The sequence below is a fragment of the Nitrospira sp. genome (genome assembly GCA_030692565.1).
GTDB lineage: Bacteria > Nitrospirota > Nitrospiria > Nitrospirales > Nitrospiraceae > Nitrospira_D.
The window spans coordinates 57672-173014 of record JAUYAO010000057.1; the positions used below are offsets into that span (position 1 = coordinate 57672).

At 58.8% G+C, this 115343-nt stretch carries 94 protein-coding genes and 3 tRNA genes (2 of these 97 cut by a window edge); 50 read left to right on the plus strand and 47 right to left on the minus strand.

The window, feature by feature from the left end; all coding sequences use genetic code 11:
• Window positions 1-104: the 3' end of a restriction endonuclease subunit S gene (locus tag Q8N04_15990; protein MDP3092176.1), read on the plus strand. Its footprint begins 1525 nt before the window's first position; only the last 104 of its 1629 coding nucleotides appear in the window; its start codon lies beyond the left edge, outside the window; it ends in the stop codon at window positions 102-104.
• Window positions 105-283: 179 nt separating this feature from the next.
• Here Q8N04_15990 and Q8N04_15995 read toward each other — a convergent pair whose 3' ends face one another.
• The gene (locus Q8N04_15995; GenBank protein ID MDP3092177.1) at window positions 284-1567 is read right to left on the minus strand and encodes a hypothetical protein; all 1284 of its coding nucleotides are present in this window, start codon (window positions 1565-1567) and stop codon (window positions 284-286) included.
• Window positions 1568-1814: 247 nt separating this feature from the next.
• Here Q8N04_15995 and Q8N04_16000 point away from each other — a divergent pair, with 247 nt between their 5' ends.
• From Q8N04_16000 to zwf, 5 genes are all read left to right on the plus strand, one after another.
• Complete coding sequence (locus Q8N04_16000; protein MDP3092178.1) at window positions 1815-2843, plus strand: GntG family PLP-dependent aldolase; 1029 nt, start codon at window positions 1815-1817, stop codon at window positions 2841-2843.
• Between the two features lie 69 nt (window positions 2844-2912).
• Window positions 2913-3140, plus strand: coding sequence for a hypothetical protein (locus Q8N04_16005; protein ID MDP3092179.1), 228 nt, complete (start codon window positions 2913-2915; stop codon window positions 3138-3140).
• Window positions 3137-3925, plus strand: coding sequence for a hypothetical protein (locus Q8N04_16010; GenBank protein ID MDP3092180.1), 789 nt, complete (start codon window positions 3137-3139; stop codon window positions 3923-3925). The genes Q8N04_16005 and Q8N04_16010 overlap by 4 nt, the downstream gene beginning before the upstream one ends.
• Window positions 3926-4068: 143 nt before the next feature.
• Window positions 4069-4962, plus strand: coding sequence for a decarboxylating 6-phosphogluconate dehydrogenase (gene gnd / locus Q8N04_16015; protein MDP3092181.1), 894 nt, complete (start codon window positions 4069-4071; stop codon window positions 4960-4962).
• Between the two features lie 26 nt (window positions 4963-4988).
• The gene (gene zwf / locus Q8N04_16020) at window positions 4989-6533 is read left to right on the plus strand and encodes a glucose-6-phosphate dehydrogenase (protein ID MDP3092182.1); all 1545 of its coding nucleotides are present in this window, start codon (window positions 4989-4991) and stop codon (window positions 6531-6533) included.
• A gap of 7 nt (window positions 6534-6540) precedes the next feature.
• Here zwf and Q8N04_16025 read toward each other — a convergent pair whose 3' ends face one another.
• Together Q8N04_16025 and Q8N04_16030 are read right to left on the minus strand one after the other, a co-directional pair.
• Window positions 6541-6864: a thioredoxin domain-containing protein gene (locus tag Q8N04_16025; GenBank protein MDP3092183.1), complete on the minus strand. Its 324-nt coding sequence runs from the start codon at window positions 6862-6864 to the stop codon at window positions 6541-6543.
• A gap of 5 nt (window positions 6865-6869) precedes the next feature.
• The gene (locus tag Q8N04_16030) at window positions 6870-7502 is read right to left on the minus strand and encodes a GDSL-type esterase/lipase family protein (GenBank protein MDP3092184.1); all 633 of its coding nucleotides are present in this window, start codon (window positions 7500-7502) and stop codon (window positions 6870-6872) included.
• A 139-nt stretch (window positions 7503-7641) separates the two neighbouring features.
• On the opposite strand from Q8N04_16030, the gene Q8N04_16035 reads away from it, so the two are divergent.
• From Q8N04_16035 to Q8N04_16045, 3 genes are all read left to right on the plus strand, one after another.
• Complete coding sequence (locus Q8N04_16035) at window positions 7642-9507, plus strand: hypothetical protein (protein ID MDP3092185.1); 1866 nt, start codon at window positions 7642-7644, stop codon at window positions 9505-9507.
• On the plus strand, window positions 9504-11078 hold the full coding sequence (locus tag Q8N04_16040; protein ID MDP3092186.1) for an HD domain-containing protein: 1575 nt from the start codon (window positions 9504-9506) through the stop codon (window positions 11076-11078). The genes Q8N04_16035 and Q8N04_16040 overlap by 4 nt, the downstream gene beginning before the upstream one ends.
• Window positions 11079-11174: 96 nt before the next feature.
• Window positions 11175-11726: an OmpH family outer membrane protein gene (locus Q8N04_16045; GenBank protein MDP3092187.1), complete on the plus strand. Its 552-nt coding sequence runs from the start codon at window positions 11175-11177 to the stop codon at window positions 11724-11726.
• A 10-nt stretch (window positions 11727-11736) separates the two neighbouring features.
• On the opposite strand, the gene Q8N04_16050 is transcribed toward Q8N04_16045, so the two are convergent.
• On the minus strand, window positions 11737-12117 hold the full coding sequence (locus Q8N04_16050; protein ID MDP3092188.1) for a rhodanese-like domain-containing protein: 381 nt from the start codon (window positions 12115-12117) through the stop codon (window positions 11737-11739).
• Window positions 12114-13145, minus strand: a complete 1032-nt coding sequence (locus tag Q8N04_16055) for a PA0069 family radical SAM protein (GenBank protein MDP3092189.1) — start codon at window positions 13143-13145, stop codon at window positions 12114-12116. Before Q8N04_16055 ends, Q8N04_16050 begins: the two co-directional genes overlap by 4 nt.
• A gap of 140 nt (window positions 13146-13285) precedes the next feature.
• Here Q8N04_16055 and serS point away from each other — a divergent pair, with 140 nt between their 5' ends.
• The 19 genes from serS to Q8N04_16150 all read left to right on the plus strand — a co-directional run bounded on the left by serS (window position 13286) and on the right by Q8N04_16150 (window position 27599).
• Window positions 13286-14569, plus strand: a complete 1284-nt coding sequence (gene serS / locus Q8N04_16060; protein ID MDP3092190.1) for a serine--tRNA ligase — start codon at window positions 13286-13288, stop codon at window positions 14567-14569.
• Window positions 14570-14592: 23 nt separating this feature from the next.
• Window positions 14593-14682: transfer RNA gene (locus Q8N04_16065), tRNA-Ser, on the plus strand.
• 328 nt (window positions 14683-15010) lie between these two features.
• Window positions 15011-15211, plus strand: coding sequence for a hypothetical protein (locus tag Q8N04_16070; GenBank protein MDP3092191.1), 201 nt, complete (start codon window positions 15011-15013; stop codon window positions 15209-15211).
• A gap of 518 nt (window positions 15212-15729) precedes the next feature.
• Window positions 15730-15822: transfer RNA gene (locus Q8N04_16075), tRNA-Ser, on the plus strand.
• 159 nt (window positions 15823-15981) lie between these two features.
• A complete protein-coding gene (locus Q8N04_16080) occupies window positions 15982-16662 on the plus strand; it encodes an FKBP-type peptidyl-prolyl cis-trans isomerase (protein MDP3092192.1) in 681 nt (226 codons plus the stop codon).
• A 153-nt stretch (window positions 16663-16815) separates the two neighbouring features.
• Window positions 16816-16891: transfer RNA gene (locus tag Q8N04_16085), tRNA-Phe, on the plus strand.
• 687 nt (window positions 16892-17578) lie between these two features.
• Window positions 17579-18073, plus strand: a complete 495-nt coding sequence (locus Q8N04_16090; GenBank protein MDP3092193.1) for a GNAT family N-acetyltransferase — start codon at window positions 17579-17581, stop codon at window positions 18071-18073.
• 366 nt (window positions 18074-18439) lie between these two features.
• Window positions 18440-18889 (plus strand): hypothetical protein, encoded by a 450-nt coding sequence (locus Q8N04_16095; GenBank protein MDP3092194.1) that lies wholly within the window; start codon window positions 18440-18442, stop codon window positions 18887-18889.
• Between the two features lie 36 nt (window positions 18890-18925).
• Window positions 18926-19147: a hypothetical protein gene (locus Q8N04_16100; protein ID MDP3092195.1), complete on the plus strand. Its 222-nt coding sequence runs from the start codon at window positions 18926-18928 to the stop codon at window positions 19145-19147.
• A gap of 220 nt (window positions 19148-19367) precedes the next feature.
• Entirely contained in the window at window positions 19368-19808 is a 441-nt protein-coding gene (locus Q8N04_16105) for a hypothetical protein (protein ID MDP3092196.1), read from the plus strand.
• A 332-nt stretch (window positions 19809-20140) separates the two neighbouring features.
• Entirely contained in the window at window positions 20141-20338 is a 198-nt protein-coding gene (locus Q8N04_16110) for a helix-turn-helix domain-containing protein (protein ID MDP3092197.1), read from the plus strand.
• A 7-nt stretch (window positions 20339-20345) separates the two neighbouring features.
• On the plus strand, window positions 20346-21530 hold the full coding sequence (locus Q8N04_16115) for a tyrosine-type recombinase/integrase (GenBank protein ID MDP3092198.1): 1185 nt from the start codon (window positions 20346-20348) through the stop codon (window positions 21528-21530).
• Between the two features lie 461 nt (window positions 21531-21991).
• Entirely contained in the window at window positions 21992-22540 is a 549-nt protein-coding gene (locus Q8N04_16120) for a hypothetical protein (GenBank protein ID MDP3092199.1), read from the plus strand.
• 1118 nt (window positions 22541-23658) lie between these two features.
• The gene (locus Q8N04_16125) at window positions 23659-23895 is read left to right on the plus strand and encodes a helix-turn-helix domain-containing protein (GenBank protein ID MDP3092200.1); all 237 of its coding nucleotides are present in this window, start codon (window positions 23659-23661) and stop codon (window positions 23893-23895) included.
• 36 nt (window positions 23896-23931) lie between these two features.
• Window positions 23932-25146, plus strand: coding sequence for a tyrosine-type recombinase/integrase (locus tag Q8N04_16130; protein ID MDP3092201.1), 1215 nt, complete (start codon window positions 23932-23934; stop codon window positions 25144-25146).
• A gap of 288 nt (window positions 25147-25434) precedes the next feature.
• Entirely contained in the window at window positions 25435-26145 is a 711-nt protein-coding gene (locus tag Q8N04_16135; protein ID MDP3092202.1) for a response regulator transcription factor, read from the plus strand.
• Between the two features lie 137 nt (window positions 26146-26282).
• Window positions 26283-26462 (plus strand): hypothetical protein, encoded by a 180-nt coding sequence (locus Q8N04_16140; GenBank protein MDP3092203.1) that lies wholly within the window; start codon window positions 26283-26285, stop codon window positions 26460-26462.
• Window positions 26463-26766: 304 nt separating this feature from the next.
• The gene (locus Q8N04_16145; protein ID MDP3092204.1) at window positions 26767-27192 is read left to right on the plus strand and encodes a TraR/DksA C4-type zinc finger protein; all 426 of its coding nucleotides are present in this window, start codon (window positions 26767-26769) and stop codon (window positions 27190-27192) included.
• A gap of 233 nt (window positions 27193-27425) precedes the next feature.
• Window positions 27426-27599, plus strand: coding sequence for a hypothetical protein (locus tag Q8N04_16150; protein MDP3092205.1), 174 nt, complete (start codon window positions 27426-27428; stop codon window positions 27597-27599).
• Between the two features lie 315 nt (window positions 27600-27914).
• Here the strand turns inward: Q8N04_16150 and Q8N04_16155 are convergent, their stop codons facing one another.
• Window positions 27915-29924: a PhoX family phosphatase gene (locus tag Q8N04_16155; protein ID MDP3092206.1), complete on the minus strand. Its 2010-nt coding sequence runs from the start codon at window positions 29922-29924 to the stop codon at window positions 27915-27917.
• 918 nt (window positions 29925-30842) lie between these two features.
• Between Q8N04_16155 and ppk1 the strand changes: the two genes are divergently transcribed.
• Entirely contained in the window at window positions 30843-32936 is a 2094-nt protein-coding gene (gene ppk1, locus Q8N04_16160; protein ID MDP3092207.1) for a polyphosphate kinase 1, read from the plus strand.
• A gap of 247 nt (window positions 32937-33183) precedes the next feature.
• Here the strand turns inward: ppk1 and Q8N04_16165 are convergent, their stop codons facing one another.
• On the minus strand, window positions 33184-33633 hold the full coding sequence (locus tag Q8N04_16165; GenBank protein ID MDP3092208.1) for a tetratricopeptide repeat protein: 450 nt from the start codon (window positions 33631-33633) through the stop codon (window positions 33184-33186).
• 9 nt (window positions 33634-33642) lie between these two features.
• Window positions 33643-39813, minus strand: coding sequence for a SpvB/TcaC N-terminal domain-containing protein (locus tag Q8N04_16170; protein MDP3092209.1), 6171 nt, complete (start codon window positions 39811-39813; stop codon window positions 33643-33645).
• A 605-nt stretch (window positions 39814-40418) separates the two neighbouring features.
• Here Q8N04_16170 and Q8N04_16175 point away from each other — a divergent pair.
• Window positions 40419-40808 carry a LuxR C-terminal-related transcriptional regulator gene (locus Q8N04_16175; protein ID MDP3092210.1) on the plus strand — a complete coding sequence of 130 codons (390 nt, stop codon included), beginning with the start codon at window positions 40419-40421 and terminating at the stop codon, window positions 40806-40808.
• Between the two features lie 120 nt (window positions 40809-40928).
• Here Q8N04_16175 and Q8N04_16180 read toward each other — a convergent pair whose 3' ends face one another.
• From Q8N04_16180 to Q8N04_16190, 3 genes are all read right to left on the minus strand, one after another.
• Window positions 40929-41399, minus strand: a complete 471-nt coding sequence (locus Q8N04_16180) for a methylglyoxal synthase (GenBank protein ID MDP3092211.1) — start codon at window positions 41397-41399, stop codon at window positions 40929-40931.
• A gap of 151 nt (window positions 41400-41550) precedes the next feature.
• Window positions 41551-41685, minus strand: a complete 135-nt coding sequence (locus Q8N04_16185; GenBank protein MDP3092212.1) for a hypothetical protein — start codon at window positions 41683-41685, stop codon at window positions 41551-41553.
• 76 nt (window positions 41686-41761) lie between these two features.
• Window positions 41762-42565 (minus strand): hypothetical protein, encoded by an 804-nt coding sequence (locus tag Q8N04_16190; GenBank protein ID MDP3092213.1) that lies wholly within the window; start codon window positions 42563-42565, stop codon window positions 41762-41764.
• A gap of 158 nt (window positions 42566-42723) precedes the next feature.
• Here Q8N04_16190 and Q8N04_16195 point away from each other — a divergent pair, with 158 nt between their 5' ends.
• Entirely contained in the window at window positions 42724-43305 is a 582-nt protein-coding gene (locus tag Q8N04_16195) for a hypothetical protein (GenBank protein MDP3092214.1), read from the plus strand.
• Window positions 43306-43410: 105 nt separating this feature from the next.
• On the opposite strand, the gene Q8N04_16200 is transcribed toward Q8N04_16195, so the two are convergent.
• Window positions 43411-45225: a TIGR03790 family protein gene (locus Q8N04_16200; GenBank protein ID MDP3092215.1), complete on the minus strand. Its 1815-nt coding sequence runs from the start codon at window positions 45223-45225 to the stop codon at window positions 43411-43413.
• 194 nt (window positions 45226-45419) lie between these two features.
• Between Q8N04_16200 and Q8N04_16205 the strand changes: the two genes are divergently transcribed.
• Window positions 45420-45803 (plus strand): CBS domain-containing protein, encoded by a 384-nt coding sequence (locus Q8N04_16205; GenBank protein ID MDP3092216.1) that lies wholly within the window; start codon window positions 45420-45422, stop codon window positions 45801-45803.
• A 304-nt stretch (window positions 45804-46107) separates the two neighbouring features.
• Here Q8N04_16205 and Q8N04_16210 read toward each other — a convergent pair whose 3' ends face one another.
• The gene (locus Q8N04_16210; GenBank protein ID MDP3092217.1) at window positions 46108-46815 is read right to left on the minus strand and encodes a response regulator transcription factor; all 708 of its coding nucleotides are present in this window, start codon (window positions 46813-46815) and stop codon (window positions 46108-46110) included.
• A 213-nt stretch (window positions 46816-47028) separates the two neighbouring features.
• Here Q8N04_16210 and Q8N04_16215 point away from each other — a divergent pair, with 213 nt between their 5' ends.
• Both Q8N04_16215 and Q8N04_16220 read left to right on the plus strand, forming a co-directional pair.
• On the plus strand, window positions 47029-48087 hold the full coding sequence (locus Q8N04_16215) for a PstS family phosphate ABC transporter substrate-binding protein (GenBank protein ID MDP3092218.1): 1059 nt from the start codon (window positions 47029-47031) through the stop codon (window positions 48085-48087).
• Between the two features lie 17 nt (window positions 48088-48104).
• Window positions 48105-48818 (plus strand): hypothetical protein, encoded by a 714-nt coding sequence (locus Q8N04_16220; protein MDP3092219.1) that lies wholly within the window; start codon window positions 48105-48107, stop codon window positions 48816-48818.
• 37 nt (window positions 48819-48855) lie between these two features.
• Here Q8N04_16220 and Q8N04_16225 read toward each other — a convergent pair whose 3' ends face one another.
• The 19 genes from Q8N04_16225 to Q8N04_16315 all read right to left on the minus strand — a co-directional run bounded on the left by Q8N04_16225 (window position 48856) and on the right by Q8N04_16315 (window position 73598).
• Window positions 48856-50271: a porin gene (locus Q8N04_16225; GenBank protein ID MDP3092220.1), complete on the minus strand. Its 1416-nt coding sequence runs from the start codon at window positions 50269-50271 to the stop codon at window positions 48856-48858.
• 164 nt (window positions 50272-50435) lie between these two features.
• Window positions 50436-51836 carry an AAA family ATPase gene (locus tag Q8N04_16230; protein ID MDP3092221.1) on the minus strand — a complete coding sequence of 467 codons (1401 nt, stop codon included), beginning with the start codon at window positions 51834-51836 and terminating at the stop codon, window positions 50436-50438.
• Between the two features lie 21 nt (window positions 51837-51857).
• Window positions 51858-52685 (minus strand): CpsD/CapB family tyrosine-protein kinase, encoded by an 828-nt coding sequence (locus tag Q8N04_16235; GenBank protein ID MDP3092222.1) that lies wholly within the window; start codon window positions 52683-52685, stop codon window positions 51858-51860.
• Between the two features lie 20 nt (window positions 52686-52705).
• A complete protein-coding gene (locus Q8N04_16240) occupies window positions 52706-54484 on the minus strand; it encodes a Wzz/FepE/Etk N-terminal domain-containing protein (GenBank protein ID MDP3092223.1) in 1779 nt (592 codons plus the stop codon).
• A 12-nt stretch (window positions 54485-54496) separates the two neighbouring features.
• Window positions 54497-55693 (minus strand): surface lipoprotein assembly modifier, encoded by a 1197-nt coding sequence (locus tag Q8N04_16245; GenBank protein MDP3092224.1) that lies wholly within the window; start codon window positions 55691-55693, stop codon window positions 54497-54499.
• Between the two features lie 32 nt (window positions 55694-55725).
• Entirely contained in the window at window positions 55726-56349 is a 624-nt protein-coding gene (locus tag Q8N04_16250) for a polysaccharide biosynthesis/export family protein (protein MDP3092225.1), read from the minus strand.
• Window positions 56342-58729: a tetratricopeptide repeat protein gene (locus Q8N04_16255; protein MDP3092226.1), complete on the minus strand. Its 2388-nt coding sequence runs from the start codon at window positions 58727-58729 to the stop codon at window positions 56342-56344. The genes Q8N04_16250 and Q8N04_16255 overlap by 8 nt, the downstream gene beginning before the upstream one ends.
• 24 nt (window positions 58730-58753) lie before the next feature.
• Window positions 58754-60379 (minus strand): MraY family glycosyltransferase, encoded by a 1626-nt coding sequence (locus Q8N04_16260; GenBank protein ID MDP3092227.1) that lies wholly within the window; start codon window positions 60377-60379, stop codon window positions 58754-58756.
• Between the two features lie 24 nt (window positions 60380-60403).
• Window positions 60404-61996 carry a VPLPA-CTERM-specific exosortase XrtD gene (gene xrtD / locus Q8N04_16265; GenBank protein ID MDP3092228.1) on the minus strand — a complete coding sequence of 531 codons (1593 nt, stop codon included), beginning with the start codon at window positions 61994-61996 and terminating at the stop codon, window positions 60404-60406.
• A gap of 49 nt (window positions 61997-62045) precedes the next feature.
• A complete protein-coding gene (locus Q8N04_16270; GenBank protein ID MDP3092229.1) occupies window positions 62046-62846 on the minus strand; it encodes a WecB/TagA/CpsF family glycosyltransferase in 801 nt (266 codons plus the stop codon).
• 190 nt (window positions 62847-63036) lie between these two features.
• Window positions 63037-63996, minus strand: coding sequence for a GDP-L-fucose synthase (locus tag Q8N04_16275; protein ID MDP3092230.1), 960 nt, complete (start codon window positions 63994-63996; stop codon window positions 63037-63039).
• On the minus strand, window positions 63963-65006 hold the full coding sequence (gene gmd / locus Q8N04_16280) for a GDP-mannose 4,6-dehydratase (protein ID MDP3092231.1): 1044 nt from the start codon (window positions 65004-65006) through the stop codon (window positions 63963-63965). Before gmd ends, Q8N04_16275 begins: the two co-directional genes overlap by 34 nt.
• 227 nt (window positions 65007-65233) lie before the next feature.
• Entirely contained in the window at window positions 65234-66397 is a 1164-nt protein-coding gene (locus tag Q8N04_16285; protein ID MDP3092232.1) for a glycosyltransferase family 4 protein, read from the minus strand.
• A 16-nt stretch (window positions 66398-66413) separates the two neighbouring features.
• Window positions 66414-67586 (minus strand): glycosyltransferase family 4 protein, encoded by a 1173-nt coding sequence (locus Q8N04_16290; GenBank protein MDP3092233.1) that lies wholly within the window; start codon window positions 67584-67586, stop codon window positions 66414-66416.
• A 40-nt stretch (window positions 67587-67626) separates the two neighbouring features.
• Window positions 67627-68415 (minus strand): class I SAM-dependent methyltransferase, encoded by a 789-nt coding sequence (locus tag Q8N04_16295; protein ID MDP3092234.1) that lies wholly within the window; start codon window positions 68413-68415, stop codon window positions 67627-67629.
• An 83-nt stretch (window positions 68416-68498) separates the two neighbouring features.
• The gene (locus Q8N04_16300; GenBank protein ID MDP3092235.1) at window positions 68499-70016 is read right to left on the minus strand and encodes a lipopolysaccharide biosynthesis protein; all 1518 of its coding nucleotides are present in this window, start codon (window positions 70014-70016) and stop codon (window positions 68499-68501) included.
• Window positions 70013-71119: a glycosyltransferase family 4 protein gene (locus Q8N04_16305; GenBank protein MDP3092236.1), complete on the minus strand. Its 1107-nt coding sequence runs from the start codon at window positions 71117-71119 to the stop codon at window positions 70013-70015. The genes Q8N04_16300 and Q8N04_16305 overlap by 4 nt, the downstream gene beginning before the upstream one ends.
• A gap of 23 nt (window positions 71120-71142) precedes the next feature.
• Complete coding sequence (locus tag Q8N04_16310; protein ID MDP3092237.1) at window positions 71143-72282, minus strand: family 10 glycosylhydrolase; 1140 nt, start codon at window positions 72280-72282, stop codon at window positions 71143-71145.
• Entirely contained in the window at window positions 72279-73598 is a 1320-nt protein-coding gene (locus Q8N04_16315; GenBank protein ID MDP3092238.1) for an O-antigen ligase family protein, read from the minus strand. The genes Q8N04_16310 and Q8N04_16315 overlap by 4 nt, the downstream gene beginning before the upstream one ends.
• A 489-nt stretch (window positions 73599-74087) precedes the next feature.
• Here Q8N04_16315 and Q8N04_16320 point away from each other — a divergent pair, with 489 nt between their 5' ends.
• Window positions 74088-75233 carry a glycosyl hydrolase family 28-related protein gene (locus tag Q8N04_16320; GenBank protein MDP3092239.1) on the plus strand — a complete coding sequence of 382 codons (1146 nt, stop codon included), beginning with the start codon at window positions 74088-74090 and terminating at the stop codon, window positions 75231-75233.
• A gap of 260 nt (window positions 75234-75493) precedes the next feature.
• Here Q8N04_16320 and Q8N04_16325 read toward each other — a convergent pair whose 3' ends face one another.
• Complete coding sequence (locus tag Q8N04_16325) at window positions 75494-76486, minus strand: glycosyl hydrolase family 28-related protein (protein ID MDP3092240.1); 993 nt, start codon at window positions 76484-76486, stop codon at window positions 75494-75496.
• 446 nt (window positions 76487-76932) lie between these two features.
• On the opposite strand from Q8N04_16325, the gene Q8N04_16330 reads away from it, so the two are divergent.
• On the plus strand, window positions 76933-77961 hold the full coding sequence (locus Q8N04_16330) for a hypothetical protein (GenBank protein ID MDP3092241.1): 1029 nt from the start codon (window positions 76933-76935) through the stop codon (window positions 77959-77961).
• A 406-nt stretch (window positions 77962-78367) separates the two neighbouring features.
• Here the strand turns inward: Q8N04_16330 and Q8N04_16335 are convergent, their stop codons facing one another.
• From Q8N04_16335 to Q8N04_16380, 10 genes are all read right to left on the minus strand, one after another.
• Window positions 78368-79018: a hypothetical protein gene (locus tag Q8N04_16335; protein ID MDP3092242.1), complete on the minus strand. Its 651-nt coding sequence runs from the start codon at window positions 79016-79018 to the stop codon at window positions 78368-78370.
• Window positions 79019-79572: 554 nt separating this feature from the next.
• The gene (locus Q8N04_16340) at window positions 79573-80214 is read right to left on the minus strand and encodes a PEP-CTERM sorting domain-containing protein (GenBank protein ID MDP3092243.1); all 642 of its coding nucleotides are present in this window, start codon (window positions 80212-80214) and stop codon (window positions 79573-79575) included.
• A 76-nt stretch (window positions 80215-80290) separates the two neighbouring features.
• Window positions 80291-81562: a substrate-binding domain-containing protein gene (locus Q8N04_16345; GenBank protein MDP3092244.1), complete on the minus strand. Its 1272-nt coding sequence runs from the start codon at window positions 81560-81562 to the stop codon at window positions 80291-80293.
• 51 nt (window positions 81563-81613) lie between these two features.
• Entirely contained in the window at window positions 81614-82345 is a 732-nt protein-coding gene (locus tag Q8N04_16350) for a VPLPA-CTERM sorting domain-containing protein (GenBank protein MDP3092245.1), read from the minus strand.
• A 516-nt stretch (window positions 82346-82861) separates the two neighbouring features.
• Entirely contained in the window at window positions 82862-83500 is a 639-nt protein-coding gene (locus Q8N04_16355; protein ID MDP3092246.1) for a TonB family protein, read from the minus strand.
• A 178-nt stretch (window positions 83501-83678) separates the two neighbouring features.
• Window positions 83679-84095 (minus strand): biopolymer transporter ExbD, encoded by a 417-nt coding sequence (locus Q8N04_16360; GenBank protein MDP3092247.1) that lies wholly within the window; start codon window positions 84093-84095, stop codon window positions 83679-83681.
• A gap of 186 nt (window positions 84096-84281) precedes the next feature.
• A complete protein-coding gene (locus tag Q8N04_16365) occupies window positions 84282-84635 on the minus strand; it encodes a four helix bundle protein (GenBank protein ID MDP3092248.1) in 354 nt (117 codons plus the stop codon).
• A gap of 269 nt (window positions 84636-84904) precedes the next feature.
• Window positions 84905-85687: a MotA/TolQ/ExbB proton channel family protein gene (locus Q8N04_16370; protein ID MDP3092249.1), complete on the minus strand. Its 783-nt coding sequence runs from the start codon at window positions 85685-85687 to the stop codon at window positions 84905-84907.
• Between the two features lie 18 nt (window positions 85688-85705).
• Window positions 85706-90010, minus strand: a complete 4305-nt coding sequence (locus Q8N04_16375; protein MDP3092250.1) for a filamentous hemagglutinin N-terminal domain-containing protein — start codon at window positions 90008-90010, stop codon at window positions 85706-85708.
• A gap of 16 nt (window positions 90011-90026) precedes the next feature.
• Complete coding sequence (locus tag Q8N04_16380) at window positions 90027-91865, minus strand: ShlB/FhaC/HecB family hemolysin secretion/activation protein (protein ID MDP3092251.1); 1839 nt, start codon at window positions 91863-91865, stop codon at window positions 90027-90029.
• Window positions 91866-92182: 317 nt separating this feature from the next.
• Between Q8N04_16380 and gspC the strand changes: the two genes are divergently transcribed.
• From gspC to Q8N04_16400, 4 genes are all read left to right on the plus strand, one after another.
• Window positions 92183-93070, plus strand: a complete 888-nt coding sequence (gene gspC / locus Q8N04_16385) for a type II secretion system protein GspC (GenBank protein MDP3092252.1) — start codon at window positions 92183-92185, stop codon at window positions 93068-93070.
• Between the two features lie 165 nt (window positions 93071-93235).
• Window positions 93236-94051, plus strand: a complete 816-nt coding sequence (locus Q8N04_16390) for an outer membrane beta-barrel protein (protein MDP3092253.1) — start codon at window positions 93236-93238, stop codon at window positions 94049-94051.
• 109 nt (window positions 94052-94160) lie between these two features.
• A complete protein-coding gene (locus Q8N04_16395) occupies window positions 94161-95651 on the plus strand; it encodes a CYTH and CHAD domain-containing protein (GenBank protein ID MDP3092254.1) in 1491 nt (496 codons plus the stop codon).
• Window positions 95652-96521: 870 nt separating this feature from the next.
• Entirely contained in the window at window positions 96522-105275 is an 8754-nt protein-coding gene (locus Q8N04_16400; protein ID MDP3092255.1) for a glucoamylase family protein, read from the plus strand.
• 68 nt (window positions 105276-105343) lie between these two features.
• On the opposite strand, the gene Q8N04_16405 is transcribed toward Q8N04_16400, so the two are convergent.
• Window positions 105344-106150, minus strand: a complete 807-nt coding sequence (locus Q8N04_16405; GenBank protein ID MDP3092256.1) for an RNA methyltransferase — start codon at window positions 106148-106150, stop codon at window positions 105344-105346.
• Window positions 106151-106204: 54 nt separating this feature from the next.
• Complete coding sequence (locus tag Q8N04_16410) at window positions 106205-106546, minus strand: hypothetical protein (GenBank protein ID MDP3092257.1); 342 nt, start codon at window positions 106544-106546, stop codon at window positions 106205-106207.
• Between the two features lie 171 nt (window positions 106547-106717).
• Between Q8N04_16410 and Q8N04_16415 the strand changes: the two genes are divergently transcribed.
• Window positions 106718-107179, plus strand: a complete 462-nt coding sequence (locus Q8N04_16415; GenBank protein ID MDP3092258.1) for a helix-turn-helix transcriptional regulator — start codon at window positions 106718-106720, stop codon at window positions 107177-107179.
• A 43-nt stretch (window positions 107180-107222) separates the two neighbouring features.
• Here the strand turns inward: Q8N04_16415 and Q8N04_16420 are convergent, their stop codons facing one another.
• Window positions 107223-108416 carry a class I SAM-dependent rRNA methyltransferase gene (locus Q8N04_16420; protein MDP3092259.1) on the minus strand — a complete coding sequence of 398 codons (1194 nt, stop codon included), beginning with the start codon at window positions 108414-108416 and terminating at the stop codon, window positions 107223-107225.
• Window positions 108417-108562: 146 nt separating this feature from the next.
• Between Q8N04_16420 and Q8N04_16425 the strand changes: the two genes are divergently transcribed.
• The gene (locus Q8N04_16425) at window positions 108563-110218 is read left to right on the plus strand and encodes a thiamine pyrophosphate-binding protein (protein MDP3092260.1); all 1656 of its coding nucleotides are present in this window, start codon (window positions 108563-108565) and stop codon (window positions 110216-110218) included.
• Here the strand turns inward: Q8N04_16425 and Q8N04_16430 are convergent.
• A complete protein-coding gene (locus tag Q8N04_16430) occupies window positions 110215-110346 on the minus strand; it encodes a hypothetical protein (protein MDP3092261.1) in 132 nt (43 codons plus the stop codon). The two genes, Q8N04_16425 and Q8N04_16430, sit on opposite strands and share 4 nt — an antisense overlap.
• Between Q8N04_16430 and Q8N04_16435 the strand changes: the two genes are divergently transcribed.
• The 8 genes from Q8N04_16435 to Q8N04_16470 all read left to right on the plus strand — a co-directional run.
• Window positions 110345-111466 carry a sensor histidine kinase gene (locus tag Q8N04_16435; protein MDP3092262.1) on the plus strand — a complete coding sequence of 374 codons (1122 nt, stop codon included), beginning with the start codon at window positions 110345-110347 and terminating at the stop codon, window positions 111464-111466. The two genes, Q8N04_16430 and Q8N04_16435, sit on opposite strands and share 2 nt — an antisense overlap.
• Window positions 111463-112104 carry a response regulator transcription factor gene (locus tag Q8N04_16440; protein MDP3092263.1) on the plus strand — a complete coding sequence of 214 codons (642 nt, stop codon included), beginning with the start codon at window positions 111463-111465 and terminating at the stop codon, window positions 112102-112104. The genes Q8N04_16435 and Q8N04_16440 overlap by 4 nt, the downstream gene beginning before the upstream one ends.
• Window positions 112105-112278: 174 nt before the next feature.
• Window positions 112279-112725, plus strand: coding sequence for a response regulator transcription factor (locus Q8N04_16445; GenBank protein ID MDP3092264.1), 447 nt, complete (start codon window positions 112279-112281; stop codon window positions 112723-112725).
• A gap of 349 nt (window positions 112726-113074) precedes the next feature.
• The gene (locus Q8N04_16450; protein MDP3092265.1) at window positions 113075-113383 is read left to right on the plus strand and encodes a hypothetical protein; all 309 of its coding nucleotides are present in this window, start codon (window positions 113075-113077) and stop codon (window positions 113381-113383) included.
• Window positions 113384-113433: 50 nt separating this feature from the next.
• Window positions 113434-113835 carry a response regulator gene (locus tag Q8N04_16455; GenBank protein MDP3092266.1) on the plus strand — a complete coding sequence of 134 codons (402 nt, stop codon included), beginning with the start codon at window positions 113434-113436 and terminating at the stop codon, window positions 113833-113835.
• 361 nt (window positions 113836-114196) lie between these two features.
• A complete protein-coding gene (locus Q8N04_16460; protein ID MDP3092267.1) occupies window positions 114197-114589 on the plus strand; it encodes a response regulator in 393 nt (130 codons plus the stop codon).
• 54 nt (window positions 114590-114643) lie between these two features.
• Window positions 114644-115093 (plus strand): hypothetical protein, encoded by a 450-nt coding sequence (locus Q8N04_16465; protein ID MDP3092268.1) that lies wholly within the window; start codon window positions 114644-114646, stop codon window positions 115091-115093.
• Window positions 115094-115136: 43 nt separating this feature from the next.
• Window positions 115137-115343: the start of a TolC family protein gene (locus Q8N04_16470; protein ID MDP3092269.1), read on the plus strand. The gene runs 1080 nt beyond the window's last position; only the first 207 of its 1287 coding nucleotides appear in the window; its start codon is at window positions 115137-115139; its stop codon lies beyond the right edge, outside the window.

Sequence of the window (115343 nt, forward strand, 5' to 3'; positions counted from 1 at the left end):
AACTGATGGTCTTGGTAGACCAGTTGGAAATCCAGCTTGCGCATTCTCGTGATACCGCCGAGAAACTCATGGAAGCCGTGGTCACTGAACTGACTGCCCACTAATCTTCGTGGCGGGAGTACCTCCTCAACCTGTGCGTTGACGCAAACTTAGACCGTGACGCCATGCGCGTCCATCTCGAAGAGCTTAACGACTATGAAGGGGTGATGAATGACCTCGTGACTGCCCTCGGCGTGAACCGCTTCAACCCGTCCGTGAAACTGGGGGAAGACCAGTACAAACTTCATTCTTTACATACAGCCTGCTCTCCGCGCTGCAACGCAGCTTCTTGTCGACCCAGTCTCCAGCCGATCCAGCCCCAGAGCAGCATCATCGGCACCAGCACGCCGGCCAGGATGCCAGTCGTCGCCCCCAGGGCTTTGACCCCGGATACCAGCCAGCCGGTCGAGGCATCGCCCCCTCGCGATACGGCCGTATCGATGAAGTTCTTGGCTTTGTACTTGTCCTCACGATTCAACACGGTAAAGAGCACTTCACGGGCCGGCTTGGCAATGGCATATTCTCCCACCCGCCGCGCCACCGTGAGCGACAGAAAGATTGGCAGCAGAGGACTGACCACAATGGCCGCGAAGCCCGCCGCCGTCACAACCGGAAGCACCAGCAGCGCCGCTCCCAACCCGTACCTGAGCACCAGCCGATTCGTCACCCACACCTGCATCACGAACGTCAGGACATTCACGATGAGATCCAGCCCGGCAAACAGGCGAGTCCGGGCTTCAGGCGTGGAGATCTCGCGCCCTACCAGCGCAGTCTGTTCCATATACAGCACCGTCGCCGACATCGTGAGGAGGAAGAGATACGCACAGATGCCCAGGAGATAGGGAGAAGCCGCGACCGCCCGAATCCCCGCCCACATGCTGCCGCCCAGCGGCACATCGGCCGCCGTTTTCCCATAGGGCGCATGAACCGCGGCCCACCGGTCCAGTCGAGCAATACAGACCCCGCACAGCGCCAGCCATCCCGCCGACGCCAGCATCAACACAGGAATAGGCCATAGGTAGGTAATGCCCGTTGTCGCCAATGGGCCTGCGATCGCCCCCAGACTCCCCCCCGCGGCAATCACCCCGAACAGCCGAACGCCCTGCGCCGGGGCAAACACATCGGCCATGAAACTCCAAAACACGGACACCACGAACAGATTGAACACCGAGAGCCAGACGAAGAACGCCCGGGCGATCCACTCCGGATGCCACTGTGCCGTCATCGCCGCAAAAAACAGCAGCAGATGGCTGATGAAAAATCCATAGACCGACAACAGCAGGCGCGCGCGCGGCAACCGGGCCGACAAGAATCCAAACAGAGGCGTGGCAACGAGAAGCGTGAGAAACGTCCCGGTCATCATCCAGGGCAAGTGCCGCACGCCGCCTTCAATGGCCATCTCATCGCGCACCGGCCGCAGCATGTAGTAGCCGCACAACAGGCAGAAGAAATAGACAAACGACCAGAGCAGCGGCACCCGCTCCTCCGGCTCGGCCTTCACCCATTTCCAGATCGACAACTGCGACACAGTCTCCTTCCGATTCGTCTCCAGACAGTGCCCCACCGCTCTCCTCTCCCGCAAGAGAAAAAATTTGCTAGAATGGGCGCGGGATATCTACTACTCACACGCTCATCAGCAGGATGCTCAAACAGACTGTCCAGCAAGACCGCAGCGAGCGAAGGACCGAGGCGTACTTTCTGGAGTACGTTGAGGACCTGAGCGATGCGAGAACGCCGCTGGCAGGTTGTTTCAGCATCCTGCCTCAGGAGGCCTCATGATCGATCTCCGCAGCGACACCGTCACGCAACCCACCGATGCCATGCGCAAAGCGATGGCGCGCGCCGAAGTGGGGGACGATGTCTATGGGGAAGACCCGACCGTCAATCGACTGCAGGACATGGCCGCCGCCTTGCTCGGCAAACGCGCCGCGCTGTTCGTACCCTCCGGCACCATGGGCAACCAGTTGGCGATCCGTGCGCACACCCAGCCGGGACAGGAAGTCATCGTCGAGAGCAAGTCGCACATCGTGCGGTATGAACAGGGCGCCGCCGGCGCCCTCGCGGGCGTCCAGTTGCATTGGGTCGTCGGCGAGCGCGGCATCATGACGGCTGAACAGGTCGAAGCGGCGATCAGACCCACAGATCCGTACTCCATTCCGACGGGACTCATCTGCATCGAAAACACACACAACAGCGGCGGTGGCACCATCTATTCGCTGTCGACCATTGAAAAAATTCGCGCCATCGCGACGAAGCACGGAATCCCGATGCATCTCGACGGCGCCCGACTGTTCAATGCCGTCGCCGCGACGACCCTGCCGGCCGCCACCTATGCGCAACATTTCGAAACGGTGTCCTTCTGCCTCTCCAAGGGTCTCGGGGCGCCGGCCGGCTCCCTGCTGGTCTCCAGCGATATCCCGCTGATCGAACGCGCCCGCCGCTTCCGCCGCATGTACGGCGGGGCCATGCGCCAGTCCGGCATCCTCGCGGCCGCCGGCATTCATGCGCTCGAGCATCATGTCGCCCGACTGAAGCACGATCATGACCATGCCAAGAAACTCGCGCGTGCATTGCAGCAGATTCCGGCCGTACGCATCGCGCCACAACATGTCGAGACCAACATTGTGATCTTCGATGTCCCCGACCATCGCCTGGCCCCGGCTGATCTCGTGACCCAACTCAAGGACCACGGCGTGCTCATCCACGCGATCGGAGGCCGCAGCTTTCGCGCCGTCACCCATTTAAATATTTCAACGAAACAGATCGACGAAGCCGCCGAAGTCTTTGCCCAAGTCCTCCGCTGACCGCGGCGTCCGTTGACACCTCCTTTCAACGACACATACAATGCGCCCCATCGATCAACAGGAGCCGCGATGACCCTCCAGGTGGTGTCGTTCCAACAGATCAGCCGCATTCTCGAAGTGACCGACGCGCTGGGGCTCAACCGGGAATGGGTCGAGATCCCGCTTTCCCCGGAAACCCCGGGTGTCGTGCGCCGCCTGCACAACGGAAAACTCGAAATCATCGTTGACGCCGAACAGCCCTTCGAACAATGGCTCAGTGCATTGCCGCAACACCTTCAACAAGTCCCCGGAGCATGATGGACAGTCCCCTCTCCACCCCGGTCCCAACCAGGGAAGAACTGAACGCCGAGCTTCTTGAAGTCCCTGAACCGCCTGAGCAGCCGCCCATTCCTGAACCGCCGGGATTCGATGACAGCGTCGAGATGGCGCTCACACACATTCGCGGCCGCCGGGGAGGCGACCTGGTCGGTATTCTCATGGTGGGATCCGGTGCGCGCCGCGCCCTCACCCCCCACAGCGATATCGATCTCATCGCCCTCGTCAAGGGTGATCGCGAAGGGCACGAAATTTTGCGGGCCGGCGAACGGCTGGTGGATATCCGCTACTTTGGGCATAAGCTGGTCGAGGACGAACTCGCCTACTCCACTCGCCTGCCCTCGCTGCTGCGGAAAGCCCGCCTTCTCTTCGACCATGACGGGATCAGCGCCAAGCTGATCGAAAAAGCCAACCAGCGATTCCGACAAGGCCCCACTCCGGCCTCGATGAACGAGCAAATCCGTCTGAAGGCCGAATGCCTCCACTTACTGGGCAAGGCTCAGGACGTGACTGAAAAGCCGGCCCTGGCCCAATATCTGCTCACGCTGTTTTTTGAAGAATGCACGATGGCATTCTTCCGGATCAGGGGGTTCTGGCTGACCGCCCCGGTCGATATCCACCGGTTCATGTCCTCCCGCGAACCGGCCCTGGCGGAACTGGCGGCTCGATTCCTCCTCACCGCAAATCTTTCGGAACGACTCAACTTTGGGCGGCAAATTGCCGATCTACTCTTTAAGGACGTCCCGAATCCCGCTCGAATCGATTAGCACCCTCTATCTAGCGGACCGGGACCCCCTGCAGTTGTAAGAATTCGAACCGTCACAGGACATGGGAACGGATCCCTCACGTTCCCGTTATGCATCGATTCACCGCTCACGTCCGTTCTCGGCACGGATGCCAAGGAGTCGTTATGGAACTGGGATTTATCGGGCTCGGGAAAATGGGCATGAACATGGTCACCCGGCTGCGGCGGGACAACCACCGGGTGGTCGTCTTCGATCGCTCGGCAGATCTCGTCAAACAGGCTGAGGGACAAGGCTGCGTGGCAGCCACATCACTCCCCGATCTGATCGGCAAACTGACCGCCCCGCGCACCGTCTGGGTCATGGTGCCATCGGGCGCGCCGACCGAAGAAACCGTGCAAGCCGTCGCCGCCTTGCTTCAGCCGGGTGACACGATTGTCGATGGCGGAAACACCCGGTTTCACGATGACGTTCGTCGGGCCGCCGACCTCAAGAAGAAGCAACTCCATTACGTCGACGCCGGCACCAGCGGCGGGATTTGGGGGCTCAAGGTCGGCTACTGCCTGATGATCGGTGGGGAAGAAGCCCCGGTGAAACGGCTCACCCCGCTCTTCACGACACTGGCACCCGAAAACGGTTGGGCCCACGTGGGCGGACCAGGCGCCGGGCACTACGTGAAAATGGTGCACAACGGCATCGAGTACAGCATGATGCAGGGCTACGCCGAGGGATTCGAATTGATGTCCAAGAGTGAATACAACCTGGACCTGGGCCGCGTGGCCGACCTCTGGATGCATGGCAGCGTGGTGCGCTCGTGGCTGCTGGAACTGGCCGTCGACGCACTGAAGGACGACCCCAGACTCGATAAGCTCAAGGGCTTTGTGCAGGATTCCGGCGAGGGACGCTGGATGATCGCGGACGCGATTGAAAAGGACGTACCGGTTCCCACGCTCACCACGGCCCTCTTCACGCGCTTCCGCTCCAGGCAGGATCAGTCCTTTGCGGAAAAAATGCTGGCGGCGCTGCGTAACGCCTTCGGCGGGCATGCCGTACGGCGGTAACACCCGTCACGAGGAGCGAGCCCTGCATGCCCACATCACAATCACGCATTGAGATCAGTCCGGCTCAGGAGACCCTGCCTCCCGTCGAGCCGACGACACTCGTCATCTTCGGAGGATCGGGCGATCTCGCCAAACGCCGATTGATCCCGGCGCTCTACAATCTGCTCCTCGACGGGCTCATGCCGTCGAACTTTGTCGTGCTCGGACTCGGCCGCAAGTCGATGAGCGACGAAGAGTTTCGCGCGACCGTGCGCGACGGTGTGGTGAAACACTCCCGCCAGGCGCTCATCGAAGATACGTGGGCCGCCTTTGCCAGCCATCTCTTTTACATGGCCGGTGAAAACGACGACCCGAATACCTATGTCCGGTTGAAAGCCCGCGCCGAAGAACTCGAGCGCGTGTTTCAGTTGCCGGGCAACCGCATTTTCTACCTCAGTATCCCGCCGAGTTCATTTACCCCAGTATGCGAAGGGCTCTCTAGTTCCGGGGTGGCCATCAAAGCCAACGGACAAGCCCCCTATGCCCGCATCATTGTCGAGAAGCCGGTCGGACGCGATTTGAAATCGGCCCAGGAAATCAATGCCGTCACCGGTCGGGTGTTCGACGAATCGCAGATCTTCCGAATCGATCACTATTTGGGCAAAGAAACCGTTCAGAATCTGATGGTCGTGCGATTTGCGAACAGCATCTTCGAACCGATCTGGAACCACCAGCACATCGACCACGTCCAGATCACGGTGAGCGAGGCCGAAGGCGTCGGAACCAGGGCCAGCTACTACGAGGAAGCCGGCGCATTGCGCGACATGGTCCAGAACCACATACTCCAACTGCTCTGCCTGGTGGCGATGGAGCCGCCCTACTCGCTCGACCCGGATGTGGTCCGCAACGCTAAGATGGAGGTGCTCCGCTGCCTGCGCCCGATCACCGGCAAAGATGTCGAGACATTTACGGCGCGCGCGCAATACACCGAAGGGACCGCCCACGGCGAAGCAGTGCCGGGCTATCGTCGGGAGAAAGGCGTGAACCCTACCTCGACCACGGAAACCTATGTGGCGGTGAAATGTTTCGTCGAAAACTGGCGCTGGTCCGGCGTGCCGTTTTACTTGCGCACCGGGAAAGCCCTACCGCTCCGCGCGAGTGAAGTGGCGGTGCAGTTCAAAGACATCCCTCAGATTCTCTTCAACGCCAACGGACTATCACCACAGGCACCGAATGTGCTGACCTTGCGCATCCAGCCGGAAGAAGGCCTGTCGCTCCGCATCGTCTCACGCGTTCCTGGGACGAGAGCGCAAACCCACCCCGTCGAAATGAATTTCAAATATGGAGAAGTGTTCGGCAGACCGTCACCTGAGGCTTATGAACGGCTGCTCTTGGACGTGATGGCCGGTGACGCCTCACGCTTCATGCGCCGCGACGCCGTGGAAGCTTCCTGGGCCTGGATCACTCAGATCCTCGAAGGGTGGCAACAGTCCGGCCAGCGCTGGCTCCCCGAGTACCAAGCCGGCACCTGGGGACCGGTCGAAGCCGACCGCCTCATCCAGAACGATGGCCGCTCCTGGCGGACGCTCTAGACCCTTCTCAACCGATCTGAAGCTGCCGCAGGATTTCCTCTTTCTTCCCCAGCCCACCAATAAATCGTTCAAATAAGCCGCGGCGATAGAGAGCGAGGGCCGGAAGCGAGGACACTTCTAATTCGGCCGGGATCTGAAAATTCTCGTCGACATTCATAGTCAGAACCAGGACCTTCTCTCCAAGTTCACCCTGCAGCTGTTCCAGTTCCTTCATTAACACTTTGCAATGGCCGCAGCCCGGCTTCCAGAACTCGACGAGTACCGGAACCATGGCGCGTTCGACCACCCGATCGAAATCCGCGTCGGTCACCGGTTGGAGGGGTGAGGGCATTGGAGCTACGAGGACTTTGACAAGGCAGGTTGGAGGACTTGCTGATACACCAGGTCAGCAAAAAGGCGATAGCCGGCGGTGGTGAGGTGCAATCCGTCGTTAGAATATTCACGGGCTAACAGATTCGTCTCAGGCTCAGCTGTGGCGGTGAAGAGATCGATGGCCGAGAGATTCTTCGTTCGACCATAGTCGAGAATCAAATGATTCAGCTCGTACCGCCGCTCTAAATGACCGGCGACCCAGTCCATTCCTTCACGACTGTTCCCTGCATCCTCGACTCGCAAAGACGGCACCGTTACGGGCACCGGCACTCCTCCGGCAGCCAGGGTCTGCTCGTACATCTTCACTAGATTGCGCATGATTTCATGCGTCGGTCCGTTCCACCCTAAATCGTTGGTTCCGCCCAGGATCACGACATAGTGAGGCGCGTGCGCCAGCACATCCTTCCGGAATCGCATGACCATTTCCCCCGTGAGTTCGCCGCAGATCCCGCTGATAGAAACCTGCCCGGCCGATCCGAGTCTCTCTTGTAGTGATTCTCCATAGGGCGTGGAGCCGCCTTGAGGGTGTTCTCTTGTGGGAGATTGGAACCCCGCGGTCAGGCTGTCACCGAAGCAGATGATCCGAACAGGCGGCATTGAGGTCATAGTGGAGCGATTGTACTGACCGCCTACAGGTCTGACAAGCCATGGCACTCGCACAATCCTTCGTGAGTTCAGCTAGTCGAGAATACTGATTTCCTTGACGAATTTTCGACCTCCCGATAGGTGTATCACTATGTCTGATCTCAAGGCCGCACAAGAGATGATGGCAGCCGCGGTCGCGGCTAAGGGAACGGAAGATCCTGAGGTCGCCTCGGTCAAGCGCGTCTTAAAGCTTCTCGATAAGACCGCCAAATCCAATCGCACCTACGGAGCCACCAATCCGGTAGCGCTGAAATTTTCCCAGCAGCTCTTCGAAGAGCTGTCCAGTCATCTTGGCACCTACGCCAAACTTACCTTTCTCGTCACCCGTTCGGAGTTGCTCTGCAAAGACGAGGTCGTCTACCAGGCCGAAAAAGAGGGGGGCAGCGAGAATCTCGCCTTCAAACTCTACGCCGACGGTATCCGCGAACTCGTGCTCCATCAAGGGTTGACGCAGGAAGACCTGTCATTCTTTCTCGATGCCCTCTGGGCAAGCCAGGACAAAGAGAACGACGACGACATTGTCACCCGCCTCTGGCAAAAGAACCTGGCCGCTCTGACGCTGGTCACGGCGGAAGAAATCGCAAAAGCGTCAGGAGGATCGGACGCCTTCCTGAAGCTCGACACCGGGATGTCCTCATCGGACAGCACGCTCCGCGAGTTGCTTGACCGCGAACGCTCAAGAAAATCGCAGAGCACCGGAACCGGAATTGGAATCGGAACGGGAACCGGAATTGGCACCACTGATGGAAGCGCGGCTACCGGCGAACGACCGGGATCGGGAGAAGGCAGCCGTCAAGCCACGCGGTTTCAATCCGGACTGGTGGGATACGAAGTGACGGAGGAAGAGCTTGCCGCGCTCGCGAAAGAAATCGAAGAAGAGAGCCAGCAGGACAGTACGACGTACATTCTCGACGTGCTCACCGCGATTCTGGCGTCGGAACAATCTCCGGCCCTGCTGACCAAACTCTTCTCCCTGTGGGGCCACGTCATCACGGCGCTCTTTCAAGCGGGGAAATGGGCCGTGCTTGAGTCCGTCCTCAGCATCCTCCACGAAACCGAGGCAGTCCGTCCGGATATCGCCGAAGCCCATAAGCAACAGCTGGCCACCCTTCTGACCGGCCTGGGCAAACCGGAACACGTCAAGGCCATCGAGTCGTACCTGAATCGGACGCCGAACCCCAACACCGAAGGACTCTCGACCGTGCTCCTTCTGATGGGCTCTGACGCCGTATCCCTCCTCTGCTCACTGATGGCCAATCTTGAACACGCCGCCCATCAGGCGATTGTGGCAGAAACGCTCCACGCCTTAGCCCAAGACCACCCTGAACCGTTGATTCGAGGCCTCACCGATCGACGACCGGTCTATGTCAGAAATCTTCTGGCCATCGTCGCCAAGTGGAGCAATCCGATATTCACCGAAGCGGTTGAAAAACTCGTGCGGTATCCGGATGCGCAGGTCCGCAAGGAAGCGGTCCGGGTATTCGGTCTGCTCAGGCCTAACGGCAACGGCGCCAGACTCATCCTCTGCCTGTCCGATGCCGAGGATACTGTTCGTATCGCCGCATTGAAGTTGTTGGCCACCGGACAATACACCGCTCCGTTTCCTCAGTGGACCCCGATCCTCTCCGACGACACATTTCTGGAACGCCCGTTGAGCGAAAAGCGCGGACTGTATCAAGCGATCCGCGCCACCTGCGGAGATGAAGCCATTCCCTATTGGCAGGGTCTCTTCACCGAATGGGCCTGGACCAACAGGAAGAAGAAAGAGGAATGTGCCGTGCTGGCCGCCGAAGCCCTCGGAAAACTGGCCACCCCCGCCGCAATCGCCACCTTAGAACTCGGAAAGAAAAAAGGAAGCGCCGCGGTTCGCCAGGCCTGCACCATGGCGATCTCGCAACTGCATAAGCAGTCCAAGGCAAGCACGCCTCAACCCACGTTACATGAGGACGCCCCGTGAGTGACTTCAAGCTCGTTCAGCCAGCCGCTAAAAACGACCAGACGCAGCCGCTGCTGACCCACGAGAAATCCCTGTCGCAAAAAATCGGCCACGGATCCGAGGCCGGCGACATCCTCGATCAGCAACTCGTCATGCTGGGCTTCCAGCTGATTACCCAACTCAACACACTCATCAAGACCTCAAAGATTCATGGCCGGACGAACGCCGCGCTGGACAAGCCGGTTGAGACCATGCTCACGCTGATTCAAACGCTGGCCCACGATCAGCCGGTGACCTTACGACTGCAAAACGACTTTCTGTTCCTCGGCGAAAGTCACCTGAAGGTCAATGCCCAACAGATGGCCGTCATCGGCAGCATCATCGATTCACTGAACAAGTGGAAAATTGGCGGCCTGACATTTGGTTCCGCCGTGACATCGAAGGACCTTCGGGAATTCGCCTATCTCTTCGTCAGTCTGGATCCCGCCACAAAATCCGTGGACGACTTCCGGCAAGAGCTGAAAGCGCGCGAAGTCAATGGCATCGACTTGGAAGATCCTCGCGAGTTGGAGCTCCACGAGGACTTGAATACCGGATCCGGTTCGGGGAAGCCTGGTGAAACAACCACGGACCCGAAAGTCCAACACAAAATCCAGTCCAAGAATGCCTATGCCAAAGCCGCCAGCGCCGTCGGAGGGCTCGAGAAGTCTGTGCGGGATGGCGGCACGGTCAATTTCAAGCAGGCGAAGCGAGCCATCCAGAACATCGTGGATTTGATGATGCAGGACGAGGCCACCCTCTTGGGATTGACCACCCTGCGATGCCACGATCAATACACGCACAACCACTCGGTCAACGTCTCCTTGCTCTCGATTGCCTTGGCCAACCGTACCGGCTATCCCAAGGTTGCGCTGGCGGATCTCGGATTGGCTGCGCTGTTTCACGACATGGGCAAATCGACGATTCCCCTTGAAGTGCTGAATAAGCCCGGCGAGTTTTCCGACGAAGAATGGGTCGCGATGCGGAATCATCCGACCGAAGGCGTACTGAGCCTCGCGGAGTTGCGTGGAATTACCAATCTTCCCGCCCGCATGGCCGCCGCCTCATTCGAGCATCACATGAATCTCGATTACTCCGGCTATCCTAAGTTGAAGACGCCCTGGAAACTGTCGCTCACCGGTCGCATCCTGATGATTGCCGACTGTTACGACGCCATGACCTCCTCACGCGTGTACCGGCGCGAACCGATGTCGCCCTCCAAGGTGCTGAACATCATGTTCGGCAAGTCGGGGAAAAGTTTTGACGCAACGCTCTTGAAGCTATTCGTCAACTGCGTCGGCATCGTCCCCATCGGCAGCCTCGTCATGCTGAATACCGACGAGCTGGCCGTCGTCCTCAAACCCGCGGTCGAGCGAGCCGATGCCGAACGACCGCTGGTGAAAGTCATTGCCGATCCCGAAGGGAACCTGATGGATAGCGGCCCGGAACTGGACCTCACCGGCAAAGATGCATCCGGCGACTATCGTCACAGCATCGTGCGACTCATCGACAATACGGAGCATCAATTCGACACCAGTCGCTATTTCGTCTAGCCCCTTCGCACTGCCTTGACAGGCTCTCATCGCCTCGTTATTCTGACCGACGCTTACCCGCACATCCGTGTCATGCTTAGCCTAAGGAGTGTTCATATGCGCATCCCCGTCGTACAGACGATTATCGTTACCGCCCTCTTCTCTCTGCTGCTGGGACCGCTCTCGACGGCCGTGCAGGCGGCTGACGCCTTCAAGATGGGAGTCGTTGACCCGCAGACGGTCCTTGAGAAATCCAAAGCCGGCAAGAAAGCGCTTGAAGGGCTCAAGGAATACGTCACCACGAGACAGAAACTGCTCTCCCGGGACGAAGAAGAACTGCGGAATTATGAAAAACAGCTCAAAGAGCAACTCGCCAAGTTGGGCGAGGCCGAGAAGAAAGACAAAGAAGCGCAGTTCCGGACAAGAATCCAGGACTACCAAAAGCGCGCGCAGGAATTCAATCAGGAGCTTCAGGGCAAGCAGAAAGAACTCGTCGACGACTACATGAAGCGCATCGGCTCAGCCACACAAACAGTGGCCGAGAAGGGCGGCTTCTCGATTGTGGTCGACCGCGGAAGCGAACAGACCGTGAAAATCGTGATCTACAGCAAAGACACCGTCGATCTCACCGAACAAGTGATTAAAGAGTTCGATCGCGTAAACAAGTAGCGTTCTCGGGCTAGGCCGGCTGCCCTCCTTCGAGTGGACAGCCGGCCTCTCTCCAGGCCTTGATTCCCCCATCCATCGATACCACGCTCGTATAGCCCATCTGTTGCAGAGCGTCCGCCGCCAGTACCGAACGGAAGCCGCCGCCGCAATACAAGACAATCGCCGCCTGCTTCTCCGGAATCATCGTTTCGATATCACGCTCGATAATTCCCTTACCCAAGTGGGAAGCCCCTTTGGCATGATCCGCCGCAAACTCATGGTCTTCCCGTACATCGATAAAGTGAAACTGCTCGCCGCGAGCGATGCGGCGCTGTACATCCGCCACCGTACATTCCGTGACGCGCGCCCTGGCTTGGTCCACTAGCTTCAGAAACCCGGGATTGTGCTTCATCCTTCCTCCTCGTCATGAAACAATGCGGTCTGAACTCCGCCGGGTCGCCTGAACGTATCGGGAATCGCACCCTCCCGATCGCATGCAAAACCAGCCCGACGCCTCGCCACCTCGAACAACTGCTCGATCATCTGCCAATAGATTCCCGATCCATGGTGGCGATCGAAAAAGGCTGATTCGGAAAGCCGGCCTCCTCGCACCTCGCGAAGGCGATTGGTGATTTTTGCGAATCGGTCCGGGAATGCATCCTTGATTCGCTCCAGAAAAACGGACTCCACGCTACCGGAGAGCCGCAGCAAGCTGAACGTCGCCGTGCGCGCACCGGCAGCCCGCGCCCGCTCAAGCAGCTCAGGAATCGCTTCATCGTTAAGCCCGGGAATCACCGGCGCGATTGAAATCCCGGTCGAGATCCCCGCCGCAGAGAGAACCTTCATCGCCTCCAACCGCTTGCCGATTGAAGGAGCATGGGGTTCCATCTTTCTGGCCACCTCCTCATCGGCAAACGGAATACTGAAGTAGACCCGTATCCAGGATTGCTGACGCAGCTTCGTCAACACATCCAGGTCACGGAACACCAATGCACCCTTCGTAATGATGCCCACCGGATTCCGATACTCGGCACAGACGGCTAAACAGGCGCGCGTCAGACCGTACGAGGCTTCCAACGGCTGGTAGCAGTCGGTGTTCCCGGAAAATACGATCAGCTCGCCCTTCCAGGACGGACGCTCAAAAGCCTGACGCAACAGAGTTGCCGCATCCTCCTTCACCACCAGTTTGGACTCAAAATCGGTTCCGGCTCCGAATCCCCAATACTCGTGAGAAGGACGGGCATAGCAATAGGCGCAACCATGGAAGCAACCGCGGTAGGGATTGACGCTCCAGCGAAAGGGAAGATCGGGGCTGTCATTGCGACTCAGGATTTCCCGGCTCGCGTCGCGAAAGATCTGCACAGTTGCCGCGGGAGCAGGCTCCAGCAATTCACGATGAGACGAGTCAAATGGATTTGGAGGATTGGAGACCGTTCGCATGGCGTCATCGTGGCGACGTGAATAGCGATTGTCAATCCACGGCAATCCGCGCCGCGGCTACGTCACGCTTTGCCTCACGCGTTGCGTTGACTCTACCTAAACCCGATGCTAGATTCCTCAAACTTTCTCAGGAGTACCACGTGTACGATCTACGCCAGTTACGGGACCATCTCGACTCAATCCGCGAACGCCTCGGCCGCCGGGGAACCGACGTCCCCTGGGACACCATGAAGACGCTGGTTGATGAGCGTCGCAATCTGACCATGCAGGTCGAACAGCTCCGGAGCGACCTTAAAAAAGGCTCTGACGAGGTTGCCAGACTAAAGCGCGCCAAGGAGCCGGCAGACGAAGCGGTCGCCGCCATGAAACAGGTCGGGGATCGGATTCGTGAGATTGAAGGCACCCTGCGTGGCGCTGAAGAATCACTGGCCGATTTGAATTTGCGCATTCCCAACGTCCCGCACGAATCCGTCCCCCCAGGACAGGATGCCTCGGATAATGTCGAGATCCGTCAATGGGGCACCCGCCCCTCCTTCGATTTCCCGGCGAAACCCCATTGGGAACTCGGCGAGGCGCTCGGGATTCTCGATTTCGACCGGGCCTCCAAGCTCGCCGGCGCCCGTTTTGCCGTCATGACCGGCGCCGGAGCCCAACTTGAACGCGCGCTCATCAACTACATGCTCGACCGCCATACGACACAGCACGGATACCGGGAAGTGCTCCCTCCCCTGCTGGTCAATCGGGCGACGATGACCGGCACAGGGCAACTACCCAAGTTTGAGGAAGATCTGTTCCGTCTGAAAGACGAAGACTATTTTCTCATCCCTACCGCTGAAGTGCCGCTCACGAATCTCCACCGGGATGAATTGCTGGACGAAGAAGTATTGCCGATCCGCTATACCGCCTATACGCCCTGCTTCCGCCGCGAAGCCGGATCCTACGGAAAAGATACCCGCGGCTTGATCAGACTCCATCAGTTCAACAAAGTCGAACTCGTCTCGTTTTGCCCTCCCGACCAGTCACAGGGTGAACTCGAACGACTCACCGGCCATGCGGAGAGCATTTTACAAGGACTAGGATTGCCGTACCGTGTCGTGACGCTCTGCTCGGGAGACATGGGATTTTCAGCGGCGAAGACGTACGACATCGAAGTCTGGCTGCCCTCTCAACAGCACTTCCGTGAAATTTCCTCCTGTAGCAACTTTGAGGCGTTTCAAGCTCGTCGCGCCAATATTCGCTATCGCACAACGGGCAATAAGAAAGACTCTAAGACAGAGTTCGTCCACACCTTGAACGGTTCGGGTCTTGCCGTGGGCCGGACGCTGCTCGCGATTTTGGAAAACTACCAGCAGGCGGATGGGAGCATTGTCGTTCCGACGCCGCTTCGCCCCTATATGGGAGGGCTTGACTGCATCAGAAAGTAGTGCGACATATCTTCCTACGGCTCGGAGGGGTGACGGAGCGGCCGAACGTGCCAGTCTTGAAAACTGGAGATGGGGCAACCTATCCGCGAGTTCAAATCTCGCCCCCTCCGCCATATACCCATCGGACAGTCACAACCTCCCCATCTCGCCTCCATTCACATCTCCATTGCATCCACTCACTCAGCGCCACATGGCAACACTCGACCCGATCACAATCAAATCCATATCATTAATATTTCAATCGCAAACTATTGATATAGCTATGCATTAGATAATCTGAAGCGCCGAATATGAACCGCAGAGCTCTAGCCCACCTCCCTCTTTCGGTTGGTGCACTCCTACCTCTACGGTATTTCCAGCCCGCACGGCCTCGCCTATCCTGACACCACCTGCGCATAGCGGATATGACATCAGGAATAGCCCGGGACAAGGAGGGAGCAAATGCAAAAACAAGTTGGCAAGATCGGAGCCATTCGCAGAGAGATCCGAGGGAAAGCCTGCACTTCCTGCGGCGGACACATCTACCAAATAGTCCTTCGCTCGTCGCTTACCCCGGAAGCCGCGACACTGTTTGCGCGATGCACCCATTGCCACCACCCCAGAGGCATCGATAAAGATTTCGGAAAAGTGCTTTGGATGTAGCGGGTCGCCCTCAACACAGCATACGCACCACTGGAGACAGATCCATGCCTTTGACACGATGGACTCACTATCGGCAAACACGCGCTCAAAAGAAGAAAGCCCTGCACCTGCTCGCGCTGAGCGGAGTGATTCGGCCAAGCACCATCGAACTTCGCTACACCGCCCCTCTCTCCCATATCTCAGCGGAGCCTTTGTGTGAGGAGCAGACACCCCTCGCTCAGGATGCATCCGCACCTGCCATCTCCACGCTCCCCATGCACTCAGCCGAGACAACTCACCTGGCACAACACCTTTACTCGACAGCCTTCATGCTTCTAGCCAAGTCCAGACGTCACATCCAAAGCCTTCAATGGGACACCAGGAACGCCGCATGACCCGGCCAAACTTTTAACCAGACGGCCAAGACCTTTCACTTGTACCTCTTGCACCGGCTGAGGTAATATCAGCCCGCTCGTGAGCGACGTAACCGCGCTGACGACTCTGCCCGCCTGCGGACAGACCCCTATGCAACTGGTCGTGGAGAGGTGGCCGAGTGGCCGAAGGCAACGGTTTGCTAAACCGTCGTAGGGAGAATATCCTTACCGAGGGTTCAAATCCCTCCCTCTCCGCCATCCAGCGCCCCAGCCATAAGTCCTAACCCATCAGCCGGCTGGCTCCAATCATCCCTGCAGCTCCCCCATTCAATTCTTTCCTGTTGTGCGAAGCACCTTCATATCGTAAGGTAAGATTCGTCGACCGTTCCCACCGCCACCATCAAGAAAGGATGACTCATGCGCATGTTCGCAGTATTTGCCGTAATCATTGCCCTGTTGGCCGGCCCATCGGCGTTTGCCGCATCGGGAGAGCCGACGAATGACGACCAAAAAACGCTGTACGCTCTCGGCCTGGCGATCAGCCAATCGCTTGGCACCTTCGCCCTGTCCGAATCGGAGTTGGATTTCGTCAAGTCCGGCCTCACCGATGGTGCCTTGAAGCGCACACCGAAAGCCGATCTTCAAACATTCGGCCCGAAAATTCAGCAGCTCCAGCAAGCCCGGGCAGCCGTGGTTGCGGACGCGGAAAAGAAAGCCGGCGCAACCTATCTCACCAAAGCCGCAGCTGATAAAGGCTCCACAAAGACGGAGTCCGGAATTGTCATCACCACGATCAAGCCAGGAACCGGCGCCACCCCAAAACCGACCGATACCGTCAAGGTGCATTATCATGGGACACTGCTCGACGGCACCGTCTTCGACAGCTCCGTAAAGCGCGGCGAGCCGGCCACATTCCCCTTGAGCCAAGTGATCAAGTGCTGGACGGAAGGCGTGCAGCAAATCAAGGTCGGCGGCAAGAGCCGCCTCGTCTGCCCGGCCAATCTGGCCTACGGAGATCGCGGATCACCACCCGCCATCAAGCCTGGCGCCACGCTTATTTTTGAAGTGGAACTGCTGGAAATCGTCGCCGCGAAATAACGACTGCGGTATTCACGGGGCGGTGACTTGAGTCATGAGTCGCCGCCCCGACAAGTCCTCGAAAAGTTCGCACGATACGTTCAATTGGCCTTGACCCAATCACGGCTTCTGCGGTATCGTCCACCACTTTCCAGAAGTGAGTCCCCGTGTCGTGCCGAGGTAGCTCAGTTGGTAGAGCACAGCCCTGAAAAGGCTGGTGTCGACAGTTCGATTCTGTCCCTCGGCACCACATCCCCTTCAAAATATTGCTAAAATCCAGCTCCATTCGGCCCCTTCAAGAAACCACGATTTCAGCATTTTTCAGCCTATTTCGCCCGATTGGTTGTCCAAATGGTTGTCCAAGACCATGGGCGGCAAACCAGCTCCCAGGGCTTAGAGACGATCAATTTTCAGGCTCTACAATACCCCACTTCAAACCCCGATTCACTTTTCAGCTCCACTTCCTCCTCGTCACCCCCCCCTAATCATCAGCACAACACACCATAGCCCTCAATCGCCGACTGAAATTCCATCGCATGCTGTGCTTTACCTCATCGAGAATCATTGTCATGACACTGTCTTGACAATGATTCATTCGTGGGCTACCTTCAATAACCAAGAGAGGTGACACGATGGCCGTACGCGCCGTTCGCAGTGAGAAACTGGATCTTCGGCTGAGTTCCTCAGATAAACGGATACTGGAAGCAGCGGCATCTGTTTCCAGTCGGTCGGTGAGTGACTTTGTCCGTGAAAGTGCACTGGCCCGCGCTGATGAAACTCTGGCGGATCGTCGCACCTTCCTGCTGAGCAAAGCGCAATGGGCTGAGTTTCAGACGGCGCTCGATGCTCCCACTCGCCCCCTTACTCGCATGAAAGAACTCCTGACTAAGCCAGGATTCTTTGACGTCCCCCCTCTTCACCGCACAACAAACAAGCGGTGACTCGAAAGATCGAAAAGCTTCAGCGACATCACACCGTTGATACGTTCGACTGTGGGCGGGAAGATCTGAATCGTTTTCTCCAGCAATACGCCCTCCCCAATCAACACAGCGGAGGATCTCAAACCTATGTGGGGGTGGTCGACGACACCGTCGTCGGCTATTACGCACTCGCGGTGGGATCGGTTGAACAAGACATTGCCCCGGAACGATTAAAGAAGGGACTCGCAAAACATTCCATTCCGATCATGCTGCTTGCTCGGTTAGCTGTAGACCTCCACTGGCAGAAACAAGGCGTGGGTGCCGCGCTCTTGAAAGATGCGGCACTACGGACTCTACAGGCCGCTGATATCGCCGGAATTCGTGCCCTGGTGGTCCATGCCAAAGATGAGGTGGCGAAACAGTTCTACGAGCGTTTCGATTTCCTCCCTTCCCCAAGCGATCCGTTGCATCTCTTTATGCTCATCAAAGACCTTCGAACGCTCGTCTCGTAGGCCGCTCTCTCATCAAGACCGTCGCGGGCAATCTCTCTCCTCGTTTCTATTCACCCTGTGGTCCCCTATGTGCGCCCGGGCCATCCTCGCCCTGATCATTCCTGTGGGCCCAGTAGCCATCGAAGAATCGCCGAATCTATCTCTCGATCATAACCTGGCGGGTCAGATACTCCCCCACTCCGCCTGAGAATTCCCGTCACCCGATTACTACACCAAAGCTTCACCCACTCATACTCTACGGGGACATGTCTCCACCCACCAGAAGAAGCGAGCCAGCCAGAGACGAGCTTCTGAATCGGTTGGGCAAAAGGATATGACAGCCGTAGCGCCTGACCACCGTACGACCATCCACAAAAGGAGTTTTCTATGCCACCAAGACCACAACCCCGATTCCGTCACTTACGCAGCAAGATCCGCGAGTGGAAAGCCGGGGATCTTCTCCCGGCTGGAGAGCAGAGCTGGGAGCGGTTCCGCCAGGTGGCTCCCTTGCAGCTGACTCCCATTGTGACGGCACTTCAGGAAACACTTCAGGCGGAAGGGATTCGGGCGACGGTATATGACCTGTCCGAAGAACGGCGCGATGTGCACCTGCTGATCGAGCCGTTTAACATTGCGATTAAGTTCGGTCCTGACGAGAACCCGCACCTTTTTCACCTGTCCGCCTGTCGCCGCGCCAACCCAGAGGATGAGTGCACAGCACTTATCGCCTATGAGGACCTGGAACTCGACCTCGGGCACGTCATGGAAGTCGTCGAAGATGTCGTCCTGAGGATCCTGGGGCCTAGGCGGGCCAGCGAAAAGCCAGAAATGGAGTGAGCCAACTACATTCAGCCGGGATACACGACACCGTGCGTGCGCAACGCCTATCCAAAGCTACAAGGACAACTGCGGCGCTATGAAGAGCACGGATTGCTCATCCCGGATCCAGCTTCCGCACGGATGCGCTTTCTGGCCCTCGCGGAAATCGACCTCATCCCACTGGCCCGACGCCTGGCGACGCTCCTGCAGCAAGCCGGGATCCCAGCCTGCACGGTGGTCCAATTGGACGAGATTCCCATGTGGCGTATTTTTTGACGAGACATGGACTGTTGGAGTGTTCGTCAGCCACATGATGCGGTGTCAATGCGGCTCACCATCCGGTTCGGGTGGAGCCACGCCGTGGAAAAGGACCATGCGCTCCTCTATCGGCGATGTACCCAGACAACGTTCTCCTCAGCACTCGAACGTTGCATTGATCGGTTGATTATCTACTAACCGCACTAATGCTCACTAACTCAACACAAAAGGATCCAGCATGCAGACACAAGAACAGGAACAGTATTCCCGCCTGCGAGAACAGCTCGAAGAATATAAAACCACGATCGGCTCATACTCCACTACGAATCCAGCTCAGCAACGTTTTCAGCTTCTCGCACAAAAGATGCTCATCCCAGAGTTACGAAAACTCGCACGCGTCTTGGAGGACGGAGATCTCGCATGTGAAGTGTTTTGTGAAGACGACGAAGACGGCGCCGTCGGCCTTCGGATCGAAACCATTGAGGTGACCTTGCGCTTATCACCTTCTGACCACCCTAATTGTATCAAAGCCCTAGCGGCGCAAGGCCGTCGGAAAGATACAACTGAGTGGTTGATCCCCTATCGCCTGGTTCAAACCCCTGCCCTAGAGCGTGAATTACAAGCCGCAGTCCTGCGCATGCTAAAGCCCTTCATCACCGCAAAAGCCAATCAACCATAGCTGGGTACACTGTACATCGTTACCGACCCAGCATTGAGCCATTGAGCATCCACACCGCCGTGGAGACCACCCCGGCTCCCCTTCTTCGCCCCCTTGCCTGCTACTGCCATTAGTTGCTCCTTCTTGACAGGAATCCTTGTTCGTATCTCCCCACTCATCGCCCTAGCATCAGAGGTAAGCAGCGATACCACAGCGTGGAGATTACTAGCGTGCAAGTGAGGTAGGCGGGTCAGAACAACGTCGCTCTAAAAGCTCAGAAGAGGAGCCATCTCCGCTCTCTGCACCGAACGAAGCGCAATTGTGCACTTCGAACAACTGCAAGGAGCGGAACGATGCCACCAGATGAATTTCTCACACCCAAACAACTTGCCCAGCGCTGGCAAGTCTCCGTCGAATATCTGTATCGGGCCGTGCTCGGCCAGCCGGGAGGCATACCAGCCATGAAACTAGGCGACGGCTCCCGCGCCCGCTGGCGCGTTGCACTTCATGTCATTGAAGACTGGGAACGAAAGCACTCAGCAGGTGAGTAGTGGTTTTATGATTAAGAACATCGGTCGCAATAGACAGTTGATTGACGTCCATCCGGGCCGGAAGGCCGGACGTGTCCGGAAGATCATTCACGGAAGCCGAGAAACCGCCCAGCAAGTCGTTAACTCGTTGTATGAAAAGCATTACGCCGGACTATTTGGATGGCCCAAAGAGTCAACGACCACCGTTTCGATGCTTATGGATCTAGTCATTGAAGACTATGTGTTAAATGGGCGTAAGTCTGTTGACGACATGGAAAGAACCACCAAATTCTGGAAAGACCTTATTGGGGGGAAGCCAGCAACATTCGTAACCGGACGCTATTTGAAAGAGTTGGCAAAAGAATGGCGCACAGTTCCTCAAGAGATGCCGGGTAACAGGGCTCCAATTTTACTTGAGGCAGGGACTGTCAATAGGCGCATTTCGATCTTATTGAGAGGCTTCCAACTCGGGCTCGAAGAAGATCCACCGCTAGTAAATAAGAAGCCCATTTGGCATCCCCTCAAAGAGAATGCACCGCGAAACGGGTTCGTGAATTGGCCTGATTTTGAACGCCTCCGGAGCAGTCAAGCTGAATGGGTGCAAGTGCCTGTAACGATCGGGCATTGGGCCGGCATGCGCTTAGAGGAAATTCTTGGACTTCTTCGTACTCAGGTAGCCTTTGACCATCAAGCCAAGGAGGTCACGATTGACCTCCGCCCTGGAGAGACAAAAAATGGGGAACCTCGCTTCATCATCCTCAGCGGTGATCCCTATGACCTTATGGCGTCGTGGGACACAAAAACAAGCGTGCTCTATCCAGACTGCCTGTACTTCTGCCATAAAAATGGAGGGCGTATCAAAGACATTCGGTCCCCATGGGATCGCACATGCGTGGCAGCCGGGCTAGGAAAGTGGAAGAACCCCAAAGCGAAGACACAGAGTCTCAAGGGGTACGAAGGGCTCACATTTCATGATCTCCGTCGAACCGGTGTTCGCAACCTGAGACGAGCAGGTGTCGACCCCAAAACCATCATGTTGATCATCGGGCACAAAACGACTTCCATGTTTGACCGCTACAACATCATCGATGAAGAAGACATGCGCGATGCCTCTAAGAAGCTTTGTGGCTTCATTCGTTCAAAATATCAAAACGGCAATTCCGGTGGACAGTTAGTGGGCAATGCTTCTGCCTGCACTCCTCCAAATCCTTAATTTACTAGAGGTTTTAGCTCTAGAGCATCGCCTTCGTAAAGCGATGCTCTGAAGCCCTCGCCTCCGCCTGATTCCCTACACAATCACCGGATCGTCGCACTAGATGCGGCGTTGCCAAGCTTTCAAACGCACATTCCACATCCAATCTCTTCCTGCCAAATCCAACCACATCCAATCAGTCCGTGGACACTTGGTGGTCAATGCTCTAGCACCATTTCACGATCGCGTAGTCACCGATTTCGCCATCGTCGACACCCCAAGACAAGCCGAATAACCCGCACGCCGCCTAGCTCCCTGCTCCTTACCGTCTCGGGGCAACTGCCCCCACCCGATGGAACCTGGCACTTTTCGTCCTCCTCGCTGGCCGCCCGCTTCCAATAACATCTCACCATAAGGTTCGGCCACTCTGGAGCGCGCGGCCCGAGCCACTTATTACTCGCTCCGCCGAAAGGACACACGATATGTGTACACGTTGCTTTCCTCTCATCACCATCTCACAGCAAGACCTGATTCTGCGGGAAATTGCGCGCCAGTTTCCTCGAGAGTCTCCGCTCTTCGGATTATTAGATGAACTCGGGCTTCGTCTCTCAGAAGGCTTGGCCCTGACCGCCGAGGACATCTCAAAGAGAGCGATCACGATCCACCAAATCTGGACTGGATCGGCATTGGTCCTGATCGAACGGCCAAGGACGGTATCCCTCTCAGACCCATTGGGCAATCGACTGTTTGCCGACGCTCAGGCCCTATTAAATAGTCCGCGACCGCCGGGAACCCCCCTCTTTATGTTTACCAACATCCACACAGGAAAACCCTATTCACGGCTCTATTTATATAACCACGTGTGGCTCCGGGTGCTCCACACGCTCAAGCTTCAACCGACTCACATGTCAGTTCTCAGGCGAAACGCCGCTCGACGTTTCATTCGGAATATGCGGAATGTGTCACCCCAGCAAGTCGCATACAAGTTGGGTATCCGGCACCGGCTTCTCAAGCCATTAGATGAAAACTAACAGGGAATCACGGCGGCGGAGGGCGTCCCCTCCCCCGTCTATCCCCTACGCTTCAACCATCTCTGGAGAAAGTCTTGCCACAAGAAAGAGAGAGCACTATGAACAGCCTTGATCCACGTGTACTTCCAATGATTGACGGACCACGCATGAGGCCCCCCAAAAGTCCGCTTCGCTATTCCCTCATTAATGTAGCTCAACTCAGACAAGCCGCCCATCGTCTGCGGTTATTGCTCCCCCCATCCCCCCCCCCCTCACGCCCAATCGTCTCAACGACGGCCAGAGGGACGATATTGGTGTAAGCGGATCGTGAACCTGCCGATACTAATGTGCTCGATGGCACTCCGGAACATCAACACTCAAAGGAGAATATTTTTGGAGAACCAACACATGAATGCACTTCCAATTTTGCAGAAGTATTCTCGATCAACGCGGGAGCATGATCTCATCAGTGAGAAGCTCATTCACCGACACTTTCAGAAGTACAAGGAATTTGTCCTTGGGAAGTACAACTTCCATCTTCGAGATACGGAAGGACAACAGGCAAACTAAGGGACAACGGCAGGGAGCGAGAGGGAGGAGAGAAAAAAGCCGCCTCCCTCTTGCTCCCTAAGGTGATTTACACAGCAACCATCATGCCCGCACGAACCGCCTACCACCGCACTGACATCTTTCCAGCTGAACCGTCGGTGACACAGTATTACGCACGGCATCAATCCATTTTCTAGCGAATTGCGCCCCTCACCATCGAAGAAGCCTCCGAGAAACCCTTCTGTACAGATGGGTACGCGTGCTCACTGCCAGAAGTACTCGCGTTCTGGTCAGTTCTGCACCGCCGCAACATCCACTCACGCCCTATCATCCAACCTGTACGCATTAGACCACCGTGTCATACGGGAAAGGATAGAGCCATGGGCCCCAAGATAAACCAGCCAGCTGACAAATACGAGACGCTTTCCCTGACAACACGGGGGCGCGGCACGTCCCAGGTGAGTGCCTCGAAGTGTGTCCCGTCACGCTCCCCTTCCACACTCCCAGGTCCTGGGGAGAACGTGACGGCCCACCCTAACGTCACCGAGATGAATGGAAAGACAGCCTCCGATCAAAGGACCGTTCCGTTCATGACCACCCTGCAGCAGGCGGCAGGAGGCACCCTGCCCGAGTTGATAACGTTGGCAGAACTCTGTGCCTTCTTAAAAGTCAAACGCAGCTATGTGTACTCCCTGACTTCGACCGATCGCATCCCGCACCGAAAATTTTCCGGCACCCTCCGCTTTGTCAAAGCTGAGATTCTTCAATGGCTTGATCGCGGCTACCGAGGCCCTCGGATGCACGAGCCACCCAGGAGCGATTCGTAAGCATCACTCCCCGTCCACTACTCATCAGAGGATTCCATGGCCACAACCGTGACAATTGATAAAGGGTGTCTGTATCGCCGAAAGGATCGGCCGACGATCTATGTGAAGTTCACGCCACGGAGAGGCGCCAAGCCGATCCACCTGAGCACTGGCAAGACCAATATGATTGCGGCCGCCGCGGCGGCCCAGGTGCTGGTGGAGCAGTATCACGGCAAGACGCCGAGGCAGGTCAAAGGCCAGAAACTCACGCTCGCCGACTTCTGCCGGCTTCCCGACAAACACAACCCTAATGATCGTGGTGGACAATTCTGGCAATATCTGGTCGCCAATCGCGCGGGCACCACCCGCAATCGCCACCACGATATTCTGCAGAATCAGATCATCCCGAATTTTGGGAAACATCGCTTCGATGACCTCGCACCCGAGGATATCGAAGCCTGGAAGCAACGACGCCTCCTTCAGGTTCAGCGATCGACGGTATTGAAAGAATTGCATTCCTTGTCGGCGGTGTTTCGCGTCGCGCGCAAAGTATTCCGCTATACGACGCAGAATCCCGTGGGCGAAATCGAAAAACCGACGGTGCCGAAGCGGAAGAAGCAGATTCCCACCGCCAATGAAATCCGCACCTTCCTGGATGCCGCAGCCCTGCTGAAACCCTATGCGTACGCCAGTCTATTAACCGTGTATCAGGGGGGCTTACGAATTGACGAAGCTCGCCACCTGGAACCAGGCGATGTCGATGAGGACGAGAACATCTTGTGCATTCGAGTGAAGGCGGGCTGGTCCCCAAAAGATCAGGAGGACCGGGACGTTCCATTGGTAGAACCCATGCGCACAGTCTTATTGACGTTGAAGCACCAGAATCCGAACGCTCGTTGGCTCCTCCCTCGCGGCGATACACGAACCTATAAGTGTGAACGGTGTGGTGGCGCGGAAACCCATATCGGGAATCTGCGGAGTGCCATCCTGGCGCTTGCAAAGGCCGCCGGCATCTCGAAGAAACTTACCCATCACATGCTCCGCCACTGCAACTCGACGCATAATCGGCAGTTGGGCGCCAAAGACTACGAGGTCATGGAGCTGTTAGGTCAGCAATCGACCAAGATCCATACCATTTATACGCATGCGGAGTGGCAGCATATCGTCGAAGCGACCCAGCGGCTTGGAGCCTCGATCGGAGGTGATGGGTTATCCGCGTGGTTGTCCGCACGCGCCCGTGAGGCTGAAATGTCAGAGCAATTGGAGACTTAGAATGACGGCATCAGCCGGGCAAGGGCTGGGTAGAGTAGGGCTCTGAGAGATCACCATCGTTCAAAATGGTCGCAGTGGATGTCCTTGAAAAGCAAGAACTCACTTCAATCCTAAGTGCGACGGGATGGCCCTTGATTCATATGACCACATGCCAAACGCTTGGGGGAATAACGTCCCCGATTACAGGAAGAACGTGGTTAATACAGCTGTAACATTGGAGGATTATGCTGCAAGCGCTGACATAGCAGTAGGAAACAGTCCGAACGCATGTTCACCGGGTAACACACGATGTCCACAAACACTGCAAAGAAAATTCTCATCGTGGAAGACGAGACTGACATTGCACAGTTGGTGAAGATCTATCTCGAGAAAGAAGGGTTTCGTACCGTCCATGCGAAAACGGGAAACGAAGGCCTACGACTCACCAAGAGCGAGCATCCTGACATGGTCATCCTTGATCTCATGCTTCCCGAGATGGATGGATTGGAGCTCTGCAAGAAACTCCGAAGCGAGCAGGAGACCGCTCTTCTTCCCATTATCATGTTAACAGCCAAAGCCGAGGAGTCCGACACCATTGTCGGCCTCGAACTCGGCGCCGACGACTATATCGCCAAGCCGTTCAGCCCCAAAAACCTCGTCGCAAGGGCCAAAGCTTTGTTTCGCCGGATTGGACGGGCCAATGATACCCAGCAAACGTCTTACCACTACGGCTCCCTACTGATGGACCTCCCTCGCCATGAAGTCATGGTCGATGGGAAAGAAGTCGGTTTGACAGCCAAGGAATTTGGGCTCCTGGAACATCTCCTGCGAAATCCTGGCCGAGTGCTTACACGCGATGTCTTGCTGAATTCCGTATGGGGCTATGACTACTATGGCACCACAAGAACCGTGGATGTGCACATCCGTCGCCTAAAGCAGAAGCTACCTGCGCTGAATGAAGCGATTGTGTCGGTAAAATCGCTGGGCTACAAGTTGTCTGATCCGGCTCTGACGAAGTAATTTCCGTGCGTGTATTTTCTCAACATCGCGAGATAAGGCCTTGCCTAAGAGGCCGCATAATCTGCCTGCTCCTCCTTTCTCTCAGCTCTTGCGTCCATCCACCCCGCGTGGAGGAATTCGAAGCCGGCATTGGACAGTTGACACAAGATAAACTGACTCGCCGGTTCGGCTATCCTCAGCGACTCAAACGCCTTTCAACAGGAGCCGAAGTCTGGGAGTATGAGTTTTTATCAGGACAGTCCCGCTGTGTCGGCTATCGTGTCTATTTCGACGCCGAGCTGCGCTCGCAGAAGTGGGAGTCTATCGCCTGTCGGTAAGGCCGCAGACATCATAGCGAGCTATCGCGCGGATTTATACACATCTAAACCCAGACTCCCTCTCCTCTCTATTGTTTCACCTGCTGAACACGCTAAGCATTCCCGAGCCTAGCGTTCGTTCACACCTTCACGCACATCACAGACGAACCAAGAGTCTATTGCAATCGAGTTACATCTCTCCCATTCCGTCCTTTCACAGCACCAACACACTGATGGCCGAACTCCTGTAACCAAGAATTGAGGCCGTCGTGATCTAACTGTGCTTTTGATCTAGTACAACTCATTCCGGAAAGGGGAACAGCCAATGGCTCACACCATCGCTCCTCGACGAAAACAACCGGGCGGAACCACCGGAGTGGCCCGCCGTGCTACTCCTCCAGTGAATGTCCGACGCGCCGATCTTTGGCGGGAACTTTCCAGGCAGCGCGCGGTGCTGGTCGCCAGCGCCAATCTCTCGCTTGCCGCCGAGTCGGCTGCAGAACTCTATGCGGATCCGGCCGACCAGGCTTCGACCGATCTCGAACACGACGTCGCCATGCAGATGAAGGTGCGGACCTTTGAACGGCTTCGACACATCGAACGCGCCTTGCAGCTCATGCGGACGACAGACTACGGACAGTGCCGCCACTGTCATCGAGACATTCCCTACGAGCGGCTCAAGGTTCAACCCGACGCGCTATTCTGTGTGCCGTGTCTCACAACAGTCGAACAGAAAGCGGCCCATAATTAACGCCATGCCACAGTTCATAACAACGACAAATTATTGGAGCCCAGCTGCGTCCTCTCACGCACCTGGCCCCCGCGCTTGTCCCTTCCTGCCAGGAGAAGGGACGAGCCCCGGTTACCTCACCATAGACAAACCCTGGTTACTGGAGGAACATGCTAAGACTTTCTAAAATCCATACCCGCCAAGGAAACGAGAGGCAATGTGCCCGCTGTGCCGGACTGCGAGTGCCGGAGATCATGAGCGAGGGAGGAACGCGAGTGTGGGCGCTCCGGTGCGTGCACTGCGGAGACATCACCGACCGGCTGATCGCCAAGAATCGGACCCGTCGGAGGGACCCGCTCACGCGCCCCCCTCGCACACCGATCTATGGAAGCGACCGGTGGAAGAAAAAGAAACTCCAGCTCTCCTGACTCCCTTTATCGCAAACCGCTTCTGATCGTCTCCACACTCTATGAGAGTCGCAGCCATAGGCAGCAACTCTCTGCCTTATTCTCTGCAGACCGGAGACAAATCTTGATCTCCGCAGCCTCTCCCCCGCAGCAGACACGACCAGCACTGCCGGCCTAACCGGAACATTTCCGGCAGCCTCACGCCTTGGTTCTGAGACCGAGTGACTGACCTCGACGCTTCGTGCAGAGGGCGCAGAATGAATCTGATCCGGCATGAGAGAGGCGGCGTGCGCCCAATGCGCACGCCGCCTGGGCGAGGAGATGGGGCGGAAGGGTCTAACTGCCGATCCTACCGCCGTCGTCTTTCGTGACGACGATCAGCGATGAGCGCGGACGTCCTCCGGCCGGACCATCCGGCCAGGAACTGAACTGCTTCGGATTCACGGGGTCGGCGGGAAGGTCGTCCGGCCGCTCGCCCGGATGCTGGATGCCGACGAACATCGTTCGACGATCCGGCGTCATAAAGACACCCGTGACTTCGCACTGATTCGGCCCGACCAGGAACCGCCGGGTCTCCCTGGTGTCCGGATCGGCAGCCACCATCACATTGTTTCCGAATCCGGCATAGGCACCCGCATTGATCGTCGAGGTCGACACATCGGTCTGAATCCAGAGCAGGCCGCTGGGATCCACATAAATCCCGTCCGGCGATCCATACTTGTCGCCGAAGATCGTGGAACCGTGAGCCGGATTCGCCGGATCGCCGCAGAGCGCGAAGATGTCCCAGCCAAACGTGGGCTCCGTCCAATCCTGGCGATAGTGCCAGCGGATGATGTGGCCGTAGTTATTGATCGCCCGAGGATTAGCCGCATCCACCGGCGGACGGGCTGAGCCCGCAGCCGTAGACCCGTCCGGATTGTTGCCCGACGGCGGAGTCGAACCCCGGCGACTATTGTTCGTCAACGTGGCGATCGCCGTTAAGGATCGAGGGAAGGTGTCGATCCATTCAGGACGATCCATCATCGTCGCGCCGGCGGCATCAGCGGCGCCGCGCGTATTGATGAGAATGTCATTAAGCGACCAGCCGGCGAGTTTCGGATTGTCCGGCGTGAGCGGAAGCCACTCGCCCGTCCCATCCGCATGAAACTTCGCCACATAGAGAATGCCATCGTCGAGCGGGCTGATGCCCTGGCGGCGCGCCTGCTTCCAGGGCAAGTTGGAGACGAAGCGATAGATGTACTCATTCCGTTCGTCGTCGCCCATGTAGACCACGACCCGGCCGTTCCGCGCGACCTGTACCCACGCGCCTTCATGCTTCAATCGCCCGAGGGCCGTGCGCTTCACCGGAGTAGAGTTCGGTCGAAATGGGTCGATCTCCACCACCCAGCCGAACCGATTCGGCTCATTCGGTTCCTCGTCCGTCCGGAACCGCTTGTCGGTCGTGTGCCAGAGATACCCGAAACCCGCAGCGGTAATCCCATATCGCTTTTCGAGCGCCGTCTGCGGACCGTTCTTCCGGAAGTAACCGTTGAAATTTTCCTCACAGGCCAGATACGTGCCCCACGGCGTATAGCCCATCGCACAATTGTTGAGCGTGCCCAGCACCCGTTTCCCGGTCGGATCCTCGCTCGTAACCAGACGGGAATCGCCGGCCGCCGGCCCCCCCATCTCGATAGGCGTCCGACCCGTGATGCGGCGGGCGAAGGGAGAGGGCCTGACAACATCCCACTTGCCGCGACGCCGCCGCCAATCCCAGGGGAAGCCGGTCCGCTTCGTGACTTCGATGATCGAGACGCCATGGGCGTTCAACGACTTGTTCGTTTTTTCCTGCGTCCAATTGCTCACACCATCAGGGAACAGCAATCCATCGTCGGTGTACTCGTTGTTCTGGACGATCAAGCCTCGCTGGGATCGGACGATCGGGAAGTACACCATGCCGTCGTTGTGCATGCCCCATTGCCGCGCTTGCTCATCTGCCGTATTGCTCGCATCCTGCTTGAACGCCGGTCCGTTCGAGACCGGATCGCCCCAGGCGATGAGCACCTCCGCCGTATAGCCCTTCGGGACAGCCACGGTGTCCGCAGACGACACGGGTACGCTCTCGAATCCGAGGACAGGCCTGCCCGGCTCGCGCTCCTCGGCGGATTCGACGGAATCGTCCGCACTTTCTTGCGCGGAGGCCGGCACAGCCTTCAACAGCGCCTCGATGCCCCCGAGCGACACCGCCGCCGCCGTGGCCATCCCGCCGGTGAGAAAGCCTCGCCGGGACAGACGGGCGTCCATCACATCTTGAAAATGTTCGTTGCCGGACTGATTGCTGACGCCTTCATCATCGATCATCGACATGAGGATCACTCCTTGTTAGTGAAGGTGAAGAAACATTCTGAATCGACACGCGCATCGTGAGGCTCGCCTTAGACTCGAGAGATCGAGAGCACCCATTTCTTGATTCGCGCCATGAATGTCTCATGATGGAGGCGTCTCACTGCGCCGGAAGAAGCCAGCAACAGCGAGCGCCCCATTGTGATGGTTGCAACGTATGGCTGACTGAATGTCCCTCTTCCTACCGGCTGCTTCATAGCCACTCCTCCTCCGTCTCGTTACACAAGCGGGTGTGGAGCTGCGACCTCTGCCTGCCGCGTACAAGGTAGCGAAGCTGCAGTCTCCGGCTCACCCCTGAAACGCGGCATGATATCCGCGGCTACTCTCACAGGAAGCCGTTACGAGCGGATCTGTGCCCGCTCAAAAACATGTAACGCCGGTGTTAAGAGATGAATGCGAAAGACGGCGGAAGGGAAAGGGATTGGGATAGAAATCGGATGACGCTGAGGACTATCGGGCGGTCAGGCTGAAGAACCGGGCTTTCAGCAAGCGCGATGCACGGCGTGCGAGTTCAATGGACACACAGAAGAGAAGCGCTATATCCCATCGCAACGCACTGATCTTGGCCAACATTATCGTTCAACTCTCCTATTTGTGCACCGGTGACTCTACGGACGGAACCGTACCCTTCCATCAGGAAACTACTAAGACAGGATGAGCAGCCCGGCACCACCCGGCTTTGGCAGGGAACATCGCGCCTCAAAAGATGCCCCTTGAGTCGGTACAGCGAGACGCGGCGAGGATCCTCGAATAAGTTAACACATATTTAACGAACCGCTCTTGAGGCAGCGGATGAGACCTGACTATCCTAGGGCCGACCTGTGGCTGACCGAAGAGTGAACCGCTGCTGTTGGGCCTCACTATTGGAAAGAATGACATACGATGGATCTGACAGACCCGTCCCTGTACATCAACCGCGAACTGAGCTGGGTGCGTTTCGACGAACGCGTGCTCGAAGAGGCGCTCGATCAGCGCCATCCCCTCCTCGAACGGCTGAAATTCCTCTCAATCTTCAGCAGCAATCTGGATGAGTTTTTTATGATCCGGATGTCCGGGCTCTACTGGCAGCAGCAGACCGGCTCCGTCGAGGCGCCGCCGGACGGCCGCACGCCGGAGGAGCAGATCCGGGCGATTCATCAGGCTCTCGCCCCGCTCCTGGCCCGACAGATGACCTGCTGGAAAGATGATCTTCTGCCGAAACTGCGCGACGCGGGCATCCGGGTGTGTCCCTTCTCGGAAATCCAGGATGAAGCAGTCGGGCGCCTGCGGGACTATTTTAAAGCCGCCATTCTCTCGGCCTTGACCCCGCTGGCCTTCGACGCCGCCCATCCATTTCCCCATATTTCAAACTTGTGCATGAACCTCGCCATCGTGCTCCACGACGGCGAACACCACGAGCGTTTCGCACGCTTGAAGGTGCCGCGTCTCTTTCCCCGTCTCCTCCCTGTGCCGCAGGAAGCCTCGCCGGATACCGGCTCCGACGTATACCCTAAAAGCTTCGTATGGATTGAAGAAGTCATCGCCGCCAATCTGGATCTCCTGTTTCCCGGATGCCATGTCTCGACGGCCTATCCCTTCCGCGTCACGCGCGACGCGGACCCCGACATTGAAGCGGACGAAGCCGCCGATCTTCTCCAAGCCATTCAGGAAAGTCTCCGCCAGCGGCATTTCGGCTCTGCGGTGCGGCTGGAAGTCAGCGCGCAGATGCCGGAGCAGATTCGTCAGATTCTTGCGCAGAACCTGCACCTCGGTCCCGACCAGATCGACGCGGTAGAGGGTCCTCTTGGCATGGCTGATCTGATCGAGCTCACCAAGCTTGACCGGCCGGACCTGAAGGATCCGCCGCTCCTGCAGAAAGTCTCACCGCTCCTTGCACGTCAAGATCTCTTTACCGTCATGCAAGAACGCGATCTGCTCTTGTATCACCCCTACGACAGCTTCACGCCGGTGGTGGACTTTCTCCGCGCCGCCGCCGCCGATCCTCAGGTGCTGGCCATCAAGCAGACGTTGTACCGGGTCGGGCTCGACTCACCCGTCGTGGAGGCCCTCATGCAGGCCCGGGAGAACGGCAAAGAGGTCACCGCGCTGGTTGAACTACGGGCCCGCTTCGACGAAGAGAACAACATTCAATGGTCCAAAGAATTGGAACGGGCGGGAGTACATGTCGCCTATGGACTGGTCGGCTTGAAGACGCACGCCAAGATGTGCCTGATTGTGCGCCGCGAAGACCACGGGCTCGCCCGATACGTGCACCTAGGCACCGGCAATTACAACCCCGCGACGGCGCGCGTGTACACCGATCTCGCGCTCTTGACCAGCAATCCGGCCATCGCCTCCGACGTCGCCATGCTCTTCAACGCGCTGACCGGGTATGCCGGAGAGCATCCCTATCGTTGCCTGATGGTCGCCCCGAGCGGAGTCCGGAAAGGCATACTTGACCGGATCGAGCGGGTCACGGCCCAACACCAGCAGACGGGACAGGGTTATATCGTGTTGAAGCTCAACGCCCTCACAGATCCGGCCTGCATTCAAGCGCTCTACCGGGCTTCCCAGGCCGGTGTCACCGTCGATCTACAAATACGAGGCGTCTGCGGCCTCCGTCCCGGCGTCCCCGGCGTCAGCGAACGGATCACCGTCACCTCCCTGGTAGGTCGCTTTCTCGAACACAGCAGGATTTTCTATTTCCGGTTCGAGCAGAGAGAAGAAGAGTTATGGATGGGGAGCGCCGATCTTATGCCGCGCAATCTGGATGGACGAATTGAAGTGGTCTTTCCTGTCGAGGCCGCGCATCTGCGCCAGGCCATCCGCGACGACATTCTGTTTCCCCACTTGCGGGACACCGCACACCTGCGCCGGATGAATGAGCAGGGCTTGTACGAACGCGTGGCTCCGCAGCCGGATGAAGCGCCGCTCGACTCCCAGCAGCAGATGCTGGAGCGGGCCGGTAGCTGGAATCAGACTCCGCATGAGCGCTGACAGCATACAATGCTCCGCCGCTCATGTTCGTGACGAGGCGAGTTGAGCCGAGATGATCGGGATGAAAGAAACTGACCGGGTGTTGCTCGCTGTCCCACGTCGCGGGGCGCATCGCGAGAGAGAAAGACCCCGGTACCCTGTTCTCCTTTGCCCTGTGCAACCCTCAGGACCCAGCGACAACTTAATCTTGGACAAGAGTGCTCCCGACCCCTTTTTCTCCGTTCTGTGGTTGCAAAACCATGCTACTCTATTGGGTCGGTGAAAGGTGACTCCCAGTCAGTCGAACAAACTCCTCCTGAGGCATATGTAAGTTTTGAGCCAGCGTTCTAAGGGCGGTCAGGGTTTTGTCTGCACCGGCAGGATCAAGTTGAGTGCGCTCCAAGAAGAGCAGCCGTAGGTGCATATAAAAAGCGACTCGCGGGTTTCCGTGAAGATAGAGAAAAGAAGCATACCCGCCTAGGCGAATCGAATCATCCGGTTGATATGCAAGCGCCTGGAGATAGTAGCGTTCTGCCGCCTCAAACTCTCCCAATTCTTCCATACAGATCGCCAAATCATAAAAACAAAAGCCATGTTCATACTCCGGTAACTCGGTAACAATTTTCAAGAACAATTCGGAGGCAAGCCGGTACTCTCCTCTCACAAGCAGGTCCCGAGCTTCACTTTCTACTTCGATCAGATGGTCAAAATCGCCCATTGGCGAACCCTATTTCTTTCGTGGCTCAACATGGAGGTTCAACCCTTCAACCATTCGCCTGTCACCTGGGTAAAGATTGCGAGGCTCGAAAGTCTGGATATTAACATGCGGACTTAGTCCATGCGGGTTTGTAATGTCAAACCGGACCTGTCGAGATTTATCTAGCGACTCTAAGATAAGATCAGAACCCGGTTGTGGCGGTTTGGTGGCTCGGAATTCATTGCCTAAGAACCGATGAAGCAACCCAACGAAGTCATCAATCTTAGATCCGGACGCCGCAGTCCCCAACGCGAACAGTCCTTTGCCAGCTAACTTGGCTGCATCAGCAACAGGCAAGTAGTCATCAATATTTCCGAAGTACACATCGGAGGATATGGCATCTTGTGAATAGTTCTGAACATGCGATGCTGTATTCACCGCTGGAGACGCCGGCGGCGGTGTTGGTGTCGGAGGACTGCTGGACCTCTCGACAAGCGCTCGGAATTCTGCAATCCGGTTAAACCCTGGAGAGCGGTCGACCTCATTAATGTAGTCGACATAGAGCGTCTTGTACGCACCCAAATACAGTGGGCTCAGTTGGTTGTATTGAGCGGTGGTCACTCGCCCGCTGAGAAGAAGAACATTGAGATCGTAAATATCAAGGAACTGATTCTTGTTCCAATCAGTGAGGGTGAGTTCGATGTTAGGAAGATTCTTTACTTGGTCGACTGTGTAGTTTCCTGTCGGATCCGTGAAGTTCACCGGGTTATTCATCACATAGCTATACCGGTTGAGCGACTGCGGATCGCCCGGATTGGGCACGAGGGTATCGGCGCTGATGAAGCGGCCGAGGACGGGATCGTAGAGCCGGGCGTGATAGTCGTAGAGCCCGGTTTCATCCAGCTCCTGCCCCGTATACTTATAGGGGACATTCGCGGTGCCACCGTTGCCCAGGGTAGCCCCGAAGGGATGGTAGGACAGTACTTGATCCACGCCGCCCGTGGCGTTCGTCACGAGCCGGGTGGACCCCAAATGGTCCGCATGGAAATAGCTCACCGGCTGGCCTCCGCCCGAGTTCCGCATCGCGATCCGCTGGCCGTTGGCCCAGATGTACTTCGTACATTGGCCGTTCTCGCATTCGTAGTGCGGGCCGAAATAGAACGTCGCCACGGTCCCCACCGTCTTCTTGACCCGCTTCCCCTGCGCATCATACGCGAACGTCGTTGTCGTAGATTGCCCCGGCGTACAGCCGGTGCCGTTGACGGCAATACAGATGGGACGGTTCTCAGCATCATAGGTGATCGTCCGCCCCGCCCCGCTGGTCAAATTGCCGTTGTCATCATAGAGGTACGTGTGGGGGCCGGCCGCGCTCACCGCATGCGGGCGCACACTGGTAGGACCGCTCGACGGGTAGGTATAGGCACCGAGGAACGGCCAGGGGGTAATGACAACGCCGCAACAGGCGGTGTTGGAGGTCACGTTCCCAATCTGATCATAGACGTAGACTCCATCCCAGGACCCCGAATCCTGCGCGATCAGATGATACCCGTGAACGAGCCGGTCCAGCCCGTCATAAGCAAAGGCCCGATAGCCACCCTCGGAGGAGGTTTGATCACCAATATAGGTCACGTGGCCTTTGGCATCATACGCGTAGCCCTCATCCATATAGACCGCAGGGGTCTTCGTGGTGCGATAGGACTGCATCCGAAAGGTCTGCGGATCATACGTATAGGCCGTGCTGACGCCGTTGCCAAAGGTCTGACTGGCCGGTTGCCCAAGGGCATTGTACGTGTTGGCGGGATATTCCAGATAGACCCTGTTCTCAGGTTCATTGAACCCCGATACTTTCTGCAGGAACGGACCCGTGTAGTCATATTGCACCCAGCTGCCCCCCTCGTAGACATCTGGATCATAGACCCGCTGGAGTCGCCCGAGATTGTCGTAATCGGCATTCATCTCCCGGCTGAAGCCGTCGATGGAGCGCGTTTCCGTGGTGACTCTCCCCTGGGGGTCATAGCCCAACAGCGTGAAATTCGTGGCGGTGGCGGTGCCCGTGAGTCGGCCCACGCCGTACGTCGGAGTCGGCCATCCCATCTTCCAAATGATCGGCGCATCATAGGTAAAGCGGGCGTCCCCGCTGCCCACGGGTTTTGGCCCGGCACCACCGTAGTCTTTCTGCACAAGGCGATTGAGCTGATCGTATTGGAACCAGACGGTTTGGTTCTTGGCGTCGGTCTGCCTGATGAGATTGCCCGCCGCATCGTAGTGATAATTCCAGCAGGGCGCCGGGTACCACGGATAGCTCGTGCTGGGGGTCAGGACCGTCAGATCCCCACACCGGCCCATGTCGGGATCGGACATCGCGATCTTGCGGCCTAGGGAGTCGTACCGCATGGTCGTGACATTGCCCTTGGCGTCGGTCAGCTTCACGAGATTGCCCAGCACGTCGTATTGATAGATGGTCGTGGTGTAGGGGGTCCCGACGGCCGTGTCGCAGGTCGTGAAGGTACCGGTGTATTCGTCCACCCGAATCAGTCGCCCATACGCATCCCGCGTCTCCCGCTTCTTGTGATTATTGGCATCGACGGTGACCGTCACCCAGTCGTCGTAACAAGACAAGGCCCGAATGGTCTGCCCCGCCGGGCTCGGATTGTCGATTCGAATCACACGACCCAGGGAATCATACTGAGGCGTGATCCACTGTTGAGATGCAGTCGTGAATCTCGGAACGGACTTGCGTTTTACCGTTCCGGTTGCATTGTACTCGGTCTCTGTCAATACGACTTGGAAGTCTCCCGGTTCTTCCTTTTTGATGGGGCGACCGAGCCCATCGAAATAGGTGGTCGTGAGTAGTCCGACTGCTCCTGGAAGCAGAGAACCGGCCAGCGACTGCACGTTCTGTGCATTGTCCCCATCTATCGTATTGCCAGGCCCCCCACTGAAATAGGTGTAGTTATAGAGTGTTTCTACGGGGTTTACTGGCCCGCCGGTCTCCTTCGTTTTTCGGCCTAGCACATCATATTCAAAAGTATGCCCAATGCCATTGGGGTCCCAGGCAATAGCCACCTGACCGTAAAGGCCCTTTGTGGAATCCGTGCCGGCCGTCACGCCGTAGTACCAGAGTCTCGTCTGATGATTGAGGGCGTTGGTATTGGTGATTGGAAAGGTCTGAAAAATGGAATCATAGGCAAGATTGGTGTCGCCTCCGTTGGGGCCGCGCGTGCAAATCACATTGCCAAACTGATCGTAGGCCTTGCGTATCTCTGGACTGGCGCTCTCGTTCAGCCAGCGAACGACGCGAGTCAAATGGCCCTTGATGGGCGTCTGATTCGTGGACGGTGTCCCGCAAGTTGTGGTCCCATCATAATACAACGTCGTCTGAGCCTTGAGATTCCCTGGACTGGTTCCGATTCCCTCATAGATCGCTTCGCTCGTCGGAAGCCCAAGTATCCATTCCTCCGCCACATTCGGGGAATAGGTCCGCACCACGGTGCGATCATCGGTCGTGACGGAGATATCTCCATGCTGATCTTCACGGATGACGTTGCCATAGGCATCATAGGCGTAGCCGATCTGGATCGTTTTACAACTGGCAGGTGTGCTGTCGCATGTGGACACCTCTACTGCAAATGGCGGATTAAAAAAGGGGGGCGTGGACGGACCGGACTGATAGTAGACATTGCGTGCGCTCAGTTGGACCGATTGGTTATCGCTTACCACCACTTTATAAGGCCTACCCCGCATATACCCATGAGAGACATCGGGAAGATTGACAAGGCTTATGTCATTACCCTGATGAAACCACGTTTCGGCCGAGAGCCGCTCGCCGTTTGGGCCGATAGGACCTGTGAGTTTGGCATAGTTGAATCCACGGAAGTCTCGCTCGGGACTATAATAGTACCCTCCGGCGTAGGCGTAGCTGTTGGTTGAGGTAATTCCAACGCTACAATCAATCTGAGAAATCCCACTATTGTCGCAATGAGAGATGGAGCTAACAGTTTTCACCGCGGTAGGGAGCTGCGTGTTGGCATATTGCGTCGATGGCGCATAGGTAATAGTGGTCAGACCTTTGATGTTGTTCTCTACGCCGACAATGTTGTCTTCCGGTGTGATCGTGGTGTTGAGGTCGACCGCCCCGGTCGTTGAGTTCCACACCGAGAGAACATCTGCTTGTCCGTCACCACTAAAGTCGGCCACGAGATTCGCCTCAGGTGTGGCAGAGATGGACATAAAAAATCCGCTGATTGAGGAGAAGTTGTAGTTGGGGCTACTGAGGTACGCTCTTCCCGTTCCCTGACCGGTTTGGGTCGCCGCAACCACATCTAAAATACCATCTCCATCAAAATCACCTTTGTAATTCAGTCCCGCTGTTCCGCTGAAGATTCGGCTTGTTGCCGTGATGGTGGCAAATCCCGTCCCGGTCGACCGGTTGAGGTATATCGAACTGGTGGTGGCAATAGAATTGAGATCGGATTTGCCATCCCCGTTTGTGTCTCCGACGTACATAAAGGATGCATCGGCATTCAGAGATAGCCCTGTTACTTGACTACTTGCGGTGAATCCAACTCCAGAAGCATAGCTTATATACACTTGTGCGGACCCAGCGCCAGTCGCTGTGACGGCAACGAGGTCAGTCTTGCCATCCCCATTGAAGTCTCCGAGTCTGTTCCACGCCATCAGGGAATGCAGGGTAACGAGGGACGCCGTGCCCGTTGTGAAACCATTGCCGGTGGAATAGTTCACAACAACCTGTCCAGGCCCCGATCCGGAAGCCGGCATGCTGGTAATGGCCATGACATCGGCTTTCCCGTCACCGTCAAAATCGCCAACCAAGTTCCGGCCATCGGTCGCGCTTAATGTGAGCGCCGTGTAGTTGCTCGTGGTGAACCCTGACCCGGTGGCATAGTTGATGGCCGCTGCCCCAGTTCCTGGCGTGCCGGGATTGGTGATGGACAGAATATCGATCTTCCCGTCTCCATTGAAATCGCCGAGTAGATTCTTCGGATCAGTGCCACTGAGGGTCAGGCCCGAGTAGGATGCAGCGGTAAACCCATTGCCGGTGGAGTAGTTGACGGAGGCTTGGCCTGCCCCTGGATTTGTCAGCGACAGCACATCCGCTCGACCGTCGCCATTGATGTCGGCTGGAATATTGCGGGTAGCTGTAGAGGAGAGTGTCAATCCCGTCAACGAGCTGATCGCGGGAGCAAAGAGATTTCCGCCGTTTCCGTTACCATAGCGAAAAGTGGTTATCGGCAATCGGGCCGCAGTAGTGGCATTGGTCACATTGCCGCTGGCATCGAGCGTTGCATTTCTCCCAAAGTGGTCAATTTGAAAAAGACGGGCACGGGATTCCTGAAAGCCTGAGCTTTCGTAAGAGTACGTGAGGCGATAGACCCGCACCAAGGAACCGTTGGCTTTAACTTCAATGGTTTTCAGGCGCTTCCCAGTCGTGACGAGGAAGTTGCTCAAATAAAGTGGAAGCGAATACGGCTTGTCATTGAGGTAAAACTTGACCGAGTTGGTCGGAGCCAACGGGCCGTTCCCCGTGTAGTCAATTCGCTCTATATAAGCCTGGCCCTGATCGCTTACATATGTAACTGTCATATAGTTGCCATCAGAGTCGGTCACGCGCTCCAAACACCACTTAAAGACCTTGGTAGGGTCTAGCGGGTCCGCTATGCGCGTGGCGGTAGTCGTCCCAAAGAGGTACTTTGTGCCGTTTCGGTCTGTCACTTCCCATCCGGCAGCCAGCTTGCGAATGCGAGAAAACCTGCTCTCGATCTTCGGCCGATATTCGTTGCTTGGTGCGGGGGGAGGTGCCGGCACTAAATCCCCCGCCGCTCCGTTCAGCTTAAAGACATATTCATTTCCGCTGAAGTTGATGCCGTTCTTGGTTTTTCGTTCAATATCGCCCAGTTCAAGCGCCCATCCACGTCCCACCCATCCGTTCCCTACGCTGCTACTGTAAGTGAGGGTCAGATTCGGCTGCACACCACCACGCCCCGGTGGCACTTCAATCGGATAGCTCATACGCAACATGCCGGTAAACAAATCCGGTCCGATTCCCTGGACAGTTGAGCTAGAGATCGGCATATCAAGGTCCAACTCTTGGGCCAATACAACGCCGGGGCGCGAGAGCCCAGGCGCCGTGGCCAGAACAAGGATCGCAACAAGTCGGACGAACATGAATCGTGCGCGCATCAGCAGCCTCCCTCCGGCATCGTAGCGTCACAGTCGGACGTGATGATTTCCATGAGGCCGCAGAGTACCGACTTCTCCGCCAAACACAATCACCTCAAATGCATGGGCATCCATTCGGATGGGCCCCCATTTAGGGGTCATTCACACATAAGTGAGCTTATGAGCGAGAGCCCCTTACGGGGGAAAATCACAAACGCCTATGAAGCACAAGCACTGCTATTTGGAGACCGTGAATATTCGGATCGGTCGACATGATCATGTAACTGAATGACAATAGTTAGTTAATGTATGGATAACCATGCCTCCTGAGAACTGAGTACAGTACGGAACCCTAGCAGATGTACTGCCTCTCAATTACCGAATGGAGCTCTACTATGAATGCTTCACTGGCAGCTTCACGGACTCAAGAAGCTTACCCCGGCGCCTCACTCTTTCCTCTCGCGCGTGTGGGTGTTGTGGTCTGTGATCCCGTCCGTTACCGAATACTCTATTCCAATGCCAGAGCCACGGAATTGCTTCGATGCATTGATCCTGAAATGGCTTGCGGCATGTCACTGCAGTTACCGAAACCCCTCGCAAAGTATTGCACAGGACTCGGTATAGCAGTGCCATCACAGTCAGACGATCAGAGCACGGCCGGTCGTCTGGTGTGCAACCTGCGCTGCGTCATTCGGTTCACTGGAATTGCGATCCCGAATGCGCGAGGTGGTAGTCGAAAAGATATTCTCCTGCTACTCGAAAAAGAAGAAACCGCAGCGGAGTCGGTTTCCACAATCGCTTCTTCCGCTCTTCCGTTCACCAACCAACAGCAGAAGGTGCTTGCCTTCTTGCGGGAAGGATTGAGCAATAAAGAAATTGCGGCACGGTTGTCCTTGAGCGAATACACCGTCAAAGACCACCTCAAGCGCATTATGAAAAAGATGAACTGCGGGTCGCGTATTGCCGTTGTGATCGGACTTGTGTCGGCAACGCCGAATGATCGGCGCGCGAATTAGCAGGCCGCTGAAAAACTCTTCTGCCCCCTACAGTCATTGGAGACACGGAAAATCGAGATGCTCACGAGAAACGTTTCGCGGCTCTTTTGAACGCCGCCGGCCGACTTTGTCTGTTATCGCCTACGCCACGTCCAGGCGCAGCAGCCGGTTCCGGTGGCCCTCGTAATCCGGCACAAGGCGTTCGTAGGGCGTCGGCATGAGTGAAGATGAGATGAGAAAGTCCGCCGACGCCCGGTTGCAGGCGATCGGAATATTCCAGACAACGGCGATGCGGAGCAGCGCTTTCACGTCCGGATCGTGCGGATGCGGTTCGAGCGGGTCCCAAAAGAAGATCAGGACATCGATCTCGCCCTCGCTGATCTTCGCGCCGATCTGCTGATCTCCGCCCAGCGGGCCGCTCTGCAGCCTGGTCACCGGCAAATCCAGTTCCGTCGCCAGCAACATTCCGGTCGTGCCTGTTGCGATGAGACGATGCCCGGCCAGCGCCTCGCGGTTGAACTTCGCCCAGGCCAGGAGATCCTGCTTCTTGTTATCGTGGGCCACAATGGCGATGGTCTTTTCGTCGGCCATCGATACAGTCGTGTTGTTCATCGCTCCTCCTTGGTCATGAGTCTACGGACTTGTCATCTCCGTTCCTCACACAGCATGGCAGGGCCTTGTTACAAATAGATGTCGTGACAAGTTCCCAGTGGCATCAACCACTTGAGCGGGTGTCAGCCGGCCATAACCAACCGTGGACCAGCTAGACAAGTGGCTTGGGACGTTCACACCACCGGCCGGGATTCATAACCGTGCCCATGGCCACGACAGCAACGATGCCGGCGAAGAGCACCAGCGTCACCATGAGAAAGAACGCACCGCGCAGATTGGGAAGCATACAGGCTCACCTCCTTGCCGCTCGTAACGTTGTTCATACCGACCGATACCCCTGACCGAACACGACTTCACTCGACTTATTCCACGTACTGTTCCGGATCGATAACGACCTTCTGGATCGGTCCCTCGGACGGGATCGTCAGGAGATGGAGCTGGCCTCCCACCGCGCCATTCTCCATCTGGAATGCCTCGCCATGATCGATCGTCGCCCGAACCGCCAGTTTGTACAACACCTTCGCGTCTTCAACACTGAATGTCGAGAGGAAGCAAGCTTCCTCTACGCGCAAGCGATTGGCCTCGATCGCACGGCTGACCTCCGGCCGCTGCTTGTCCCGTTCAAAGTGGCCGCTCGTATCCAGTAAGAGCGCCGCGACGCGCTCGTCCCCCAGGAATCGCACCCCGCAGCCGTCGAAACTGAGTTTTCCCACGCGTGCCGTTTTCACGCTCCATAACCCCTTGCGGGTCTTCTCCCACCGTAATTCCCGAACAGCAACCAGCGGCACAGCTCCGTCGAATCCGCCGACCGCGACGAATGCGATATGCGGATTCTCCGGCGCCGGCAAGACGGCCGACGTCGCGGCGGACACTCCCTGCTGTTCCCGGTACCTGTCCAACAGTTTGCGAATGAGAAGGTCCGCCTGCGCATCGACCGACAGCGGCTTACGCGACCGGGACAGGGTCTTGCAAACAGCCTGAAACTGCTGATGCAGGGAAAGCCGTTCGCCATACCACCCCTCAAAAGCCGCCACACTCCGCTGACTGGGCATACAGGTTTTTTCTATTCGGGAAGGGTTAGGGGCGCCGGATCCCCAGAGCACGGTGTCGGCTCCGAGCATGATGCCGGTGGAAGTGAGAAAGATTCCGATCAACGTCCCAAACATGATGGTTTCATCCTATCGCAGGCTCATCACCGACAGGTTGCAGCCGGTTCAAGATCGCGTTAACCGTCCGCAGTCCATGACAAGCAAGAATAATTAACACATCCGTTACAACAACCCGAGCGGCGCGTAACAGCTTCTCCTCTATATATCTCTCCGCGATGTCAACGACTAAGCCGCTTGCCCGATTCATCCCACCGACCGGCATCCCGCACCGGCAGGGCTCCCTTCAGGCCATCCTATGGCCGCTTCTCACCGGGTTGCTGCTCGTCACGGCTTCCTGCGGGGATTTGCAGGATCCGGCCTCCGGAACGCAAGAGGCCTCTCCTGCACAACCATCCGTCACCCCGGTCTCCCAAGAACAGACCGGAGAAACCGCGCCGCCCCTCGCTGATACCTCCACATTTCCTGCTGAACCAGCCCCCTCGCTCCCACCACCGGAGGCCACCCAGCTTCCAACAGACATGCCCTCCGGCCCGCCGTCTCCAGCCCTGGCGTGGGAGAAGCCTGAGATGCAGCCGATCACGTTCGAATGGAACCCGAGCCCTTCCGGCGATGCAGTAGGTTATAAGATCCTGATCACGACGATGTCTGCCAAAACCCAATATACATTCGAAACCGGTCCTGAAACCCGCCTCACGGTAGACCTCCCGAAAGGGGAGAGCTATTACGCAACCCTGGTCGCCTTCAATAGCGCCGGGCAAAGCCCGCGGACCGACTACATACGATTCGATCTGTTCTGATTCCTGCCACAATCAGCGTGACCGGGAAGGCCCTAAGAAGGCCGGCGAGGAGCAGTCATGCTCACCCGGCAGACTCCTGAAGAATCCGTTTTCCTGCGAGCGCCGTCAGTGTCCTGCCGGTCCTAACGTTCGAGCCTGGTTCTGCAGAATTGCGTCGAGCCTGATTCGGGATTGGCTCTGAAGGCGCTTTATATCATCTCTCGCAAGAAGCGGATCCGCAAACGCCTGGTCGGACGGTGCGATCGGAGCCAGCGGAAACATGGTCAAGGCAGAGCGCTTGGCAGCCGGTTTGCTTTTCCAAGGGTTATAGAGCGGGTCACCGACCAGCAGCATCCGCCAGCTCACCCAGCGACTGGTCAGGTAATAGGACTCGACCAGTGAATACTGGCCGGTCATGAGCAGCCCCGCAAATTCGAGCGGCTCGGGGAAAGCGTCCAGGTAGGGCTCTGCCACAGAGCCGAGCGTCGCGGTAATCCCGCGATCCAGCGCATTCTTGCACCAGCCTGATTCCCCGGAGCTATGGAGACTCACGGCTTCAGCGGAGGCCATATGGTAACCGATCGCGCCGGTCCGGAAGGTGAATGCATCTTCATATTGTCTCAACCTGTACCAGCCAGAATAGAACGCCACATCCGGCGCGGCACCGGGACGCTGAAAACGCACTTCTGTATTGTCCAGTTGCGATCGGTACGTGGTGTGCTGCGTGACAAACTGATGCAAGTCCCTCAGACTTTGATCGTAGCGGCCGTACGTATCGGAGGGATCCTTGACCGGCAATCCGCGCGCATCCAGATAGACCGTACCGGTCAGCCCCTGCCGCTCCGCCTCTATCGCGCGATCCACCAAGCGGATCGCCAGGTCGGCCGTGGAGGCATCGAGCCGGCTCACCATCAGAACAGGAATCTCTCGATGTCCACCTCCGGGTTTCTTGAACCCATGGTACAACGGATTCGCCCGGCGCCAGGCCGCGCCGTACAGCGGCCGATCCCACCAAAGCAGGCTCAGCTCACTATCGACGCTCGCGTCGGCGTGCTCGTCCGACAACTGATTCAGTTCCATCGCAGCCAGACCGAACACACCATAGGCTCCGTACACCTGCTCGACCCGTTGATAGAGATCGGTCCGCCGGTCTCGAATCGGAAGTTCCAACGATCCTAGCAGCAATTGCAATCCCTCCGCTTGCTGGGCGCGCGTCTGCGTGGCTGCCTCCCCCCAGGATTCCGGCCCATCCTGGAGAAGTTCGTGCTGCAACTGCGAGAAGCCGGCCACTCCCTGATGGTCCCGGACGATGGCCTCCAATCGTGAGGACCACTGTGCATCGGCCGGCGGCTTCAGCTGCCTGACCCGCTTGATGGAAGCTTGAACGGCCTCGTCGACGCGCAGCAAGAATGCGATGTTGCGCTCGTAGGTAACGGGACTCTCGGCGGGCGGCGCGTCAGAAGCGGAGGCGGAACCGGCACTCACGGCGATGGCCCCGGCCCGACGCTCAAGATTCTCCAGCCGCACCCGCGCGGCACCGAGTCTGGTGGCCGCATCGCGATGCCAGCCTTCCTCATCGGCCATGAGCCTCGGAGCGGCGACCCGAAGAGGCACGCCATAGACCGTCACGATCACACGAATCGATTTGTGAAGGCCCTGCGCGTGGAGCATCTGCCGGAGGGGCGTCACCAGGCGGCGTTCATAGTCCTCCCGGCTCATGGTGTCGTCGAGCGGAAGATCCAATTTAGCTATGTGCTGCGCAGGAATTCCCCGGCGCGTCGCATAATATTGCGAGACCGAGAGACTCTCACGGCTATTCGCATTGGCCACAATCACGACCTGATTCGGGGAGAGCTCCGCTCGAACAGCAGGAGTATCGAACAACAAGACCAGGCCCTGGAGAATCGCCAGGAATCCGATGAGGAGCACCGGAGCAGACATGGGGCCTAGACCTTTCGCCCTCAGATAATCGCTTCGCAACATCTTCAGCCTTAACGCCCCAATTCCGGTGTCAGCATTGCCCAAAACCAGACCTGTCCTAGTTGAAATTTACGCATCGGTAATCCGCCTCTAACTCTGCTGCAACGCCGGGTTTGTAGACTGTACACAATACAACAATATAAAGGGAGGAACAGATGGTCACAGTCGGACAATTGATGAAGAGAGAGCTGATTACGGTGGACGCGGGGACATCGGTGATCGAAGCGGCAAAGCTCATGAAAACCTGCAACGTATGCAGCGTACTGATCGCCGAGAAAGGACGCATCATCGGCATCGTGACGGAATCGGATATCGTGAAGAAGGTCATCGGCTCTGACCGCGGTCCATACTTCATTCCGGTGGAAGACATCATGAGCGCTCCGATCGTCGGAATTGAAGAGCGCAGCCCTCTCACGGAGGCGGCAGATTTGATGAACAAGCACCGGACTCGCCACCTGGGTGTCGTGAAAAGTGGCTCGATCATCGGTATCCTATCTGTCCGTGATCTGCTCCAGCCGGTTTCAGTCGACGAATTCTAACGTTATCAATCCCCTCTCACCACAATCCTGTCATGCCTGCTCTTCCGCGACCGTCGCGGGAGAGCGCGTTCTATCTATGTAGTGGACTATGGATGCTGGAAAGGAATGACGCGGGCAGGGCTAGGAGCCTGTCCGACATTACCTTCGTGACGAGGCGAAGGAGATGTGATCAGCTGCGAGGCCGCAGGCCGGGAAAAACCGGATGCGTATTCGCTGAATACGCTGAGGATTTTTTCTGGCCGAGAACGACGCAGATGGTGACAGATCATTCGCCGCAGTAGAACGGTCAGTGTCGGACAGGCTCCTAGGTCCGCAATTTATACCCGACGCCGCGCACCGTCACGATCAGGGCAGGATGGGTCGGATCCGTTTCAATTTTGTGGCGGAGCGAGTGAATGTGGACGTCCAGCGCATGTTCTTCCAGCGCATAGCCCTCTCCCCACACGCGATTCAGCATTTCCTGGCGTGAGAACACACGGCTGGGAGACTCCAAAAACTGGCGGAGAATTTGGAATTCTTTCGGAGTGAGCTCGACCTGACGCCCTTGTACGGTCACCTCATGCCGATCGAGATCCATTTTCAGGTCACCGACCCCATAGTGCATGGCAATGCTGCTCGACGCGTCACGCCGTCTCAGAATGGCACGAACTCGCGCGACAAGTTCACGGGTACTCTGGCTACACACGACCAGATCGATCCCGCGATCGTAGTCCTGCACGCACTCGTCTTCACTGCAAGCCGGCACGGTATCATCGATGGCAACGATGGGAACCGCCGCCAGGGTCCGAAGGTTGCGCAGATTCGAGGAGCCCCCGGTATGACGGTCGATGACAATAAGAGACGGCACCGACGCTTTCGCCTCGGTAAACGCAGCGGACTCGGTCGTCACGACAGTACTGCGGTATCCATTACCCTCCAGCGCTTTCTTCAGCGATTGCGCGAATGAATCCGTTCGAACGAAAATGAGGATTGACTCCGGAGGCTGGGTTGAGCTTGATATGGTTGCATGCATCGCGTCGTCACAATACTGACCCGGAGTTAACCAAGCCTTAGGGGTGTGTAAATTGTCCGTTAACTCCTACCCCGCGACGAGTCGCCCTGTATCGACATTCTTGAGTTAACATGGAGTTAACAATTCGTTGATTCGACTGAAATCCCGACTCCGTACCGTGCGACTGTGCTCGACCACTGCTCCGGCACGACGCTTTCCTTTGGAGGTCTAGTGATGTGGAACTGCCTTCCCGCATTGATCGATGGTCCGCTTGCCTCACGTCTGCTTACTCTGACGGTCGGCATCTGCCTGATATGGAGCAGTCCCGCAGCGGGGCAAGTCCGGCCTGCCCTAGACCCGCAAATCGCCTCCTATCAACCCACAAGCGCCCTGAACGGCTCTCTCTCTATTTCGGGCTCGGAGACCATGCGTCCGATCACAGAATCCTGGGCAGCCGACCTCAGACAGCTCTATCCGGGGTTAAAGATTTCTGTGACGAGCGAAGGGTCCGAAGCGGGATTAGTGAAACTGCTGGAGGGCAAAGCGCAGATCGCGGCCATGTCCCGCCGGATGAATAAGCAAGAGATCGGAGAGTTCATCAGGGAGTTTGGATACGAACCGACCGAGGTCCCGGTCGCCGTCGACGCGCTGGCAGTGTTCGTGCATAAAGACAATGCCGTCGAAGGGTTGAGCTTGGCCGAACTCGACGCCATATTTTCGAACGATCGCCGGCGTGGACTGAAATATCCGCTTCTGACCTGGGGTGATTTGCTCCTGGATGGAGAATGGAAAGAGGCGCCGATCCATCTCTATGGAAGAAACATCCAATCAGGAACCACCACCTTCTTTCGTGAGCACGTACTCAACGGCGCGGCGGCCAAGAAAAGCATGTCCACGGCGCCGGGATCAGCCTCAGTCGTGATCGAGTTGATGAAGGACCGGTTCGGGATCGGATTCAGCAGCATCGGGTATCAGACTTCAGGAGTTCGGGCTGTTCCTCTGGCCTCGGTGCAGGGAGGACGATATGTCGTACCCAGCTTTCAATCGGCCATGGACGGATCCTACCCCCTCAGACGGAATCTGTATCTCTATGTCAATAAACTGCCCAAAGCGGCGCCGCCGGCCCCGCTCGCCGAATATGTGAAGTTCGCCCTCAGCCAGCAGGGTCAGCAAGCGGTTCTTGCGCAAGGTTACTACCCCCTCGCCACCACGGAGTTGACTCGGCTGACAATGATGTGGTCGACACCGATCCGCGCCGCCGCGGCTGACCAGCCGGCAAAGCTCCGGGACTAGAGATCCCGCGCTATCCGATGAAGAGCATACTACCCCATGCCGTCAGCGTTGCCGCGGCCATCGGGCTCACGGCAGCCTGTGCGCCAAGCCAGTTTACGACCGCCACGATCTATGACACCCCGGCCGCGTTCGTCCGGCTGGAACTCGACCGGACCGTCGAAAAGGGGCGGGAACACTCGCACCCGCAGTCTATTCTCCCCGAACAAATGGCGGCCGTTCTGGCCGGCATCATGATCGAAGAACCGCTCGCCAAACTCCCGTTCTACGACGACACGAGCCAGCCGCGCCGCCACCGGGCGTTCACTGAGAAAGAAGTGGGCTTCTTCGCTCCGTTGCTCGCCAGCGCATTAGCCCAGGCGACGCCTGAAGAGATCGTCACCTTTTATGAATCGCGGGAGGTCTCAGGAACCGTGCGGGAAGTGACGTCGGGGGGGATGTTTATCCAAGGGGAGATCTTGCGGCTCCGGCTGGCCAACTATCGATCCCACACCCATCAGAGCGCGGATATCGGAGTGGCGGATACTCAAGACGATCGGCTGACGCCGCTGCGATCCTTTGCCCCGCAACGCGGTCGACTGCACTTTGAACCACGATCTTCGATAGCCCCGGATCCCGATCAAGGGCTTACCCGCATGTTTTCCTGGGACCGTCGAGAAGTCGCGGTGCTCTACCGATCATTGCCGCCCCTTCAGGTCACACCGGCACAACCACAGGCTGTCATCCGGCCGTAGACCGATCCCCCTACGAATCGCAGTTCCCACACACCCTCTAAAAGTTCCACTGCAACTGGAACCGGAGCAGATTGCCGGTGTTGAGCTGATAGGGCGTCTGCATACAGCCGACCGGCGAGCCGGGAGATGCACAGGAATTCACAGGGAGCAGCGTCGCATCGGAAGACGTCCGTTGCGTCCAGGTATACATCACCGTCAGTTCCAGGGCGCGATTGAACTGATACTCCAACCCGAATTCGATCTCACGAACGGTGTTCCGCGGCGCGTTCGCCTCGTGCTTCTTGGCGCCGTAGTATTCCTGCCAGCGAACGAAGGGCACGATGCTCTGACAATAGAGATCGCACCGGTAATTGTAGAACGCCTGAATATAGCCCCCGCGAATGGTTCCGAGGATGACATCGGTGCGCGCCTGATTCAGCTCGGGGCCCCGCCCCACGGTATACTCCGCTTGAAGCCCGAACGGCTGCGGATACAGGACCGCATGCCAGGCCACCCGCTCATCGAGATAGTTCCCGCCGTTCGTCACACGCGGAGTGACCAGGCCCCCGTTGAGCGATCCGACCGGCACAAGCGACGCAGTCGAGACATGGAACTGCCCCCGATAGGCATCCATGCCCACCTCGAAGACCTGGCCGTTAGAAAACTCGTACGGGTACATGAAGTGAAACACCGTATGCTTGTCTTTGTTCGCGTCGCGCGCGTTGGCCGTCTGGCCGTTATAAGCGCCGATCCCGAACATGCCGTAGTCGCCGGAACCCTTCAGCCCGCTGTCCACCAGCCGCCGAAACCGCTCCCGCACCGATGTCGGCGCGTAATACAGAAATACGCCCAGATCGCGCTCGTTGTTCGCGGCGCTGTTAATGGCATCGTTACGGTCCAAGGCTAGACGGTTTTGACTCGACTGCATGTTCTCGAACCCAAAGGGCACTTTCGATTGTCCGGCGCGAATGCGCCACTCCTTGTTTTCGGTCAAAAACAAATCGGCGTACAAGTCCCGAAGCTGCACGACGTTGCCCAACCCGCCAACCGACGAAGCGAAGTCCGGCTGGATGTAGACGAATACCCGCTCGTGCGGCTGTCCGCTGATGATGACGCGGCCTCGCCGCAAAAAGAATTCGTTATTCCCGCTGATCGAGCGATCCCCCTGGTTGCTGACGAGTTCATCCCGGTTGACGGTGAAGTTGGACCGGAACTGGGTATAGCCCCGGATGCTGATTTTCTCGTACCATCGTTGCCGCACCGGGACATCGCCGACCCCGCGGCTTTCCTCCAGTGCTTTGGCTTCACGCTTCTCTTCTTCGGCTTTCAGCTTGACCCACTGGTCGATCGAGATCTGCTTATTCTCGAGCAGCAGATCTTCGAGTTGACCGGCCATGACCGGAGAACCGAACAAGCCCAGACACACAGAGACCCACGCAGAGTTCCGCAACCAGCCCGCCGCTCTCGTCTTCATGCACATCCCTTCCGTCATGGTCACATACAGAGACCAGCAGAATAGGGAGAGATGATTACAGCCGGGTTACGATCAGCTCCGGTCTCGGTTAACTCATCAGGGAGGGGGAGTCTGGGTGGCGCCACTCATGCCGGACAAACCGGCGGGACAGAGTCGAGAGGGATCTAAAAACAGGCCCGCAGGCGCTGGCTATAGTATTTCGCAAAGCCTTTGATCCATCTCGATGAACTGAGGGAGCTCAGGCTCCACGCCGGATTGAGGCGCCGGAGACGGATTCCGACATCGCGGAACTCCGGATTATGCTTGTGGATAATCATGTACAGCTCGCAGGCCTTCTGCGTTCGATGGAGGGTTTCCAATGTGCGGGCGAGAAAATAACGCATGTTGAGTCGCTCAATGTCCGTTCCTTGCCGGCTTTTCAAAAGCGCCACCAGTTCCTTGGCCGCATCCTCATGCCGGCCGACCGCGCTGAGGCACAACGCAATTTGGGACATCGCCCGGACCTGCTGCAGCGCGTCCGTTGCCGCTCGTTCAAATGCCGCAATCGCCTGTTTATACGATCCGGCCTGTTTCAAAGCGAGTCCCTGCTCGTAATACGATTGCTGGGACTGGGCGGCCGGCTCAGTCGACGACAGGGCAAGCGCCGCGGCCTGTTCTGGCGCAAGAGGAGCCGGCGCAGCCGCCGCGACTTCCAGCTCTTCAGCAACGGCATCCTCCTGACTGAACAGATTGTCCAACGGATACTGCGCGACCGGCAGGATCCCGCCTGCCCGCCGATCGTTGGTCGCACGCCAGACGATGTTGGCGGTCACCAGCGGCGCTCGCTCCGCATAGCCGTAGGCGAGAGACACATCGCAAACCTGGTTGATCAAACGAGCATTGCCGCCGGTCAGGCGATGCACCATGACCGACGCCTGGGTGGTCATGACCGATCGCGCGCCACCCGCCATCGACATACGGTGCCGGATATAAGACGGGGTTTCATCCTCACCGAGCGGCTGCAAATGATAATCGACGGAGATGCGCTGAGCGAATTGGACGAGGTCGCCGCGCTGGAGCAGGCCGCGCAAACCCGGCTGGCCCGACAACACGATCTGGAGCGGCTGATTCCGCCCGTTGTTCACATTCGACAAGAGACGCAACTCTTCCAGCATCGCCGCGCCGAGATTCTGCGCTTCGTCCACGACGAGGACAACCCGTCGCTGGCGCTGATGCTCACGGCCGATGAAGGCCGTAAACGTCTTGAACAGCTCGACGCTGTCCATCCCCTTGCCGTCGAGATTGAACGCCATCAGCACCCAGGGCATCAGACTCCCCAGGCCGGCGTGCGTGTGCGAGAGCACCCCCAACGTCACTTCATGCTGCGACTGCTCCAGGATCGTGTTCAGGAGGGTCGTCTTGCCGGTCCCCGGCTCGCCGGTGATGACCGTGAAGATGGCCCGGTTGAATAACCCGTACTCCAGCAGATTCAGGGCCGTCTTGTGCTGTTTCCCCAGATAAAGAAAACGGGGATCCGGCACCAGCGTGAAGGGATTGGTTCGAAACCCGTAGAACGATTCGTACATACAAGCCTCGCAGCCAGTCGGTTAGTTCGCAGCCAGCGCGCGCATGGCGTCGACGTTACGTTGGTCTTTCCCCGATTGATTCAAGACCGTCCCGAGCACGGGCACCGCCCCCCGCACCAGGGCCAGCGACTCTTTGATATCCTGGCGGGTGGTCATACCCTCCCCGGCCACCAGCAAGAGCGCGTCCAGCGAAGGCGCGAAGGCCAGCACATCCGAACTGACCAGCAGCGGAGGCAGATCGATCACGATGACCCGGGCCGGATAGCGATGCTTCACGTCCGTGATCAGCCCCGACATCCGTGTAGAGGTCAGCACCTCGGCGGAGCGCTGGATCGGGCGGCCGCCGGGAAGGACCACCAGGCGCCCCAACCCCGGATGGATGAGAATGTCCTCCAGCGGGCAGTCCTCCAACGCATAATCCGCCAGGCCCCGACAGTCCCCCAATCCGAGCAAGGTATGGATGGCCGGATGTTTCAAGTCGGCATCGATCAACATCACGGTTTGCGTCGTTTCCATTGCCAGGGTAATCGCGAGATTCAACGCCGTCAGCGACTTCCCTTCCTGCGCGCGCGGACTCGTCACACCGAGGACATTCCAGTGATTCTCACGCAGGCGATGCAGCACCTGCGTGCGCAAGAGCTGATACCCGTCGGCAAATTCACCCCGGTCAAAGGCCGCCACGACGCGGTGACGCCGCAAGACCTCTTCACGGCATTCCACCACCCGCGTCTTGGAGTACACGATCGGCGGAGGGTTCTGTCGGGAAGACGGGTAGGGTTCGGAACGCCCCCCCGCCCCCTGCCTGGACTCCTGCTTATACTGTTCGATGGCTTGCGAGAGTTCTTCCATGGCTCTTCTCCTTATCCCCATCAGGCCAGACCGAGTTTCCTGAGCGCGGCAAACCAGACGATGTCGAGCGGCAGCCAGAGATAGTGCGCCACGACAGCCGCGATCACCGCCGCCCCGACCCCCGCCCACCGCCAATAGCGGCGGCGGCGAATCACGTCCAGCACCTCCTCTTCCATGGGGAGGTAGCGAATGACCGCCAGCGGGGCCATCCCGGCCGCGAGACTCAATTGATGGGCTGTGCGGATGGTTTCGTCCAGCTGTTCGGCCGCCGCTCCGGCTCCCACCCCGCCCACCACGGCGAGCAACCCCGTGAGAATCAGAATAACCGGCCGGTTCGGACGCTCCGTCCGCTCAGGAAGGTCGGCGGGATCGATCAAGGAGAATCGTTCTCCCTTGCGCTGGACTTCGAGCCCTTCCGAGACCTGGGCTTCCATCAGGCGAGAGCGAATCTCCTGATACTTGTGCGCCGTGCCTTCTCGATCGCGCATCAAGTCCTGGTATTCCGGTTCAACCTCCGGCAGACGCTCGACCCGTCGGGCCATCTCCTCAGCACGTTTTTTCAGAGAGACCTTGGACTTTTGAAGCGCCTGCAGCGAGGCCGACGTAGACGCGAGCTGAGACTGAATGTTGATGTAGGCCGGATTCTCCGGTTTGAACAGCGCTGTCCTGGGCGGTCGCTTGGTCATCTCCGCCAGTTCCCGTTCCAAGCCCGCCACGGCCTGTTGGGCATGGGTCACATCCGGATGATCCGCTCCATAACGCTCCATCAAAGTCGCCAACCGGGACCGTTCCCCATCCAATCGCTTCGGGACATCCTCGCCAGGCGCGTCGCCCCCCGTTTCCCGCTCCAGCGCCACAAGCTCTTGTTTCATCTTGATGATGTCAGGATGATCTTCGGACAAGTACCCGCTCGCGCTGGCATATTGCGCGCGCAAGGCCTTGAGTCGCTCCCCAGAATCGAAGATCCGCTCGCCGCTGGCGGCAATGATGGGCGTGTTGGGTTTCAGCGTCGCCAGTTCGCCTTCCAGGAACGCCTTGCGCTCTTCGAGGCTCCGAATATCCCGGTCGACGTCGATCAGCTCCCGGTCCGCCTGATTCAACAGCTGCATGTTGAGCTGGGTCAGCTCCGGCAAAGCGCCGTCCGCCTTCTGTTTCACCACCGCGATCTTGCTTTCGAGCGCTTCGATGTGATGCGCAAGATTCTCGGCTTCCTGTTTCAGGAACGCCGTCGTCTGCTGCGCGTGGCGCTCCCGTGACTTCAGATTCTCTCCCAAAAATAAATCCGTGAGCTCGTTTGTCACCTTCTGGGCCAGGTCGGGGGTTTCTCCGTCATAGGCCAGCGTAAACGCGATCGTCGCCTGTGTCGGAGTCTGGGTGCGCTTATCGACCACTTTGACGTTGATCACTTCAATCTGAATATCTTTGACGAACTGCTGCAAGACTTCCTCGGTCGGACTGCCCTTCCGGAGCCGATGATACAGCCCGTACTGCTCCACAATTCTCCACAGACTGGCCCGGCTCATGACCTGCTGCTTGATCGTTTCGATCCGCTGATCGGCATAGCTGGTGATCGTCGAGCGGACGAGATCCGTAGGAATCTCCTGCTCCTCGATCAGGATCGTCGCCTTCGACCGGTACACCGGGGGCCACAGGAAGGCCGTGGCCAGACCGATGGCCGCGATCACGGACACGACGGAAAAAATGACCGTCCGGCGGCGGCGGACCATCTGCCAGAAATCCTTCACCGTATGGCCTGCGTCGACCGACCGATCTGCTCCGATAGACTGCGCGATCGCCATAAACACCTCTCCTTAACGCCCGACCGACAGCTTGGGCGGGTAGTATGTCAGCATCACCGTCGTCGCGTTTCCAAACGCCCGTTCGCCGAAGCTCTCCACCTCGCGCCGATTATAGGTATAGGCGGCATCCACCGACCAATATTGGTCGAATTTCCAGGTCAACCGTGGCGTTACAGTAATATAGCGGTTTTCCGGAAACGTGAACGGAACCGCTTTCGAGGCAATGGAGGAGGCCAGGAGCACCTGCCCATTCACCGAGACGGTCAACCGATCCGTCAGGTCCTGCGACAGAGTGAGGCCGACCCGTTCCGTCTTCAGCAGCAGGCCGAATCCGCTGGGATTGATCTCCCGGCCCACGACGACTTCCGCAAACCCGGCATCCCATTGCTTTTTGACGTTGGCGCTGGCCACCCACAGGGTTTGCGTATCGGTGAGCTGCGCCGGTCCGAACGAGATGCTGGAGGACACCAGCTGCGGCCCGCCAGTCACGGTCGCCGAGAGCGATTCGGTGAAGGCATGAGACCACGAGACCTGCGCTCCGACGATATGGGACCGTAGCGCGCTGGCGTTGGCCACGCTGAAGTTCGTATACGTCCCTGACACCTGCATACGATCGTTCTCCGTCGGTTGATACGCCAGTCCGGTGGACCCGCCCTGCACCTGATAATCCACCAGCCCTAGCCGCGCGCCATCTTCGTACGTAGCCTTGGAATACTGGTAGGAAGTCTGGAGGGACAGGCGTTCCGTGAACGCGTGCGACCACGAGGGCGCCAGATTCCACATATTCCGCTGCGTGAAGCTGAGCACGACACCGGTCCGCAACAGTTCCCCCATCAACGTATTGTCTCTCGTGAACCCGCCGTCGAAGCCGAAGGTTTCCCGGGCCAGCCCGTACTTCACAGAGAGCGGGAAATAGAGATTCAGCAGATCCTGATTGCGGCCGCCGTAATACCGCACGAGATCGGCCGCCGCTTTCCCGCTGACGTCCAGATTTTCCGTCGACCCGGCAAACTTGATGCCGGGCGAGACCCAGTGCCCGTAGACCGGCTTTTGCGGGCCGGCCACCAGCAATAGATTACTGTTGTACTCACCTTTCACTCCCAACGACGGTTCGGCCGACCATTCCGCCGCGTATCCGTTCAGGACAAACCCGCCCGTGCAGAGACTGCTTCCCGACAACACCGCCGCCACAAGCCATCGCCACATCATACATCTACATCGTTGCGATGGAGGGTGATCCCTCAAGGCACCATGACCACATCACCGCGCTGCAATAACGCATTGCGCTCCAGGCTCTTCCCCCGTTTGAGATCCCCATAGGGCACGGGAATCACCTGTTGCTCGCCATTGATACGCCGGATAATTCGAATATCGTTTTCAGACGCAAACGGCGTCAGACCACCGGCAAGACTCAACGCCTGCAGGACATCCGTCGTGTGGCCGATCAGGAACTCGCCGGGCTTATTGACACGCCCCAGCACATAGATCCGATAGCTCAAGACTTTCATCGCCGCGACCGAGACGTTCGGATTGGGGATATACTTCGCCAGTCGCTTGGCGATGTCCGCGCGCACCTCTTCAACCGTCCGTCCCGCCGCCTGCACTTCTCCCACGAGGGGAAATGAGACGAACCCGTCGGGCCTGACAACGACTTCTTTGGTCAGGTGTTCATCCTTCCAGACGGCGATCAAAAGCACGTCTTCCGCTCCCAGAAGATACTCGACACCGGACCCGGTTGCGGACATCGCCCCTGCCTTATTCGAAGACTCGAACGCGCTGCACCCGCCGAGCCAAAGCAGCAGCCCGCCGATAAGCGTCCAGGACAACCGTCGCATGACGTATGACACCTGCATCATCTTATCCATCGATCTTCGCCAACATGGATTTGGCCTCATCAAACCAGGGGAATGACTGCTTGGACTGGAGCGCCTGACTCAAAAACTGCCGCGCCTCCGTCTTCTCACCAGACTGGGCATAGGCCACACCCAGGTGATAGTTGAGCACCGGATGGCTCGGCGCCTTGGCAAGCGCTTGTTTGAGCAGCCTGAGCGCATCCGGCCGATGACCCAGCTTGAGATGCACCCACCCGAGCGTATCGAGGAGATAGGCGTTCGAGGTTTGGGCTTCGAAATCCCGGCTCAATAGCAGCGCCCGTTGCAAACTCACCGCATCGCCCTTCCGATCAATCAGCAGGGCCGCAAGATTATTGGCGGCCAGGAGCGATTTCGGATTGGACTTGAGCGCCAACTCGTACTGCGCCATCGCCTCGTCGATGAGATTCCGCCCCTCCAGACTCGTCGCCAGCATGACCCGGAGCTGTTCATTGTCAGGGCTCGCTTCCAGCGCCTTCTTGAGGGCCGCATCCCCGGCGGTCATGTCCTGCTTGGCATAGCGGAATTGCGCGAGATGCACCCAGGGGGTCGTCCACGACGGATTCAACTGCGTGGCCGTTTCAAACCGCCCCATAGCGGACTCGGTCTCCCCCTTCATCAGCAACACCTCGCCAAGAAACCCCGCCGCGTAAGGATGGTTCGGCTGTTCGGCAACCATCGTCTCGAGCCGGATCTGAGTCTGTTGCAGGGCCCCGCGCTTGACCCCAAGCTGAACCAGCGCGAGGAGCGGCTCGGCCGCAAGCGGCTGTTGCGTCAACGCCCGGTTGAACGCCGCCTCCGCTTGATCCCATTGCTGTTGCGCCGCGGCGGCCTGCCCTTCCGCCAAATCGATCTTCGCGCGGTCGGCCCCGGCGGATCGGAGGCGGGTCAGCGTGTCGTGCGAACGATCCCAATCCTTCTCCTGAATTTGGATCTGATAGAGGAGGCCCAGGAATCTGAGGTTGCCGGGATCGCGGGCCAACAATGGCTCAAGCCGTTTCCGCGCTTCCTTCAGGTGACCGCCGGTCACGTCCAATCCGACCAGCACAATCTGGGCATCGGAGAGAGCCGGCGCCAGAGCGACGGCCTTTTCCAGACTTTCACGCGCCAGCGCGAGATCGCCGTTCAACAATTGCGCGCGCCCCAGGAGCACATGGACCTCCGCCGCTTCCGCCGCATCCTTCAAGACGGATCGAAAATCCTGGGCCGCCGCCTTTCCGTTCCCTCGCTGTAAGGCGATTTTCCCGCGCAACAGCAGTGCGTCCGATGAGAGGGGATTGTCTTTGAGAATCTGCTCCAATGCCTGCTCGGCCTTGTCCTGGCGTCCCGCCGACCATTCCAGGCCAGCCAGTTTCACTTGGGCATCCAGGCCTTCCGGTTTCCCGGAGAATTCTTTTTTGATCGCTTCATAGACCGACTGGGCTTTTGCCGGTTGTTGCGTCCCCTCATACAGACTCCCCAGCGCAAACCGGATCTTCCCGGAACGGGGCAGATCTTCCTGGGCCTTCAGCAAAGCCACCTCAGCCTCGGCGGAACCGCGCCGCTTCGCCACATACTCCACGAGCGCCAGACGACGGACGTCGCTGTCCGGATCGAGCTGCGTCGCCTCGCGCATGACCGCCTCTGCTTGCTCATACTGTTGCTGCTGGTCGAAGAGCGCCGCCCGGCGGAGACGGTGGTCGAGCACCGTCGGCTCCAGCGCAATCACGCGCTGAAACGCTCGATCCGCCTCGGCCGGATTGCCGGCACGCACATAGATCATCGCCAGCGCTCCAAGCAACTCAACGCTATCGGGGTGCGCGTCCAACACCTGCCGGATCACCGGCACCGCCTCCGCCGTCCGCTCACGCGAGGCATACAAGGAGGCCAGCAACAGGGCGGCATCGACATCGGTCGGAGCGCCCGTCCGCAGCTGTTCCGCCTGTACAATCGCCTCCTCGACCCGGCCACCCACGGCCAGCGCGGCGATTTTGAGCGACCGCGCTCCCACATGGTCGGGATGCAACGCGAGCACGCGGTCCGCCGCCTGATCCACCCGCTCGATCGCCCGCGCTTCGAGAAAATACTTCCCCAGCTTGATCCAGGCGCGATCATGCGCGGGATTCAACTCCACCACCTGCTGGTATCCCGTCACCGCATTGCGCCAGTTCTTTTCCTTTTCCTCCACCTGCGCGTAGAGGAAATAAGCCTCCGCATCTTTCGGGTCGATCTTGAGGACATTGCGGAGGGCCACCCGGGCTTTAGGATAATTCCCCTCTTGAAAATATTCCTGCGCGCGCAGCCGGTATTTAGCCTTGCGTTCTTCCGGACCCCCGCAGGCCACCAGACTGACCGCCACAATCGCCGCCACGACGCCTATCAAATGTCGATTCATGACCGATCCCTCCTCATATCCTCATCACGCCCACCACACCCGAACGGCCAGACCGGCCAGCATCCCGGCCGTCAGCCATCCAAGTCTGACCACCATGGCCTGGTGCATCTGGAGCAGGAGCTCAAACGCAAAAAACAACACGATCAGCGTCGCCGTCATCACACTCAGATGAACGGCGCCGACCGTCAGATCCGAGAGAAACGGCATCACCACAGCCAGGAAAACGATCAGATAATCCAACGGAGTCGTCTGGAAGCGCGCATCGCCCATCCATCGAATGGTGAGGACGACGAGTACCGCCAGCACGGCAACCCCCAGCGTCAGCGGCGACAGCCAGTCGGCCGGCGACTGGCGCGCCGACATCTGCGCGTAGTACACCGCACAGGTGCTCCCGATATAGAGACCGGCCCGCACGGCGAGCGCCGTGCCCCGCGCGATCACCAAACTCCCCAGCACCGCGGCGCCGAGTCCGGCGGCGATCACTCCGACTTCTGCAGGGATGTCCCCCGGCATCGCCAGGCACGCAAGGAGATACAGCGGCACGAGCAGCGTAAGCGCTCGCAGGGGCCAGGCGCGCAACGTGGCGGGCGCAACTCCGGCCGCCGCCGGCTCCTCCGACGGAACGACCGCAGGCGGTAGAGTCGCGGGCCGCCGGGATGACCAGACGAATACGGACAGCACCGACGCGGCAAACACCGCATAGACAGACAATAGAATCGCATCGCTCTGCCAGCGCAGCAGCACGGCGCACAGGACCGACAACCCCTGGGCCAGATAGATACCCGTCACGGCCTGCCGGTGCGACAGGCCCGTTGCCAGGAGTTTGTGATGCAGATGATTGCGGTCGCCGACAAAGGGCGAGCGTCCCTGCCAGAGGCGCTGCCCCATCACGCCGACGGTATCGAGAAGCGGAATGCCCCAGAGAAACAGCACGAGCAGCGGACTGTAGGGAGCGCGGACCGGATCGATCAACAGGATCGCGGCCACGGCGAGGTAGTGCCCGAGAAACTGGCTGCCTGCATCGCCCATGAACACGCGAGCCGGATAGGTATTGAACCGGAGAAACCCCAGGAGGCCGCCCAGCACCGACACCATCAGCAACACCAGCATCTGGTCGTTGGCCTGGTAGGCCAGATAGGCGATCCCGGCGAAACTGATCAGCGACAATCCGCCGGCCAGCCCGTCCAGCCCGTCGGCAAGGTTCACGGCGTTCGTCATCCCCACAATGACAATCATGGTAATCGCCGCCGCGGCCCAGAGCGGGAGCGCCTGATCGTCGGCGAACGGCATCGCGGTCACTCGCACGCCGGCATAGGCCACGACGATCGCCGCCGCCAGAATCTGTCCGGCGAATTTCATCCGGTGGTCGAGCCCCACCCGGTCGTCCCACATCCCGAACAGGAGAATCACCACGCCGCCCAGGAGACTGGCGAGGATCATCCGGTCCTGAGGCGCCCAGAGCAGCACCGCCGCGATCGTGCCGGCCGCAAACGCAATCCCGCCCACTTTGGCGGTCGGCTCCGCATGCATCCGGCGTTCGCGCGGCACATCGATGAATTGAAAGCGCCAGGCCGAAGCGGTCAGGGCCGGAATCAGCGCCATGCAGATCAGCAAGGAACCGATAAAACTAAAAAACAGCGCACTAGACATCACTGACGTTCCTCATGACCGTCATCAATCGGGCACATAGGCCGGCAGCAGAGGCTGGACGGCCGCCGCCATCTGCATGACCCGCTGATCCGCCGCCTTCTCCGACTCGCCGGACTGCACGGCAGCCACCAACCGGATAAGGGCTCCATCCGTCCGTTTCATCGTGAGCGCATCCACAAACAGAAAGAACTTGACCAAATACTCGCTCGTCACCACCCGGTGGCGCTGCTTGAACCAATAGAGCACCACTTGTTTCTGCTCGCCCTTCTGGATCATCACCCGGTTGGCTCGAAACCCGCTCCCCGCCAGGACGTCACCGGGCACGACCACTTCATCGAGCGACGTGATTTCCCACCCGCCGCCGGGAATACAGGTCTTCGGAGAATGCGTCGCGCGCCCCTTTTCCTGGGAACGATAGTACGCCGCATAAACATTGATCGGGCCCCCGGGGCCTTGATAGTTGGCCAACAGGTAGTCGTCGAAACGCAACACATCGACATATTGTCGCTCCATCACCATCGGTTCACCCTGCCATCCGGCCACCTGCATGGGGAAATCGACGAAGTTCTGGCGCGGAGGAGGCACGTGGTCGCGCCCGTCGGCATGAAAAGACATCGACGTCGTCACGGCCAGGAGTCCGATGCAGGCGAAAACCGGGCCGCTCACGACAAGCGCGGCGGGACCGGGAGACAACACCGCGCCCGGGCGCGCCGCAGGCCGATCGACGCCCGGCGCAGATCCAGCGCCGACCCGCTCCAGCAGCCACATTTCCGCGCCGAGTATCGCCAGACTCAAGACGAACAGGAACCAGCCCTCGAACGCGTGCATAAACCCTTCGGCCGCGCTCTGGCCGAATCGCTCGACGAGGACTCCGATCAATCCGATCCGCAGGCCGTTCAAAAGCACCGCTAAGGGGATCGCCGAAGCGACCAGCACCACCCGCTTCCACAGGCGACTCTGGAATAGGTACGCGCTCAACAAGGTCAGGGCGATCAACGGAATCAGGTAGCGCAAGCCGCTGCAGGCTTCGACCACTTGCAGCTGGATCGGGCCGAGGTCGATGACGTTGCCTTCGCGGAAGGCCGTCACTCCGATCAGTTGAAGAAAACCGACGCCCAGCGTCGACGACATGAGTTGCAGAGAAGAAGATAGACTCTGTAACAGCATCTGCGGCGGGGGAATCATGGTCAGGAGATACCCGAGGGGAAACGCCATCTCACGGGTCGCGCACGGGCCTGCGACCGCCAGAGCCAACCCGACGATCACCAGCCACAAGGAGAGATGCTGAAGAAAATAAATAGTAGCGAGTTCACCGACGAGGTAGAGCGCAAGCCCGAGCACGGCCGGACCGAGGCCCCACCAGGACGGGACCATGCCCGCCGCCACAACCTGTTCACGGCGTAACCAGATGAGAGCCACCGTGATGACCGGCACGAAGAACCCGTGGCTGAAGTTGTCATCCTCCATCCACTGCGTCACCAAATACGCCAGACTCTCGGCATAGGCGATGCCGATCAGCACGACGACAGCCAAGGCCGCCCCCCAGAGCATGATCGGCCGGCGACGAGGAAGTCCGGGAGCGCTGACTTCGGTTAAGACCATTCCACTAGTCGGCATGGACGTCACTCCGGAGAATTCCATTTCGTACTCTTGCCCCATCAGTCCCTTAGGAAAAGTCCCGCCAGCCGGCCATTTCCAATGCAACGAGTCCCACGAATTGCGTCCCTTCGATCATGACCCGCTTCCACAACCGGCGCGGTTCGCAGGCAAACCGCCACAACCACTCGAATCCCATGTCGCCGACCCAATCGGGCGCGCGCTGCACCGTCCCCGCTAGAAACTTGAATGCGGCCCCGACCCCGAGCACCAACGGCACATCCAGCCGGTCACGATGGGCATAGATCCACTGCTCTTGCTTGGGGAGCCCGAGTCCCACCCACAACACGTCCGGCTTCGCCTCGTTGATCCGCCGGATCGCGGCCTCGTCTTCTTCTTCCGTCAACGGGCGAAACGGCGGCGAGTAGGCTCCGGCAACGGTCAACCCGGGATACTGCCGCGTCAGATTGCCCGCAAGACGCTCAAGGGTCAGATCGGTATCGCCGTAAAAGTAATGCCGGAATCCCAAGCCCTGGGTGCCGAAAAAAAAGGCTTTCATCAGATCGGTGCCGGCGACGCGGGACCGCACTGCGCCGCCCTTCCATTGCGCCACTTTCACCAGGGAGATACCGTCAGGAACGGTCAGGTCCGCCTGCCGGACCATGCGCCGGAAATCGGCCCGGTTGTGCGCCTCAACGACTGCGTGCATATCGGCCACCACGACCCAATGAGGACGGAAGCGCTCGTGCGTGACCCAATGCGTCATCACCGACACGACGTCTGGAATTTGAATCATATGGACGGGAAGCCCGAGAATCGGCACCTGGCAGAACCGACTCGCTTGCTCTTGCTCAATCGTCGCTGAAGCCATCGCAGACCTCCTTGTGATACGCACGACGCCGGATCCATGGGAGGCCAAGTCTAGCGAGTCCGCCCGATCGGCAGGCCACGCCAAGCTCAAGTTTGTGTTAACGAATCGTTAAACTGTGGGGAGCTCGGGAGTTGCAGTTGAGAGAACTGAATCCGGCAGGGGGGTACCAGACTGGCCGGACAAGACCGGGTCAGTAGACGACTTCCCGAAGCGATTCCCGGTGGGCCTGAAACCAGGACACCGTTTTTTCAATGCCTTCCGGCAGGGACTGTTGCGCCAGGAAGTGGAACAACTCTGCGGCTTTGGAGACGTCGACGCACCGGCGGGGCTGCCCGTTGGGCTTGCGCGTATCCCAGACAAACTCCCCGGAATAGCCGACTTTCTGAGCAACCAGCATAGCCAGATCCCGGATCGAGATTTCCAGCCCGCTCCCCAGATTGACCGGTTCGCTTCGATCATAATGTTCCGCCGCCGCCAGGATGCCCTCCGCCGCATCCTCGACGTACAGGAATTCACGAGTGGGCGTCCCGTCTCCCCAGATCGTCACGGCAGCCGCATCCTGCTCTTTCGCTTCGGTGCACTTGCGGATGAGCGCAGGAATGACGTGAGACGTTTCGAGATGGAAATTGTCCCTGGGGCCGTACAGATTCACAGGAAACAGCACCATCGCATTGAACCCGTACTGGGTACGATAGGCTTGCGCTTGAACCAGGAGCATCTTCTTTGCGAGCCCATAAGGAGCATTGGTCTCCTCCGGATAACCGTCCCAGAGCGCCGCTTCTTGAAAGGGAATGGGCGCATGCTTCGGGTACGCGCAGATCGTGCCGAGCGCCACGAATTTCTTGAGGCCGCGGCGCCGCCCGACTTCCATCAATTGCGCGCCCATCATCAGATTGTCGTAGAAAAATTGACCGGCGCAGGCCTGATTGGCGCCGATCCCCCCGACACGAGCCGCTAAATGAAGGACCAGATCAGGGCGGGCGTCATCATACAGCCGTTCGACGGCATCCATGGTAACCAGGTCATAGTCCCGGCTCCTCGGCACCACGATCGCTCCACATCCGCGCTCTCTCAGCTTCTCCACAACGTAAGAGCCCAGAAAGCCGGCGCCGCCCGTTACCACAACCCTTTGATCTCTCCAGAAGTGCATAATTCCGCCTTTGCCTGGACACCGGTGAGGCGCTGCTGTTCCGCGTCCATGTCGGCCCGCACCATCGTCCGGACCAGGTCATGGAAAGACATCGTAGGCCGCCACCCCAAATCGCGGGCTGCCTTGCTCGCATCGCCGATCAGCAGATCCACTTCGGTCGGACGGTAATAGCGAGGGTCGATCTTCACGTACTGCGTCCAATCCAAATCGAGGACACCGAAGGCCACATCCAGCAACTCCCGCACGGAATGGGTTTCTCCGGTCGCGACGACATAATCATCGGGGCGATCGGCCTGCAGCATCATCCACATGGCCTCTACGTAGTCACCGGCGAATCCCCAATCGCGCTTCGCGTCGAGGTTGCCCAGAAACAGTTCGTGTTGCAGGCCGAGCTTGATGCGCGCGGCCGACTTGGTGATTTTCCGGCTGACGAATGTTTCCCCGCGGCGCGGCGACTCGTGATTGAACAGGATGCCGTTGCAGGCAAACATCCCGTACGCCTCGCGGTAGTTCACGGTCATCCAATGCGCATAGAGCTTGGCCACGCCATAGGGGCTCCTGGGATAGAAGGGCGTGGTTTCGCGCTGGGGGATTTCCTGAACTTTTCCGAACATCTCGCTGGAAGAGGCTTGATAAAACCTGGGCCGGAGTCCGGTTTCACGAACCGCCTCCAATAGCCGTAAGGTTCCGAGACCCGTGACCTCACTGGTGTATTCCGGGATATCGAAACTCACGCGCACATGGCTTTGCGCCCCCAGATTATAAATTTCATCGGGCTGGACACGGCGCAGCACCTTATTTAATGAACTCGCGTCGTTGAGGTCTCCATATACCAAGCGCAACCGCGCCTCGGGGAGATGCGGATCTTCATAAATCTGATCGATGCGAGCGGTGTTGAAAGAACTGGATCGGCGAATGATCCCGTATACCTCATAGCCCTTCGCCAGCAGGAATTCCGCAAGATACGATCCATCCTGCCCTGTAATCCCCGTAATCAATGCCTTCTTCATGACGCCTCCCGGGTCCAACCTGGCCTCCCCATGCCTCGCACTTATGATCGCGCTTTGGCAGCGGGGGGAGTGTAGCGATCTCTACAAGATCTGATGCCACAGAGGGCTCAAGACTCCGTTAACAAAACGTTAAATTATTCATCGACGGATCAGGGATGGAGAGGACTGTACAACCTCACCAGACCGGCAGTCCCGCGTTGGAGGAAAACAAGCGGTGGAGCAACCGGCTAACGGGGCCGGGAAGCGCTGAGGGACGGATGGCGGTCCGGCGAGGCGTCGGCCAGAACCTCTTGAAAGGTTTGGATCATTCGTTCGATATGGCGATCCTTGCTGAAGTGCAACTCGCAACGACGGCGGGCATTCTGCCCGAACTGCCGCTGGTCCTCCTCGTGGTCCAGCAACGCGCACATGCGCAGGGCCAGGTCATAGGGGTCGTTCGTATAGGCTTCGACGCCGCACTCCCCGTTGACGACCGTTTCCCTGAGACAGCCTTGATTCGTATAAACAATCGGCAGGCCAGCGGCCATCGCTTCAAGCACGACCATCGGCTGGCCCTCCTGCTGGATTCCCGGAAAAACAAAGATATCGGACGACTGCAGCACCGCGTCTTTCGTCAGCCCGGTTACCTCTCCGACAAACGTGATATAGGGCTCCAACCGGTGTTGACCGATGTACCATTCCGCCGTCTGCCGATGGAGCTCATGCGACCAGCTCCCGGCGAACACGAAGGCCACGTCGCGACGATGCCTGAGCACCGTTGGGATCGCCGCCAAGAGCACCAGCGTGCCTTTCATCCGGTTCAACGTGTTGAGATGCAGGATGCGCCAGGGCCTGGTGCCGTTCGGAGGATCCCGCCTCGGTTCGTCCCGGGACAACTCGACACCGTTCGGCACGACCGCAATCCGCTCGTCCGGGATGAGTCCGGCAAAGAGTCCGCGAAACGACTCCCCCAGCACGATCATTCTGGACACCGTTCCCAACACCGCGCGGGCATAGAAGCGGATCGGAGCCCAACTGGACTCGTACCAATCGCGCAACGCCCCGCCATGCAGATGCGCCACGATCTTGGCTCCCGTCAGCACCGCGGGCCAGATGAGCAGACTATCCCGGATAAAACCCAGCGTGGTTTGCGAGAGCACAAGGTAGACGACCTGCGGACGGCGGGCCAGCAGCAGACGCCAGAGACGAAACCATTGGCGAACAAAGAGCACGACGTCGTGCCAATCCGGATTGTTGACATGCCCGATACCCCGCCGGTCGGCCAGGTCCAGATGGCTCACATCGAACGACTCCGTCAATTTCGAATCGAGCAAAGTCCGAATCGCCACCGCCACACCGTGATAAGGCGGCGGTGTCGGACCGATGATCAGCAGCTTCGGCTTGTCAGACATGTCGCCCCTGGTTCAATCACAGATTTCCCTCCCGGCCTTCTACCAATGGGAACCGATCGGATTGCTCCGTGACGCTTCGCATGAACTTCACCATACGGGCGGCAGAAGGCCCAGCGTCGAACGCCCGCACATGTTCGTATCCGGCCCGCCCCATGCTACGCCGGTCTTCTTGAGACAGCCTAAGAAGTTTCAGAATTGTCGCAGACGACGCTCCCGCGTCATGGGGATCGATAGAAAATCCCGTCACTCCCTCTTTGACCAGGTCGCGCGTAGCGGCAGCATGCACGGACGACACAACGGGCAGTTCTGCGGCCATGGCTTCGCTCAGCACCAGTCCGAACGCATCGTACAAGGTATGAAACACGAACAGGTCCGCACAGGCGAGATACTGCGGCAGATCTTCCGCCTGCACGTAGCCTTCGAAATAAACATGAGGGATACGTTGTTCACTAACCATCTGTTCCAACGAAGCCCGTTCCGGCCCATCACCGAGAATCACCAGACTGACGTCCGGGCGAACCGGCGCGACCCGGTGATAGATCTCCAGCATTTCCCGACAGCCTTTCCTGGAAATGAGCTGGCCGATGGATAGGAGAACAACACCGGGGTAGCGACTACGGAGAACCTGATAGCCGGGACTCCGCCGGACGGCGTCGGTTCGTTCATGAATCCTCGACACATCAAGCGGCATGACGGCCCGCAAGACCCGGCGCGGCGGAGCCCCATAGTGCACAAACGCGTCGCGCGCCACGGAAGATTCCGCAATCGAGCCGTGGGCCGATCCGATCACGAGATGCCTGATCCAGCGCCGGATACGAGACGATTCGGCGCCGTCCTGCAGAGTCAGATGCGTCCAGGCCACATACTTCTTTCGAAACAGCCGGCAGTAGACGAACGCGGCCACATTCGCCGCGGCGAATCCTCCGCTCAACACCACGTCCGGATTCAGCCGCCGTAGCGCCCGTATCACCCCGTAATTCAGATGAATCGAGACATCGGCCTGGCGCGGGCGAATGTGAAACCCTGGCAACACCTGCACCGCGAACGGGATCGATCCCAGCTCCCATTGACGATTTTCCTCCCGCTCGGCCATCAGCAGGACAGTCAAACTCTCCACCTGCCCGGCCATCGCCGCAAACAGCGGGATACGATAGGGCGTCAGTATGTTCGTGACGATTGCAAGCTTCATATCGTCCCTCTGTTCGTCACTCGTTAGTCATCAGCAGCACTCATTTGCTCTTGTGGCATAGAACGGCATGATGCGCATAATAGAATTTGGCCCAAAGAGACTTGAGCAGGCTTGGCAGGTAGTAATTTGTGATCGTCATCCTCATGCGCTGGAGCCTATTGGCGGAATTTTTCTCAGACACAAACCTGATGGTGTCTCGATCAAGGATCGGCACGTACGTCCGTTCGGCAATCACGCTGAAGCCGTTGCAGGAGAGCAAGCGTCTGAAGGACGGCGCGGTAAAGAATTGGACGTGTCCGCTTATATTCCGAGTACGATCCCAGATCCATGACTTGAGCCTGCCTGCAAACAGATCTTCCAATGGGACTTCCGCAATCAGATAAGAAAACTCAAGATGCCGCAAGGATTGAAGGAAAACGGCCGGCGCTTCCAGATGTTCCAGGACATGACTTACAATGACGACGTCAACCTGTCGAGGGAGCGTTCCAGGGATCGTGATGTCCGTGCATATGGTCTCGATATTCGTGGTGGACCCCTTAAGGTATTGGAGCGCCTCAATTGAATAATCCGCCGCGATATATCGCTGCGCCAGCCCCCGGGTCTGACATTCTCGAATGACGGCTCCTGTCCCGCACCCCAGCTCCATGAGTGTCGTGGGGCGTATGGCGTGATGATTCAAGAGTTGTTCGATAGAGTTGGCCTTTTCAATCGCGCCTCTTCTCAACCACTCCGCCTCCGCGACAACCCGCTTCTGATATAAGGACTCGTAATAGTCTCTGCCGCAGACCGTCGAATCCTTGACTGGCGTACCAGATGAGCTAGTTCCCATCACGACCTCCGTTTCCCGCGATCCGACCAATTCTCCCTCTAAGAGCTTGGCCTGTCACAATTGACTTCCGGCTATCTCCGGCGTCATTTCACTCCGCCATTCGACAACAATGCCGACGATCCGGATTCCGACTGCCTCCGCATCAGGCAAGTCCGGAACAAATCGAGATCGACAACTCCAGAGGCTGCCAGAACCCCAAAATGGATCAGCAGATACCCTCCGAAAAGAACCGGTTCAGAGAAATCAGGAAACACCCACTTGCACGCGGCATAGATACCCGACGGCAAAATCAGCAGGATCCACTGTATCCTCGTAAAGAGTCGGATGCGTGCACATGTGATCCGAAAGACGATGACATTCGAAATTGAAAACATTACAAATCCCACGGTGAGAGACCAGGCGGCGAGGGCGAGGCCGTGAGAGGAGAATAGCCAGAAGGTGACTACCTGGAGTGTCAGTACTGCGCACTGGATGACGGCGCTGTACCAGGACCGCCCGGATCCTTCGATTGTCTTATAGAGGGCCTCAGTGGAGTAATACAGGGCGAACCCGGCGCACATCACCGGAAGGACAAGGCCGACGGCAAGATCGTCCCGTCCTAACCAGCGCTGCATCAGCGGCTCGGCGAATACCGCGACGCCGATCGCGCCGGGCAACAGGGCCCCAAGGGTCCAGCCGATCAGCGGACGTAACAGGGTGGTAAGATCCTGCTGCCGTCCCGCCAACAAGGCCGCAGCGCCGAAGAGACCGAGGAGCGGAGTCGTCATGACCGACATAAGTTGCGTACAGAGCTTGTAGGCGATTTCGAAGCTCGCCACCGATGCCAGATCCGAGGATCGCGCAATCAGGACTTTGTAAACCGGTTCTCGCATCGCGATACAGATTGAAGCGATCTGTATCCCCAGACCGAATCCAACCATGGAACGCACGGACCCGTTGAACAATCCGTACCAGCGGAGGGTGATATGCGGGAACCGCCTCCGTACCGTCCAGAAGAACGCTCCGAAAATAAACATATTCCCGCAGAGGCCTGCCCATCCGAGCCCATACACCGTCGGATCGACGGCGAGCGCGATCAGCGTCGTGGCGAAATGCACGCCCAACCAGGCCAGAAAGATCAGTTGAGACCGGAAGAGTTCCTGATACCCTTCGACAACCGCCTGATACGGCAACGCAAGAAGGCGCCAGACCAACCCGGCGATCGTCACCCACAAGACAAATATGGCAGCCTCCCGCAGTGACGCCGGGACGTTGAGCAAAACGGGAAACGCCTTCGCTCCCCACGCCGCTGTGCCGATCACCAGCAACAGCGCAACGGCGATATAGCTCCAGAGCGTGACGGAGAAGCACTGCCGGGCTTCGTCCGGCTCCTCACTATGCTTCGCAACGTGGTAGACCAGGCTATCCTTGAGGCCGAAGTCCGTGACGTTCATCAAACTGATGACGAGCGTGCTGAACGACCAGATGCCGAACTGCTCCGGACCCAACGCGTGAAGAACCGCCGGCGTGAGCACCAGATAAACCGGGATCGCCAAGGCGACCCGCACTAGCCCTGCCATCGATCCATGAAGCAGCTTTTGCTGGAGCGCAGGAACATTCATTGGAGTACCGGATCGAAACAACCGACAACCGGTTGCATCGCATTGAAATAGCCGGTCATGAATCGACCAGGGGAAAACTGCTGTTGCGCATGCAGCCGCGCGCGCGCGCCCATACCCCTCGCATCGACCGGGTGGTCGATCAGCCATTGAAGCCTGGCTGCGAGGTCCTCCGGATTGCCCGGCTCATATAAGAATCCGCACTCTCCGTCGATGATCAACTCGGGATGGGAGCCTGCACCGGCAATCACGACAGGAAGCCCCGCGAGCATCGCCTCAACGACCGCGATGCCGAATCCTTCATCGACACAGGGATTGACATAGAGATCCATCACACCAAGCAGATCTCCGGGATCCCGATATCCGGTGAATCGCACCAGCGCGTCCATCTGTAGCATGCGCACAAGCGCCTCGAGACGTGCGCGCTCCGGACCGTCGCCGACCAGCACCAGCTTGACGCGGGGATAGAACCGCCTCAACCGATCGACCGCCCGAATCAACGTCGCCTGATCGCGCTCCGGAATCAGCCCACCGATATGCCCGATGACCGGATCGGTCGCACTCAGCCCAAGTTCCTCCCGAACCGCCTGCGCAGGCGTGGTCGCCCGGCGTTCCACCACAGGGTCATGGAGATGGCAGAGCCGGCCGGCAATGCCGGAATAGGCGGCCTGAATCGAACGCAATGTATAGAGGGAATTGCAAATGACCCGGTCGACCCGGGGCATGATAGCCCGGGCCGCAAGCCGTCCGAGGCCCTGACGATAGTGCGCGCTGCTATGTTCATGATGGATGAGAGGAAGGCCGTGCCGCTTGGCTGCAAGAAAGCCCGTGATCAATCCACGCGTGTGATGCGAACACACCACATCCGGCCGCTCTTCCTCGATCGCCCGATCGAGCGCTCGAACAATGCGCACCGGCGAAACCGAGCCGACCTGTCGAACGCTTGAGCCCAGGCGGCTGATGGCGCCGTCAAGCGAGCCCGGCTGAAACACGGTGAAAACCAGCCGTCCCCGCTCCGGATCGATCGCTTCCGCGAGACGGAACAACTTGACAGGCACACCGCCGTACGGCGCTAGCAACTCGACAATGTGCAGCATCGTCAGCATCCCGACTCCCCTTCGCCATGGCCTCAGCGGACTTGGACATCCCTCGGCGCGGTTAGATCGCTGGCCGGCCTGCGCCGGTCGAAAAACTTCAAGGCCTCCACCTGTTCATCGGACAGTTGATTGTAGAGATATAAGGCCATACCGGATTGAGGCCAGCGGGACGTGATTCCGTCCAACGTGTCAACGAGCCATCGTCCCGACCGCGGCAACGCGCCTTCTCGAACGAGGTCATAGTTGCCGGCGATAATCGTCAGCCGGTCGGGATTTTTGAGGCGCGACCGGACCGCCTCTGTGCCGGCAACGTTGATGGACTTGTCATAGTCCATGCGGAAAAGCACGTCGATATACCCGCGATTCACCCACTCCACACTGTTCTGCCCGTTGAGATAATCCGTCAAGTCCGGATAGGCGTCGGCGCTGATGACCACACGAGGATTGACGGCCCGGACCGCCTCGGCAATCTTCCGGACCAGGCCGGTGACGGCCGATTCTTGATACTCGATCAGCGAGGGAACCATTCGAGGGGCCACACGAAACAACAACGCATCTTTCTCGAGGTCCCGCTGATAGCGGGCGTGATACTCGGCCCAGCACGCGGTCGTATTACACATCCCCATGGCACGGATGTAATCGAGGTTGACACCGTCGACATCGTAGTTGCTCACGACCTCGACGATCAGGTCTGTGATCCACGTGCGGAACCGGGAATTGTGAATGTCGAAAATGCCGAGTTTGCCGCCCTCCAGCACCCCCTGCAGCGCAAATTCAGGGCGCAGATCGGACCGGCGCAGTGCGACCGTGAACCAGGGATGCACTTCAATCCCCAGCGCATGCGCCTTCTCGATCACATAGCGAAGCGGATCGAACCCCGCTGCCGCCTGGGCTGTCAGCGCGGGATCCCATGGCGCCAGCCGGGAGGGCCACGTCGTGCCTGCGCCATACCACACGACCGGAATATACACATTGAATCCGGCCTCTTTGATGCGACTCAGGGTACGATCGGCAGCCTCGCGGGTCGTCCAGAATTGAAACGTTTCATCCAGAATCGCGCGCTTGCCGGCCATCGGCCCTCCCGCGACTCCCTGCGGCGGTTGGGCATTCGCAGTCGAAGGACCCGCAGCCATCATGACCGCAAGCCATAGCATGATCGCCAACCTGCTCACAGGCAGGCCTCCCTCGACTGTACCAGCGGAAAGCGCCTGGGCTCCGGTGTCCCGGGCGCGGACACCCACTCTGCTTCCACTTCCGGTGCGGCCTCTCTGCTGATAGGGCCTGCTCGTTCGGGCGAAGAGATTTGCGGTGCCAGGGAAGGAAGCGTGAGCGCCAGGACCGTGACATACCAAAACCACACCCCGTGCAGCACCGCTGCGCCAAAGATCACTGTCTCGCCAAGGTTGGCGATCGCCAGAAAGAGGAGGCAATAGAACTCAGCGGCATATTGTTTGGCGCGGTCGTACCGGAGAAAACACCACAGCGCGGAGAGGATCACAGCCACATACAACGCCGCGCCGATCCCCCCCGAATCCAAGAGCGCTTGCACATAACCGTTGTGGAGGGTAATCGCTCCCTGCGACGGCGAGTTGGACGATGCGCCCCCTGCCCCCCTCCAACCGCTTTCATTGAGCACCACCCCGCCGGCCGTGAACCCGTAGCCCAACCAGGGATGCTCCCAGTACCGTTGAAGCGCCTGCGCCCACATCGCCGTCCGTCCGGACAGATTTTCAATCGAGTCCTGTCTGAAAATCTTTGCCCCTTGCGCCGGAGTCATTCGTGTGCCGATCACGATTCCCAGACAGAGCACCGTCACAATCAGCGCGGCGACCATCGGCACGAACGTCCGGCGCCAACGCACATACCGAATCCCCGCCGCGCCCATGCTGACAATGGCTGCAACCCAGAACGTTCGTGAACCGGTCAGAAAGAGACAGGGGAGACTGGCGGCGATACCGATACCTCGTATGGTCCAATGCCACCGGACAAACAGGCAGAGTCCGAACAGGAGGCCGGAAGCTGCGCCCATCATCGCGGGTTTACTGAAAAGCCCCCGGAATCGAAGCCCCTCGAACGTCTGTTCAAACGTCAGAGCCGGGAGCCAGACCCGCAGCAGGAGACTGACCAAGCACACCACGGTCAGGGCGATGAGCATCGTCCGGGCCACAAAGAGGGGTTGTCGAGGATCGACTTTTGCCGCATCTAGAAAGGCCAGCGCGAACAGGAGAATCGCCGCCAGCGCTAGAATTTGCAAGGAGACAAACAACGGGCTCATGGCTTGGGGGATTGCAAATACCAGGGCAGCGAAATAGAGACCGAGCACCATGTGCCACCGATTGAAGATGCGTCCCCCGGATAAAGCGAGCCATCCTCCGCCGACGGCTAACGCCGTCCCTTCCGACAAGGCCCGGAGAACGAACCGGTCTCCCAGCGGCGTCGCATCCTTTGCCAATAGAGCCACAATCAAGAGAACAAATGCGACGAGCATGGAACGTCTTCCTTCACCGGAACCGATCGAAGGTAAATGATGATAAATCCTACGCTCCCGCTGTTACGGATTCGTTAAGGCCTGGTTGCAGATGAGCGAACTTTGCGGCTGGCGGGGTAACCAGACAAGCTGAGGCACATCAGCATACTAGCGATAGGAGCGATGGCACCCCCATGGTAGAGGTGCCATCCTCCCCACACCATTAGCTAATAGTCCCCGCATGCGTCGAGAAGACGGTGACCTTCGATCCCAGGTGGTCCTCCGAGCATGCTGGCTCAAGAAGTCACCGATGATATTGGACTTGAATACCAGAGGTAACGGCACCAACGTCACGACAGGCTACTCTAGCTTTGGCTTGCCCTCATTTTCCGTGGAAACGTCAGCGCTATCTCTTGATCATTACGTAACACCTCCGTGCTAGGTTTCCTACGAAACAATGAGGCGAATAGTTCCACTTTGTGGTTAACAGAATTGTACTTAGGAGGTTGTATGAGCAATGCGATAGCAGCCTTAAACTATGCGACTCTTGATGATGCGGTGGCAACACTTGGCTCAACCGCAACTACTCTTACAATTAGCACTGCCCTTTCGGTGGCGATGAACACCACAGTTCCATCTACTCTCACTCTTGAGTTTACGGGCAGCGGGTCGCTCGTGATTCCCAACGGAGTGACTCTCACGATCAACGGTTCAATCAAAGCCCCGCTCACCACTATCTTCACAATCCCTGGGACGGGTGTACTTAGGTTAGGGCCACGTTGTAGTGCAAAGTTATATCCGCAATGGTGGGGTGCGAAGGCAGACGGTATTGCAGACGACCAAGGCGCAATTCAAGCTGCATTGGATATAGCAGCAAATGGACATACGAATGGTGCCTCCTCAATAGTATTTCTCCCAGCCGGCAATTATGTGATTTCATCCCGCCTCAAAGTGCCTCCTGGAGTCTCATTAATTGGCCAAGGTTTAGAAGGCTCTGTTATTATTCCCACAAGCTGTGACGCCATTACGATGTGGGGATCTGACTGGGCAGGTGGATTCGCTCTTCGCAACATCATACGTGGCATCCAGGTCGATATGGTTAATGCTTCTAGTAACGTGGCTGTAAATATCAATACGGGCTATATGATCAAGATTGAAGACTGCATGTTTTGGAATTGCGGTGCTGGCGGTATCGTCATGGCCAGTACAGCAACAAACTGTACCATCTGGCACACAACGGTTACGGGGCTGGACGCCGCTACCGGTACAGGCATCAGCATATCAGGTTCAAGTAGTGTCAACTTCTTCGACGTAGATGTTGAGGCCTTTCAAGATGGGATACATTGTACGGGTGGATTCACGTATGGTTTTTTTGGCCTATATATGGAACGTAACAGTAGTCGCGGGCTTGTGCTGGACGCTTGCCAAGGGTGTACGATCCAGGGCGCGGTCCTCAACACTCCGAATGGAACTTCACCTAACGCGATTGCGCTTATTAATGGCACCGTCAAGACTGTCATCCTTGGGGGAACGTATTCGACACAAGCCTCTCCCGCACCAACGATCGCCATTTTTGATAGCGGTGGATCAGCAACTAATTACGTATTAAAGGCCTTTGTCAACGGAGGGATTTCTGCTGGTGTGACAGTGATATAAGCATCAGCAATACGGAGTGAGCCCGGTTCGCCCCGCTGGTCTATGCGTGTGGTAGGCCCCATGGGACCTGAAAGTGCAAGACCACGTTGCCGGAAGAATCTGACCGGGTTACCATCTCCATTGAGTCGATAGTGTACGCCCATGGCTTGCGCGTATGCCATGACAATAACAGTGATTCGCGCGAGTCTTGAAAGAACGAGGGCCCGCTCTCTCAAAGAGAGCGGGGGCTTTCGATCTGACCATGGTTTCCTCACAAGAAGTCACGGATATTGGACTTGTATACCAGAGGTAACGGCACCCTGTGCTTGTGAATTAAACAGCACATTCTTGCGGTCCGTAGCCGTATCCTGGTAGGCACTGGTTGATCCTTGAGCTCTCAGACGGCTCCCAATGAAGGTATTATGGTGGGATGATTCCCAAAATCCTATTGGGTAACCCGATGCCGGACCATCAATTTGCACACCAGTAAATGTGTTGTAGCTCGCCCCTGCTTCAAGACGAATTCCGTACGCCGCGTTTCTTTCGAAATGACCTCCGTGCACATGCACGCTTTTTGTTCCTACCCCAGCACCGTTTATCCGCAAACCGTGAAAGAAAGATTCGATGTCAGGATTGTAGAAATTTACTTCTGCTTCCGTAACGAGAACTCCTGTTCCAGAGAATGTTGGCAAACCATAGACGCTTACATCCTCAACTGTAATATGTCCCGCATTTGCGATCGAAATACCGCCTCCGCTTCCTGCGTTATACACCATGAGATCCTGAATCTTTATTGTGTAGGCTGAGTCGATAGCAATGGCTCTAGATCCCCCAGCGTTGGTCATGTTGATGAGAAGCCCTTTTATCACATTCCGAAACCCAGACCCCCCAGGCATGTCAGACCCAAATATCGTGACTGCATCGGTGCCATAAGGAAGAAGCACCGACGCAAACCCGACTCCTGTTCCCACTAAGTCAACATTCCTTTTGACAATCAGACGGCTCGTAATTTTGTAGGAACCAGGCGGGAAATAGACAATCCCGTGAACCGTCTCGCCATGATCGATCGCGGCCTGAATTGCCGAAGTGTCATCGATAACCCCATCTCCTACAGCCCCAAAGGCTCTAACATCGATCCATGGCCCCTTAGTAATGATATCGTCGAATCTCGTAGTTCCCATAAAAGTACAATTCGATGTGCACTGAGCCATCACCGGCAAATTCAGGAATAAAAGCCCCATGAGGAAGAAACCTACAGAGAGAATGCATCTCATGCCTGCCTCCTTGATAGAAGATGATACAGCCATTTAAGAGGATACCGACGTAGTATTACGGAACACTCTCGTAATGGTCAGCAGACCGTTACATTCCTCCGAAGTTGTAGGAGAGAGGAAAAGTCCCTCGCACAATCTATATTGGGTGGTAAGACTGTCGACCAACACCCCTCCTACCAATTTCTCGCTGAGATACGCCTCAGATAATCGTTAAGGCCTAGTTGCAGATAGGCGAACTTTCCGCTCGATCCGGGAAGCCAGCCGGCCTTGAGCTGGTACGAGACCTGCCTCTAGCCCCTCAGTGGCTTTCTGCATGGAACTAGACGGCGAATTCCTTGGGCAGATGCGGCCCACATGGATTTTGTAACGATTTGTTTACAGAGACTCGCTGCCGGCTGTAACCGACGACACCCACGTTGACTACCGGCTGTACGGAGACGAAACACATGAACACCGGACCCTTCTTGACTCTGCGATATATTCTGACGGTCTGCGCCCTGCTCGCGTCCTGCGCAAGCTTCGTTGACCAAGCCGATGCAGCCGGCCCGGTCGCCTACCGAGACTGTGCGTTGTCCTGGAATCCGAATACCGAATCCGATCTGGCCGGCTATCGGGTCTATATGGGACGAAGTCTCAACCAGCTCAACCGGATGAGAGACGTGGGTCTGCGCACCGCCTTTCGCTGTTCGGAAGGCGACGCAGCCGAAAACGGCCAGTGGTTCGGCACGGTCACGGCCTACGATCACAGCGGGAACGAAAGCGCGGCGGCGCAGGCCGTCCCCTTTGAAATCGTCGGATGGCCGGACCCGGTACTGCCGGCAGAAATTCATGAACCGTCCTCGGCCCGCCTCGTGAACACGACACTGGGAGCGATCCTCGTCTGGAACGATGCTAATGTGCCGTCCGTCTCGCATCGGGTTGAAATATCCAGCTCGCTGGTTCCCGCCTGGACCACTGCCGTCGTGCAGCCTCCGGGAGTCCCCATGTTCTCCTATTTTCAGCTCGCCGGCGCCGAGTGGGTCTGCTACAGAGTCCGGGCGGAACGAGGCGCGCTCGTCTCTCCCTGGGCGCAGGCCGGTGGACCAACCGATCGCCAATTCTGCACGCGCCCGGCGGAACTTCCGACGATTGCCCAGCCGATTCTCGCGCCGACGATCCTGTATGAGCCGGAATCGGTCCGCTTGGCCGCATCCCCTCGCGGCTTTACTCTCTCGTGGGGACGCCCCGGTGCCACGACCGGCCCGGCCTATCGGATTGAAGTCAGCGGGGCGCTCGATTATCGCTGGACGACGCTGGCAGTCCTTCCGCCTGGTACCAACGAGTTCCGCTACTATCGCGCCATCGACGCTGAGTGGGCCTGCGTCAGAATCAGGGCTGAAGTAGGGCGCGCGGTCTCTCTGTGGTCTGCGGCAGGAGGTCCGACCGATCGGCAATTCTGCTTCAAGCCCTCTTCTCCCGTCGCCAGCAACCCCTAACAGGCTGTTGACAATGTCCGCCAACGGCGTTCTCATCATCCGTGAAGCGTTCCTCGTGAAGCGTATCTCGCGAACGTGCCCTCGCCGATCCTATAACGAGAGACGAACGACGCTTCACGAACAACGGACAAAGCGGACGGCCTTTCTGAACAGCCTGCGGGCCATACGGATCCTATCCGTGATCTTAGCCCAGACTTCCTCACCGGAGCCGTTATCGAGATTATCAACAGCCTGCTAATAACCTGCTCGGATCGACGTATCCGGAACCCACGTCCTGAACGGGCCGGGAGGAGCGCTTTACGCTCCTCCCGATAGTGAACAGCTTCACTTTTCTGCTCGCTTCACGTTTCACGCCTCACGTTTCACGGTGCACTGAACGCCGCTGGCGGACTTTTTCAGCATCCTGCTAGGCCGCCAGCTCACGGCGCTTCTTCCAGGCCAGGCCTCCGACGCCCATCGCCCCGCTGGCAAACAACAGAAACGCGGCAGGAACCGGCACGGGCGCCGGGGTCAGGCCGACGGCCTTGCCCTGCAAGAAGAACGTGGCGGTCCGGTCCTGTCCTCCCTTGCGCGACCAGTCCTGCTCACCCTTGAACGCGCCGCGCTCAAAGAGATGATTCCAGGACAGGCTGAATTCCGAGGTCTCCGGGTTGAACAATCCCTTGGCAAGACCGCCGATATTCCAGGCGCGCACCTCGCTCCCGCGGCTCCAGCCGAAGAACAACGAGGAGAGATCGACGCTCAGCGACGACCCGTTGATCGTGGCGGAGGGCGCCGGAGCGCCGGTCATCCCGCTGGTGAAGAGTGAGTAGGTGGTGCATTGCTTCGTGATCGGATCCACGATCTCCGTCATCGACTGAAACGATCCCATCTTGATGACCCCGTCACGGTCGAACAACCGGTCGAGCGTGCGGCCATGTTCGCCGCTCCAATTCACCGCGCCCGAGGTGAATTCCAATTGGCCGATCGAGACCGCGTGGGCGCGGCCCTCCAGCCCCACGAGCGACAGCGCCGCCGTTGCTACCACCGCCACCGTCAATGCGAGTACACCTTTCATCGCGAACTCCTTTGGTTGTGAGACGAACTCTATGAGTTCGCCCCGGTGTGAATGTGAAGATGAACCGATGCGCTTCGATGAATCCGTTCTACGTTGCATTTCGTAACAAGCCGCTGTGAGGAGCATCCCGGCAAACCCATTCTGGGAGCCATGGATAACATCCGTGTAAACTTTCGATCCTGGTTCGATTAATTTTGGATCAAGATTTAGGGGGCGAGCGAAGAGCCCCACCCTTATGAGGGAGCATGACTGATTGTCAACAAGCTCGCTGAGCAATTATGCTCAGTGGGGACGGCTATCACTGCCGTCGTCCACCCAGCCGTCCGGTCAATATCAAGCACGAAGCGTTCCAACGAACCTTCCCACTGATCGCCTTCGCACCAATGACCGCGTCCCTCACGAGAGAGGCCGCGCGCAGGAACAGTCTACCGCTCAGGCTTACTGTATCGCGAGAGGAGAGGCAGAGGGTCGAGAGGCAGAAAAAGACACCGGCCCCCGCCACAGGATCACTGCGACGGGGGCCGGGACAAGCGGGCCGATCGTGGCCCAGGAGACTAGAGGACTGACTGGGTCTTGCGGAATCCCAGAAGTCCCATCAGGCCGCTGCCGAAGAGCAGCAGCGCGCCAGGAAGCGGCACCGCCGCAAGCTGGGCAGACCCTTGGAGGGAAAACGTGCCGGACTGCAAGAACGGAATGTTGTATCCCGTAAAGGACTTGGTCCAGGACACGTTGAAGGCGTTCGTCAGTTCATTGAACGACCCGGCGGCGTTGCCGCCGACATTCAACGACGCCATCTGTGGATTCGTGTTAACCCAAGACCAGCCGGTGCTGGTCACCCCGGCGAAGAGTGACTGGAGATCCGCCGTCATGACCGCCCCGGTCGTCTGTGCGGTCGGAGCGGGAAGATTGAGCGCTCCACCGTTGCTCGTGAAAAGGGAGAACGTGAGGTGGGAGAGTGTGATCGGAGTGAAGATGTTCGGCAGAGGCTGGTACTGCCCCATGACCAACTGCCCGTTCTGCGTGAAGGTGCCGGACACCGACCCCAACGAGCCGAAGTTCAGATTGACCGATCCGCCGGTGATGTCGAGCTGCGTCACCGACGCTGCCTGCGCGGGAACCGGCGCAACCGACAGCACCATCACAGCCAGGAGCGCGAATGCTCCTCCCCATGACATGAATCGTTGAAGGTGTCTCATCACTGCCATCCTTCCCAGGTGGCTGCCGGGAGTCTCGCTCCCGAACAGCCACACTGCGCGAGTATGAAGGGCTCGATTACCGGCACTCGGGGTGAGCGCCTGCCTTCCAAATGAGCGGACCCTTGTCCACGTTCTTGGTCACGAACATTTCCTCATCGGACGCCCAGTAGGCGCCGGTGGGAATGATGCCGATGGTGGCTTGCGCCGAGGCATTATCGACATAGGCTTGAGCCAACGCGTCGATGGCCGCGCCTTCGGAGGTCGTCCGGCGATTCAGGCGCCAGCCGGCCCAATAGGCATACTTGCCGCAACGGAGGTCGCGCTTTTCGTTGCCGACTAAAGCCGGATCATGGGCTAACCCGCCATCAAGACGGACGGTATAGCCCAATCCGGCGTTGGCGCCGCCCGGATTGAAGCTCACCACCGTATCTGAGTCCATATAGCCGATGGAACGGCGATTGCTTGCCAGACAGGTCAACACACCCGACGAACTCGAGCTGAATACCGACGTGGCATTGGCCAAGAGGGTTTCGGTCGAATTGATCATGACGGCTTCATCGAATGTCGCCTTCGTGCCTGAGCCGGCACTGCGCATGCAGAGGGTGATCGGCGAGGTCGCTTCTAACACACCGGGAGCCGCATCGGTCACCGTGCCGAATCCCAGTTGCCTCCAGTCCGTGACTTGCTTCGAGAAAATTCGCTCGATCTCCAGACGGGACAGTCCGGCGATCGGTCCGCCCGGAGCGCCTGCCACATCCTTCACTACTCCCTTACCCACATAAATCGAGAATGGCACGATGGCCGCCACCACGCTATTGAGGCTGCTGTCGTCCAGCGGGCTCACCGTCGTCCCCAATGGGCCGGCCTGGTGAAATGACGCGCCCTGCACATCGGAGGCGCCCAGATGAACCGGGAGGCTGATCGTATTGCCGTTGTTGCAACCGGTTGTATTGTTGTACTGCTTGCCGTCCGACGGTCTGGCTGCCACGTTCGGACCCGTGCAGCCGGTCGTCAGAGTATGGTCGAGGAACAGCATGTTGGAGGCCGGATTGGCAGCCGGCTGAAGCAGCTTGTTGACGCCGTCGCTGGACCCGGTCGCCGAATAGCGCATGATCACGGGCAGGCCCCCGCGGTTGCAGGTCCAGGTGACCTTGTTGTTGTCCGCGCTCGAAAACCGGCTGGGAAGCGGCGCGGCGTCGCACAAATTCAACGGCACGTCTGTCGCAAAGTTACGCCCGGCGGACGAGCCGCCGACATTGAGGACGGTCTGGGCCTCGGCGGTTCCGGCCAGGCCGGCCAGCGCCAGCGCGCCGGCGAGAACTGACACATATTGTGTCGTAAACTTCATGGGTGATCTCCTTCAAATAAAATAATGTACCTGTTGGTTTCGATCCGTACCCTATGCGGCCATCTGGGCAAACTTGCGCCGGGCGATTCCGACGAGCCCGATCAAGCCGCTGCCGAACAACACCACGCCGGCAGGAAGGGGAATGGGAGCCACGTTCGGACCGGGATTGCCGATCGTCAACAATCCGCCAGCGGTCAACAAGACCCGGCCTACCTGGGTGAACGCGTTGGTTTCCACATCGCCACGCATAATATTGAGAACATTATCGAGGTTGCCCTGCATCGCCCGCTCCCAGGCTCCTTCAAACTGACCCGATCCGGAGGTATTGAGATTCTGCGAGAAGGACCGGTTCAAGGAATCGGACTTGCTGATCGTATCTCCGTCGAAGAGCGGCAGTGATGACCACACCGCCGACGCGATGAACTGTGTTACGAAATCCTTCGTCCCGGTCAGCTGCGCCGGAGTAAAAGCCGTGGCCGCATGGATCTGTCCGTTTGTCAGACTGGTATCCCAGCCGAACACGGTGTACTTCACCGGGTTCCCGCCGACTTGCGCCGCGGCCAATCCCGCGGAGGCATCAAAGTCGAACGTTGCGCCGGAGCCCAGTCTGGTGTTGTAATTTCCCAGATTATAGAGCGCCTCGGTGCTGTTCCCGTAGATCGCCAGCACCAGGTCGCCGTCACCGAAGGTGAACGCCTGCGCCTGTCCGGCCATGCCGGACACCGCCGTGGCTACGGCTAACGCCGCCGCCATCATCATCCGCTTGATCCCTTGAACTTTCATACGACCCCTCCTTGATTGTAAAAATGACCTGTACTGCTGCCCTGCCTTCGATTCCTGAACTGTCCTCGCTCCCATCACCCCCTCTCTTTCCGAGAAGGGCGCGCAAATCTTTTGATAGATTCACACTGCCGTTCTCTCGTATCCGTGTTACAGCCACGTCACCCTCCCATTTGAGGGTCGTTAACAGTGCGTTGCCGCAGTGTTGCGGATCGGGCGAAGCCCGGCGGGCCACTCGCTGCACGTGAGGAGTTGTACGCGGGAGAAGTTACCGCGCGATCAACGGAGCTTGTGGGAAGGGTAAATTGTAGATAAAGAACGGGAAACAAACGGCCGATGAACTACTGCAGGATGCTCCAGCAAGGCGGTCTGCTTCGTCCGTCGTTCGTGAAGCGTCGTTCGTCTCTCGTAGTAGGATCGGCGCAGGCACGCTCGCGAGATACGCTTCACGAGGAACGCTTCACGAGGAACGCTTCACGGATGATGAGAACGCCGCTGGCGGGCTGTTTCAGCATCCTGCTATGTCGGCGGGAAGAATTTTACGACGATCGTATGATCCATCCCCGGCGGAGGCGGACGCACCTCCGTCACTTTGGCCAGCGCATCGAGCGCGGATTGATCGAAGAGGAGACTGCCGGACGAGTTGACGAGGCGGAACTGCAACACACGACCCTGTTCATCGATCACCAACTCGCAGAGCACGGCATATTCCAGATCGTCCGGGAGCGACGCCGGGGCCTGATACTTCGACTGAATCGACGCGGTCAAGATATCCGTGTAGCCGGCGAATCGTCCCCGGCCTTTCCCAATGGCAAACGGATCGGTGCTCACCGGCGGCGGCCCCGGCGCATCGGACGCCTTGGGTGGCGGCGGCGCTTCTGCCTGCTGAGGGGGAGGTGGAGGCGGCGCCTCTTGCGGCTTCGGCTCCGGCTTGGGCGCCTCCGGTTCCGGTTCTGGTTCCGGTTCCTTTTCAGGCGGAGGGGGCGGCTCCTCTTTCTTGAAGGCATTCAGCTTGTAGACCTTGATGAGGTCCTGCCCCCATTGGGTTTGCGCCACCCAATAGAGTCCGCCGCCGATGCCGACATGCACCAGCCCGACGATCAACAGCGTCGTGCCGAGCTTGCTCTTCTTTTTTTCAAATCCCTTATAGCCGGCCATCTCTTCAACTCGTGAAACGTGAAACGTCGTGCGTGAAGCGCAAGGGGGAAGGCGTCCAACTCGTGAACGGTGAAGCGTGAAACGTGAAGCGTCCCTCGTGAAGCGTCCGAATCCGCAATGAGATACGCTTCACGTCTTCTTCTGGCGCTTCACGCTTCACGAGGGACGCTTCACGGTCTTAAGGTTCATTGAATGGTTTTGTGGCAATCGCCAGATCCTCGACCGGAATCCGCTGGAGGATGTCGAGCACCGCGACCACGTGCTTGTATTCCACGCCGGAATCGCCGCGGAGTACGAGCGGCAACTTGCCGCCCTTGGCCGCTTTCAGATCGCGAATCAACTTTTCCAGTTCCGTAATCTTGACCTTCTCTTCGTCCATGTAAATATCGCCGTTCTTCTTCACGGAGAGGGTCGGCGTCGTGGTTTCCATTTCCGTTTCGTGCGGAGTGGACTCCGGCAACTTGAGCTCGATCCCCTGCACCGCCGCTGTCGTCGTGATGATGAAAATCACGAGCAGCACCCAGGCCAGGTCGAGCAACGGGGTCATGTTGATATCGGCGACCGCGCCGTGCGATTTGCGGGAAAAACGTCTCATCCCTGCCCTCCGTATCTCGTCTCACGTGAAGCGTGAAGCGTTATGTCGTGAATTTCGTATCGTGTGAAGCGTGAAACGTCATGCGCGAAGCGCCCGAATCCGAAACGAGATACGCTTCACGTTTCACGAACAACGCTTCACGTCTTCTTCTGGCGTTTCACGCTTCACGAGCCACGCTTCACGTCCTTAGAGCTTCTTGACCAGGTTCCGCAGCATCCTCGTTTCATGATCGAGCTTCTCAATGATAAGATCCCGGATATCCCGTTGGACAAATCCAAGGTCCGACGATATCTCCACCTGCGTTTCCAGTTCGGCACAGGAACCCAATGCAATGAAAAGAAATTGCCGATATTCCTTGCTGTGGAACCGATTGAACCCTTCCGCCACATTCGATGGAATCGAAACCGATGCTCTTCGCATTTGCGCGGCTAAGCCGTACGCCTCGACCCTGGGGTATGCCGCGGTCGCTCGATAGACATCCAGCACGATCTCTTTCCCCATTTTCCATACATCCAAATCTCGAAAGTTTCGAATCTTCATGGGCGCCCTCCTGTGCTGCAAACGCTACCATGCTATGCGGCATCTGAGGAACACCCTGTCAATTCATGAGGTGTGAAACATATCTCGTGAAGCGTGAAACGTCATGCGTGAAGCGTCCGATCCGAATGCGATACGCTTCACGCTTCACGTCCTTTCCCACACTTCACGACCAACGCTTCACGTGCCTTCTCTGGCGCTTCACGTTTCACGAACGACGCTTCACGCCCTTTTCCCCGCGCTTCACGCTTCCCGCACAACGCTTCACGTCCTCAATGACCCGTCGCCGCTGAGGAAGGCTCGGCCTCCTGGCGGTGTCCGCCCGGGCGGTAGTCTTCGGGATCTTCCGATTCGGCCGCGGCGCCTTTTTTCTCCTGGAGATAGTCCGTCATGAAGACGGTTTCGAGATGGGCCGCAAAATTATCGAGTTCCATGGTCAGCGTTTTTGTCTTGGTCACGAGGAAGTTGTAGCAAAAGAGGGACGGGATCGCGACCATGAGTCCCGCGACCGTCGCGATGAGCGCCGAGGCGACGCCCGGAGCCATAGTCGCGAGGGTGGCTGACTGCGCCTTGCCGATGCCGGCGAACGTGTCCATGACGCCCCAGACGGTCCCGAGCAGTCCGATGAACGGCCCGCCGCTGATGGCCGTCGCCAGCACGATCATGCCGGACTCCAGGCTGACCGCCGCCTCACCGAGCACGCGCTCCAACGCAATCCGCACGGCGCTCATGCCGTGATGCGGAATCTTTTCCCCCTCATACTTTTCCTGCTGCACCTTGAGTTCTTCGCAGCCGCCATAATAGACGTCGTACATCGGCGAGCCCTGTAGCTGCTTGATCGGGCCTTTGCTGAACACGACCAGGGGACCTTTGGACTTCGAGTAGTAACCGAGGAAGAGCCCGTTCCGATTTTTCGCTTTGCTCAACTGCCGGAACTTGTTGATGATGACCGTCCAGCTGACCAGCGAGAAAAACAGCAGTACGGAGATCGTGATCTTTCCTTCGAGCGTCGCATGACTCAGCGCGAACGCCACGCCCCCTGAACTTGTTTCCATCTGCGTCGTCCTTTCCGGTTAGCTGCCTGCTTGCGGCTTCACATCGACTTGAATGACCACGCCGCGTTTCACGCGGATGGATTTGGCCAGTTGCGTGGCGGTCGACTTGCCGTCCGATTTTTTCGCTTCTTTGGTTTCTCTCGATTGGCCCGACGATTCCACCGCGCTTTCCTGCACGGCATCCGACTGTTTCACACCCGTCGCGGTCGCCGCCGCCGTCGTGGAGGCCGCGCCGGCCGTTCCGCCTCCGCCTAACGCGACCGGAGGCGCCGCGGCTCCGGCCGGAGCCAGCCCGCCGATGGCCGGAGGCGACGGCAGGATCGGGGGGCGCGGAAACTCGACAATACCCTGAACTTCACCGCCCTGGAAATCGACGATCGGCGCGTTCAGCGTCACACGGCGCCCGCGGATACCGGCCGGCGGAATGATGATGCTGCCCCGCTCAGCCGTCAGGGTGATGTCGCCGAGCTTCGACCGCTCGATAAACGGCCTGAGCACCGTTTCATTGAAAATCGGCAGGCGCTCCGCGCGCAACCGGTTGGCCTGTTCATTGATCGCCGTGACGTCGCGGCCGAAGAATCCTTCCCGATTCGCCAGGTCCACCAGCGCATTGATCTCCGGATCGTTGAAGGTCGGGAAGACCAGCGGCTGCGGATCTCCGGGATGGAAGGTAAAGATGCCGCTGCCGGGCACTTCAAAGACCTTTTCCATGAGGATAGGGGTGCCGTCCTGGTTGAATTTCGGATTGCCCAGGCCGTCCAACTCGGGAACCAGCACTTTAAACAGCGCGCGCTCGTCCTTGCTCCCGCTCCCGGCATTAATCTTACCGGCCACCGAGGTGAGCCGGATATCGCCGCCGCCCAACGTCGCGATGCGCGACTTGTTCACATCGATATCGCCCTTAGCCCTGATGAGAATCGCCGCCGGATCTTTCACGAGCTGTACGGTGACGGTTCCATCCGGATTCACGATCGGCGCCTTTGCCATCTGCCCGACCGATCCGCCTTCTATGACTTGAATGCCCGTCGACGCCCCGCTTTCACCCGCCGATCGGGAGCTGTTTTCGCCGATGTTCACCCGGCCGCCGGCGGCTGGAAGATTCATTCCCCCGCGCACGGAGTCCGGAAACTGGAGGGGATAGAGGACGCTGTTGTCGTAGCCCACGATGTAGGGCTTGGATTCGTCATACCCGTGAATGGAAATCCCGGCCCCGTTCCGGCTGACGATGGTCGACGTCACCATATCGAGCCCGTTGCCGACCGCGATGTCGAGCAGGCCGCCGAGATCGCCCGCCTTGCTGCGATCCATGCTGATCCCCTGGCCGTCGGCGAGATCCAGCGTTCCTTTCGCGATCACCCGCGCAGTCCCCGGACCGGAGAATGCGAGAATGCCTTCGCCGGCCTCTCCCTTGCCCAGATTAATGTCCTGAGCCTTGACAGTCGCGGCCACCTTGGGAGACGTCACCGTCACAGTGGTGTCTCTCACCACCACGTTGACGAGATTGGCCGGATCGACGGCTTCCTGTTTGTTCCAGGGCCGAATCTCGACCTGGCCGCTCGTCGGATTGACCGCCCGGATCAACACCACGTCGGCATCGGTGATCGGCCGCAACCGGTTCGTGTTTGGATCCAGAAACAAGGGCACGTGTTCGGTGAGCGTCTGGGTCTGGGTGCCAAGATCGGGCAGATAGATCCTCGCGCTGACCTGTTCGATCCGGTTGCCCGCTTCAACCAGAACTTCCTTGCGGAACGGCCGGCTCACCAGATCGAGAAACAACTTACTGATGTTGCCCAGCTCGGCAATGACACTCACCGGCGCAAGCGAGGCCGGGTTCTCGGTCGCTACAGGGCGGTTGTTACTGACAAGCGATCCGACTGCTGCGAGGTCCGCGTTCCCCGCCAGCGCCGCAGGATCGACTTGGAGCAATTTGACGGTCGGCGGATTCCCCTCCCCGTCCCGAAATGCATAAGCAGGAAATTCGCTCGGAGGAGCCTGATCGAAGAGAGGCCGGGGAGGCAGGGTGTCGCTGCCGGGCTTATTCGCGAGGAAGGGCCATAAATCGGGCCGCTGGAGAAGCGTCCGCTGATCGACGGCGACCCACTGCCCTCCCGCCAGCCCCCCGTAGCCCACATAGAGCCAGATGAAATTCTCATCGGCTCCCCGCACTAACTTTGGAACGCCTTGGATATCCTGCTTCGCAAAGAACTTCACGGATCCCGTCGGGGAAGGGAGAAACGTCAGATTCGAGCGGATCTGGATGGTGCCCTTCTCGGCCCTCGCCTCGAAGGACGCAGGCAGCAGGGCGCTCAGCACATCGACCAGCAGGGATTGACGCCCGGCATCGCGATTATTGGTATTGATGATAATATGCCCGTCACGAGACACGATCGTCGCTTTGTTGCGCTCCAATCCGGCGGCAAATGCCGGCTCCCGTGGCACCCCTGTCGCCAGATCGATTCCGCCGACGAGTCCCGCATCACGGATCCGCTGAAGATACACATTGCCTCCGGCGGTGACGGTGAGATTGCCGTTGGAGAGCGCAAAGTCGGCATACTGTCTGGACGATTCCGCGATCGTCGTGGTCTGCGGCAGGCCGTTCGATCCCAGCGGCAGGTTAGTCTCGCCGATGACCCCTCCGACCGTGACGGTATGTTGCGGCAGCGGCCCGGCGCTGTCGAGATTGCGCAAGACGAATCCCGGCCCGCTCTTTACCCCGTTGGGCGACCCGCCCAGAAAATTCCGGGCCACGTCGAGGACTAACTTTCCCGCCCCTTCGATACTGATGCCCTGCACACTGAAAAGTCCCAGCGGGCCTCCGGATTCATCGACCGCCGTCCCGGCGATGAGGTCCTGGCCGGTCTTGATCGACACTCCGCCTCCGCCGCTCGCCTGCACGACTGAGAGCGCGCCGGTGGCCGGATCGTCCAAGCGGACATCCCCCGTCTTCGCATGGAGCGTGACGCTGCCGCCGTGCGCCGTCGCCAGCGTGGATCCGGCAAACCCGGTGAACAGAATGTGGCGCTCGGCGGTGCCCGCGATATTCCAGAGCGCGGGCAGCCCGAGGGGAAAGGGATTATTGAACAAGATGAGGTTGTCGAAGAGCAGATCGCGGCCCGCCTCGAATCGAATCGTGCCTCCGCCTGCCGGAGGTTGCACCAGACTCAAGTCGAACAGGCCGGTGATGCGGAGGTCTTCTCCGAGCAGCGAGGTGAAGAGTATGTCCTGGAAATTGGTGGCGGCAAATCCCGTGAGGTCGACTTCCACCGGATCGATGAGGAGCCGCCCGCCCCGGTAGCCCGCTGCCGCGTTTGCCACAAAGCGGCCACCCAGAAATACGTTCTTGCCACTCAATTCAACCGAACCTCCATGGCCGCCCTTTGCGCCGCCCGAGACATCCAGCGTGGCGCCCTTCTCGAATCTCGCCGTACCCTTGGTCTTATCGGCAATTGCGATAATCGTTCCGCCATTAGCGGGTCCGTCCCCACTGCCTTTCGCAATCGTCTGACTCCCGGACTTCAGCGTGAGGATCTCGCTCGCAAAGAGTTCGATTTTGCCGTTCCGTTCCCGCACGCTGTTTGCTTGGACGAGACCCTCTTGATTCACGACCCGGCCCGCTAACGTGATCTGGCCGCCGTCCGCAATCAGGTCCTTCAAGTTCACGGCGTGGCCGATGGGCGCGGAAATTTCCGCGAGGAATCCCTGCCCGTCAGGCCGATTCGACAGATAGGCCTTGGCCCCCGCTGCCAGCACGATCGAACCGCCCGGCGTGGTAATGATGCCGCTGTTCTCGACGTTCGGCGCGAGCAGATACACCCCGTCATGGGCTCCGTGAATACGGCCCATGTTTTTCACAAGTCCTTCGATCCCGGCGCCCTCGAACGAATAGAAACCCCGCATGAAATTTTCATTGGTCAGGTTGAGCGAGGACGCGATGAGCCCTCCGACATTCACCTGGGCATTCGGTCCGAAGACGACGCCGTTCGGATTCAGCAGGATGACGGTGCCGTTGGCGTTCAGGCTGCCGAAAATCTGGCTGGGGTTGTGATCGAAGATGCGGTTCAACGCAATGGCATTGACGTTCGGCTGGATGAACCGGGTCACTTCGTTCGGCGCAATGTTGAATTGCTGCCAGTTGATGATGGCCCGCTGGGAAGCCTGGGCGATCGTCACCTGCGCGGTGCTGAGGCCCGACACCGCCGCTTCTCCGGCCACGACAGCCGGCCCGGTGGGATTGGCGAGCAGCACGGGCACGGCGAGCATCTGAGCCGTATAGGCGATCACGACCGCCAGGGCCGTGAGCGATGACTGGTTCCTGGTCTTCATGTACAGCCTCACAATCCTAGAACGCTAATCCGACGGAGAAATGGATGAAGGTATCGCCGCGCTTCGTATTCAGCGTCTGCCGCAGCGCGAACCCTTCGTCGATCATGAGCTGGCCCACATCCTTCGGAAACTTGACCCGCAGACCGCCGCCGACACCTTCGAGCCGGAATTGCGACGCCTGGCCGGCCGGCGCCTGGAGCACCCAGAGTTGGGCCACATCGTAAAACGCCGCCGCTTTCACCCGGATCGTATAATCAGAGCTTTTGCGGCGCTGCCAGATGCGATCGATGGGAATTGCCACCAGTTCAGGAGTTGTCAGTTCAGCCCGCCCGCGGACGCCATGGTCGCCGATGGCCTCAAAGGTTAGGTAGCCGCGCACCGTGTCCACGCCGCCGGCGAACAATTGTTCAGCCGGAATCAACGGCTGGCTGGCCCACTGCCCGTCAGCATGGAGGGACAGCGTGAAGTCTCCCGGCAGGTTCTGCGTGCGATCGAGCGCCGCCTGGAGCACCCCGAACGTGCCGGTCGATCCCCGGCGGTTGCCGGGTTTGTTAAAGGGGTCGTTCGGGTCTCCGGCGAAATCCTCTTTCCTGCCCCCCGGGATCAGTCCGGCCACATACCCTTTTGCCGAGAGCGACGCCTTGGTCAGACCCTGTCCGTAGGGGAAAAATCCGGCGTAGCCGAGAAAGGCCGGCGTGTACTGGACCGGACTCAGAACCACAGCCGAGAATCCCCCATCGAACAACGCCTCCGTTTTCTCCAGCCGCTTGAAATCGAACCCCACCGACAGCTGATGGGTATTCCGGCCCCCTGAGAAGAGCGGCATGATATAGCGGGCGCCGGCGATGGTCGCGTTGCCGGCAAATGTGACATCGCCTCCGCCGCCGAGCGCGATCCCCGACCCCGCCAGCACCGACTTGCTCTGGGATTTCGAGGCATAGACAGCCAGGAGATGATCCGGCCAGCTCACCGGATAGACGAAACTCACGCCGTAGTTCTGCACGGCCCCCCAGTCGGTCGGCGTCTGCACCGTATTCACCGTGAGAATTTCGTCTCCTCCGAACACATTCGTATGCTGGACCTCCGCGATCAGGCGATTGGCGGGTGTGGTAATAGGGCCCCTGTTGTCGGCCTCCAGTTTTCCGTGCACCGGCAGTCGATCGGTCGTCTTGAGTTCGAGATTTACGGTGCCCGGCTCGGTCCCCGGTTTGAGCACCGGCGCAACTTTCAAATCGGGATTCCCGTTGAGCGCGGTCAGCTCTTTGACGAAGGTCGGTTCATACAGCAACGCGCCGGGCTGCACGGAGGGCAGCTTCCCGCGAATGTTCGACCACTCGTAATGTTCGTTGCCCGTCACCGTGATTTCCATGAGCCGGCTTTCCAATACCTGTAACCGCACCACCCCGTTCTCGATCGTCTGCTCGGGCAGATTCACCAGCACGGTGAGATACCCGGCATCGTGATACAGCTTCTCCAACTCGACACGCGCTTTCTCCACATCCGTAATCTGCTTTTCGCCGCCTTTGTGGCGATCGAGCAGGTTGTCGATCTTTGCCTGGTCCAGAATCGTATTCCCCTCGACGAGAAAGGTGGTGATGGCAAATCGTACGGCCTGCTGATCGATGGCAGGGCTCGCATCCGGCATCGTCTCGGCGCGAGGCAGCGGCTCGCGGCGCGCCGGCGCATCGGCAGCCGTCGTCGCCTGCGGCTGCCGCGACGCTCCCGGCAAGTCCTTCGGCGCGCCCGCTTGCGCAGAGCTCCCCGATGATTTGCGATTGTCGCGCGCCTCACTGACTCCGTTTCCCGCGCTGCCCCACACCAGCACCCCGATCACAAGCCACCCCACCCTCTTCATGCGGCATCGCTTTCCCCGAAGCCCGCGCGCTCCCGTGATGCCTCTCCGTCGTCGCATACCTTGCCGGCTATCTGATCCATCGCCACAATTTCTCCGATGAGGGCCCGCGCCCCGACGAATCCCCCGGTCCGGGGTCTTCGCCGTCTTAACTGAATCGTAATAGACCTAGAGGTACCGGCGGGATGTTACCGAATTGTTATCGGGTAATTGGTGGGTTGTTAATTCGTTTCGCGGGAGCCCTCAACCCCTTGTGAGCCCGACCGGCGCAGACTAGGATGCGCTCATTCTTTTTTGCTTTTTGCGGCGAGGCTCACAACATGAACACGCAGTGGCTCACTCCCAAACGGACCGTCGTCGCCGTCTACCTCTGTCTATGCGCCTCCGTGGTCGCCCACTCGGCAAACGCCCTGGTTACCAATGCGCTCTATCTGCCGCCGGATCGATCCCCTTCCTCCGTCCCCGCGTCAGACGCCTCCTCTGACCCTAATCCCATGGACACGCCTCAACAATCGGTCAAGGTGATTCTTCAGAGCGGCCTCTTCCTCCTTCCGCCCGGCGCGAGCCTGGAGTCGACCGCCGCCGCTCCGCCGCCCCCGCCGCCGCCTCCGCTCGACGTTGCCAGGAAAGTCTCGTTGTCCGGAACCGTGCGCGGCACGCAACGCGGCATGATGGCGATCCTCGAAGACCTGGCCTCCAAGAAGCAGAGTCTGTATCGCCTGGGCGAGGCCGTTCCGAATGTGGGCGAGCTGGCGGCGATTGAAAAAGACCGGGTGCTGTTTCGAGAAGGGACTCGCGAAGAATGGCTGGAGCTGGGCGCTGTCCATACCAGTCACGGGGTCGCACCAGGCACCGCCCTTCCACCGCCGATCCCGACGCCGGCGATCCCGCAGCGGCGCGTGCTCGATCGCCGCGAGATCGACGCCGCCCTGTCCGACACGACCCGCCTTCTGACGCAGGCGCAGGCGGTGCCCTATCTCACAGACGGAAAGCTGGACGGGTTCCGCCTCTACAGCGTCATGCCACTGGGGTTCTTCGACAAGATCGGCCTGCAAACGAACGACGTGCTGCAACGCATCAACGGTGTGGAGCTGCGCGATCCCGGCATGCTCTTGTCGCTCTTTCAGCAACTGCGAAACGAGCGGACCATTCGCGTCGATCTCGTCCGCAATACCCAGCGACAGACATTGACCTACGACATCCGCTAGACCACTCCCTCTCCGACTGCCTCTTCTTTTCTGCTCCCGCACTCATGCACGTCGCCGCAAGGGCAATTTAACGGGAACTTAATCTCACCGTAATGGCATCGTCACGGGTTGCAGATTATTGTGCGCCCGTATCCATCATCGCTTCATTCTTCACAGGAGTTCCCGATGACCAGCGCTTCCCGCATAATTCTCTGCATCGGAATCATGACCCTTTCCGGTCTCTTCGGCCTTACGCCGGCACCGATCGACAACGCCTACGCCGAATGGTACGTGGCCGGATACGGCGGCATCAGCGCGCCACAATCCTTGAAGAACGTCGCGATGGATGCCTACGGACTGACGCAAGACCGCGCACAATTCTCCGGCGCATTCGATAATCCCCCTCTCGGCTCCGTGACCCAGTCGTTCCGCACCTCGGACATCAACCTCAAACAATCGCCCCTCTTCGGCGGAAAAGTGGGCTATTTTTTTGCGGATGAAGGATTGCGCTGGCTCGGCGTCGAAATCGAAGCCTTCACTTCTCAGCCCACCATCAAGCGGCAGACGCTCTCGACCACGCACGACGTGACGTTTCTGCCGAATCCCGGTACCGAAGCCCCCCCCGCTACCTGCATCCCCGGCGCGACCTGTCGGGTTCAGCGACGCTTCAACGGCGCGTTGGCGCTCCAGGAAAACTCCCTGCAGCTGATTACCCTGGCCCTCAACGTGGTCGCGCGTTATCCGGGAGAAGTCTTCCAGCCCTATGTCGGGGTCGGCGTCGGGGGTTTTTATTTCAAAGGGAGCGACCAATTTAACGGACGCCAGATCGTCCCAGGACTCAACCTCCAGGCCGGAGTGAAGATCTTAGTCACCGAAGAATGGGGGTTCTTTGTAGAAGGGAAATATAATCGTGCGACCCTGACGAACTTCGATCCGGGCTTTGGCCTCAGTGCCGAATACAGCGCCTTCAACGCCGTCGCCGGACTGGCGTTTCACTTCTGATTCAAACGTTCTCCCGCTTCGTTGTTCAGGCACTCCTCTTCGCGGGCGATATTTCCGTCATAATCGGCTATCATTCCATCGTTCGTTGCAGTTTAGGATGAGGGATCTCATGATGGCTCGCTCTACTACCGATCCTCCTGTTCGCGCTCGCTCTCGCGCCCTGAGCTCGACCATCGAGCGCGAGATCACGCTCTGCGTCGACTCCGATTTCCGCCTGCCTAGCGTCCCAGGCGGAGTCTCGCTGCCACGACGCCTTCTGACCTCCACCTACTACGACACCGCCGCACACGATCTGGCACAGGCGCGCATCACCCTTCGCCTCCGCTCAGAGCGGGGCAAAAGGGCCTGGCAGCTGAAGATTCCCCTGGGTCCCGACCGGCAGGAAGTGGAACTCGCCGATCGGCACGATCAGCCGCCGGCGGCATTTCGGGAATTGCTCGCACTTCATCTGAGAACAAGCGAGCTCGTCCCGGTCGCCACGCTGCGGGTCTGGCGGACGGGGCTGCGCGTCCAGCGCCGTGGCAAGCCGGTGGCCGAGATCGCCCTCGACAGTGTGGCGGTACTGATGAACGGTAGCGTGACCCAACGATTTCGTGAATTGGAAATCGAGCAGCACGGCCCTGATGCCGCGGCGCTGGAGGAGTTCGAACAACTGCTCCGGCGCGCAGGCGCGCGCGATCATGACGGCCGCCCTAAGCTTTTTCGCGCGCTCTCCCTGGCGGCCCCGGCCGCCGACGTGCCGCCGGCGCCGGACGCCCCGGTCGCGATGCATGTACGGTGGGCGCTGGCGCAACAGGTCCGCTGGCTCCTGGCCCACGACCCCGGCACCAGGCTCGGCAAGGAGTCTGAAAGTTTGCATCAGATGCGCGTCGCCACACGCCGGTTGCGCGCCATGCTGCGCGCGGCCCGGCCGGTGCTCCTGCCCGACTGGGCGGCCTCGCTTCAAGGCGAACTGTCCTGGCTCGGCCAGATGCTTGGACCCGCGCGCGATCTGGACGTTCAGATCGCGCACTTTACCGAAGCAACCGCAGGATTCGATGTCCACGACCGACCGCCGTTGGCGCGCCTTGTTACACAACTGCGCTCCCAGCGGGAACACGTGCACGAGGCGCTGCTTACCGAGCTGAATAGCGCGCGGTATGTTGAGCTGATCCGGCGGCTCCAACAGGCTGCCCACGATCCCGCCATGGTGGAATCGCCGCTCACGCTACATGATCTGGCGAGCCAGGAGTTCAAGAAATTGCGGCGGGCCGTCCGGCAGCTGGGAACCTCGCCGGGGGATGCGGCGCTGCATGAGGTCCGGATCAAGACCAAGCGGGCGCGGTATGCTGCGGAGCTGGCCTTGGGGTCCGCCGGCAAACCGGCTTCGCGGTTTATCAAGCGGGCCCGGGCAGCTCAAGACCTGTTGGGCACCTACCAGGATGCGCTCCAGGCTGAGGTCGCTCTGCGCGCTTTTCTCAAAGCCGCAACGACAGTCCGTGCCGGATTCGTCATCGGGCGCCTGGTCGAACGCCAGCGCGCACGGCGCGAGACCGCGCGCAAGAGGATAAATAAGTCGCTGAAAAATGTACTCAAGCAAGGCCAGAAAGCCTGGGACTGATAGGCCTCAACCAGGCTGCATGTTAGAAGTGTCCGGTAGTCCATTTGGTTGCCCACGCTCGCTATGGCGGGAAAACACGAGCAGTTTCAGGTCATTACAAAGAGCAACCACGTCCTGAAAAGGCTGGTGTCGACAGTTCGATTCTGTCCCTCGGCACCACTTCAACAATCTCCCCCTCAATGCCCCCGACTCTCTCGTAGCCATTGCTTTTGCGCGTCACCCCCTCCCGACAGGCTTCGTTACGATCCAGTATCATTGCACAATTCAAATCCGCACCCTGCGACTTGACTCCTGCACTCAATGCGCCCAGGGTGAAACTGTCCTGTGCGATGCACTCCGCTGACTGTCCTATCTCTTGCGCTTCCGACTTCTTCCCAGCGTGACCGATTCACCAGTCTCCGCCGCTACGTATTCTTGAGTCAGATCCGCCTGTTATCTGAATTCTTCATACTGAGCAGTTTTGACCAGAGAATCTTATAACTATCGGATTAAATACAGGCACTGGAAGATATTCCGCGGTGTTGGATGTCGCGTGGTCGCGCAATACTCCGCAATACGTTACGGAGCCGTCCGATAGGTCAGGTACTTTATTAAGACGTTTCCCTATACAAGATCTTGGCTAACAACAGGACCTTCCTGGATTTCTACGGCCTGGCTTCAACGAGGCTCTGCACTCATATCTGCTGACAGAACAGGGCTCGCTCTTCGGCCTCGCAGTTGGATGCCGGCAGACGGACATTGGCCTGGATGTATTTCACTTCAGACCAACTGCTGTCCTCTTGACGAGGCACCAAAGAATACCCATTCACGACCTCAGGAGTGGTTAGGAACGGGTTCGCAAACCCCTCACCCAGGAAAGAGACCTAACGCGTGACGGTACGCAGCAAGATCAGTCTCGGAAATTTGCTCCATTCGAGAGCCAGCTTTCCCGAAAACGACTTAGCCGAACAGTACGCTGGGGGCGAGCCTCCGCTGCGCTCGGAGCTCTTCAGCGCCGACCAGATGGAGCAGCACGGCAAAACCCTGGCAGGCCTCCACCAGTTGAGCCAGGGCCAGGCTCCGGACCGGCTCCTAAGCCGGCTGGCTGAGAATGAAAGCGTCCTGATCGGAGTTCGCGATCTGTTGGCCGAAGCGGTGAAGGCGACCCGCCGGATTACGCCGGCCGGAGAATGGCTGCTCGATAACTTCTATCTCATTGAAGAGCAGATTCGGCTGGCCAAGCGGCACTTGCCCAAAGGATACAGCCGCGAACTTCCCTACTTGCTGAATGGCTCATCGGCCGGGCTTCCGCGCGTCTATGACATCGCGCTGGAAACGATCTCGCACGGTGACGGACGCGTCGATCCGGGGAGCCTCAGCAGCTTCGTCGCGGCGTACCAGACGATGACCGGCCTGACATTAGGCGAATTGTGGGCGATCCCGATCATGCTTCGCTTGGCCTTGATCGAGAATCTCCGGCGCGCGGCGACGCGTATGGCCGCGCATAGGATCGACCGCAATCGCGCGGACTTCTGGGCGGATCAGATGATGGAGATCGCGGAGAAGGATCCGAAGAGTCTCATTCTGGTGATCGCCGACATGGCCCGGTCCAGCCCACCGATGGCGAGCGCCTTTGTGGCGGAGTTCGCCCGCCGGCTGCAGGGACAAAGCCCGGCGCTGGCATGGCCGCTCACCTGGATTGAACAGCGGCTCTCCGAATCCGGCCTGACGATTGAGCAGTCGGTGCAATCGGAAAACCAACAGCAAGCCGTCGACCAGGTCTCCATCAGCAACAGCATCGGCAGTCTCCGATTCCTGGGAGCGATGGATTGGCGCACGTTTGTTGAGACGATGAGCGTCGTCGAACAGACCTTGCGCGAGGATCCTGCCTCAGCTTACGGCACGATGGATTTTGCCACCCGCGATCGCTATCGCCACGCGGTGGAGCATATGGCCAAGAGCAGCCGGCTCTCGGAAAGCGACATTGCGCGTCAGGCCATCCAGCTGGCGCAGCAGAGCGCGACGGAAATCGGGAGCGACCGTCGAGAAACCCATGTCGGCTTCTATCTGATCGGCAGAGGAGCGCCGCAGCTTGAACGATTGGTCGGCGTGCGACTATCCAAAGCCGAGGCGTTACAGCGGGCGATCGGCCGGTGCCCGTCGCTCCTCTATGTCGGCACGATCGGCTTATTGTCTCTATTCTTCACCGCCGGCTTATTGTTACAGGCCTATGCCGGGGGCGTAGACGGTTGGTTGCTCGCCCTGGTCGGACTCCTCTCACTCCTCTGTACGAGCCAGCTGGCGGTCACAGTGGTCAACTGGCTGGCAACCGTGCTGGTCACGCCGCATGCGCTCCCGCGCCTGGACTTCTCCAAAGGCATCCCCCCGGATTCGCGCACGCTGGTCGTGGTTCCGACGATGCTCAGCAGCGTTGAACATATCGAGCATCTCATCGAGGCGCTCGAAGTCCGATTCCTGGCCAATCGGGACAGCCATCTGCACTTTTCCCTGTTGACCGACTTCCGGGACGCGCAAGAAGAAACAGTGCCGGAAGACGCGCCCCTGTTGCGGCTGGCCCGGGAGCGGATCGAGGAACTCAATGACAAATACAAGGAGACGACTCAGGAGGCCTTCTTCCTCTTCCATCGGCCGCGCCGATGGAATCCCGGGGAGCGGGTGTGGATGGGCTATGAGCGGAAGCGAGGAAAACTTGCCGACCTCAACCAGCTCTTACGGGGTAATCCGGCAGATCGTTTCTCGCTGGTTGTCGGGGACACGGCGATCTTAACAACCGTCAAGTACGTAATCACGCTGGACACCGATACGCAATTGCCGCGCGATGCCGCACGCCAGTTTGTGGGCACCATGGCCCACCCACTGAACCGCCCACGGTACGATGACGACAAAGGTCGGGTCTGCGACGGATACGGCATTCTGCAGCCACGCGTCGCCGTCAGCCTGCCGGGGACGAACCGGTCGCGCTATGCGCGGCTCAACGGGAGCGACCCCGGAATCGATCCCTATACCCGCGCCATCTCCGATGTGTACCAGGACCTGTTCGGTGAAGGTTCGTTCATCGGCAAGGGCATCTATGAGGTGGAGGCATTCGAACGTTCCCTGACCGGACGCTTTCCCGAGAATACAATCCTCAGCCATGATCTGCTCGAAGGGTGCTACGCGCGCGCGGGACTCTTGAGCGATGTGCACTTGTACGAAGAATATCCCTCCTGCTACAGCTTGGATGTGAGCCGGCGGTATCGCTGGATCCGCGGGGACTGGCAGCTCGCAGGATGGCTGCTGCCGCGCGTTCCAGGCCCTGGCGCAACCCGCCTCAAGAATCCGCTCTCCGGACTCTCCCGATGGAAGCTCTTCGACAACCTTCGACGAAGCCTCGTGCCTTCCGCATTGACCCTCCTCTTGCTGCTGGGCTGGACCGTACTATCCCCGATCTGGCTCTGGACCCTCTCGGTGATCGGAATCATCCTGGTCCCTCCATTGCTGGCCACGATCCTCAACCTGCTTCAGAAGCCGGAAGACGTGTTACCGGAGCAGCATGCCGCGGTCGCAATCCGTGCGGCCGGCCAGCACATGATTCAGACGGTCTTGACGGTCACGTTCCTTCCCTACGAGGCGTTCTACAGTGTGGATGCGATTGTGCGCACGATCTGGAGGATGGGGGTCACGCATACCCGACGGCTCGAATGGAATCCATCGAGCAATCAAGACCTCGATCGGCGTACAGACCTCGTCGCCTACAGCCGGATGATGTGGATCGCGCCCGTTCTTGCCGGGGCTTCGGCGATGTATCTGTCGCTGGAGGAAACCGCTTCGTTGGATGCGGCGGTCCCCATTCTGGGGCTCTGGCTTGCCTCCCCCGTTGTCGCGTGGTGGATCAGCCAGCCGATCACTCGGCCCGAAGTGCATCTGACGACCGACCAGACCATCTTTCTCCGGAAGCTGGCCCGAAAAACCTGGGCGTTCTTCGAGCAATTCGTCGGAGCGGACGATCATTGGCTGCCGCCGGATAATTTTCAGGAGCACCCGGTCGCCGTCATCGCCCATCGCACGTCGCCGACCAACATGGGGCTCGCGCTGCTCGCCAACTTGTCCGCCTACGACTTCGGCTATATCTCGGCAGGCCGGCTCATCGAACGCACGACGAACGCGCTGCGCACGATGGGAGGCTTGGAGCGACACCGCAACCACTTCTACAACTGGTACGACACCCAGACGCTGAAGCCCCTGCTGCCGACCTACGTGTCGACCGTGGATAGCGGAAACCTTGCCGGCCACCTGCTGACATTGCGGCCGGGCCTGCTCGCGCTCCCCGACCAGAAGATCCTGGCACCGCGATTCCTTGACGGACTCAGCGACACCCTCGGCGCTCTCAAGGATTCTGCCGGGGAACCGGCGCAAGCCCTCCTGGCCAAATTCCAGAAACATCTGGAGGCGGCCGATGAATCCAAACCAACCACGCTCACGGCGGCCCGGCTCTGCCTTGACCGGCTGACCACCACCGCAGAAGAGATACTGGCATCCTTGAAGGGTACTCCTGAAAACCACGCTACCTGGTGGGCGCACGCGCTCAACCGGCAATGCCGGGACGCCCTCGACGACCTCATGTTTCTCGCCCCCTGGGCCCTGTTGTCGGCTTCACAGAGTCGGCTCAGCGAATGTGGCGATATCGATGTGATCCCGACGTTGCGTGAACTGGCGCGGCTTGACCTCTCCTGCCTGCACGCCATCGAACATCGCATGGGTCCGGAGGCGATGCCTGAGGAGCGCACCTGGATCAGCAACCTTCAAGGGCTCATCGTGAAGGCCAGCCAGCGCGCCAGAGAGAGAATCGCGGCGCTCGAAGAGCTAGCCCGTCAGGCCAGTCACTTCGCCGCCATAGAGTATGAGTTCCTGTTCGACAAGACCTGTCATCTACTGGCGATCGGCTACAACGTCGGCGATCGCCGACGGGACACGAGTTACTACGACCTGCTGGCCTCGGAGGCCAGACTATGCAACTTCGTCGCGATTGCACAGGGGCAACTGCCGCAAGAAAGCTGGTTTGCGCTCGGGCGGCTCCTTACGACCGCCGGTGGGGGACCGGTCCTCATCTCATGGAGCGGATCGATGTTCGAATACCTCATGCCGCTGTTGGTCATGCCGACGTACGACAACACCCTGCTCGACCAGACCTGCAAGGCAGCCGTGGAGCGGCAGATCGCCTATGGAAAACAGCGCGGCGTCCCGTGGGGCATTTCAGAATCCGGCTACAACACGATCGACGTGCATCTGAACTATCAATATCGGGCCTTCGGCGTACCCGGGCTGGGATTGAAACGCGGGCTGGCCGACGATCTGGTGATTGCGCCCTATGCCACGGCGCTCGCGCTGATGGTGGCGCCTGAGGAAGCTTGTCTGAATCTGCAACGACTCGCCGAAGAAGGAGCCGAGGGACAGTTCGGTTTCTATGAAGCGATCGACTACACGCCTTCCCGTCTCCCGCGCGGCCAATCAAGCGCGATGATTCGGTCCTACATGGCCCATCACCAGGGCATGAGTTTGCTCGCCCTGGCCTATCTGCTCCTCGACCGCCCCATGCAAAAGCGATTCGATTCAGATCCGTTGTTCCAGGCAACGACGCTGCTGCTCCAGGAGCGGATTCCGAAGGCGACGGCATTTTATTCGCATACCGCCGAGCTCTCCGACATACGGACGACCTCGGGGGACACAGAAGTACCGGTGCGCCGATTCACCAGCCCGCACAGCGCGATTCCCGAGGTGCATTTATTATCGAACGGTCGATACCACGTGATGATCACGAACGCGGGGGGTGGATACAGTCGCTGGAAGGATCTCGCCGTCACCCGCTGGCGCGAAGACAGTACCCGCGACAATTGGGGCACCTTCTGTTACCTCCGCGATATAGAAAGCGGGGCATTCTGGTCCACGGCCTATCAGCCGACACTGCAATCACCGACCAGCTATGAGGTCATCTTTTCAGAGGGACGGGCTGAGTTTCGCCGGCGGGATCAGGATATCGAAACCTACACAGAGATTGTGGTGTCGCCGGAAGATGATATCGAACTGCGTCGGACCCGCATCACCAATGACTCGCAGAGCCGCCGCACGATCGAGATCACCAGTTACGCGGAAGTCGTCCTCGCATCGTCTGCCTCGGACACGCTGCATCCCGCATTCAGCAACCTCTTCGTGCAAACCGAAATCATTCACGAACGGCAAGCGATTCTCTGTACGCGCCGGCCTCGCTCCCTCGACGAGCACACGCCATGGATGTGCCACCTCATGGCCGTGCATGGAGCAGCCACCGAAGCCATGTCGTACGAGACGGACCGCCTACAATTCATCGGCCGCGGTCGCACCGCCGCCGATCCACAGGCGCTCCGTGGCTCCGGCGGACAACCGGAGCGGCATCCGCATGCGGCGCTTTCCGGGAGTGCAGGCTCCGTGCTTGATCCGATCGTCGCCATCCGTTGTCAGGTCACCCTCGATCCGGAAGAATCAGTCATCATTGATCTGATGTCCGGCATCGGCGACAGCCGCGAAGTCTGCCTGGGCCTGGTCGAGAAATATCACGATCGCCGCCTCGCCGATCGTGTGTTCGACATGGCCTGGACTCATAGCCAGGTCGTCATGCGGCAGCTGAACGCCACGGAAGCCGATGCGCAACTCTATGGCCGACTGGCGAACTCGATTTTGTATGCGAATGCCTCCCTGCGGGCCGACCCGAGTGATCTGATCAAAAACCGCCGCGGGCAATCGGGACTCTGGGGCTACGCGATCTCCGGCGATCTCCCGATCGTGTTGCTCCAGATCGGAGACCCGGCCAATATCGATCTGGTCCGTCAACTCGTACAGGCCCATGCCTACTGGCGCTCCAAGGGGCTGGCCGTCGATCTGGTGATCTGGAACGAAGATCATGCCGGCTATCGCCAGCTGCTCCACGAACAAATCATGGGGCTGATTGCCGCGGGCGTCGAAGCCCATGTGATCGATCGACCGGGCGGCATCTTCGTCCGTCCTGCGGAGCAGATTTCGAACGAAGACCGCATCCTGCTCCAGTCCGTCGCGCGCGCGATCATTAGCGACCGACGAGGATCGCTGGAAGACCAGATGACCCGTCGCGGCCAAACGGACAGTGCCGTCCCTCGGCTGACGCCCATCCGAACCCGCCGGCCTGAACCCGAACCATCCGCTGCGATGCCGCGCCACGATCTCATGTTCTTCAACGGGCTGGGAGGATTTACCTCCGATGGGCGCGAGTATGTCATCACCACCACGCATGGGCAGGTGACACCGGCACCGTGGGTGAACGTCCTGGCCAATCCCACCTTTGGCACCGTCGTCTCGGAGAGCGGCCAGGCCTATACCTGGAGCGAAAACGCGCACGAGTTCCGCCTCACCCCGTGGCACAACGACCCGGTGAGCGACACGAGTGGAGAGGCCTTCTATATCCGCGACGAAGAGAGAGGCCACTTCTGGTCCCCCACGCCGCTTCCCAGCCGCGGATCGACCGCGTACGTCAGCCGGCACGGCTTCGGCTATAGCGTCTTCGAACATACGGAACGCGGCATCCGGTCGGAACTGTGGGTGTACGTGGCGCTGGATGCGTCGATCAAGTTCATGGTGCTCAAGGTGCGGAACGAATCAGGCCGCGCGCGCAAACTATCTGCGACAGGGTACGTGGAATGGGTACTGGGAGATCTGCGTCCGAAATCGACGATGCACGTCGTCACCGAATTGGACCCAACGAGCGGGGCCGTCTTCGCGAGAAATTCCTACAACACGGAGTTCGGCGGACGGGTGGCCTTCTTTGATGTCGACGAGACGGCTCGATCCATCAGTGGCGACCGGACCGAGTTTATCGGGCGAAACGGCACGCTTCGCAATCCGGCCGCGATGACCCGGTTACGGCTGTCCGGGAAAGTCGGGGCCGGACTCGATCCCTGCACAGCCATCCACGTTCCCTTCGAGTTAGCCAGCGGACAAGAGCGTGAGATCATCTTCCGACTCGGCATCGGGCGAACCGCCGATGAAGCCAAAAAGTCCGTACAGCGATTCCGGGGACCGGCCGCCGCCCGCGCTGCGCTCACGGCGGTGCAGCAATACTGGACGCACACGCTGAACGCCGTACAGGTGGACACACCGGACCACTCACTCAATCTGCTGACCAATGGCTGGCTCTTATACCAGACGCTCGCCTGCCGGCTGTGGGCGCGGAGCGGATACTATCAATCCGGAGGGGCCTTTGGGTTCCGCGATCAACTCCAAGACACCATGGCGCTCATCCACACCGAACCGCACCTCGCGCGCGAGCACCTCCTCCTCTGCGCGGCCAGACAGTTTCAGGAAGGAGATGTACAGCACTGGTGGCACCCTCCCTCAGGCCGGGGCGTGCGTACCCGCTGTTCGGACGATTATCTCTGGTTACCGCTGGCCACATGCCGCTACGTGCTCAGCACCGGTGACACCGGGGTCTTGGACCAAACATCCATCCACTTCGTCGAAGGCCGCCCCTTGAACCAGGAGGAAGACTCGTACTTCGATCTACCGGTCCGGTCTGAACAATCGGCCAGTTTGTACGAACACTGCGTGCGAGCGATCCGAAAAGGTCTCACGCGCGGCACGCATGGCCTCCCGCTCATCGGTTCCGGTGACTGGAACGACGGGATGGACATGGTCGGCAAGCACGGCACGGGCGAGAGCATCTGGTTGGGGTTTTTCCAATATGCCGTGCTCACGCAGTTCGCCACGCTTGCCCACCTGCGCGGAGACTTCCCGTTCGCCGAACGTTGCCGGCAGGAAGCTGCCGACCTGCGTCAGAATATCGAGCGGCATGGCTGGGATGGCGCGTGGTATTTGCGCGCCTACTTTGATGATGGTTCGCCGTTGGGGTCTGCAACCAATCCCGAATGCCAAATCGATTCGGTTGCGCAAAGCTGGTCGGTGCTCTCCGGGGCCGGAGACACCCTACGCTCGCGCATCGCGATGGACGCCGTGGACCGACGCCTCGTGCGCCGGGATGCTGCGCTGATCCAACTGTTGGATCCACCGTTCGACACGTCACCCTTGAACCCCGGCTACATCAAAGGATACGTGCCGGGGGTACGAGAAAATGGCGGCCAATATACGCATGCGGCCATCTGGGCGGCGATGGCGTTCGCCGCATTGGGAGAGCAGCAACGCGCATGGGAACTGTTGACGATGATCAACCCGATCAATCATTCGAGATCTCCGGAGGAGACTGCGACCTACAAGGTCGAACCGTACGTCGTCGCGGCCGACGTCTATGCAGTCTCGCCGCATACCGGCCGCGGTGGATGGACCTGGTACACCGGCTCAGCCGGCTGGCTGTACCGGCTCATCGTCGAATCACTCCTCGGACTGAAGCTGGAAGTCGATAAACTACGCGTCACTCCGTGCATCCCTGCCGACTGGAAAGGATTCACGCTGCACTACCGATACCGGGAGACCATGTACCATATTACGGTCTTACAAATCGGTGCCGGAAACGGCAAAACCAGTGTGACGGTGGACGGTGTCGAGCAACACGATCCGACCATTCCTCTTACGGACGACCGACAAGAGCACTCGGTTGAAGTAAGAATTCGACCGGCTGTCAGTGAATAGGGGAACCCACGACACACCGCATCTTCTCGCCGTCACTATGGTCGAAAAGGAGACCGCGGCTGCGACGGTTATCGTGCGACAGGAAGTCCGCTGAAATAGTACGAAGAGATGGCGGCGGTTGTGGCGACGTTGAGGGAGTCGATCCCTCCGGCCAAAGGAATGGAATATCTGTGCGGCGATGCGGCGATGGAGGCAGGGAGCAAGCCCTGGCTCTCATTCCCTACTGCAATGATGGATCGAGATGCGCGCGCTGTAATACTTCTGAGATCACAGGCCTCAGGCGACAATACGACGGCGACATAGAGTACGCACCCTGAGGCTATCAGCGAAGACAGCTCGGCTCCTTGAAACACCGGAAGTGCGAGAATCGCTCCGGCTGTGCCCCGCACCACCTTCGGATGAAAACAGTCGACCGAGTCAGGACTGAGCCAGACACCTGACAGACCAAGCCCCGCGGCGGTTCGGATGATCGTGCCGACATTCGTTGGATCTTGTAGGTGTTCGCCATACACACCCAAGACTCGCTTCTGAGCCAACACTTCGCCTTCATTCCATTTCGGCAATCGGACAACCGCGAGAATTCCCTGCGGCACGTCTACATCAGAGAGCTTCTCAAAGGTCTCCTCCGGACAGGAATATTGCGTAGCCCGCAATGCGTTCCGAGCAGCGCGGCTCTCCTGGTCTTCCAGCTCAAGGTATCGGGTTGAAACCGTGAGGCTGACGATCTGTGCCGAAAAAGAATGAATGAGATCGCGACAGGCGTGAGCCCCTTCGATGACGAAGGCGCCTTCACTGAGACGTGACTTCTTGTCCTGGAGGAGATGCCGAACTAACGATCCCTGGGCACGAGTAAGAGGGCGGAGCAGAGCAGACACGTTCGACCCTCTTACCCTACTGAGCCAGGCCCGTAGAGAAACCCTGACAGAGAACTACCGCCGCTTCCGCTCGGACGCGGCTTCTGCGGCACGAATCCGCTGAGCCCTCGCCTTGGCGCGCTTGAGGAGCGTGAGCTTCCCGCGCGTGCGATCCTGCTCAGTCTGTAGCTTCTCGAGCTGTGACTTCAGGTGGGCTTTCTCTTGTTTATGTAAATCCGCGCATTCGGCTTTCGAGAGCAGCTTCCAATCGCCTGTATTGCCTGCCCGCTTTATCCGAGCATCCAGCGATTCGCGAAGCTGGCGCGCCCGCATCGTCATGAGTGATTTCAGGGCCTGCTGGCGCCGCTGCACTTCTTCTTCTTCGGCCATAATGCCACGAATGTCCGTTCCCAACATGTTCCCGCCCTCCTTCAAAGACCTAAGTTCGAACGGGCATATTGTACCTGAATTCACCTCTCACCTGCCACCAGGTAAAAAATGACATAAGTCATTGATGTGTATGCACTTTGTCAAATTCACATCATGGGGTCGCTTGCGGCAGAATCCGGACTTCTATATCATCCGCACATGCCAATCGGTGCACTCATACAGGCCTGGAGGCTCTCTCGAAACCAATCGATTGAAGCACTCTCAAAGACCGCCGGCATCTCGACGGCTCAGCTAGAAGACATTGAGGCCGATCAGGCCGATCCTTCTGCAGCAACCATTGAGTTACTCGCAACCGCCCTTCGCATCCCACCCGCATGGCTATTCGATACACCCAAATCGTTCGATTGCCTGTTCAATGAGTCCGGCGACGACGAGCCACCGCCGCCCGAACGCACAGACCCCGTCACCGAACGTATTCTGACCGGCTCTCGCTTGGATCGATCGCTGTATGTCATGCTGACGGCGCTGATGCAGGCAGGCGACCCCAAACTGCTCCGTGCAGCGGAAATGAGCCTTCGCAGTCTCGTCAAACAATCACGCCAGGCCTCTGTTCCCTGGCAACAACGGCCCCCGGGTCATTTCGAGCCGCCCAGCGGCTAGTTGCCGACATCGGCTGATATCTCTTACCCGGATCAACAGCCTGCTAGAAGATTTGCAGGATAAGGCATTTGAGATAGCGCGTCTCGGGCATGCTCGCCAGAATCGGATGATCGCCGCTCTGTCCCCGCTGCTCGATCAATCGGACTTCACGCTTGGCATCACGCGCAGCCAGACGTATGGCATCCCAAAACTGCAATTCAGAGATATGGTGAGAACAGGAACTCGTCACCAGAAAACCTTCCGGCTTCGTAAGTCTGATTCCAAGCAGATTGATATCTTTGTATCCGGTGAGTGCTTTCGGCACGGCCTGCTGACTCCTGGCGAACGCCGGAGGGTCAAGCATGACCATATCGTAGCGCTTCCCGGTTTTGACCAAGGATCGAAGTTCGTCGAAGGCATCCCCGGCGCGATACCGGCAGCGTGACTCGACATTATTCCGACGCGCATGCTCCCGCGCAATCACCAGCGAGTCTTCGCTGATATCCAACCCCTCAACCGATGTGGCGCCGGCCAGCGCCGCATGAATCCCGAATGCACCCGTATGGCAAAACGCCTCCAGCACTTCAGCGCCGTTGGCATACCGTGCCGCCGCCAACCGATTCTCGCGTTGATCGCAAAACCACCCGGTCTTCTGTCCGGACTCCATATCCACACGAAAGATGGCCTGCCCTTCGGTAATCTCGACGGTCGTCGCGCCGTTTCCTTTCGCAAAGCCCCGCTCCAGCGGCAATCCCTCAAGCGTCCGGCTTTTCGGATCATTCCGGAGATAAATCGTCTTCAGGCCGGTCACCTCTGCAAGCAGCTCGGCCAGCATCGCTTTTCGACGGTCCATCCCGAACGCCAGCGTCTGCATGACGAGCGCCTGATCGTAGCGATCCACAATCAATCCCGGCAGACGGTCGCCTTCGCCGTGGATGAGCCGGTACGCCGTCGAATTCGTCACGATCCGCTGTCGCAACCGCACCGCCTGACGCATCCGCTCAAGCCAGAACGGCTCATCGATCGGAATGTCTTCAAACGTGAGAAAACGAACCCGAATCTTGGACTCCGGGTTGTACAACCCTCGGCCGTAGAATCGTCCGGCAGGCGTGACCACATCGACCACATCACCGGCAACCGGCTGGCCTTCGATCTGCGCCACATGGCCGGCATAGAGCCAGAGATGGCCGGGCCCTTCTCGGCCCATCTGATGGAGTAACGTCACACGCGCAGTGGAGGCTTCCGTTTGTATTATCATGCGTCACTTATCCAACCTGGCGCTATCAAAGGTCAAGAGGATTCCCAGCCCTGCGCATCCGTGCCAAGGGAACGCTTGACGCTGCCCGGTCAGTATGGTGTGCTGCACGTAGTGACTCGCTTGCACCCGTTTCCCGGAGGATACAGATGACGCAACCGGCGACGATCGGAACGGCCGTCCTAGCCCGGCTTCATAGTCTGGGAGTCCGGCATATCTTCGGGATTCCCGGTGACTATGTCCTGTCGCTCTATCAATTGATCGAGGCCTCTCCGATTGCGCACATCGCGACGACTCGCGAAGACTGCGCGGGCTTTGCCGCGGATGCCTATGCCCGCATCAACGGCATCGGCGCCGCCTGCGTCACCTATTGTGTCGGCGGGCTCAACACCGTCAACGCGATCGCCTGCGCCTACGCAGAACGTTCTCCCGTCGTCCTGCTCACGGGATCGCCGGGACTCTCCGAACGCACGCGCACACCCTACATGCACCACATGGTCAGAGACTTCTCCACCCAACGGGAAGTCTTCGCACACATGACCGTCGCCGCCATCACGCTCGACGATCCCCTCACTGCCGAGCGAGAAATGGATCGGGCCTTCGCCGCTCTGCTCCGGTATCGTCGCCCCATCTACATTGAAATCCCGCGCGACATGGTGCATACGCCCCTGAGAAACACCGGCAAACCGATCTGCATTGAAGACGAGCCCAGCGACCCGGCGGCACTGGCCGAAGCCATCGGCGAAGTCCGCGCGATGCTGTCGGCCGCTCAACGCCCGGCGATATTAGTCGGAGCAGAAGTCGGACGATTCGGCCTGCATGACGATCTCGCACGGCTGGTCGAACGGCTGAACATTCCCATTGCGTCCACCCTGCTGGGAAAATCCGTGATTCGGGAAGACCACCCGCTGTATGTCGGTGTGTACGGAGGGCTGATCGGGCGGGATGAGGTCCAGCGGTTCATCAATGAGTCCGATTGTCTCCTGATTCTCGGATCGATTCTCTCCGATGTCGAAGATGTGGATGCCCACTCCCCGCTCATGACCGAAGGCCGGACCATCCACGCCACCGCCGACCGTGTCGCCATCAAACATCATCGGTATGAGGCCATCCGGTTCCAAGACTTTGTGCAGGGGCTCGGCGAGGCTCCGCTCCCCAGCTTCCCGTCACGTCCTCTGCCGGTCCAGTCGATCCCCGTCAGCCCACCGTTGGATCCCAAGGGGCCGATCACGCTGCGCGGACTATTCAGCCATCTGGACACGGTTCTGAATGACCAGACGCTGGTGATCGCCGACGTCGGAGAATCGCTCTTCGCCGCCGCCGACCTACACGTCCATCGACGCTTCGAATTCCTCTCTCCCGCCTACTACACCTCCATGGGGTTTGCGATTCCGGCCGCGCTCGGCGCCTCCTGCGCCGACCCGACCCTCCGCCCGATCGTGCTCGTCGGAGACGGAGCGTTCCAGATGACCGGAACGGAACTGTCCAGCTGCGTGCGCTACGGACAGGCCCCCATCGTGATCATTCTCAACAACCACGGCTACTCCACCGAACGAGAAATCCTCGAAGGCCCGTTCAACGATATTCACGAGTGGCAGTACGAACGCATCTGCGATCTGGTAGGTGGAGGTGTGGGCTCCCGCGTCACAACCCAACGGGACTTTGAACAGCGCGTCGCCGCCGCGCTGGCCGATCCCGCACAGATACACGTGCTCAACGTGCTGCTGGATCCGGCCGATCGCTCCCCCGGCATGGTCCGTCTGGCACGTCGCCTTGGCAAAAAACTTTCAACGGATAAGCCCTAGGACTTCGAGGGTACCAGGCCGATTGAGCCGGCACGGTGCTCGTTCGGCACCAACTTTTCCGCCGACACACCGCTCCCGGCTTGAATGGCCCGGCCACGGGGAGGATAATTCACGGCACGGACACGCATGAAATATACACCTCCACAATGGGCTATTTCATCGGGTGTGGCTGCACTGACGGTCGGGCTCTTGGTCATCGACCTCCACACACCGCTCGGTGTGACCAATCATATCCTCTATCTCGGCCCGGTACTTCTGTCGCTGCTTTCTTCACAACGGTGGTATCCATATATCATCGCCGGCACCGTCACGGCCTTGATCATCGTCGCAGGGCTCCTGAGCGAGAACCCGCATAACGTTCCTCTGTGGGTACCTATTTCCAACCGGGCCTTCAGCATCTGGGCCATGTGGGTGCCCGTCTGGCACTTTGCCCAGCGCCGCAAGCACGAACTCCTCCTCCAACAGATGAACGCTGAACTGGAAGAACGGGTACAGGATCGCACCCAGCAACTCGCCAGGGTCAACGAGGCGCTGGTCGCCGAGATCACGGAGCGTATGCGCACCGAGCATTCCCTCGAATTCAGCCGACTCGAATTAAAACGGCTGGCATCACAACTGATTCAGGTCCAGGAGGATGAACGACGAAGAATTTCACGCGATCTCCACGATGATATCAACCAGCGGCTCGCGCTCCTGTCCATCGAACTGGAGGGAATTCAGCGGCAGATGCCGGCGCTCACGCAGCCGCTCGCCCAGGCCATCCGATCGATTTCGGACCGCGTAGCCGAGCTCTCCGAAGATGTGCGCCATCTCGCCTATCACTACCACCCCTCGATCCTCGACGACCTCGGCCTCTCCATCGCCCTGCAGCGACTGGTGGAGGATATCGGTTCCCGCAACCATCTTGAGGCCCGTATCACCTGCCACGATTTGCCGAAAACGCTTTCGCAGGACGTGGCGACGTGCCTGTATCGCATCGCGCAGGAAAGTTTGAACAATGTCGTCCGCCACGCGAAGGCGTCGCGGGTCGAAGTTGCCTTGACTCAGTCCAGCATGGGACTGCTCTTCACGATCGCCGATAACGGCGTTGGATTCCCCCAGAATCTTCGGCGACCTGAAGCAGGAGGTCTCGGTTTATTGAGCATGAAGGAGCGGGTGGCCCTAATCGGAGGCACGTTGACGATCGACTCTGTCATCGGCAGCGGCACAACGCTTCACGCCAGCATTCCCTTGATGGAGGAGATGTGACAAAACCCCGAGTGCTTCTTGCCGACGACCACACATTAGTCCTGGACGGCTACCGCAAATTACTGGAGGGATCCTGCGACATTGTCGGGGCCGCAGAAGACGGCCGCACGCTGCTGAAGATGGCCCATCAATTCCAGCCGGACATTGTGACCCTCGATATTTCCATGCCCCATCTGAACGGCATCGACGCCGCCCGCAAACTCCACAAGGATTTGCCGGACACGAGAATCATCTTCGTCACCATGCATGCCGACCAGGCGTATGTGAACGAAGCCTTTAAGGCCGGCGCCAAAGGCTACCTCCTCAAACGCTCGGCCGGATCGGAACTCGTCCAGGCTATTCACGCCGTCATGAGCGGACATAACTACATTACCCCACTGATAGCAAAGGGATTAGTGCAGTCTGTTGTGACCGGACGAACGCCGTCTACGAAGCGCGGCGATGCCTTGACGCCGCGCCAGCGCGAAGTGTTGCAACTGGTCGCGGAAGGGAACACCGTGAAAGAAATTGCGACCGCCCTCGACATCTCTCCTAAAACCGTCGAGTTTCACAAGACACACTTAATGGATCAGCTGGATCTCCACACCACGGCCGAGCTCACCCGGTATGCCCTGACCCACGGGCTCATTTCATCGTAACTCCCGTTCTGCCGCTACTCCCGGGCTTTCGCTGGGAAAACCCAGGGATTTCCCCAGCTCTACCTGGGGACCTGTCTAGTACTGTCTCACTTCTCAAAGGCTTACACTCCCACCTACGGAGCGTAGCCAATCGGGCACGTGCGTTCCGCACCATCATCTCCATGGAGGTGCGCCATGAAACGGACTCGAATCCTGCTGGCGGACGATCACCCGCAAATCCGAGAACTCCTCCGCGTCATTCTGGAACCGGAATTTAGAGTCGTCGGCGCAGCGGAGGATGGCGAAACACTCTTGCAATATGCCCAGAGCCTGCAACCGGATGTGATCATCTCCGACATCAACATGCCGAAAGTAGACGGCCTCCAAGCCGCGCGGCTCCTGAAAGATATCGCCCCCCACTCACGGGTCATCTTTCTGACCGCCCACGCCGAATCTTCTTATGTGGACGCCGCCTTTGCCGCGGGGGCAGTCGGCTATCTCATTAAAGGCGCAACCACGGACTTGGTCGGCTCGTTACGGTCCTTGATCGACAGCGGTCGCGCACAGAATATCGCACCGTCCATCCCCCCGAGGCCGGCAAGACCATCAGCCCCGGCGACGGGAGTACGACCGGCCCACTAGGTTGGGTTGGAACACGGCCAGATTGATCGGATCACTTGAGAGGGAACCGCAATGGCTATGCGAATGACACTCTGCGGATTTTGTCGACGTCTCACCGGCGAAAGGGTCGAGGCAAGTCCAGCCAACGGCGAGCAGGAGGCAGGGCCATCGAAGGACGCTCCGCCCCTCCCGGAGAACGTCAAGATCGAAGAGGCCTATTGCCGTGACTGTGAGCGATTCTACGACCAACTCCTCACCTTCGGTCGAGGGTACCTCCCCTCTGTTGACGGGGATCTGCCGGAACCTCCGGCCCGTGCGATCCCGCAGCCGGCAATGACAACAGGATTTCGGGCATAGAGGACTCATCCGTATGGCCACGTCCACACAGGGGAAGGGATCCGACATGGAGACGCACGCCGGCCTCACATGCGCCCGCTGTCAGGGTCCGACCGTTTCAGAAGTATTTGTCGATTGGACATCCGGAGGGGGACATCTGTCGTTTCCCGGACAACGGTGTCTGCTCTGCGGGGACATCACCGATTCGCTCATCCTCTCCCATCGTGCCACCCGCCCCAGGCCAGGCGCCTGCAAAGCACGCCCCCCGCGGGGACAGTCCCTCGGGGCCGTATCGATCGGAGCAGAACGCCTGCGCCACTCCAGCGGGGACCATCCGCAATGAGACTGGCCTCCTTGAACCGGCACGACATGATGACAAAACAGGAACCCCATTTGTCGACAGAATCATCGGTGCGGCGGCGCATCCTCGTCATCGATCATGATGATGACGTCCGCCTGGCTGTCTGCAGCCAGTTGGCCCAGTGGGGATTCGAGGCTGAAGGGGAAGACAACGGCGTATCGGGACTCGCACGTCTCGCTCAATCAGCTCCCGCCTCGGCATTCGCAGGCATGCTGCTCGAAATGGATATGCCGGTCCTCGGCGGCATGGCCGTCCTCCAGGAAATGAAGGACCGCCATCCAACCATCCCGGTCATTGTCATGGCGCGCACGCCCCACATCGACAAGCTTCGAAGCGCAGTCAGGATGTGGGCGCAAGAATACCTCGTGAAACCCTTTGACCCGGAGCTTTTGAAGCTGAAATGCGCCTCGGTGTTCTCCGGACCGCCGCACTGAACGTAAAATGAATGGCAGACCGTCTCCAGCACAGTCAGACCAATGGGTGACCGAAGACCAACGGCCAATCACGTGGCATCGACTCATAGCGGTGCCTCCTGAACGGGATTCGTCGAAAGCAATCGGGCTCCCCTTGGTCTGGCTCTGGATGCGCCACAATGCCACGTACTAACCCCATAGGAACAGTCACCGTGTTCGTCGACCCAGATCCCCCTGAGTAGACCGCCACCGAGAGCTCAGACACCGGCCGGAATCGACGGAACGATCGCCCAAGCCAGTCCTGACACTGTTCACGAAACATCCACAGCCTCTGGGAAGCCAGGCTCGATTTCCCTGCTGTGGGTACCAGGAAGATGTACACATGACCGACCGAACTGATGCGCCGAACACCCGTACGATCCTCGTCATCGACGACGATCCCGATATTCGCAAACTCCTCCGGTTCGCGCTTGAAGAAGCTGGCTATGACGTTCGGGAAGCCCAAGAAGGAGATGCCGGATTGGCGATCGCCAGACAGGAAGAGTGCGCTCTGGCGATTGTGGATCTGTTCATGCCCGGCAAAGAAGGACTGGAAACGATTCTCGCCTTACGGCGTGAAAGGCCGCAGATCAAACTGATCGCCATGAGCGGGGGAAGCGGCCAGACCGATATGTTGCCTGCGGCTAAATCGTTTGGCGCCGACCGGACAATCCATAAACCCTACGAGCTCGACACACTACTGACGTCGATCGCCGCGCTGCTCTCACAACAGTGACCTCCATTCGGTCGATACAGCAGCCGGCGTTTACTGCGCACAGAAAGGGATGCCATGTATAGAAGGAATCCGGGGTTCTCCGTCACTCATCGCGCACTCCGACTGGTGGGGCTATTCATTGGAGCCGGGCTCCTGGCGGCCTGCGCAGCAGCTTCACCCAACGCTACTCCGTTGCGGACCCACTACATCCACATTCAGGATGCCGTCAGCCCACAGCGCTTGGATGTCCATGTCGGAGACGAAGTACGGTGGCAGAACCTGCGTCAGGAGCCGGTCAAGATCGGCCTACTCAGTCAATTGTCAGAATCAGGCGTTTCCTGCCAGACAGGTTTCTCGCGTTTCGGGGCACTTGATGATACCGCCACCATCCCGCCCAATGCGTACGTGAGTCTCTGCTTTGCCCGTACTGGCTCGATTCAATATAATATCTGGCTGAATCTCCAAGATCCGTTCAGAAGCATGACTCCCACCGCAAAAATCGTGGTGTCCGCCAGAGCAACCTAACGATGGAACTGATATGCTGACCGCTCTCACCAGAGTACTGTATATGAACATTCGCTCAGGTCTTTTGCTCGCGTGCCTCGTCGCGGCACTATCTAGCGCCGCGATGCCGGCTTCGCTTGCCTTCGCGTTGGAGCCGGCCCCATCGGCCTATACACTCGACTCGATTCTCGACCTGGCCTTGGCGAGAAATCCGGCCGTGTCGTCCGCAGAAGGGACTATCGATCAGCAGCGCGGCCAACAGACCGCCGCC

Bases quoted from the DNA above. Each gene is read 5' to 3' on its own strand.
- Q8N04_16000 (MDP3092178.1), top strand. From the start codon at position 1,815: ATGATCGATCTCCGCAGCGACACCGTCACGCAACCCACCGATGCCATG.
- Q8N04_16005 (MDP3092179.1), top strand. From the start codon at position 2,913: ATGACCCTCCAGGTGGTGTCGTTCCAACAGATCAGCCGCATTCTCGAA.
- Q8N04_16010 (MDP3092180.1), top strand. From the start codon at position 3,137: ATGATGGACAGTCCCCTCTCCACCCCGGTCCCAACCAGGGAAGAACTG.
- gnd (MDP3092181.1), top strand. From the start codon at position 4,069: ATGGAACTGGGATTTATCGGGCTCGGGAAAATGGGCATGAACATGGTC.
- zwf (MDP3092182.1), top strand. From the start codon at position 4,989: ATGCCCACATCACAATCACGCATTGAGATCAGTCCGGCTCAGGAGACC.
- Q8N04_16025 (MDP3092183.1), bottom strand. From the start codon at position 6,864: ATGCCCTCACCCCTCCAACCGGTGACCGACGCGGATTTCGATCGGGTG.
- Q8N04_16030 (MDP3092184.1), bottom strand. From the start codon at position 7,502: ATGCCGCCTGTTCGGATCATCTGCTTCGGTGACAGCCTGACCGCGGGG.
- Q8N04_16035 (MDP3092185.1), top strand. From the start codon at position 7,642: ATGTCTGATCTCAAGGCCGCACAAGAGATGATGGCAGCCGCGGTCGCG.
- Q8N04_16045 (MDP3092187.1), top strand. From the start codon at position 11,175: ATGCGCATCCCCGTCGTACAGACGATTATCGTTACCGCCCTCTTCTCT.
- Q8N04_16050 (MDP3092188.1), bottom strand. From the start codon at position 12,117: ATGAAGCACAATCCCGGGTTTCTGAAGCTAGTGGACCAAGCCAGGGCG.
- Q8N04_16055 (MDP3092189.1), bottom strand. From the start codon at position 13,145: ATGCGAACGGTCTCCAATCCTCCAAATCCATTTGACTCGTCTCATCGT.
- Q8N04_16070 (MDP3092191.1), top strand. From the start codon at position 15,011: ATGCAAAAACAAGTTGGCAAGATCGGAGCCATTCGCAGAGAGATCCGA.
- Q8N04_16080 (MDP3092192.1), top strand. From the start codon at position 15,982: ATGCGCATGTTCGCAGTATTTGCCGTAATCATTGCCCTGTTGGCCGGC.
- Q8N04_16095 (MDP3092194.1), top strand. From the start codon at position 18,440: ATGCCACCAAGACCACAACCCCGATTCCGTCACTTACGCAGCAAGATC.
- Q8N04_16105 (MDP3092196.1), top strand. From the start codon at position 19,368: ATGCAGACACAAGAACAGGAACAGTATTCCCGCCTGCGAGAACAGCTC.
- Q8N04_16110 (MDP3092197.1), top strand. From the start codon at position 20,141: ATGCCACCAGATGAATTTCTCACACCCAAACAACTTGCCCAGCGCTGG.
- Q8N04_16115 (MDP3092198.1), top strand. From the start codon at position 20,346: ATGATTAAGAACATCGGTCGCAATAGACAGTTGATTGACGTCCATCCG.
- Q8N04_16120 (MDP3092199.1), top strand. From the start codon at position 21,992: ATGTGTACACGTTGCTTTCCTCTCATCACCATCTCACAGCAAGACCTG.
- Q8N04_16125 (MDP3092200.1), top strand. From the start codon at position 23,659: ATGACCACCCTGCAGCAGGCGGCAGGAGGCACCCTGCCCGAGTTGATA.
- Q8N04_16130 (MDP3092201.1), top strand. From the start codon at position 23,932: ATGGCCACAACCGTGACAATTGATAAAGGGTGTCTGTATCGCCGAAAG.
- Q8N04_16135 (MDP3092202.1), top strand. From the start codon at position 25,435: ATGTCCACAAACACTGCAAAGAAAATTCTCATCGTGGAAGACGAGACT.
- Q8N04_16145 (MDP3092204.1), top strand. From the start codon at position 26,767: ATGGCTCACACCATCGCTCCTCGACGAAAACAACCGGGCGGAACCACC.
- Q8N04_16150 (MDP3092205.1), top strand. From the start codon at position 27,426: ATGAGCGAGGGAGGAACGCGAGTGTGGGCGCTCCGGTGCGTGCACTGC.
- Q8N04_16155 (MDP3092206.1), bottom strand. From the start codon at position 29,924: ATGTCGATGATCGATGATGAAGGCGTCAGCAATCAGTCCGGCAACGAA.
- ppk1 (MDP3092207.1), top strand. From the start codon at position 30,843: ATGGATCTGACAGACCCGTCCCTGTACATCAACCGCGAACTGAGCTGG.
- Q8N04_16165 (MDP3092208.1), bottom strand. From the start codon at position 33,633: ATGGGCGATTTTGACCATCTGATCGAAGTAGAAAGTGAAGCTCGGGAC.
- Q8N04_16170 (MDP3092209.1), bottom strand. From the start codon at position 39,813: ATGCGCGCACGATTCATGTTCGTCCGACTTGTTGCGATCCTTGTTCTG.
- Q8N04_16180 (MDP3092211.1), bottom strand. From the start codon at position 41,399: ATGAACAACACGACTGTATCGATGGCCGACGAAAAGACCATCGCCATT.
- Q8N04_16185 (MDP3092212.1), bottom strand. From the start codon at position 41,685: ATGCTTCCCAATCTGCGCGGTGCGTTCTTTCTCATGGTGACGCTGGTG.
- Q8N04_16190 (MDP3092213.1), bottom strand. From the start codon at position 42,565: ATGTTTGGGACGTTGATCGGAATCTTTCTCACTTCCACCGGCATCATG.
- Q8N04_16195 (MDP3092214.1), top strand. From the start codon at position 42,724: ATGTCAACGACTAAGCCGCTTGCCCGATTCATCCCACCGACCGGCATC.
- Q8N04_16200 (MDP3092215.1), bottom strand. From the start codon at position 45,225: ATGTCTGCTCCGGTGCTCCTCATCGGATTCCTGGCGATTCTCCAGGGC.
- Q8N04_16205 (MDP3092216.1), top strand. From the start codon at position 45,420: ATGGTCACAGTCGGACAATTGATGAAGAGAGAGCTGATTACGGTGGAC.
- Q8N04_16210 (MDP3092217.1), bottom strand. From the start codon at position 46,815: ATGCATGCAACCATATCAAGCTCAACCCAGCCTCCGGAGTCAATCCTC.
- Q8N04_16215 (MDP3092218.1), top strand. From the start codon at position 47,029: ATGTGGAACTGCCTTCCCGCATTGATCGATGGTCCGCTTGCCTCACGT.
- Q8N04_16220 (MDP3092219.1), top strand. From the start codon at position 48,105: ATGAAGAGCATACTACCCCATGCCGTCAGCGTTGCCGCGGCCATCGGG.
- Q8N04_16225 (MDP3092220.1), bottom strand. From the start codon at position 50,271: ATGAAGACGAGAGCGGCGGGCTGGTTGCGGAACTCTGCGTGGGTCTCT.
- Q8N04_16230 (MDP3092221.1), bottom strand. From the start codon at position 51,836: ATGTACGAATCGTTCTACGGGTTTCGAACCAATCCCTTCACGCTGGTG.
- Q8N04_16235 (MDP3092222.1), bottom strand. From the start codon at position 52,685: ATGGAAGAACTCTCGCAAGCCATCGAACAGTATAAGCAGGAGTCCAGG.
- Q8N04_16240 (MDP3092223.1), bottom strand. From the start codon at position 54,484: ATGGCGATCGCGCAGTCTATCGGAGCAGATCGGTCGGTCGACGCAGGC.
- Q8N04_16245 (MDP3092224.1), bottom strand. From the start codon at position 55,693: ATGATGTGGCGATGGCTTGTGGCGGCGGTGTTGTCGGGAAGCAGTCTC.
- Q8N04_16250 (MDP3092225.1), bottom strand. From the start codon at position 56,349: ATGGATAAGATGATGCAGGTGTCATACGTCATGCGACGGTTGTCCTGG.
- Q8N04_16255 (MDP3092226.1), bottom strand. From the start codon at position 58,729: ATGAATCGACATTTGATAGGCGTCGTGGCGGCGATTGTGGCGGTCAGT.
- Q8N04_16260 (MDP3092227.1), bottom strand. From the start codon at position 60,379: ATGTCTAGTGCGCTGTTTTTTAGTTTTATCGGTTCCTTGCTGATCTGC.
- xrtD (MDP3092228.1), bottom strand. From the start codon at position 61,996: ATGCCGACTAGTGGAATGGTCTTAACCGAAGTCAGCGCTCCCGGACTT.
- Q8N04_16270 (MDP3092229.1), bottom strand. From the start codon at position 62,846: ATGGCTTCAGCGACGATTGAGCAAGAGCAAGCGAGTCGGTTCTGCCAG.
- Q8N04_16275 (MDP3092230.1), bottom strand. From the start codon at position 63,996: ATGCACTTCTGGAGAGATCAAAGGGTTGTGGTAACGGGCGGCGCCGGC.
- gmd (MDP3092231.1), bottom strand. From the start codon at position 65,006: ATGAAGAAGGCATTGATTACGGGGATTACAGGGCAGGATGGATCGTAT.
- Q8N04_16285 (MDP3092232.1), bottom strand. From the start codon at position 66,397: ATGTCTGACAAGCCGAAGCTGCTGATCATCGGTCCGACACCGCCGCCT.
- Q8N04_16290 (MDP3092233.1), bottom strand. From the start codon at position 67,586: ATGAAGCTTGCAATCGTCACGAACATACTGACGCCCTATCGTATCCCG.
- Q8N04_16295 (MDP3092234.1), bottom strand. From the start codon at position 68,415: ATGGGAACTAGCTCATCTGGTACGCCAGTCAAGGATTCGACGGTCTGC.
- Q8N04_16300 (MDP3092235.1), bottom strand. From the start codon at position 70,016: ATGAATGTTCCTGCGCTCCAGCAAAAGCTGCTTCATGGATCGATGGCA.
- Q8N04_16305 (MDP3092236.1), bottom strand. From the start codon at position 71,119: ATGCTGACGATGCTGCACATTGTCGAGTTGCTAGCGCCGTACGGCGGT.
- Q8N04_16315 (MDP3092238.1), bottom strand. From the start codon at position 73,598: ATGCTCGTCGCATTTGTTCTCTTGATTGTGGCTCTATTGGCAAAGGAT.
- Q8N04_16320 (MDP3092239.1), top strand. From the start codon at position 74,088: ATGAGCAATGCGATAGCAGCCTTAAACTATGCGACTCTTGATGATGCG.
- Q8N04_16325 (MDP3092240.1), bottom strand. From the start codon at position 76,486: ATGAGATGCATTCTCTCTGTAGGTTTCTTCCTCATGGGGCTTTTATTC.
- Q8N04_16330 (MDP3092241.1), top strand. From the start codon at position 76,933: ATGAACACCGGACCCTTCTTGACTCTGCGATATATTCTGACGGTCTGC.
- Q8N04_16335 (MDP3092242.1), bottom strand. From the start codon at position 79,018: ATGAAAGGTGTACTCGCATTGACGGTGGCGGTGGTAGCAACGGCGGCG.
- Q8N04_16340 (MDP3092243.1), bottom strand. From the start codon at position 80,214: ATGAGACACCTTCAACGATTCATGTCATGGGGAGGAGCATTCGCGCTC.
- Q8N04_16345 (MDP3092244.1), bottom strand. From the start codon at position 81,562: ATGAAGTTTACGACACAATATGTGTCAGTTCTCGCCGGCGCGCTGGCG.
- Q8N04_16350 (MDP3092245.1), bottom strand. From the start codon at position 82,345: ATGAAAGTTCAAGGGATCAAGCGGATGATGATGGCGGCGGCGTTAGCC.
- Q8N04_16355 (MDP3092246.1), bottom strand. From the start codon at position 83,500: ATGGCCGGCTATAAGGGATTTGAAAAAAAGAAGAGCAAGCTCGGCACG.
- Q8N04_16360 (MDP3092247.1), bottom strand. From the start codon at position 84,095: ATGAGACGTTTTTCCCGCAAATCGCACGGCGCGGTCGCCGATATCAAC.
- Q8N04_16365 (MDP3092248.1), bottom strand. From the start codon at position 84,635: ATGAAGATTCGAAACTTTCGAGATTTGGATGTATGGAAAATGGGGAAA.
- Q8N04_16370 (MDP3092249.1), bottom strand. From the start codon at position 85,687: ATGGAAACAAGTTCAGGGGGCGTGGCGTTCGCGCTGAGTCATGCGACG.
- Q8N04_16375 (MDP3092250.1), bottom strand. From the start codon at position 90,010: ATGAAGACCAGGAACCAGTCATCGCTCACGGCCCTGGCGGTCGTGATC.
- Q8N04_16380 (MDP3092251.1), bottom strand. From the start codon at position 91,865: ATGAAGAGGGTGGGGTGGCTTGTGATCGGGGTGCTGGTGTGGGGCAGC.
- gspC (MDP3092252.1), top strand. From the start codon at position 92,183: ATGAACACGCAGTGGCTCACTCCCAAACGGACCGTCGTCGCCGTCTAC.
- Q8N04_16390 (MDP3092253.1), top strand. From the start codon at position 93,236: ATGACCAGCGCTTCCCGCATAATTCTCTGCATCGGAATCATGACCCTT.
- Q8N04_16395 (MDP3092254.1), top strand. From the start codon at position 94,161: ATGATGGCTCGCTCTACTACCGATCCTCCTGTTCGCGCTCGCTCTCGC.
- Q8N04_16410 (MDP3092257.1), bottom strand. From the start codon at position 106,546: ATGTTGGGAACGGACATTCGTGGCATTATGGCCGAAGAAGAAGAAGTG.
- Q8N04_16415 (MDP3092258.1), top strand. From the start codon at position 106,718: ATGCCAATCGGTGCACTCATACAGGCCTGGAGGCTCTCTCGAAACCAA.
- Q8N04_16420 (MDP3092259.1), bottom strand. From the start codon at position 108,416: ATGATAATACAAACGGAAGCCTCCACTGCGCGTGTGACGTTACTCCAT.
- Q8N04_16425 (MDP3092260.1), top strand. From the start codon at position 108,563: ATGACGCAACCGGCGACGATCGGAACGGCCGTCCTAGCCCGGCTTCAT.
- Q8N04_16435 (MDP3092262.1), top strand. From the start codon at position 110,345: ATGAAATATACACCTCCACAATGGGCTATTTCATCGGGTGTGGCTGCA.
- Q8N04_16430 (MDP3092261.1), bottom strand. From the start codon at position 110,346: ATGCGTGTCCGTGCCGTGAATTATCCTCCCCGTGGCCGGGCCATTCAA.
- Q8N04_16445 (MDP3092264.1), top strand. From the start codon at position 112,279: ATGAAACGGACTCGAATCCTGCTGGCGGACGATCACCCGCAAATCCGA.
- Q8N04_16450 (MDP3092265.1), top strand. From the start codon at position 113,075: ATGGCCACGTCCACACAGGGGAAGGGATCCGACATGGAGACGCACGCC.
- Q8N04_16460 (MDP3092267.1), top strand. From the start codon at position 114,197: ATGACCGACCGAACTGATGCGCCGAACACCCGTACGATCCTCGTCATC.
- Q8N04_16465 (MDP3092268.1), top strand. From the start codon at position 114,644: ATGTATAGAAGGAATCCGGGGTTCTCCGTCACTCATCGCGCACTCCGA.